The following is a 114,410-nucleotide window of genomic DNA, read 5'->3' as shown; positions in this document are numbered from 1 at the left end:
TGGTGCTCGGCGGTGTGCTCACCGAGGCGCTGTCGTGGCGTTGGATCTTCCTCGTCAATCTGCCGATCGCGGTATCGGCGATCGTATTGACCGCCATCGTGTTCCAGCCGTCGCCGCGGCAGGCGGATCGGGCCATCGACGTGCCCGGCATGCTCGCGTTCGCGACCGCAGCGACGGCGGTCACCTATGGCGTCATTCGCGGCGGTGAGCACGGCTGGTCCGATCGTCCTACGCTGCTCGCCCTGGCACTGGGCGTGGTCGCGCTGGTGGCCTTCGTATTCATCGAATCCCGCAGCGCGGCAGCGATGTTCCCGCTGGCACTGCTCGGCAATCGCAACTTCGGGGCAACCCTGGTCTCCGCATCCGGCCAGACGTTCGCGGCCTTCGCCGCCACTCCCTTGATTTCGCTCTGGCTGCAGCAGCAATTGCATATGTCGCCCATGCGCGCCGGACTTGCCATGCTGCCGATGGCGGCGACGGCATTCGTGGTCGCCGGTGCGTTCGGCAAACTGCTGCACGACGTTTCGCCGAAGTGGACGATCGGCGCGGGCCTGGTGCTGGTCGGTATCGGCACCGGGCTGCTCACCCTCATCGACACCGAATCATCGTGGGCCGCACTGGTTCCCGGATTTGTGGTGATCGGCGCGGGTATCGGCATCAATGCGCCTGCGCTGGTCGCGGTGGGGATGGCGGCGGTGCCGCCGCAGCAGGGCGGGATCGCCGCGGGCGCGGTGAACACCGCACGTCAGCTCGGCCTCGCATTGGGAGTTGCGGTCCTCGGCACGGTATTCCGCGAGGTCGCCGACGACAGTCGGCCGATGACATTGTCGCGCTTCGTGGATGGGTTGGATGCGGCGTTCGGCGTCGCGGCCGGAGTCGGAATCGCGTTCGGCGTGATCGCATTCGGTCTGTTCCACCGTCAGCGCCAGGTTGCCGACGCTCCGGCCCAGCCGGAGGCCGTCGTCGCCTGAGCACCAGCCAGCGTGGCCGCATCAGTCCCCGCCAGGCCGGGCACCCCGCACACGCGGTGCCCGGCCTGGACGGGGCGCCCGACACTGCCCATTACTGTTGTGGCAGCACGGATTCGTCGCCTTCCGGGCGCGGGCCGCGGATGCGGCGGTCGGATTCGTCGATGCGAACATCGTTGATGCTGGCCTCGCGCCGCGACATCAGCCCGTCCGGGGTGAACTCCCACTGCTCGTTGCCGTAACTGCGCCACCACTGGCCGGATTCGTCATGCCATTCGTACTGGAAGCGGACCGCGATGCGGTTGCCCTCGAATGCCCAGAGGTCTTTGCGCAGTGCGTAGCCGTTTTCGATGGACCACTTTCGGGTGAGGAATTCGACGATGGCGGCGCGTCCGGTGAAGAACTCGTCGCGGTTACGCCACACCGAATCCTCGGTGTATGCGGCCGCAACGCGCTCGGGATCCCTGGTGTTCCACGCATTCTCGGCGGCACGAACCTTTGCCTCGGCGGATTCCACGTCGAACGGCGGCAACGGAGGTCGCATTGCAATTTCCTTCTCGGATGACGGGGTCAGGGGTTGACCGGGGAGAGTTCGGCGGGGCCCCAGCGGAGCGGGCCCGCGCCGGATACTTCGACTACTTCCGTAATGGCGAAGTCGATCGAGCACTGAGCTCCGGCGGTGAAAGTTTCCGGCGCCCAGGACAATTCGGCGGTGCCGGTGAGCTGGAGGGTTCCGCCGGTGGTCCAGTCCGGGATCAGGATGCCGCAGCGTGGGTTCACCGCGATGTTCCCGAGTGTCATGAACATCGAATTGCCCTGGTAGTCCGGCCATCTCAGCCGGGTGGGCGAAAGTACCTGCAGGAATCCGGGATTCCCGCCGCGATGGGAGGCATCGGCATTGCCATCGGCATCCGCGGTGGCGACGAAGAAGGTATCCGCCGCGGCGATCAGTGCACGCTGCCGCGCATCGAGTTCCGTGCCGTGCCGGGGCGCTGGCGGGTCGATATCGGGGCGATATGATTCGATCTGCCTGCGCGAGATGTACTTCGGACAGTTCGAATACACCTGATCGACGGTAATCCGCAGTCCCGTCTCCGTCGGGGCAGTCGATCCGTTGACGCGCATTCGCCTACGCCGCTGCGGCTGCAGCGCGATCATGCCGATCCGAGCCGGACGAGCCAGCGCATCGCGTAGCGGATCCTCGGCGGCCGGAACTGCGTCGATCGCGATCGTCTCTGCATCGATGACGTGCACGAACCCCGGCGATCCGACCAACGAACCCGCCCACATCCGACCTGCCAGGTCCGCGGCCGCGATTACGACGATCGACTGCTGCGCCAGGAAGTCCGCCGCGATATCCGGGATTTCGGCGCGAATCATCCGTCCCACCCGATCGGCGATATGCGCCTGGCCCATTCGCTGCTGCACGGCGACCTCGCCCGAGTGGAAGTGGGTCATCAGATCCTCCTGAAGTGTTCGACAGCGCTCGGGCTCAGAAGAATCCACACGTCGGGGCGGCACCGCTGGGTGCGGGAGCGGATTCGGCGCCCGTCGGCGCGTACACCTCGAGGCGGATGCCGTCCGGATCGGTGAAGAAGATGCCGCCGGAGGCGACGCCCTCACCGTGCGCGACAACGCCGTCGTGGGCAAAACTCACCGAGAGTTCACGCAGCAGCGCCTCGATCGAGCGCACCTGTTCGATGGTGTCGACCTGGAACGAAAGATGGTGCAGGCCAGGGGTTTCGGCGGAGAACGTGCCGTCGGACTGCTGCCAGAGGGTCAGCACCAGTTTGCCGTTCGCACCGAGGAAGGCCCAACGCTTGTCGTTGTCGGCACTGGCCGCGAGCTGTTCGAAACCGAATGCGCGGCGATAGAAATCCACCGATCGGTCCAGATCGGAGACATTCAGTCCGATATGTCCGGTGGCCAACTGGGGCGCGATGGCTGTCGTCATGGTGATCCTCCTCGGAATTTGTAACTGCTCTCTAGAGTTTTAACAGTTAGAACATAGCGAGCAGGAGGAAACACGTCAACCTCTAAAATCGAGTTAGCTAGTTAGAACGGCGGTGGTTGCCTTGGAGACGAAAGGGAGATCGCTACCCTCAGGTATGCCCGATCCACGCCCCCACCTCGGTGAACCGCTGGCACTCGACCTGCTGAACACCCGGTGGAACCAGGACGGACCACAGGATCTGCTCACCGATGTCGCGGGTCTCGGCATCTGGCTGACCACGGCCGGACTCGACGATCGCGCGAAGGCGGACGAGCGCACCCTGCAGGCGGTATTGTTCGCCCGCACCGCCCTCTACGACGTGGTAAAACACGCCTCGCACGCCGCACTCAACGAAGTACTCGACCACGGCCGGATTCGACGCACCCTGACCGATACGGGCCCCGCCGATATGGTCGACGTACCCGAAATCACCTGGCTCCCCGGCTGGCTCGCCGCCGACAACCTGCTGCGGCTACTGGCCGAAGCGCCCGACCGGATCCGCCAGTGCGCCCATCCGGACTGCGTGCTGTTCTTCTACGACACCTCGAAAAACGGCACCCGCCGCTGGCATTCGATGGCAACCTGCGGCAACCGCACCAAGGCCGCACGCCACTACGCGAAAAAGGGCTGAGCTCAGAAGAGTTCGTCGAGCAGTCGGTAGTAGTCCAGTCGCCGACGGTCCGGCTCGGCGAGCCCGTAGGCAGCGTAGAACGCGCTCAGTTCGTCGGCATCGAAGTCTTCGCGCAGATCGCGTTCGACCAGCGCCAGATCGCGGTATCGATCCGCGACCCCCAAACCGCCTACGTCGATCAGCAGACCACCGGCCAGGACGTTGGACGGGGTGAAATCTCCATGCGCGACAACGAGATCCTCGTCCGGCGGACGTTCGGCGAGCAGTCGCTGGTAAATCTGTTCCGGCGTCAAGCCTCGATGGTCCTCGTCGAAGCCGTCGACGTCGACCAAACCCTCGAGCACCCGGCGCCGCGCCTGGGCCAGCATGACATCCAACTTGCCGCCGAACGGACACTCGGCGACGGGAATATCGTGCAGACGCCGCAGCAGCGTGCCCATGACCGCGCCCACCGATCCTGTCGGCTCGGCGGCCAGACTCGGCAGTCCCGCGTCGGCGAGAACCAGCACGTCCTCTTCGAAAACCGCGATGCGCGGTACCTGAATACCCTTGTCCCGCAACCAATTCAGCCGCGCATACTCGGCTGCCGTCTTCGGTCCCCGCTTGACCCAGTACGCACCATCGACGTGCGCGACGCCGCCGCTCATCCCCTCGTGCTCCTCCGACCAGGCGGGGTTGTCACCCAGCAACGCGGCGACCCGCGGCGGCAAGGTCGTCGGCAGGTCGTCGAGGAGGTCGAGGGTGGTGCGCGTGGATTCGATCAGCTCGGCGTCACCCTCCACGACGCGCAGTTTCAACGCCTCGGTGAGCCGCGCCCTGGCCTCGGACAGTCTGCCCTGTTCGGCGAGGGCCTTGCCCAAATGCTGCAGTGCGAACGAGAGCACCTCGGAGTCGCTGGCTCGATCCACGGCTCGGCGATACAGCGTTTCGGCGGTGACAGTGTCACCCCAGTAGCGGTAGACATCGCCGAGATTGATCCAGACCGACATCCGGCGATAGTCGCTATCCGCTAGTTCCAGGGCGCGATCGAGGTGATCGAGAGCCTCGGCGTAGCGGCCGAGCAGCATCAGCTCGATGCCGAGCTTGCGGAATTCGGCGAAGTCGACCGGCCGAGCGGCCGCAACGCGAGCGGCCAGCTCCCCGTGATCGGTGGGGATCATGCGCAGCCGCTCGTCGAAGCGGTATCCGTGGTCGGTCACCGCCGCGCCGCGCTGACGCTCGGCTCCGCCGTGACCGACGGTGCGGTGTTCATCGTGCCCTCGCTGCGCGCGGTCACCAGCGTGATCTCGGTACGTCGAAGTCGGCGCAGAGCGCGCGCCAAACATCACGCGGATCGACGCCCGCCTCGATGGCGGCGGCGCCGGTCCGCCCACCCAATGCCGGGATGGTGTGGTCCTCGAGCAGCGCATCGCCGCGGGCCACACCGAACTCGGTGTGCAACAGCTCCTGGAACTCCGTCAACCGCACCGTATTCAAGATACTCGCGCCGATGCGGCGGTTCACTCGGGCCGTTCGATCGCCGTCAGCGCCCATCATCCCGAGGAACGGCAGGCGACTAGTGGGCCCGCACGCTGAGCACGTCCCGGCAGATGCGGATCGGGTCGGCGACTTCCGCGATACCCGCGGCCGCTCGCCGCGCCGCGGCCCGGTACTCGGGCGTGTCCAGCACGTCCAGGACCGCGGAACGCACCGCATCGGCGGTCAGCGGGCGGACCAAAATCGAACTGCCTTGGCGGGCAGCGCGATTGGCCAGTTCCCACTGGTCGCCACCGCCGGGGACCGTCACGATCGGCACACCCCCGAGCAGGGACTTAGCGAGCAGACCGTGGCCACCCCCACCGACCACAACCGAAGCGTGGCTGAGCAGTTCGTCTTGGCGGCCGAGTCCGGCGGTCGCCCACGGCGGCAGATCGGCGGGCGGGGCGTCGAGCATGGATATGGCCACCCGAACACCCGCTCCGTCCAGTGCGGCCAGCACGGTTTCGACCATGCCCGCCACCCCGGTGTGGGCGGTGGACGGTGCCACCATGACCAGCGGCTCGTCGCCAGGTGGTGGTTCGAGGACTTTCGGGGTGGGCTCCCACAGCAGCGGGCCGACGACGTGGGTGTGCTCGGGCCAATCGGGCCGCGGCACCTCGAGGGCGGGCAGGGTGGCGATCAGGCGCGCCGCGGGGCCCGGATCGGCGGCGGGCAGTCCGACGCTTTCGCGGGCCTGCTCGCGCTGACGCACACCATGGCGGATGGCGCGGGCGGTCATGGTGCGCAACATGCCGTCACGCAGGCGGCCGCGCACCCCCTCCCCAGCTGCGAGGCCGCTTCCGATGGGCGGCAACGCTTTCGACGGCAGATACAGCGGATGCGGTGACAGCTCGACCCACGGCACCCCGAGTCGCTCGGCAGCCATCCCGCCACCAGCGGTCAGCACATCCGACACCACGAGTTCGGGGAGCATCGCGCTCAGATCGGGCAGGATTTCGGTCGAAATATGCGCCGCACGCTCATGAATGCGCTGACCGGCATCGCTGTCGTCGTCGACCGTGCGCGGCGCGAGCCCCTTGAGTCTGCGCACCGCGATGCCCGCCCGCTTGGCGGCGTCGAACCAACGCGGTCCGGTGAACAGCACCGGATCGTCACCGGCGGCCAGGAACCGTTCGCACAGCGCCAGCGCCGGAAACGCATGGCCGGGATCCGGCCCGGCAACAACGGCAACACGCATGCGGCCAGCCTGCCACATCGATCTCCGAACGCGGTGCGCCGCGGATCGAGCTCGACCGAGCACCCGATGCTGAATCCGCTGACCGGATGCGCCGACATCTGGGATCGGCCGACGAGTCGCCTCCGTCCAAACCTGACGTCCAGTGACCGAACGAATCACCGGCACCCGCTGAACCCAACCGATTTCAACACTCCCCCACCCATCCGTTACCCTTGCCCAGCAACACCGGTCCGGGTGGCGGAATGGCAGACGCGCTAGCTTGAGGTGCTAGTGCCCTTTATCGGGCGTGGGGGTTCAAGTCCCCCTCCGGACACAACCAATGTGACACGTCACCCGCTCTACCTGCGGTTATGCAGGAAGGGCGGGCGACGGCGGCGAGCCGAATCAGTGCAGAATCGCAGGTGGGAGCCCTGTGGGGGTTCAATTCGGGTTCAGCTGAGAAAATCCTGAGAAACCGGCGCGTCGGCCCGGTGAATCATGGACAGTCACATCACGGAAGTCTTTCCAGCTCTGCGGATATCGGTCGAGGTCCTGCACACCAATCTGGGATGCGGCCCCGCTCGCCATGCCGATCAGTAGAGGACCCAATGCGGCATGTTCGCCCGGTCGACTCCTCGGTCGAGTGCCGCAAGGTGCTGTTCGCACTCACCGACCTCGGGCCACTCGCGCACCGGGTGGTGTGGCTCGCGCCCCGATGGCCGGGCTCGACGATGCCGCCAAAGCGGTGGACCCGTGCTGTTCTCGGGCAACCCGTGGGACACCACCGCCCCGTCGAACCTGCGCAAGCTGACCGATTTCCGGCAGAACGAGCTCATCCCGTTCGTGGCCCAAGGCCGAAGGTCGAACTATCGCGGATGACCGTCGATTCCTCGCCCACCGATCAGGCCGATCAGATCGTCCGGGTCCGCGCATGATCGGAGCCGCGCGATGAAGATGCGCTTACTGGTCTCGGGCACCGCCATCGTGGTGGTGCCGGCGCTGGGCGTCGGTTATATGGTGCTGGGCGCGTTGCGGATTCGGCCGTTCGCGGACTACACCACCGTCCGGATGCTGCTGCAGAACTCCAGGGGCCTCAACACCGGTTCCCCGGTCCTGCTGCAGGGCGTCGAGGTCGGCAAGGTCACCGGCGTGCACACCGCCGCCTCCGGAGTCGAGACCACCCTGCGGGTAGACGACACCTACCGGATTCCCGCTGACAGCGCGGTCCGCATCGAGAACCTGTCCGCGCTCGGCGAACCCTACGTGGATTCGAACCGTCGCACGCGATGTAGTCCATCGAGCGCTTCCCCCCGTACATGTTCGTCTTCGGCAAACCGATCGGAAGGTCGGTCCGTATCGAGGCGCCGGATTGCCTCAGTTCGGTGAGTTCCCATCCCGCTTGTGTGCAGAATGGTTCCAGGTCGTCGACGGTCCAGGTCTGCGAGACGGGCGATCCGGGTGGCGCCCTCGATGTCGACATGCATGCACTGGCTCCCCGGCGCTAGCCTTCGTCCTCCGGCTCAGGCTCGTCTTTCCAAGCCTGATACCGCGGACTGACCAGATCTAGGTAGATCGCGCGTCCAACCAAACTTAGGACGATGACTACTGTCGGCAGATCCCATCCGATTTTCGGCGCATGACCAGATTCGGAACGTGTGGGCTTTCCAAGGACAGCGGTGAGGGCCGCATTGAGGTCTGCGAAGCCGTCGACGAGTCGCGGCCGCACCTCCGTCATGGGGGTGTTCGTGTCGCCCAAGTCTGTGATGAAGGTTGAGAAGTAGTCCATCAAGCGTTTACGCCCGTACATGTTCGCCTTCGACGGACTGACATGAAGTTCGACTGGTCCTGGACCGTCAACGACCTGGAACCGCAGCATCTTCTGCTGCTGATCGGTGAGCGTGTTGGCCGGCGGCGTCGTGGGGCTCGGCGCAGCCGTTGCGGCTGGGGCACCCGGGGCTTGCCCCGGCTCTCGGCGAGGGTGGGGCCCTGGACGGGATAGACGGGTTCTTGTGGTGCCACAGTTGTGTACCTCGGTATTTCACGAAAAGCCGCTCCGCGCTGGGGAGTGACCGTGGGGGCGGAAATAGCAAGTGCCGTACCAGATTCGGTGTGAATCGAGTACGGCACGGATTGGTCCCGAGACAGGCGCCACACCGCAGACGTGCCTGTGTGGGCGACCGTCAGCTATCGGGACGATTCGCAAGAGGACTGAGCGCGACACACGTGAAATACGTTCGCGCACACCAGCGTCGGACGTAGCAACGACCGGCGGCCAGGTCATCGGCTGCGCCGATCACGACCGCAACCGCGCACTATCGGCCGGTCACAGACCTTTCACCTGCTTTGCCACCAGCAGACGGTATCTGCACGGGTCAAACCGGCTTCAGAGCCAAAGATACTGGTGCGAACCGAATCGGAGCCGATTCCAGTCGCCACGCGATCCCAGTAGTGGTCGCATCATCGATGCCTGGGCATGAAAAACCCAACCCGAGGAGTTCCGCCGCGACGTCGTCGCCGTGGCCCGTAAGGGCCAGGCGCCGTTGAGGCACGGAGCCATAACGCAAGAAGGCTGTTCGGTGCGTGAGATGTGAATGGCCCTAAATGGTTTGCGCCGGATCGTGCGTGCGGGGATGCTCGGCCACACAGTTAAAGAGAGGAAAGCGAAATGGCCGCATCCGGCAAGCCGTCCGAGTCCGCGCCGGAGGTCCGCACGGCAGCCGGTGTGCTGCGCGGTGCCCGAGAGGCGGGGCTGGCGGTCTTCCGTGGTATCCCGTTCGCCGCGCCGCCGGTCGGCGACCTGCGTTTCGCCGCGCCGCGGCCGGTGCGCGGCTGGGACGGGGTGCGACCCGCCGTCGCCTACGGCCCGCCGCCGCCACAGTCCGCCGTACTCGCGGTGCCTCAGGACACCGCCGGAGGCGACTGGCTGTCGGTCAATGTCTGGACGCCAGAACCGGATCCGGCCTCCGAGCTCCCGGTGATGGTGTGGATTCCCGGCGGTGGTTATGCCATGGGCAACTCCGGCCTGCCGGAATACGATGCCGGGCACCTGGCCATGATCGGCACCGTGGTCGTGACCCTGAACTACCGCCTCGGCATCGAGGGGTTCGCCCAGATCGAGGGCGCCCCGGCCAACCGCGGACTGCTCGACCAGGTCGCGGCCCTGGAGTGGGTGCGAGACAACATCCGGGTGTTCGGCGGCGACCCTGACCGCGTGACGGTCTTCGGACAGTCGGCGGGTGCCGGATCGGTCGCCGCGCTGCTCGCGATGCCGCGCGCCGCCGGGCTCCTCCGCCGGGCGATCGCACAGAGTGTGCCGGGGACGTTCTTCTCTCCCGAGCTGGCCGCCGACCTCACCGCGGCCTTCGCCGCCGAGCTCGGGGTGGCGCCAACGGTGTCCGGGCTGTCGACGGTGGCCCCGGAACTACTCCCCGCCGCTGGTGACGCGGTTTTCGCCAAGATGGACCAATGGCGGGAGCGCTGGGGACAGATCACCCACCGGCCGATTCCGTACGCGCCGGTTGTCGACGGTGACGTGCTGCCCACGACTCCTTGGCGGGCGCTGGCCGAGGGCACCGCCCGGGACGTCGAGCTTCTCGTCGGGCACACGCGCGACGAGCACCGGTTGTTCAGCCTGATCGACGGTGTGCTCGGCCAGGTCACGCGCGAGCAGACCGAGACCGCGCTGCACGTTCTCGCGGCCGGGCCGGGCCGTGCGCGCCGGTATCGGGAGGCGTACCCGGCCGCTGACGACGAGGAGCTGTACGAGCTGGTCAACGCCGACTGGTTGTTCCGCATGCCGAGCGTCCAGCTCGCCGACGCTCAGATCGCCGGTGGCGGCCGGGCTCACCTCTACGAGCTGACCTGGACTGCCCCGGGCATGGGTGGTGCTCTCGGCGCCTGCCACGGGCTGGACGTGCCGCTCGTCTTCGGCAACCTGGCCAGTGGGCGGACCGCCATGCTGATCGGCGACCCGCCCGCACCGGAGGCGGCGGAGCTGTCGGCGCAAATCCGCGGGTCATGGATGTCATTCGCCGCGCACGGCGACCCGGGCTGGCCCCCGTACGACACCGATAATCGCCTTGCCCAGATCTTCGACACACCGTCGAGGGTCACCGCCTACCCGGAGGAGACCTCGCGGCTGCTGTGGCAAGATTTCACCTTCCCGGCGCTGCCGCTGCTCGCGCGGTGAAAATAGCCGCGCTCGGCCGAGATCGACGTTGGTGTGAAGTCGCGGCTCGCGCCCAGATTGGCTGCTCGAGCTTTGATAGCCGGTCCTGAGCCCACGTTTCACCGAACCCGCGGGGATCGGCGCGTGCGGCGCGTGGAAATCGGTTTCCTGATCCGGGCGTGCTCGGGTCTACTGACGATATGACGATCACACGTGCCGCGGTGCGTGCTGCCGGTCGCGTCGATCTGTCGGATGTGTTGGCGATGGCTGTCGCGTTCTATTCCGAGGACGGTTTCGCTACCGCCGAACCCGAGTTGCGTGACAACCTCGCGACGTTGCTCGCCCGCGGCGCAGGTCGCCGTGGTGCATTCGGCGGATCGGTTGCTCGGCTTCGCTGTCACCACAACCAGTTTCGGTCTGGAGAACGGATCGGTCGCCGAACTGGAGGATCTGTTCGTGGTGCCGACCGCGCGGCGTCGGGGCTGGCCCGCCTGCTCATCGAGGACAGTGTCGAGTGGGCGGGTGAACGAGGTTGCCGGTGCCTGGAGCTGGGCATCGCACCGAATGGCCGTGATGTCGGGCACCTGTTCCCCTACTATCTCGCGCGCGGCTTTCGCAACGATGGCCGTAGGCTGATCAGCAGGCAGCTCTGATTCGACTGCGGTCAGCGGTGATTCGAGGTCGCTGGCAGTCGTCTCGTCGCGAGAACCAGGTCCGGGATCCCGGTCGCCGGCTGGCCCGCGACCTGTGGGTTCGTGCTGAAAGTTGGGATCGGTAGGAGGCGCGCGCGGCGTCTACTTACTCCATGACATCTTCTCAATCTCCCGCGAACCAACCGAAGCCCGCTGGCTTGGACAAAAAGACCAGCGCGATCCTGTCCTACGCGCTGGGCTGGCTCACCGGAATCATCTTCCTATTCGTGGGAAAGAACGATCCCGATGTGAAATTCCATGCCTCGCAATCGATCGTCTTCTTCGGTGCGGTCTCGGTGGTCAATATTGTTCTGAGCATCCTCGGCTCGCTCCTCGGGGTCCTGGGGATCATCTTCAGCCTCGCCGGACTCGCAGTCGCGGTCTTCGCGGTCGTCGTCTGGATCATGGCCATGGTCCAGGCGAACAACACCGGCGGTGTCCGGGCGGAGCTTCCCCTTGTCGGAAGATTCGTTGCCCCCTATGCCGATCAGTTGGCCAACTCGGTCAAGTAACGGCATATTCGAAGTCCCCAGCGGGATTTCGTCATCGAGGATGCTGTCGGCGGCCCTGCCGGCGGCCAGATGCGACAGTCCGAAGATCAACGGCCCGAGGTCATCTCGGGCCGTTGGCGTCCGCGCGGACGTCCGACAATTCTGGTCCGTGCACCGGGTATCCAGCGTCCAACTTGTCATTTGTTTCACTGAAGCAAATAAAGGGGCAGACTGGGCCCCAACTTTCCCGCAACCAGGCGGTCCAGCCGTCATGTATGTGCAGAACGCCCGCTCATCGGCTACCGCTCATTGCCAAGTCGCAGGAAGTCCTCCCGGCAAGCGGTCAGAGGCGCAGCCGTAACAGCTGTGTGTGCCCATGATCGCCCGGTCGAACGCGCGGGTCGCGGCATGAGCATGCGTATCTCCAGGGACGCGCACCCGTCCGAATCTTCGACAACTGCGCGCCTCCTGTTCTCGAGTTGCTCGGTGCAGTCCTCATGGGGCATTTGACCCCACCCGCGGTACTGCGATCCCGTCGGCAAGCCCTATGCGGACCCGGCCGCGGTGACCGCTGCGATCAGGGCGTCGCCGGTGTATGCGCGACCACCGATTCCCCAGCCTCCGTCGGGGGCATTGAGAATGTTCACCCAGGTGTCGGCACGGTTGTGCGAGGGAGTCGTGAGTGCGTCGACGATGTCGGTGGCAGCCGTGATGAACGCGGCCCGGCTCTGCGGATCGGGGAGACCGATATTGGGCAGCTTCAGCTCGACCATGACGATCTGCCGGTTCACCGCACCCGCGTAGATGGCGCCGGGTGGCAGCAAATGCACTGTCCCACCAATGATTCCGGTGAAGAACTCATTTCCCGTGCCGCCGCTGATGTCGAGCAGGGCCGCGGTGAGCCGGGGCAGAATTTCGTGCTCACCGGCCTCGGTGAAAGTTCCGGTCGGTGCGGTAACGGTGATGGGCATAGCGGCCTCCTCGAATCGACTGCTAGTACGTACGTACTAGCGAAGATAGTGTGCAGTAGGATGGACGTACTAGTCAACGTGCCTTCGGAGGAACTCATGGCGGCAGATACGCGAGACCGGATGATCGGCGCCGCAATCGATGTGCTGCGCACGAAGGGTGTCGCGGGAATGTCGTTCACCGAGGTTCTCGCCGCCAGCGGCGCGGCGCGTGGCGCGATCTACCACCATTTCCCAGGCGGTAAGGCCGAACTCGTCGCCGAGGCCGCGACACGCAACGGCCACGACGTGTGCGGACATCTCGCGCAATTGCCTGCCGAGGATCCGCTGACCGCGGTCGAGGTCTTCCTCGCCTCCGTGCGACCGGTGGTCGGCGCTTCGGCCGAGGGCGGCGGCTGCGCGGTTGCCGCTATCACCATCGACCCGGACAACGGAACACTGCGCGATCTGGCATCCGGCGTCTTCGACTCGTGGACAACGACTCTCACACAACGATTGACCGCGGCAGGTGTGGACCACGATGCCGCCACCGACCTGGCGACGACCTTGATCACACTGCTACAGGGGGCGCACGTGCTCTGCCGCGCCAATGGCGGCCTCGAGCCGTTCGACCGGATAACCCGCACCGCAATAGATCTGATCCGACACCGCTACCCCAGCGATCGGTGAACACCCAAGCAGTGCACCACCGCCCCGCGACCATCACGCCACGAGTCGCTGAAACCCGGAACCGGTCCATGACCGCGATTCCACACTCATGCCTGCCTGGCATTGGACCTTCTTCCGCAGCAACGCTGCTGACCAACACCGAAGATATCCACCGATTCGCCGACCGGCACCGATTACCTCCTAGAACACGCCGCTCCCGCATGCCTCCACCGCCGAGCAACAGCGCCCTCTTCTCCCGCGCCAGCAACACAGAGCCTGGCGGCCCAGCCCCGGTCAGAGGGCGAGAAATATCACCCGATGAGTACGAACCGCCCATCACAGGCTATTGTTGGTCAAGTGCGTGACATGTCACGCCAAGCGTCGTAGATCGCATTCGCTTCCCAACCAGCGTTTGCCGCATCCGCTCTTCTTACGGCGATCGATTTTGCCCATCGGCAATCTCGCCATTTCGTGCCCCCAGGCGCGGACCCGGAAGGTCCGCAGACGGTTCGGGCACCACCGATGCCCGAAAGGCACCGCAACACCTATGAGTTCTGCTGACATCTCTTTTGCCGCGCTCGGCGTGAGCGCACCGCTGGTGAAGGCGTTGACTCGCGCCAAGATCACCGAACCTTTTCCGATCCAGACCGACACCCTGCCCGATTCGCTGGCCGGACGCGACGTGCTTGGCCGTGGCCGGACCGGCAGCGGCAAGACGCTCGCCTTCGCCATTCCGATGGTCAACCGTCTCGGCGGCGGTCTCGCCGGTAGGCGCGCACCGAGCCGCCCGACCGGCCTGGTGCTGGCGCCGACTCGGGAATTGGCCACCCAGATCGCGGCCGCGCTGGAACCCCTCGCCGCGGCCTATCGCATGACCGTCACCACGATTTTCGGTGGGGTCGCACAGAACCGGCAGGTCCGGGCGCTGCGCGCCGGTGTCGACATTGTCGTCGCATGCCCCGGCCGGCTCGAGGATCTGATGAACCAACGGCTGATCTCCCTGGATGCCGTCGCGGTCACCGTGATCGACGAGGCCGACCACATGGCCGACCTCGGGTTCCTGCCGGGCGTGACCCGCATTCTCGCGGCCACCCCGAACCACGGTCAGCGCCTGCTGTTCTCGGCCACCCTGGATAACGGCGTCAACAAGCTGGTCAGCCGCTTCCTGCCGGATGCCAAGCTGCATTCCGTCGATGAGGCGAACTCCCCGGTCGCCGCCATGACCCATCACGTTTTCGAAACCGCGACCGTCGAAGCCAAGCGCGAGGTCGTACACCGGCTCGCCTCGGGCTCGGGTCGGCGAATCCTGTTCATGCGCACCAAACATCAGGCTCGCAAACTGGCCAAGCAGCTGACCCTCGCCGGAATTCCGGCCGTCGATCTGCACGGCAACCTCTCGCAGGGCGCCCGCGACCGCAACCTCGCGGTCTTCGCCGCCGGTGATGCCCTGGTGCTGGTGGCGACCGATGTGGCCGCGCGCGGTGTGCACGTCGACGGTGTCGAGCTGGTCGTGCACGTGGATCCGCCCGCCGAACACAAGGCGTACCTGCACCGTTCGGGCCGTACCGCGCGGGCTGGCAACTCCGGTGAAGTGATCACCCTGGTGCTGCCCGGCGAACGACGCGACCTGGCCGACCTCATGCGCAAGGCCAAGATCACTGTGACCCCGCAACGGGTCACCGCCGATTCGCCCGTAGTGGCCGAGCTCGTCGGCACGATCGCCCCATTCGTCGCGCCCTCCTACAGCGAGCGGGCGGCACGTGAAGACGACCGCCGCAGCAGCGGCGGCCCCTACCGTAGCAGTGGCGGACCGCGCAGGGGCAGTGGCCGTCGCAACAGCAGTGCGGCGCAAGGGCGGGCGCGCGCCAAGCCGCGCGCTCACTCCGCGCGCCGAACGGCTGCATAGGGCCCGTTTTTCGGTCGCTCCCCCAGACCAGCCTATGCCGAGATCGCCGAGGAGCTGAGCATCGCCGGCGAGCTGCCGGGCAGCGAATGCTGTTGAACGTGGCCGATGACACCGGTACTGGCGGGCGAACCCAGCTGGTATCGGTTCGTCCAAACGGTTCTGATGGCCTTCGCGGCGTTGTTCGTCACCTCGCCCGGCCCGGAACTGATGCTGTACAACGATCACGGGCCGTGGCTGAGCGAAGGCTCCGTGGCCGCGGTTGTCGTGATCTTCGCGTTCACCGGGTGGGGGATGTTCGTGCGCGCCCGCAGACAGTTGGTCGCGGCGCTGCTGACCCAGATCGACCACGCCCGCGCCGACCGCGGCGCCGCCATCGAACATGCCCGCGCCGCCGAGCGCCGGGCCATCGCGCGGGAACTGCACGACGTTCTCGCACACCGGCTCTCGGTGCTGGGCGTGCACGCCGGCGCCCTGGAATTTCGTCCCGACGCGCCGCCCGACCAGATCGCCGGCGCGGCCCGGCTGATCCGCGAGACCGTGCACGAGGGCCTCGAGGAGCTGCGCACCGCCATCCGTGTCCTGCGCGACGCCCCGGACGACAGCCGAGCGCCACTGCCTGCCCTCACCGATATCCCGGCGCGACGGGTCACAGTTGGGCCGGGGTGACACCTCGATGTGATCGAAGGCAGCGAGTCTGATGACGCGAGTGCTCATGGTGAGGTTGCCCAGGTAAAACTATCGAGATCAAACGCATGTATGTCGATCCTCACCTACGCCGACACGGCATCACTCGACAACTGCTGGCCCGCTTGGAAACAATGCCCGAAACGCCGGGGTCTCGAGCCGCCATTCTCGATACGGGCAGCAAACAGGCTGCAGCACATGCGCTTTATGAAAAGTGCGATTACAACAGAACAGCCGGTTTTCGATTTACAAGGATCGACCCGGAACCGGGCCTACCTAAGGACCTACTGGGTGAGTGCGGCGATCGACGCCTCGATGACTTCGAAGATGTGTGAATCGGTCTGCCGCTGCCACTCCGGCATATCGTTCCAATCGGCGATGTAGGACGGCTTCGGGGAGGGAAAGTGCTTGTGGATCTGCCCGATCCAGCACAGGGCCACCCATCGCCCCTTCTGCTCAGGCGTGAGTTTGGTTGCGGCGCTATCGGTGGTGGTCAAGAACTGGGCCACCTGGTCGTAGACCGCGATCGCGGCGGCTTGCTCCCAGCCCGGCATGTCGTCCCACCCGGCGACGTATCCAGGTTTGGGCTCACCTGGGTAGTAGGTGCGGACGCCTTCGATCCAGGCGTTGCGGAAGATCCGGCCGCGGTCAGTGTCGTTGAGCAACGTCTCTCCTCGGGGTGGTCGTTGACGACGGTAAGTATGCAATCTGCTCGTCGAGGTTGCGGACGTGGACGTCGACGAGCAAGGGGTGGAGGTGCTCACGTAAGTCATCCAGTCGGCGACCTAGGTATCCGGAATGGGTTCGGTGCGCCGTGTCGAGAGCGGCGTTGCCGAAGGCGACCAATTGGATCGGGTCTCGCCGCAGCGCGGAGCTCGCAGCCAGGTCGATGAGAACCCCTGCCCGTCGCCGCGTAGACAGGGGCCGATCCAGCAGGGTCGCCAGCGTGGCTTCGGCGCGCTCATGCTGTCCGAGTTGGACCAGGCAGTGGCCGCGTTCCTCATCCAGACGTGTGCCGTCGAAGCGTAGCCAGCCGGTCAGCGTTTCGAGGCCCAGATCTTGCACACCTTGCGCGGACTCGGCGGCGCGTGCCCATCCGGTGGCGTCGCCAAGGCCTGCGAGGGCTTGCGCGTGTACGGCGTCGACCCAGTAGCGAGTGGTCAGTTGGGAATCGCCCCGCTGCGCAAGGTGATTGGCGGATCCCAGGAGCGGGATCGCGGCGGCGTATTGGTGGTTGTAGATGCCCAAATAGGCGTGTCTGGTCAACGCGCATGCCCACAAGTCGTGCGCGGCGGCTTCTTTTCCGAACGATGCGGCGAGGGTGTAGCAGGACGCTGCAGCGTGGTAATCGTCGCTGTCGAACAGGATCTCGCCTAGCAGTTGCAGCGCCTCGCTGCTCAGTTCGTACAGGTGTGTGCGGACCTCGCTGTTGCGCGCATGTCGCACATCGTCGATCAGCTTGTCGAGATGACTGCGGACCGCCGCGAAGATCTCAGCTTTCGTTTCTGCCTCGGAGTAGTCCTGCCATAGCCCTTGGTTGATGACTGCGTACTGCTCGACGGCGGCTGCGTCGACCGAACCCGTCCTCGTCGCCGCCACGATCCGATCCCAGTCAACCGGTGCCGCCAGCACAGCGCTGCCGACACCCAGCACGCTGAGAAGCGAACGGCGGTTCATGTCGTTGATCTCCATGAGGTACTGCGATTTGTGCGGGGCGGGTGACCGCTTGGGACCATCACCGCTGAGCTTAGGCGTCGGATTCGACGGCTCGGACAGGTTGTGCTCCCGGCGCAGCTCAGCGCAGCGCAGTTCGAAATGCGTGCGTTGGTCGGTGGTCGTCCGCGCGAGGGTAGTGTCCATGATCGCGGCGTTCACTGCGCGCAGCGTCAGCGTCGGGCCCCGACGCTCCCACTTTCGAAGGGCATCGAAGCGCACACCGGTGAGCTCACAGAAGCCGGTGCGGGTTTCTCGCAGTGCGTCGCGCAGAGCGCGCACCTCCAAGCCGGTCCATAAGAGTTGCACAGGCATCTGCACTCACCCCCGTACCAGTTCGTGTGAGAAGCGTACCCCCTAAGTGCCACCGCAGTGCCCCTGACGTTGCTTCCCGCATCATCGTAAAACTGCGACCGTGGAAACACCGCATCACTCACTCGGTCGCTGGAATGCCTAGCACCGCAGCGGTTTTCGCGCATTCATCTCAGGCTGATCGCTGGGTGATGCGCGTGCTAGGTGATGCGGCACCGGCGGCGACCCGACCGTTTCGCCGCCCCGTAACGGAGGTACCGGTGAGCATCCATCAACTGGTCGTGATCGGCTTCGACGAGATCGTCCGCAACAAGTACATGCCGTGCATCAAGGCGGCGATCGCCGACGGCTACCTGGATTCATGGTCGATCGTCGACCTGGAATCTGAGCGAGAGGTCATCGAGGCGCGGCTCGTAGGCGCCGACCCACAACCGCGCATGAAATTGTTTGTCCCCGCAGACCGGGGAAATCCGACGCGGGCGCGTGACACGCCCCATGACTCGTCGGCACCCGCGTCGGCGGCGGGGGGCGCGGCGAACGCGAGCACCGCCACAGCGGCGAGGGAGATCGGAAAAGCCAAGCGGCCCACGGTGTCTCGCCGCCTACGGCACTACCGTCAGCACGGGCGGCTGCCAATGCTGGCTGATGGCGACATCTTTCGGCGCGTAGAGCCGCATGATGAGCGAGAACTGGCCCGATGCCGGGATGGGCAGCCAGTTGCCCGCGGGCACGCTGGCACCCGGATTCTCATACTGCACGGCGAGATCGACCGAACCGTCCGGATTGGTCACCACCGGAACCTGATGTCCGATCGCGTAGATATTTGCCGCATTCGGTACCAGGTAGCCGTCGGCGTCGTAGGCGGTCAGTGACCAGAACGCGTCGACCGGTGGGAGTTGTCCCGGTGGGAAGTGCAGCCGAAACTTGGTGGGCGCGCCATTGCGGTCGGCCTTGCCGAACATGGTCGGGTAGATCGCGTCCCGCGGTAGGTTGGTCCCCAAGCCGCCCCACGCGGTATTGGCCCGCAGCAGGTAGTCGGTGCGGTAGGTGCCGACTCCTGGATCGAGGCGCCATCCGTTCTCGTTCACCACGTTCGCGGTGTAGGCCGGAATCTCCTTCTTCGCCACATCGGCCGCCGCGGTCAGCTGATCGTTAGAGATGCCGTGGACGCTGCCGCCCGGCCGAATCCCGATGGCGGCGAAGCGTTTCATCGCCGGTTCATCCTCGGAACGTGGCGGATTCACCGCCATGACCGTGCACATTCGGTTGAAGAAGGTCGCCGCGTCCATATCGTGTACCTGCTTCGGCGGCGGGACGGCCATGGGACCCGGCGGGGTCTTGGTGGACGGCGACGGCGTGTCCTTGCTCGTGGCCCATGCGCTGAGCGGCACCAGCTTCAGCTGTTGCTGTAGCGCCGTGACGGCGGCGATGTCATCGGGACCGTTGACCTCGATCCGCCCGAACAACCACACAGTCGGTGTCGGCACCGACAACTCGATCATGGCATCGGGCACCATGCCCGACCACTTCGGACCGGTGAGCAGATAGGTGAAGGGCGGGCGACCCGAGTTCACCTGCGGCCGCACACTACTCGGGTCGTGCACGGTATTCGTCCAGGCATCGGTCACCTGCATCAGCCAGTAGCGACCCGGATCGATCGCGGGCACCTGCAATACGATCGGCTCCGCCGAAACATCCAGCCACGCCGTCGAATACAGGGTGTCCCGGTTCAGTCGCAAGATATCGCGGCGCTCCGGTGTCGGCAGCGCGGTGGCGTGCTGGAAGGTATTGACCGGTGCAATCGCTTCGGCCGCAACCCGAGTGGCGTCCATCAACACCAGCGGATAGCCGAAGATGTAGGCGTCCTTGGCGATGGCCTCGACATCGTCGGAGGCGGACGAGGTCGACGCGGATCTGTCCGAGGACTTTCCGCATGCGGCAAGTCCGATACAGGCGGCGGCGAGCCCGAGGACCGTCCGACGCGAGACCTGCGACGGGGTAAGGATGGCACCGTGGTTATCCATCGATCTCCTCGCTCATCCGACTCGGGTCAGACTCGGCGGTTGCCAGCTGCCGTCGAGTGCCCGGTCATCGGGCACATAGAGGCGCAGCGCGAGCCGAAACGTCCCTGATTCCGGAATCGGCAGCCAATTGCCATATGGCACTTCACCTCCCGGATCCTCGGCCTGGATGGCGAGTTCCAGCGCACCGTCCGGCAGCGGCACGACGGGACGCTGGTGGCCGACCGAGTAAATGCCCGCCGCATTCGGCACCAGAAAGCGCGTCCCGGTATAGGCGGTCAGCGACCAGAAGGCGCGCGCGGGCGGTGCCTGACCGGCCGCGAAATACAGCCGGTACCGGCGCGGCGCGCCCTGCTCCCCCGCATTCGCGCTGATCTCCGGATAGACGACATCTCTGGGCAGATTCGCGCCGAGCGCGGTCCACGCGGTGAAGGCGCGCAACCGGTAATCGGTGCCATATGTCCCGAGGTTGGTCGCAAAGTCCCAACCGTTCTCGTGCCTGGACTTGGGATTGGCGAAATCTGGAATCTGCAGTTGGCCCGCCGCCACCGCGGCGTCGAGATCTGCGGCCGGAGCACCGTACGCCGTGCCGCCAGGTCGAATGCCGATCGTCGAAAACCGCTGCAGGGCTGCGGTATCGGCGGCAGCGGGCGGATTGGTGAGCATCAGTGCGCAGAGCCGCTCGAAGAAGGTGCGTCCATCCATCCGCGCGACCTGCTGCGGCGGCGCGATCGGGGCGGCAGTGTTCGGATCGATCATCGGGGTCGGTCGTTCACCGCGCAGCCAGGCGCTCAGCGGTGCCATCCGCACCTGACGCTGTAATTCCTCGGCGGCGGCGAGATCGGCCTGATCGCGCTGTTCGATGCGACCGATCAACCATGCGGTCGCGGTGGGCATTGCCAGCGGAGTCAGGTTATCCGGCAACGTGCCCGACCAATTGGGGCCGGTGATCACATAGCCGTACGGCCCGGTGTGTCCGTCCTTCACCTGCGGTGCGACACTGCTCGGATCGTGGGTGGTATTGGTCCAGGCGTCCATGATCTGCATGACCCAGTACCGGTCGCCGTCCATTTCCGGAACCTGCAGCACCACCGGTTCGTCGCCCAGATCGAGCCAGGATGTGGCGTAGAGGGTGTCGACATTCGGCATGACCACCGCGGTCATCCTGGGATCGACCGGGCCGAAGCCGCCGATCCGATTGGCGGGCAGGCCCGCGATATTCGACTGCAGCGTGGCATCCATCAGCACCAATGGATAGCCGAAGATATAGGCGTCGATCGCGACCGAGCGCGAATCGCCCGGCGGCACACTGCTGGAACTCGCCGCACCGCCGGAATCCGTCGATTTGCCGCACGCGACCAGGCCCGCGCCTGTAGCGGCACCGGCCAGCAGCATGTATCGCCGCGACACATGACTCATGGCGTTCTCCCTACTTCCCGATCAGGTCGGACAACTTCGAGAGATCAGCCGGAGTATAGCCACAGATTGGGCTGCACTCGGATTCGACGATCTCGACGCCGCCGCCGGGGTCGCACCCGTCGCGGTCTGGATACGCGGCAATGGGCCGATTCACACTGACGGCACGCCACGGGTCGGTGTGGTCGGTGCGCGGGCGTCGACCGAGCGGGGCGAGCGGATCACTCGCGAGATCACCGTGGGGTTGGCCGATCACGGCTGCCATATCGTCAGCGGCGGAGCCTACGGCGTGGATTCCACCGCCCACCGCGCGGCGCTCGCACGCTCGGCGTCAACGACGATCGTCGCCGCGACCGGCCTGGACCGGGTCTATCCCCACACCCACCAGAAACTGTTCGACGCCGTGCCGAATCAGGGACGGTCATTTCCGAATACCCACTGGGCACCGGCACCAGCCGCGACCGATTCCCGCAACGCAACCGGTTTATCGCGGTCCTGTCTCAGCTGCTGGTGATTCCCGAGGCCGGGCAGCGCTCAGGCACTCTCGACGCCGCCGGGTGGGGCCACCATCGGATCCCCTTCAGCAATCCCATAGCAATCATCGACGGGCCGTGCTTGGCTGGGAAAGGGGTCCATCACAGAGGAGACATACCATGACCAAACCGTTCAGGGGTGTAGTCAACCTCGACATTCGCGACTCCGTCCCGGACTGGGGTCCGTACGGGCAACCAAAGGCGCCGCCCGGCTCGCCGAACGTGCTGTACATCGTCCTCGACGACGTCGGATTCGGCGCTCTCGGCTGTTATGGCGGGCCGATCGATACTCCGAATATCGACAAGATCGCCGCGAACGGTCTGCGCTATGGCCAGTGGCACACCACCGCCCTGTGCTCGCCGACCCGGTCCTGCCTGATGACCGGGCGCAATCACACCACCAATGGGATGGCTTGCATCAGTGAAGCGGCCATCGGATTCCCGGGTGCGAACGGGCATATTCCGCCCGAATGCGCCACCCTGCCCGAGGTGCTGGTCGAGCACGGTTTCAGCACGGCGATGGTCGGCAAGTGGCACCTGTGCGCCGAGGACGAGATGAATCTGGCCTCCACCAAACGCAATTGGCCCGTCGGCCGGGGCTTCGAACGCTTCTACGGCTTCCTGGGCGCCGAGACCAACCAGTGGTATCCCGACCTCGTCCACGACAACCACCCCACCCAGCAAACAGCCACTCCGGAGCAGGGCTACCACTTCAGCGTCGACATCACCGACAAAGCCATCCAGTACATCGACGACGTCAAGGCGATCGCGCCCGACCGGCCGGTCTTCCTCTACTACGCGCCGGGCTGCGCGCATGCGCCACACCAGGTGCCTCGTGAATGGGCCGACCGCTACCGAGGCCGATTCGACGACGGCTATGAGGCCATGCGCGAGCAGACCCTGGCACGGCAGAAGGAGCTCGGCCTCGTCCCCCAGGACACCGAACTGCCCCCGCTGAATCCGATCGGCACCCCCGACACACGCCGCGGGCCCGGCGGCGAACCCTTCCCGCCGCTGGACTACACCCGCCCCTGGGACACCCTCTCCGCCGACGAGAAGCGGCTGTTCGCCCGCATGGCGGAGGTGTACGCAGGGTTCGTGTCGCACTGCGACGATCAGATCGGCCGGTTACTGGACTACCTCCACGACATCGAACAACTCGACAACACCATCGTCATTGTGGTCTCCGATAACGGTGCCAGCGGCGAAGGCGGCCCCGACGGCTCGGTCAACGAGAACAAGTTCGCCAACGGCATCGCCGACGATATGGCCGAAAACCTGCGGATGCTCGACGACCTCGGCAGCACCAAGACCTACAACCACTACCCGAACGGGTGGGCGATGGCGTTCAACACCCCGTTCAAGATGTGGAAGCGGTATTCGTTCAACGGCGGCACCTGCGACCCGTGCATCATCTCCTGGCCCAACGGGATCGCCGCCCGCGGCGAGACCCGCGACCAATACCACCATGCCGTGGACCTGGTCCCGACCGTGCTGGACTGCCTCGGCATCGAACTCCCGGCCACGGTCAAGGGCTACACCCAGCTCCCGCTGCAGGGTGTGAGCATGCGATACAGCTTCGACGCGGCCACCATCCCCTCGGCCAAGCACACCCAGTTCTATTCCATGCTCGGCACCCGCGGCATCTGGCACGACGGCTGGAAGGCCGTCACCACCCACCCCGCCATCAGCGGCTGGAGCCACTTCCCGCAGGACACCTGGGAGCTCTACCACGCCCAGGTCGACCGGTCCGAGATGCGCGACCTCGCCGCCGAAGAGCCCGAAAAACTCGCGGAACTGATCGGGCTGTGGTTCTACGAGGCCGGCGCCAACCAAGCGTTCCCGCTCGACGACCGCTCCGCCGTCGAGGTGCTGACCACCCCGCGTCCGCAACTCGCCCCGCCGCGCAACCGCTACGTCTACCGGCCGGGCGGGGCCGAGGTGCCCGAGTCGGTGGCGGTCAATATCCGCAACCGCTCGTATTCGATCGGGGCGCTCGTCGACATTCCCGGAGCGGATGCGGCCGGGGTGTTGTTCGCGCACGGAGGCCGGTTCGGCGGCCATACGCTGTACGTCAAGGACAATCGGCTGCACTACGTGTACAACTTCCTCGGCACCGAGGAACAGCGCATCGTCGCCACCGAGGAGCTACCGACCGGCGAAAACGTAATCCTGGCCGCCTCTTTCGATAAAGACGGTGAGGACCCACCCGGCACCGCCCACGGCACCCTGACTCTGTTCCACGGCGAAAGGAAGGTCGGCGAGGGCCGGATCCGAACTCAACCCGGCAAGTTCACCATCGCCGGCGAGGGTCTCAGCGCCGGTCGCGACACCGCAGAAGCCGTCACCGACGACTACCCCGGCACCGCACCCTGGGCATTCACCGGCGGCACTCTGCACCGGGTGGCCGTCGACGTCAGCGGCGAACCATACGTCGACCTCGAACGCGAAGCCGTAGCCATGCTCTCCCGCGAATAACACTGCCGACCCCGCCACCCGGTGCTCGATACCGGGTGGCGGGCTACACAGCGGAGAGCCCCGCCATCTATTCGGCGTGTTCTTCGGCATCCCCGCGATAGGTGCCCCGGTGGGCGCGGACCCGTCGACCCCCAAAGGCCAGCGGCACGGAAGCCGAACTCCGCACGTTTCGACTCCGTCACCCCGGCAACGAGATCCGACATCCCCATCGGCATTCCCACCATCACCACAGACGTCACCATCTGGCAGACCACCGGAGCGAGCCAACCGTGGTCGATCATGTGGCCGGAGTTGCGCAACCTATGACATGTCGCCAGCCCGCGGGGGGATTCTCACACCAGGTTGCCGCACACGTTTCGCGAACGGGCTACTGGCGATCAGCGTAGGACCAAGGCGGCGTCAAACTGAGAAGTCACCGATGAGGACCCCGCATCTCCCCTTAGCCCAGGGCGAAGCCCGCTTCGACCACCAGTTGGCCAGAGCTGATTCCCAGGTCTCCCGCGTTCCCATCTTCGATGTGCCCCGCCGGGGGCACATCCCTGCGGCAACCGGACCAGAACCGTCACGCGACCGCTAATTGCCGATGACCAGCAGTTTTCGGGGTTGCAGGATGTTGGCGTACTGGTCGATACCCCCTCCGGACACAGAACTGTGGCATTTATGCCCCCAAAATCGGGTCCGGGCATCGCCTGGACACCTCGTTCTGGCCATGCACCACCACCTGCGGGTTTGTACCGTTGGGCGGTGGTCGATGTGACCTATGACACATTATCTCCGCTGATCCCTTCCTTCTCCTCCATCGGGCTCGCCGGTGGCGATGGCTGCGGAATCGGTGCCGGTCTGCCGATGGCGACCATCGAGCAATCACCAGCACACACTGCGGTGTACAGCGTGCGGCCGGTCGACACCAACGGACGCGTGGTCGACAAAACCGTTCTGGCAGCGCTGGATTGGCACCCCAGGTGACCTCCTGTCCTGGCGGATCGCTGTGGGGCTGATCGTGATCACCCGCCCCGGCTACGGCCGTCGCGGCGTCACCAAGCATGGGCATCTATCCCTGCCCGCCCATGCACGCCGCGCCGCGGGCATCCAGCATCACGACAGGGTCCTGTTGGCCGCCGATCCTGATCAACGCCTGCTGGTGGTTTTCCCACCACATGTCCTCGACGAGATGGCCGCCCGCCGCTTCTCCGAGGGGGTGGGACGATGAACTCGCGCAGCGACCAATGGCAGCCGGTCTCGCCCACACTGATGCGCGCGCTGTGCAGCCACGCCGAACAGCGCGGAGCAGCACCGAACGAGCAACTACTCCGCGCACGCAATGGCAAGCCCATCACTCGCCGTCGCTACAACTACCTGTTCGAACGTCTCGGCCGATATCTGCCCTGGGTCATCACCCACGGCATCTCCATCCACTGGCTGCGCCACACCACAACCACCTGGGTCGAGCGCCGCTACGGCGGCGCGATCGCACGCGAGTTCACCCGCCATGGTCTCGGCAGCGCCGGACCCACCAGTGTCTACACCACGGCAACAATCAACGAAGTCGCATCCGCGCTCGCCCACCTCACCGGGAACCCCACCCCCTCGCCACAACGGTCACGCCAGCACAGAAGAACCACATGACGACATAAACGACCCAGCCAGGCAGATCCTCTGCCCCGAGGCCGGCGATAGCCACTGGGACGCACTCTTCGACATCGGTCCACAGCGAATGCCGGTCACTCGGGGCCCATTAGGCTGCGTTGAGTCCACTCGGTTCAGTGCAATCGGCCCGGTCCCCCACCCCCTGACGGTGGCGATTGTTCAGCAGGGAATACATCGACCGTGCAGAAACCGCTTCCGCGACAGGCCAATCCCGGCAGGCTCGCCGGATTCAGGAGCTGCTCACCATCAACGCAGGTATTCAAATCCCCTCTCGCGCACGGATCTTGGACCTCGCTTCGTAGGCGAAGTCCCAGCAGTGCTCGGTCAACACCTCGCGGGTGAGCACCATTCCCGGTTGCGTGAGGAACATCTCCAGCAGGGCGTATTCCTTTGCGGTCAAGACGATTTCCTCATCACCACGCCAGCAGCGACGCTCGCCGGTATCCATCCGCCACCTCGCAGTTCATCGGTCCCGGGGTGGTGCCGCGCCGGTGTTAGTGGGTTGCGGTCTGCCGCGGCGCCGGCCGCGCCAGGGTCCCGGCCAGACCGGGACCCTGGATCACGCCTACTGGAACGAACTCACGTTCCTCCGGGAGCCGTGACTCCCTCTTTGGCAGCGGCCCGCACGATGACGAGCCGCGGTTCTGACCGAGGCCGGGCCCGGGGCATCAGTTCATGTCGGCAGTGGGGTCGATCTCGGCGGTGACTCGATCCACGAGTTTCCTGGCCTCGCGGCTGTCGGGGTCGGTGGGTAGCTCCACGGACTGTCCGTTGATCGGGGCGGTTAGCGGCCGACGATTCGCCGGCGCCTTGCCAGCACCGTCGCCGAGCGGTACTCCGGCCAAGGCCGCGATGCGGCCTATCCCGGCGTCGCCGACATCCGCCGGGATAGCGACCGGCCAGGTCACGCCCGGGATGTCGAAGAACTGTCTGTAGCCGCCTATGTGCTGGTATCCGACCTGTTTCAGGTAGTCGGTCACCTTGGGGTTGAACGTGCCTGGGAATACGCCGTTGGTGGAGTCGAGGTGTGCATACTGGCCCGAGCTGGACGCCTGTTCGATCACGTCGAACAGTCCGGGCCAAGGAGCGGGCAGGTTGTTGTCGGAGTAGAAGGTCTTGGCGCGATCGATGTCGTCGGGGTTCCAGACGTTCGGGATAACGTCGAGGCTGTTGGCGTAGCGCCGCACCCGCTGCAGGCGTTGGGTGGTGTAGGCGACGAATTCGGGATTGCCGAAACTCGGTCCGGCGGTGGACAGCACGCTGACCCTGCCTTTCTCGGATGGGTCCCACAGCTGCTGGGTGTCGCGCAGCAACAGGGCCAGTGTGGGTGACAGGACACCAGCGAGGCTGTGGCCGGTGACGGTCAGGTCGATATCGGTGTGATCGAGCGCGCCGAGAAACGCGTGTAGGGTGCGACCGGCGCCGGGGCGGTCGCCGGAGGGGGTGATCTTCGTGAGGATGTTCACCCCGATGGCCGCGCCGGTCGTGTAGCGGGCGGCGGGATGGGCGAGCCACGGGATCTGGCCGATCAGGAAGTTCTCGACGAGCCAGTCGAACGGTCCGTTCGTGCTGCCGGCCACGGCGATCACGTACCGGGAGGGGTCGTCGGTGCTTCGCACCATGTACAGGACGTTGAGCGCGTACAGGTCGGTGGGGAACACCTCGATCCCTGGACCCCAGACAATCTCCCACCCCCCGATGACCCCCCGGTTGACGTCGAGATTGTCCTGGATCCGCTGCTGAAGCAGGTGCTCCAGGTTGCCGTCGTTTTCCTCGCCGTTGATCAAGTTCGCGTACAGCGACAGCTGGAATGTGACCTTGTCTTGTAGGGTCGCCTCGTTGCTCGTCGTGGATTGTGCAGTCATGTGCCGCTCCTTGTCGAAGAGAAGTTTCATCCGAACAGAGACAGGGGTGAAGCGATGACGCGGATTCACGGGCCTGGTCCGCAGCGGAGACAGATCATCCCCGGACCGCAAGCCGTGGAGGCGAGTCCAGACCTTGGTCCACCGGACATGCCGGCTCAGCGTTCAGCTTCGCTGAATTGGGCGGTTGACCATGGATCTGATGGGCCGGATCCGGTCGAACCGCTGGCCGCCCGATTCGCTCGGCTGGTGGGGCCCGCCCTGGGCAGTTACGGCCTTCGTCGCCTGCCTGGTCCGTGCCGGGGCGAGCCGTCTGCTATCTCGCCCGACGCCGTGCCGGGAGACTCGCTCATTTCGGAAGCGCGGTGACGCATTCGTAGTGATGGCCGGCTTCAGAACCAAATGGCGCGGATGTGTCATCGCGGCCTCCGTCAGAGGCTGGGATGTACTTCTTCACGGCCTCTGACGGGTTTTGCAGCTCGTCACGGGAAGGCATCTCAGATATGCAGAGCTTGTGCATTTTGTCATCCTCCTCAGTTCGTGATCGCTCGGCGCACGGCTCCAGCGAATCGTTCAACTGTTCGGATTGGGCTGCGGGGCTTCAGCGCGGAACCGCTGCCGGGCGGCGTGGTGACGATCGGATACGTGCCATCGAATTCAGCCATGGGTGCGTCCTCACCGTGTGAACAGGGCGCCACCGGATGTCCTCCACCACCGGTCACGCCACACTGATCTCGTAGACGGTCTTCCAAGGCGAATCTCCGGATCAATTGAATCAGGATCGCGTCGAGACCGGTTCTGATTCCGCACATTCGCCGACCGTATCGACAGCCCCGCCCGTCGCCCCCGGGTCGTGCGCGGCGAACACACCGGTCCGGTCCCTGCCGACGGCAGCGGCACATGGCGGGCGAGGGCCAGAGATCGCGAGAACAGTGGTCAGCACGCGGGCAACCACCGTCGCGCCAGGTCACTGGGTGACAGTTACCGGATCCTTCAACGCGTGTGGCAAACCGCCAGGTCATCCACTGACATCCCGATGGCAAGTCACACCAGGCAAGCTGAGCTGCCAAAACGACTGCTTGTAAGTCTGAATCCTGACCACCGATAGTGGGTCAACTCGGCGGCTGAGATAGTCGGCGAGGCCAGAGTAAGAACGGGCGAATCGTATCCGTGCGGAGGTGTGAACAGGGCAAACTGTTTGGTGGACTCTCGCGGTCTCACGGTAAGGCTGACCCATCGGCAGTATTCCGGAGCTAGGAGGACGCGTTGACTACTTTTGCAAGCCAGCAGTGCATCTCCCCGATGTCGGAGACGAACCCGCGGGCGCAAATGTTCGTTGATGGCGGCGCCGCATACGCCTACTTGATGTATCGGGATGTCCAAGACGGCCGATACGACCGCATCCCCACGCCACCGGGCAAAGAGGATCTGGTGTTGCACGTGGAGAAGGGGCTGCGGGTGACGATGTTCTCCGAGCCCGTGTTCACCGGAGCCAAGACGGTAGTGGCAGCGGATCAGGGCAGGCGTGTCAGGCAGTTGGTTGACCGTGCGGTGGTGAAGTCAGCGATCGTCGAATCGGTCTGACGCAGACCACCATCGCCGCAGCCGCTCGAAGTCATTTCATGGACTGTCGAGGAATTGATGAGTTTGCGGGAGCCACTGTATGGGTCGGATACAGCGGCCTGTCGACCGGCTCAGCCCGACACGGCTCGGCGAGTCTCGCGTGATCCAGCCGGGTTCGTGTCGTCGATTGCAAGACCCAGTGCACGATCTTGTAGGAGGGGCAATGACCAGAACCGACAGAACTTCACCACCCTGCTCGACACCATCGCCCAGCGCCACAGCGCCGGCGACAGCACAGGTTCGGCGGCGTCCGCTACTGACATCCCCGCCCCCGACGTCAGAGTGGCGAATATTCCCCAAGAGGTCAAAGACGCCCTTCAACCCACCAAGACCGGCATGCTGGACCAGCTCAACCACACCGCGGACGAGGCGGCCGCGGATGCTCAGCGCTTCCGCGCCGGTGACATCTCCGCCGGAGAGTTCGACGACCTGATCAATCAACTGGTGGATCGCGCCGTAACCCAGTACGAGCAGCTGCAGGACTCGACCAAGGAAAAACCAAAGACCTCGGCCACCAGCACCCCGACTGGCAGCAGATGATCCTTAACGTATTCGGGGCGGTCAGTGACCTTCTGAACAATGTGCTGAGCAAGGAAATCGGCTTCCTCACATCGCTGTCGAACACGCCCCAGCAGGCAGGTCAGGTGTACGGATTCTTCAGCGACCTGGCGCGCGACTTCATCGACGCATGGAATCAGATCCTGGGGTGATCAACGCCGCCGAGCCCACGCCCAGCCGCGCCCTAGCAGCTGCGTAGAACCCCCGGGCGGCGGGAGCCCAGCACCTAGGACGGCCCCGGAACACTTCTTCCGGGGCCGTCCAACGGGCTGGCGCGCAGGCTGTGTGCTGGTAAATCGCAGCCCCGCAGGCGTCGAGAATCGATCGATTCTCAACACCCACAGGCATTCTCGGCGGTGAGATCACCCCCTACAGTGCGGGGTTCGGGGTCGCTTCGGTCAGAATCGAGCGATGCTCGGGTGGGTGAGCGCCGTCGGCGCGACAGCACGTAGGAAGACCAGCGCGGTCGGTTCTCGGATCAGCAAGCTCAACAGAGCGATCAGGTACCGCGCGGGACGAATCAGGTTGCTACCTGCAGTCGTCCTCGCGCTGGGCGCTGGCCTGGCTGTGGCCTTCATCGCTTACCAGGTACACAAGGGTCACACCCACCAGCAATGTCGCGGCCGCGCCGATCGGCCTCACCAAGGTCGCGTTGACCGTCGTCGCCGGCGTTGGCGGTGTGGTTGCGGTCTGCATGAGATCGTGTGCCTTCAGGGATAGTGCCCTCGAATGTCTGGTATTCCAGCGGATGGTCTTCGGTTCTGCGGGCCATCCGTTTGTCCTTCGGATTCGTGGACGGTCCCTTCGGCGCCGCCTACGACGCCAGCGCGCCGTCGATCTCGAGCCGTACGTCGTAGTGATCAGTACTCGCCGCATGGTGCTGGGTCACGAACCGCGGGCCGACGTTCCCGGTCGCGCCGACGACAACGACTCGCATGTCCGCTCCTTCGCTCGACGTCGAGGGTCGCCAGCGACATACCCGCCGTTGTGGCGACGACACCGCAGCCAGCGATTTCCGCGGTGCAACACTGTAGCCACCGCGGCAGCGGCCCTTAACGATCCTGGTCGGCAGGCTTGTCTGCGTGGCGCATCGCTTCCATCAGTTCTGCGCGAAGTCGAGCGACAGTCGACTCATCACCAGCATCTTCGGCTGTGGTGATGTCCTGGCGGAGTTGCGCGATAACGTCCTGGTTGCTCATGGATTTCTCCCGTCGTCTTCATGGTGACCGGGATGCGCGGCTAGCGATCACGGTCACGCCGTCGGTCGATCCGATCCGTTAGGCAGGGTGTCCGGATTCAGGTCGGTGAAACAGCGCATGAGCCCGGATCATGCTGAAAAATGTTTGTGCGAAAACAGCTTTCGGCGGATGGGTTCGTCCTATGCCGATTCGCGGTTCTCGAGTCCGACCGCGTCGATGAGTTCGGTGCGGTGATTGCCGAGTTCGGGGTAGTCGGTGCTGAGTTCGTTCATGAGGTCGGCGAGCGCGTCGGCGATGGCGTTCAGTTTCTGTTGGAGGGCTTCCTCGGAGCGGGATTGGGTGTTCTGCAGCAGTGCGACCAAGAGGAAGGTCACGATGGTGGTCGCGGTGTTGATCACCAGTTGCCAGGTGTCCACGCTGGGCAGGATCACAAACGTCGGCGCCCAAAGGATCACCATCAAAACGCAGAATACGAAAAACGCCGCTTTGGAGGTCAGTGCGGCGGCCCCGCTGGCGAAGCGGTCGAACAGGCCTGGCTTGCCGTCGACATCGGAGGGCATCGTGCTGTTCTCGCCGGAAGGGGCCCGTGTGTACTTGTTCATCGACGGTCCTGCGCGGGGTCGGCGTGCCAGGCTCGATCGATCGGAAATGGTGCGGGGCGCACAGTGAACTCGATCCCGAAGTCGTTCGATATCAACGGCATTGGTATACCAGTCGGCAGTTTGCGGGGGCTCGAACAGGATTCGCGAGGTAACGCGCGCATGCGTGTCAGGACCCGCGCGTCCGCGTTCGCGCGCTCGAGCAACCCCATCACGCGGTGGCGCCGGGCGATGACGCCCGTGGCGAAGGCCGCGAATCCGAGGTCGGACAGCGCGGTTGATGCGGTGGTACCGGCCAGTCGGTGTCCGTGCTGATCTGCCATCGATCCTCCTGGTCATGCGGCGAAGCAGCCGATACGGCTCTCGACGCGCTGATACCCGCGCCGTCCGCGGTGAAACCGGATGCTTAAGACCGGACTCCGAGCTGACGCCTCCCTGCTCGGCTCGTTCGCTGACGCCCGCGCGGGTACGGCCAGAGCGACCTGAAGATTTCGAGTGAGGAACATCGACTGGCATCTGTGGTTCGGACCTGCGCCTGTACGAGGTCCTCGGTGCCAATATGAAACCCGACGACGTGCTCGGTCACGAGCCGAGGGCCGGGTCGTCGAGACCCGCTCGGCGGTCACCGGACTGACCAGCGGGGACTGATTCCAACGCAAAACCGACAGCGGTGAAGATCGTGCTCGCCCTGCGATGAACTCCAAGCACTGATCAACCCACGACCGAGGCGGGCTGTCGGTGGTAAGGGTGATCCGGCGGGTTCAGCGGTGGGTTCGGTCGGCACGGATGACCACCAGTTCCTCGCATCGCTGAGTGTGGTCCATGCATCCGGTCTCGATCAGCCACTGCGCACGGTCGCGGAGCACCGGACCGGACGCACCCAAAATCGGGTCCGGGCATCGCCTGGACACCCTGTCCTGGCCGTATCCGCCGCGGTCACTGTGAGGTGCTATTGATCGGCCAGCGCACGACCACTTCCACCGCAACTGCTTCACAGCCGCTGCGCACCGTTTCCGCAATCACTCCACGGACAACTCGGGCACCTCGGCAACGATGCGACCGGCCATTGCTACGCCGGTTCGATCGCCCAGCCGGTAGCTGCGGTGCCGACACGCGCACTCAGACCCTCGATTGGCCGTCCTTCGCCGCTGCGCTGAAGGCGTTGCGTGACCGCTAGGCGCGCTGAAGCCTCGGGACGGGCAGGCGCCGGGATGATCTGGCGACAACCGGTTCTGCCTGAGCGGTACCGCAGAGGTCGAGCAACGGATCGGATTCGTGCCGGGCGCGCGATTGGCGTTCCGGCGTACACCAGGTACGCGCGGCGAATCAGTCTGCGGCGGCCTCGAGGTGCCGACCGCTGACCTGGTACTCCCAGAACACGGCCCACCCGACCAACACCACTATCGAGCACACCAATCCCACCGCGCCGACGTGCGGACCGAAGGCACCGAGCACCACAACGATCACCAGGCACGGCACCGGCCAGCTCAACAGCCAGCGCCAACGCGCAGGCCCAACAACGCCACCGATACCGAGGATCGCGAAGAACACCGCCGCGCCGCCGCAGAGTACCCAGCCCACCCCGGCGGACAGGTGCCCCTGCGGATGCTCCGCCACCAGACCGAGTCCTGCGGCGACCGTCGCGATGGCACCGGTGACCACGCAGTGCAGGGCCATGATGCGCTGGCGCGGCAGCACCTCCGGTGGCACCTCGCCGGCCATCAGGCGCGGCACGAAGCCGTGCATCAGAGTCAACGCCCACATGCCGACCAGGATCGCGAACCCCCCGATCCCGACCACCCCCAGCGTCGGTGTCCACGCGACGCCGCTCACCGCGCTGCTCACCGCGATGACTCCCTCACCGAGCACGATGATCACGTAGAGGCCGAGCCGTTCCCCGAGATGAGCGGGATCGGCATGCAGCGCTTGTATTTTCGGCAACTCGACGTCATCGAAGCGTTTCGAGCGCCGCAGTCGCCCGTCGAAGCGCCGCTGCGCCGCAATCAATATCTGCTCACCATTGACCGCGAACATGCTCCACATATCCACGGCCAGCCCTAGCGCCCACAGCCAGTACTTCCACGGCTCGGCCACCCACAGTGAGACAACCCAGGGCAGCACACCGCCGCCCAACTGGGTGACCGGCCAGTCGACGATGACCCAGCCGCGGCCCCACACCTGGCTGGTGGCGATCCGAACCAGCACATACACCGCGGCGAACGCCGTCGCGTGCCGGTCCGGGATGCCCGCGACCGCCGCCGCCATGACGCCGAGGCCGAGCATCGCCGACAGCATCAGCGGCAGCCTGGTCTGATCGCGGGCGATGTTGCCGTACACGGTGATACAGGCCCACGCCATCCAGAAGGCCAGGTAGAGCAGCAGGTACAGGGCGGCGTGGAGCAGCGTGGGCCCGCGATGCAGCAGATGGGTGAGTTGTCCGATGCCCGCGACCGCGACCAGGTCGAAGAACAGCTCCATCCAGGTCGCATGCCGTTCGTGCGGCTGTGTGTCTGCTGACGGCGTGACTTTGTCCACCAGCCGAGAGTATGGCCGCTCCTGAATAGATGTCGCCGCACTGCCAGGATGTGTGTGGTGTCGGTAACCATTACCCGCCGGCCATGCGCTCTAGCGCTGGACTCGCTCGATCCCGAACAGGCCGCCGTGCGCGCGCCATGGGGTCCCGGTGTGCGTGCTGGCCGACGCGGGAACCGGCATTCCACACATGGGCCTCTACCTCGGGGAGATGTGGACTCTCGACGACTCGCCGAGCACTGTGCTTGTGGGCATCTCTGGTCTCACGGCCGGTGTGCTTCTCGCCGAAGCTGGAATCGACGTCGAAATCCTCGGACTCACCGCTGTATCCCGACGAGGTGGGCTCGGGAAGCACACTGTGACGCAAGGTTTTGCGCGTCCTTCGCCGCGGGAGGTATTGACCCGATCGGCGTGGATTCGATCAACGCCCACATCGTTGGCAGACCCCAGTCATACCCTCGCGGCAATTGCGGCACCGACCGCACGAGATAACCATGGCCCGCCGTAGTTGCTCGTGAGAGTCTTGACGATCGCTCGGGCCGCGCGGATCCGGGCGTCTTCCGATTGTGAGATTTGGTATGGTCGCGTCCGGCTGAATACTGGATCTGGCACGCTTTCCGTGATTGACCCAGGCGAATTGCGTTCTGCGGCATGATGATGATCATGTGCCCGGTGTTCAGAGGTTGTGCCGTGGGCGGTCTTGTTCCCGCACCTGAACGGGTTGCGGATTGATGGAGTCGGTGCGACGGGGCCGGTGATCGGGATTACGGGCGGGACCGGTGACGGTCCGGTCGGGGGTCCGGGTTGCTCGATGCCGTCGAGGCGGGTGCACAGCCGCTACGAGCGGCGATTGTCCGACGATGCCGTCGCATGACACGCATGCACCGATGGCAGCCACTCCGGTGTCGGGCAGATGGCGCGGGTGGCGTCGGCCTGGCGCCGACCGGCCATCCGCGGCCGTGGGACTCGAGCACGGCTCTGGCCGGTGCCGCTGTGTTGGCTACGCGGCAGACCGGTCCGGTCGGCGGTCGAGTCCTTTGTGGTCGTAGTAGCGGGTTACTGCGCCGCCGAGCACGAGGCCTACGGCCAGCCCGAACATCGTCATCCACACCGCGTGACTCAGGCCGGCATCGTCGGGGCCGTCGAAGAACAGGATTGCGCGAATTCCGAGGTACACCTGGTGCATCGGTTCGAAATTCGCCAGCCATGCCACTGCTTTGGGGGTCGCCTCGATCGGGATCGTCCCGCCCGAGGAAGGCAACCCCAGCACGATGAACAGCACGAGGTTGACCAGCAGGCCCGCCGAACCCAGGGCGGCCAGCACCGAGAGGGCGGTGATCCCGACCGCGACGATCGCGAACACGCTGTAGAGAAACAGCGCCAAAGGACGATCGAGTGGCATCCCCAGCCAATGGCCCACCGCCATGTAGATGCCGCTGACCACCGGCGCTACACCTGCCATGATGGCCCACTTCACCAGCAAAGTCCGCAGCCGCGAGATTGGCGCTGCCGGGATGTTGGAGTACTTCGGGCCGATTTCGGTGGGAGCGAATCCCAGCGCCGAGTCGATCAACGAATTGATCACCATGGCACCGGTGAACCCGGCCAGCAGCAACATCAGCGCGTAGAAGAATGGCGTGAGCCCGTTGCCGGTGCCCTCGGGCAGCGGGTGAAAGGGCGCCACGACGACATGGATCGGCTGCGCCAGCATCAGCCGGCTCAAACCGACCATCTCCGCAGGGGTTTGTCCGCCCGCGCCCAGTTGGGCATTGACCATGGCGGCGATCTGCGCCCCGACGCTGTCGTTGGTCTTGGCCAGGACTTGCTCGGCAATCTTGACCACGATTTGGGTTGCGAAGGTACCCGTTCGGGGATTGGTGTTCACAGTGATCATGGGTTGGGTGACATCGCCGGGAACCACGCTGGCCGTGGCGAAGATCCCGAGCCGTTTGGTGAAGTCGCTGGGAATCACAATGGCCCCGTAGACCTCGCCGCGCTGAAGCTGGCGTTGGGCCTCGGCGATACCGACCACCCGCAAGTCGATCTTATCCGCCGGTACCTCACGCACGAACGCATCGGTGATCTGGGCACCGACGTTGGTGGGCTTCCCACCGAGGACATCGCCGTCGTCCTGGTTCACCACCGCGAGCGGAAACCCGTGCAGGTGCTTTTCCGGGTTCACGACATAACCCAGATAGGCCGTCGCCAGCAACGTCATCAGCAGGACGATCACCACCCCCGGGCCGATCCAGGCACGCACAGACAGGCGAGGGACGCTCGAACCCTCCATAGAGCCTCGAATATCGGTCATGACGTAACCGTAATATGTGTTCTGCTCCCTTGCGACCCGTGCGCGCGAGCGCGCAGTCTCGGGCCACGTGGACATCGCCGCGAGACCATCTCAGAACCGACAGCGGCCACTGGGTCGCGCTCACGGTCAGCAGCTTGCGGTATCTGCCGGGGGCCGTGCTGATGATGCGGTGGATGGTCCCGCCCCCCAACCTCTCCAAACGAGTGTGTTGCGAAGATCGTGAACCCAAAGCCGGCGTTTCCTGGGCAGGGGCCGTCCCGTCAATACGTTGTAGGCTCTACTGCCACTTGTGGCGCCGTTGATCTCCGAACATTCCGACGTGGCGATCGGCGCCCGGCTGAGTTCTTCGTCGCGGGTAGTGCGCGGCCGGAAACGCGAGTTCATTTCCCGTTGCTAGCCATGGGTTCGTCGTCGATGATCAGTATCCGCGGAGCCGTGTGCTCGACGTTCTCGTTCATTCGGCCGTCAAGTCGAACACCGTGACGCCGTCGACCTCGACAGCGCGGTAGTGATCGCGCACCCACTGTGTGATCTTCGTGCCCTCGGTCGTCGTCGAGGACCCAGGAGCGCCGTTGGCGAAGGCGCTGGCGAGGTAATAGTGGATACGGCCCTGCGAAACATAGTTCTGGAACTGTGCGAGGGTGGGTGCCGGGTCTCCACCACTGAAGCCACCGATGGGCATCACGGCACCATCCGTGGCCAACTGGTAGTCGGCCGCCGCCGTGGAACCAACAGTCGCGGCAACCCAAGTGTATGACCTGGCGTTCGCCGTGAGCAGCGCCACCAACCGACTACTCGGTTCGGTTGCCTCGCCGGGAGGCTTCACCCCCGGTCCGCCACCGGGGGCCCCTCCCCCTGCTTCGGTCCCTGATTCAGCATCCAGCTCGCCGAACGGCGGAATCTCATTGCCGGGCGGCATACCCCCACCCCCTGGCATCCAGGGCAGACCGGTCTGCGGACCTGCCTTCGGTATCGATCCGCCGTGCGCCGACTGCAGTGTGTCGACGGCGTAGGCGGTCGGTGCAGCCAGACCGACGAACAAAACCGCGCACACAGCGGCGTATGCCAGCCGCGAGGTTTGCACCAGTACACCGAGCACAGCGACGACGGCGCCTCCCGCGATCACCCATCGCAGCCACGGCACGAAATCCGGCATTCGCGCCAACAGGATCCACGCGGTGACCGCAGTCAGAACTATGCTCACCGCCAGCGCCGAACGCACCCACAGGCGATCCCGATCCCGCCACAGCACCGCACTGCCGGCACCCACCACTGCCGCGACCGCGGGCGCCAGCGCCACGGTGTAATACTCGTGGAAGATGCCGCTCATGAAACTGAACACCAGTCCGGTGACCAGCCCCCACACTCCGAACAAGAGTAGTGCCGCGCGCCGCCGATCAGTGCGAGCCGCTTTGCCACACAACACGATCGACACCACCAGCAGCACCAGTGCGGCGGGGATCAGCCAGGCGATCTGACCACCCACCGAGGCCGTGAACAACCGCGTGATCCCGGCATGCCCCCAGGGACTGAACCCGCCGGGCATATCAGGCCAGCCGCCCGGTCCCGATGAGGAGCCATTCGAGCCGAACGACCCCAGCCGATCCAGGCCGTTATATCCCAGAGTCAGCTCGACGATCGAATTATGTTGGGAACCACCGAAGTACGGCCGTGAATCGGCTGGCCACAGCTGTGCTACCAGCACCCACCAACCGGCACCGACGATCATCGCCACGCCGGCGGCGAACAGTTGCGCGATCCGTTTGCCGAGCTTCGGTGGCCCGGCAACCAGATACGTCAACGCCAACGCGGGCACCACCAACAACACCTGCAATTGCTTGGCAAGGAAACCGAACCCGACGAACAGTCCGCACCACACCAACCACCGCCATCGACCGTCCTCCACTGCCCGCAACATCGCCCACACCGCCGCGATCATCAACAAGACCAGCAGCGCATCCGGGTTGTTGAAACGGAACATCAACGCCGCCACCGGAGTCAGCGCCAGCACCAGCCCAGCGCCCAAGCCCGCCACCGGCCCGAAATATCGACGCACACACGCCCAGAGCAACGCCACCGATGCCAACCCGAATAACACCTGCGGCATCAGTATGCTCCAGCTGCCGAACCCGAAGATCCGTGCCGACAACTCCATCGGCCACAGCGACGCGGGAGTCTTGTCGACGGTGATCGTGTTCGGCCAGTCGGACGAACCGAAGAACAGCGCCTTCCACGACTTCGAACCCGCCTGGACCGCGGCGGCATAGAAGGTGTTGCCCCAGCCGTTGGCGGTCAGATTCCAGAGATACGCGGCGGCGGTGCCGACCAATAGCAGCGCCAGTCCCATGTACTCACTTCGTGGAGCACTTCGCCACGAACCGTGCCGCAGGACACGCCGTTGGTCCGTGTCCCGTGGAGTCGACACCATCACTGAATCGGTCATGCGGGACAGAATCGGCGACCAACCGCGCCGAATCCTTGTGGCCGGCTGTGAAATTGCTGGGAATCAGCTCCAGTCGCTCATCGGGTCGAGGTCGAGCACGAACCGATCCGGGCACGAACTGAGCGAACCAACCCGAGCCGATCCCGGCTGAGCGGAGCAGTTCCAATCCAGGAAGTTCGGAGAATACTGACAAGTTTCGCGGGCGCAATCGCCTCAGCCACCCGCGAAGCCACAAGCCGCCTGGATGACAAACCCTGGCGGCCCAGCGGCCCGTATTCGGGCCCTTCAGCAACTAATCTGCAGGATCGCGTGACTCAGATGCCCTGCCCTGCAAGCTTTCTCGGCATTCGCCCGGGCTCGTCCGAGGGCGGGAACCTCTGCACTGCGGCCTGGTTCCGTGCCGGTTCCGGTCCGACGTTTCCTGCACTTCGTCCGGAGGCCCCGTCGTCTCGTCTGGCACTTACGCCGCCGCCTGGTTCGGCTCGCAGCGGCTGGTCGCCTCGACGGCATCAGCCACACACCATATGACCCGAGAGCCGGCCGAGAGCCAGCAACAGCAACCGAGATCGCGGAGTTCCCAGTGCTGCAACGGCCCTCACCTGAATCGGTGCGGTTAGACCTGAATCTCCATGGCATACCCGGAGACCCAACAACCCAGGGCACCGCAAGTCCCAAGACGCCGAATTGCCGGTAGGTCAGCGGAATCGCGTCACCGGCCGCGGACAGCGCGATGGTTCGCGGAGCAAAGACGACCGTTACCGTCCCAGGTCCTTATATGAAGAGTGCGGTCGAGAACTCTCGCGCTGGGCCTCGTCCGCGACCCAGGCCGCAATCTGGGCACGGGAGGTGAATCCGAGTTTGCTCAGGATATGTTCCACATGCCCCTCCGCGGTGCGTAGCGAGATCACCAATTTCGCGGCGATCTGCTTATTGGTGAGTCCCTGGGCAATAAGGTCTGCGACCTGCCGTTCGCGCTTGGTTATTGTCAGCTGTGAAGCGGGCGCGGCGGCGATTGTCGACTCCCCCAGGGCGTAGGTCACAGCAGCGTTGTGCCCCATGGCCCGGCCGCGCCGGAACGCGGCGTCGAATCGTCGTTCCCCGAGCGCACGACGCACCATGCGCTCGCATTCGTCGTGAACGTGAGACAGCTGCGGGAAGACAGAAAACCCGGAGGAGGCTCTCAACAGATTCTCCGCTGCCCCCATCAGCACGGCCGCGCGCTCACCATCGCCAGCTTCGAGGGTCCAGGCCAGCCCCTCGAGATCGAACGCCGCGACGACAGGGCTGCGTATCCGCCGGTTGACTCGCAGCGATTCCCGCAGCAGCAGTTGTGCGCGCGAGCGCTCGCCTTGCTGCCATGCGGCAAGGCCCAACCCCCACAGCGCAGACGACCGATAAAGCGATTCACCGCATTCTTCGGTGATGGCCAGCATTTGCTCCTGATATTCGATCGACCGCGGTATATCGCCCTGCGCTGCGTGGGCCCAACCGAGCAGCATCAACGCAGAGACGTGGAGGTATCCCCGCCGATTCGAGCTGAACACCTCCACGGCACGCTCGAAGAAGGGGACCGCGCGAGCAGGTTCATCCCGATAAAGCGCCACGGCGCCGGTGGCGTAGGCGATCAGCGCTTGGTTCATGGGAGTGGGATCCTGCTCGGCGAGTGCGCGCGCCTGCTCCAGCAGGGAAGCGGCCGATCGAAGGTCCCGCTGCGTCGCGGCCATAAGAATGCAGGCTTCGAGCGCTTTGATGCGGTCGGGTATCGAGCCGGCGTCGGGGTTGGCCAGGGCGCGGTCGAGCCACCGTCGACCTTCACCGTAGAGACCCCGAAAGCTCCAGAACCCGAACAGCGTGTTGGCCGTGCGCAGCCCGGCCTCGGCCGAGGCGGCACTGTCCTCGGAGAAACAGAACTCGAGTGCCTCCCGCAGATTGGGTTGCTCGCGATCGAGGCGGGCCAGCCAGTCGGGCTGGCGCTCACTGAACCAATCGTCCACGGAATCCTGCACCAACCGCTGGCACCAATCGCGGTGTCGCCGACGCAGATCCCGGTATTCGCCGGACTCTCGCAACTGCTCGCGCCCGTATTCACGCACGCTCTCGAGCATCCGGAAACGCACGACGCCATCCAGTTCGTCGCGGAGCACAATCGACTTGTCCACCAGCGACGACAACGCGTCCAACAGATCCTCAGCTGAACCCACATCGCACACCTGCTCGGCGGCATCGAGTTCGAACCCACCGGCGAACACCGATAACCGGGCCCACAACCGCTGCTCTACCGGCGTGCACAACTGGTAGCTCCAGTCGATACACCACCGCAACGTCTGATGCCGCCTCGGTGCGCTGCGACTACCACGGGTGAGCAGCGCGTACCGATCGACGAGCCGCTCCAGGATCTGCTCGGGCGACATGGCCCGCATCCGCGCCGCGGCAAGTTCGATCGCCAACGGCAACCCGTCCAGCCGCGAACAGATCCCGACCACAGCGGCCTTGTTCTCCTCGGTGACCGCGAAACCCGGCACGACCGCCGAAGCGCGCTCGGCGAACAAACTCACCGCATCGTATCTGGGCAGTCCCCGCAGCGTCGGCGCACCGCCAGCGTCCGGAACGGCCAACGGCGGCACTCGCAACACCGCCTCCCCGGCAACATCCAACGGCTCACGGCTGGTGACCAGAATCCGCACACCCGGACACCCCAGCAACAACTCCTCGACCAGCTCCGCCAACGCATCCACAATCTGCTCGCCATTGTCCAGAACGAGCAGCACCTCCTGGGAACGCAGGAACCCGACCAGCAGTTGCCGCATCGGCCGAGCCGAATCGTCGCGCAGGCCCATACCGGCCGCCACGACATCGACCAGCAGTACCCGGTCGCGCACATCGGCCAGTTCGATCATCCACACCCCATCCGCAAAATCGCGTCGCGCATTCGACGCCGCCCGCAACGCCAGCCGGGTCTTGCCGACGCCACCGATCCCCGCCAAGGTCACCAACCGCGATACCGAAAGCAGGTTCTTGATCTCCGCCGTCTCGGTGCGGCGGTCGACGAAACTGGTCAGCTCGAGCGGCAACTCGCCGGGACTGCCGTGACTTTCTTCGACCTGCCGCGGGGTCGATTCCGGCATCGACGGCATGTGCTCCTGCGGCCCGGGGGCGGCAGCGTGTGTGCCGTACAGGGCCATATCGCCCACCTGATACCCGTGGTGACGCTGTACCTGCCGGAAGGCCTCGCCGACCTCCGCCGCCGTCGGGCGTGCCTGCGGATCCCGGTTCATCGCAGACTCCACCACCGCCGCCACATCATCGGGAATACCGCCCTCGCGCAGGTCCGGCACCGGCTGGCTGGTGATCCGCAAAAACTGCGCCACCACCTGCTCACCACTACGACGCTCGAACGCCGCATGCCCGGTCAACGCACAGAACAACGTCGCACCCAGCCCATAGACATCCGCAGCCGCCGTCGCCGACTCGCCACTGAGCACCTCGGGGGCGGTGAACGCCGGGGACGCGGTCAAGACGCCCGTCGCCGTCTCGAACCCGCCGACGATGCGGGCGATACCGAAATCGGTCAACGCCGGTTCACCGTAATCGGTCAGCAGAATATTGCCCGGCTTCACATCCCGATGCACGATCCCCAATCGGTGCGCACTCTCCAGCGCGCCGGCGATCTTCACCCCGACCCACAACACGGTCTGCGCCGGCATCGCCCCCTCGCGACGGATCCACGCATCCAGCGAATCCAACGGGTGATATGGCATCACCAGATAGGGCCGCCCGCTCGCGGTGACACCCACCTGCAGCACCGTGACGATATTCGGATGCCCGGTCAACCGACCCATCGCCTTCTGCTCGCGAAAAAACCGCTCCTGGTTGTCTTCGTCCAACTCGGCGGTCAGCACCTTCACCGCAACCGTGCGATCCAACGCCACCTGCGTGCACCGATACACCACACCGAAACCACCACGGCCGATCTCTTCGGCGTCCTCGAACCCGGACGCGCTCAACTCCACCGAGACGGGCATATTCACATCACGGCGGGTCCGCGGCGGATCGTCGCCGACCATCAGCAGTGTGCGATCCACTCCGCACGTGCACGAACACCGGACACCATGCGCTTACCTTTCGACAATGCCCAGCGTATCGCCGACCACAGTGCATGGGCCGCGCTTCCGGGCCGCGCATTGTCGGCCTTCAGCAGAGATCGCCCTCGGCCGGAAAGCGGTGGAACTCGCTCGCCACACCGCCCTGGCGACTCCTTCAAATGCCGCGTCAGTCGGCGCACTCTTGCGGAGCTCGGTCACAGTAGATCGTGAGCGGCGCGCAATGCTGTCGGAGTCGATGCCGTGATGCCGGTAGACATCGTCGAGTGAGCCGACCTGCCCGAACCGTCAGACCCCAGTGCCGCGTGGCGCACTCGATTGATCCCGGACAGGAACGCCAGCCTGTGCGGGTGGCCGTCGAGGACGGTGACTCTGCTCATTCACGTGGCAGCACGCGACGCGGATGACCTCTACAGGGTGGCTGGTCACATCCTCGACATCAAAGGCGTCAAACAGTACCGCACTGGTTATGCGCGAACTGGTCGATTACCGCATCAATCCGCTGGTCGCCGCACGGGCCAGTACCGCGCAGGACGAACGCGAACCCGACACACGGTGAGACCAGCGGCCACACACATGAAGCCTCGGGTGACCGCTGGTGCGTTGATTCGGACAGCCTGTCGCGCCCGTAAAACGACTCAGGTGAGGGAACAGGACTGCGGGAGATCGGCTCGCGCCAACAGTCGCGACTGGGCACGGCACAGGATGTCGACGTAGACATCGGACAGATATCGAGAACCGGGTCGGGAGTACGCGCAGATTTCGCGGTAAATCGGCGGTGTCAAAGATCGGGCGAAGCGACGATATTCCCCGCGTACCGCATTGTCGGGGACCAGCGTAACCGCCACACCGCTGGACGCCAGCTCCAATGCGGCCTGGACCTGCGCGGTCCAGACCGCGGCGATCGGTTCGAATCCGGCTGCGGCGCAGAGTGTTCTGATGACCCGCGTCAACCCGTTCTCCTTGTCGAACAGCACCCACTGGTGGCCCTTCAGATCCGCCAGTGACAGCGGCGCGTCGGTCGATACACCACTGTCGGGCCCGACGACAAGGACCAGTTCTTCGAACCCGATGGAGCCCACATCGGCGCCGGAGAACCCCGTTCGAGGACCGATCGCCAGATCGCCTTCACCGTCACGGAACGCAGCCTCCATCGATTCGGCATGCGGGTAATCCTTGATCTCCAGCACGACCTCGGGAAACCTTTCGTGCCAGACGGCGATCCCTGCGGGAAGGATGCCGTTGGCCACCGATCGGACGGTGAGCACCTCCAGATCGCCTCGTTGACCGGTCCGCGCATCATCAACTGCTTGTTCGGCCCTCTCGACGGCGGCGAGAATATCTCGCGCCATCGGAAGCAGGGCCCGGCCCGCGGGAGTGGGCCGAATACCCTGCGGCGTGCGGTCGAGCAGCGCGACCTTCAGATCTGTTTCCAGACGCTTTATCTGCTGGGAAAGTGAAGGCTGGGCGATGAACAAACGCTCAGCCGCCGCAGTGAACGACTCCAACTCACACACCGCGACGAAATAGTGAAGCCGTCGTAGATTCACGACTGCGCACGCTACGAGCCCGCATCGGCGTTGTCTACGGGGGCCTGTGTCTCGGGGCTGGAATGTGCGCGGATCGGCTAGTCGCAGCCGTTGGACAGCTGTGCGAGATGGATTTTGACAGTCTGCTCCAGGTGCACCAGATCGTTGGCGATACTGACCCAGTCGAAGCCTTCGGCCAGCCGACGGGCGGCGGTGACGCCGTCCGGACAATGCATGCCCACAGCTTTTCCCGCCGCTTGGGCCGCCTTCAGCACGGTGCGGACGGCCTCGTCGAACTCGGCGTCGACCGAGGGGTCGGTGGAACTGGTGCCGCCGAGCGACAAGCGCAAATCCGATGGTCCGATGTAGATGGCGTCGACTCCGGGAACCGATGCGATCTCGTCGACATTGCGGAGCCCGGACGCGGTCTCGATCATCACCACGCAAGCGATCTCGGCGTTGGCCTCGGCCGGTGACGGCCCGATTCGCAGGCCTGCGCGCAGTGCCCCGTTACTACGGACACCTAACGGCGGAAAGCGACAGGCCGCCACCGCCGCTGCGGCCTCAGCCGCCGTATCGATCATCGGAACAATGACGCCGCGAGCACCCGCGTCGAGCGCCTGGGAGATCCAGAACTGATCATTGGCCTGCACCCGGACGAGCGCAGCCGTACCCGCTGCGTCGATCGCGGTGATACCTGCCAGCAGGCCCCGGTATTCGAGCAGCCCGTGCTGGGCGTCGAGGCAGACAAAGTCATAGCCGGACATGGCGATCCGCTCGGTGGCCACCGGGTTGTCGCACACCACCCAGTAGCCGATGGTCCGCCGCTTGGACCGCAACCGCTCGGCGAATCCAGTCGCGCCGTTCGTCGAATTATTCGTCATCGTGCTCATTTCCGGGCCAGGAGCGGCCTCTCAATGGGAGTGATGTTTCCGATGTTCGGCAAGGGTGTCGAAGCCGAAGTCCGCGGACAGATCCCGCCATATGGCATGCGCGTGATTCGCCTGACGCTGTGTGTTGTCGTACTCGATCAAAAGGTCAGGGCCTTGTATCCGGTAATAATGGGGATGATCCGGTGCCATGCCACCCGCCCAGCCGAACCAGGTGACGTCGAGTACCACGTCGGTTGCGTAGCGCGCGAAATGTAGCTCTGCTATTGCGGTCGTGACCTGGCCGGTATACAACGCGATCAGTCGCCGGAGGTCGGCACGCTGCGTGGAATCGAGGTCTCGCGCACAGATACCCTTGGGCGGCACGGTAATCGCCAGGGCGGCGTGATCGGCTTCGGTGTAGCCGCTGGCCTGTTCCGCGCGCTCGTCGATGTCATCGACAAGCTTATTCAGCGCGGGGTCCTCGAATTGGCCGCGCCATAGATCCTGCATATGCATCATGGTGTCGCCGTGTGTCACACGGGCGCGGTTGCCGGAAACTATGTCCGATATCGCGGACTCGTGCAGCAATGCGTGTTTGCGCTGTTCCGCGGTGAAGGACCTGACCAGGTTCCGTGCGACATCCTCGATCCCGCCGAGCGGGCGAAGCGGCGCCCCACCCAGCAATAATGTGCTCGCCGGATCGGCGCCGATGAAGCACGGGGTCGTCGATACCAGGCGGCCGTCGACGATCAGGTTGTTCAGCGAAATGTGGTGACCGCCGAAGCTCCAACCCCATACCGGGCCGCCCGGCACGCCGAAAACCCTGATCCAGTACAACCCGGGGTCGCGCCCCCGTTCCCGCGCCCAGCGAGCCGTCCAGCCTTCAACCTGGTCCAGGACGTTCTCCAGACCGACAACAGTCGAGACGGTGGCATACCCGGCCTGCGACAGTCCCGACGCCACCAGTTGCATCGCCAAGCTCTGCTGGTGCGCCGACTGCTGACGCAACGCCAGACCGCCATGGTCGGTCGGCGTGTAGTACCACCGCACTCGCTCCGCGTCGGCATCGGGCAGCAGCGGGGAATCGAACAGCGCGGCGGCACGCTGATCGGCGGCCAGCGCAGCCAACCATGCGGTGGCCGCGCCCTCCATCGCGGCGGCCACTGCCTGCCTCGGGTCGGTCACGGCACTCGACGTCACCGGATCCTGGACGCTACCGACCATGGATCGCTTCCGCGTGTCGGATATGTCGAGCATCACCTTGATGGCATCGCCTCTGCGTTCGGCATAGGTGTCGAATGCTTCACCGATGTCCTCCAGTGGGAAATGGTGTGTCACGAGTGCGTCGGTATTCAGCCTTCCCTGGCCTGCAAGGGAAACGGCTCGTGCCACCGAGCCCGTCCCTTCGCCACGCACGGTTTGCAGTGAGATTCCGTTCATCACGGCATGGTTGAGGTCGGCCAGCACCGGCTCCGCGAAAAAGCCGACGAGCACGACTTTGCCGGACCGCTTGGCCATATGGATCGCCTGATCTACAGCGGGCCCGGCACCCGAACACTCGAGGACGATATCGGCGCCGAACCCGCCGGTGTGGTCGCGTACCGCGGCAACGGCGTCCTGCGCGCGCGAGTCGATCACCAAGTCGGCGCCGAACTGCTCACCGAGGTTCAACCGGCTGGCCCTGGTACCCACCAGAGCCACCTTGTCAGCGCCGAGTTGGCGTGCGACCTGAACAGCAAGCAGCCCGATGGGCCCGGGACCGATCACAGCGACACTCGCGCCGACAACGAGGGAACCGAGAACATCGAAGGCGTGCATGACCGAGCCGACGGTGGTGAGAACTACCGCCGCATCGAAATCCACCGAAGCCGGAAGCAGATGCAACGTGGACACATGGTTGTTTACATATTCGGCGAATCCGCCGTCGACCGTCATCCCCTGCGACCTGTGCCCCTTTCCCGCTTTCCGGAATTCAGGCAATCGGTATAGGAGCCCGCCAGGCAGTTGACGCATCGCATACAACCTCGATGCGCCTCGGCCACGACCCGATCACCGACCGAGAACTCGTCGACATTGCCGCCCACCGCGGCCACCACACCCGCGTACTCGTGGCCGGGGACAAAGTTTTCAGCAGGCGGCCCGCCACCGCCGAAGAACTTGTGACTGCGAATTTTGAGGTCCGAACCGCATAGCGACGCCCGGCGCACACGGACCAGGACGTCGTCCGGTCCCACCTCGGGCACAGGCAACCGCGTGGTTGCGATCGTCCCCGGCTCGCCGAGTACGGCAGCCAACATTGTCTCAGAGGGCATCTGCGACCTTTCAGTTCGAGCAGAACACCAGTTGGTCCTTGATTGTGTTGGCCCCGTAGCCGGCAAGTCCAAGACCAGAAGCGCGAGACACGCATAGGCAACGCCTATAGAGGCGCAGATTGCCGGCGCCCGCTTCCGGCTCTCCCACCATTGACAGCGAGCATAATAACGGCAACACTGTGACCACTATGATGGATGTGCTCTACTCCTCACCCCAGGTATCCGATGGGAGGCGTTCATGAACTCTGACGGTCGCTTGCTGCTACGCGGCGGAATCGTCCTCACGATGGACGAAACACTGGGTGATCATGAACGCGGCGATGTGCTCATCGAGGACGGCAAGATCGTCGAGGTGGGTCAGGATTTACAGGCCGATGCCCAGGTGCTCGATTGTGCGGGCAAAATCGTGCTTCCCGGCTTCGTGAACTCCCACCACCACATGTTCCAGACCGCCTTGCGCTCGTACTGGGCCGATGCGACAGATCTGGACTATTTCATGCAGTCCCGGACGGGAGCCGACGCACTGTTCCACCAGTACACGCCCGAGGACGTCTACTGGGGACAATTCGGCGGGGCACTGGAGAACCTGGCCGCGGGCACCACGACCGTCGTCGACACATCACAATGCTCGTACACTCCCGAACACACCGACGCCGCACTCGAAGGAATCCGCCGATCCGGCATTCGGTGCGTCTTCAGCTTCTCGCCTTCGCTCGGCGATCACGAGCCGGACCCGTCCTATGCCCATCCCGAGGACATCCATCGCCTCATCGATAAGGCCGGTGCGGTCGACGACGCAACACTCGTCCGCCTGGCACTGGGCTATCACATCGATGAGGATTTGTTCGCGCTGGCCCGCGACCTCGCTGTGCCCGTGTTCGCGCACGTCAACGAAGCGAGCTGGGGTTATGCGCTCGAGGAGTTCGAGAAGGAAGGACTGCTCGGTCCCTGGATCACCTACATCCACTGCCTCGGTCTCGAGGACGCCGCATGGCGAGCCATCGAACGGACCGGCGGCAAGGTATCGATCTCGACCAGTGCCGAGCAATCGCTCACCATGGGTGAACCGGCCTTGCAGACGGCCCTCGAACATGGCGTTCCGGCGAGTTTCGGCACCGACACCGTGGGCATCGCACCCGTGGACTTCTTCTCCCAGATGCGCGCGGCCTTCTACTGGCAGCGCAGTCGCATCCAAGCGGCGATGCAGAATGACTCCCCTGCGGTGCAGCCGATTTCGGTGCGCGACATCCTCCGTATGGCAACACTCGGCGGAGCCCAGGGGGCTCATCTCGACCATCTCGTCGGTTCTCTCACCCCAGGCAAACGGGCAGACGTCATCACGCTCAACGCCCGCACCCTCAACGCCGGTCCGGTGAATCACGCGGCCGGCGCCATTGTCCAGCACATGGACACCAGCAACGTCGACACCGTGATCGTGGACGGGCGCATCGTCAAGCGCGACGGGCACCTACTCGACGTCGACGTCGACGCAGTACTACAAGAACTCGAACGTTCGGCCTCCGGCCTCATCAGCCGTTCCCGAGCGACCGACATCCTTTTCACCGGTTGCCGCCACCTGACATGACGTTCGACGTAGCTGTGATCGGCCTGGGTCCGGTCGGAGAGTTGGCGGCGCTGCTGCTGGCCCGTGCGGGGCTGACGGTATTGGCGCTCGAACGCGAGGACGAAGTGTATCCCAATCCGCGCGTCGGCGTTCTCGACGGAGAAGCGCTGCGCACGCTTCAGAAAGCGGGAGTGTACGAGCGCACGGCTCCCGACATGCTCCTCGGGGCCGGCGCCCAGTGGGTGTCGGCTCGCGGCAAGGTTGTCGCGACGACGTTACCGACGGAGCAACTCCAGGGGCATCCGTGGATATCGGCGATCTATCAGCCGTTGCTGGATAAGCAACTTCGGGCGGCCCTTGCGGAGTATCCGGATGTCGATATCCGACTGGGTCACCGGCTCACCGGGTTGACCCAGGACGACGAAGGCGTCGAACTCACGTTTCGTGATATCAACGGCGGGACCGGTAACGCGCGTGCACGCTTCGTCGTCGGCTGCGATGGCGCCAACAGTGCCACCCGCGAAGCGATCGGCGTCAAGCTCGTCGGATCCGCATATACCGACACGTGGCTCATCATCGACGCGAAGCTGCCGGAGCCGGTCACCCATCTTCCGTATTTTCAGATGACGCTGGACCCGGCGGCGCCGCGCCTGACGGGCCGACTCGCCGCTGGTGGGCACCGCTGGGAACGCAAGGTAATGCCCTGGGAGGACCCCGACGAGATCCTTACACCACGGGCCGCGCGGCGAGTGATCGCTGAGGATGCGGATCCCGACACCGCGGAGATCTTGCGCCATCTCATCTACACCTTCCGAGCCAAGAGCGCCGATCACTGGCGGGTAGGGAGAGTGTTGCTGTGCGGGGATGCTGCCCATCTGATGCCGCCGATGATCGGCCAGGGTCTGAACTCGGGAATCCGCGATGTCACGAACCTGACCTGGAAAATCGCGGCAGTCGTAAACGCCGGTGCGCCACTACGAATCCTCGACACCTATGAGGCCGAGCGGCGTCCGCACGCCGACGCGATAACCAAGCTGTCGGTCCGGGCGGGTCATCTGGTCACCATGCAATCGCGCTGGGCGGCGGCGATTCGCGACGCGACCGCCGAGACGCTCCTGCGTGTCCCGCCATTACGGGAACACGTTCGCCAAGGCCGCTGGCGCCCGCCGGCACGGTACCGATGTGGTTTGCTGTTGGCACAACCATCGCCACGCTCGCCGGTTGGCCGGCTGTTTCCCCAACCGCTCGTGCGGACGTTCAGCGGAGCGGAGCATCGACTCGATGACGTCTCGGGCTCTGGCTGGCGCATCATCGGCTGGGACGCCGATCCACGCCAAGCGCTGAGCACACAAGGCCGCCACATCGCCGAGCACGTCTTGGGCGCGACCTGCGTAACGCTGACATCACCGGGGCAGCGCCCCGTCCATCCGGGCGCACCGACCCAGATCCTCGAAGACCTCTATGAGCTGACCCGCCCATACTTCAGGCGGCAACCATTCGTCGTACTCCGTCCCGACCACTATGTCTGCGCGAATCCCTCGTCGACTGCGCTCGATAGCACTGTGCGGAAGTTGGTGCAGCAGATATCGAATGAATCGGTTTCTTGTCCCCGTCAGGCACACACCGAGGCCGTCGAGCGGACCGGTGTCTGGAAACTCGATCCCGCAACCGCGGACATCAGGTTCGTCGCCCGCGGGCTCTGGGGGGTGCTCCCGGTACCCGGCCGTTTTAGTCGAGCATCCGGCTCGATGACCTGGGGCCAGGATGGAATGGCCACGGTGCTGCTGGAACTTCACGCCGCTAGCATCGCGACCGGTATCGGGCTGCGAGACCGGCATCTGTGCGCGCCCGACTTCCTGGGCGTTCGAAAGCACCCGGTGATTTCGTTCCATGGCGACGCCATCAGTCGCGGCCCCGCGCGACTCGAGGTAAGCGGCAAGCTGACAATTCGCGACACCACGACCGAAATGCGACTCCATGTCGAACTCACACCGGACGGTCCCGAACTCGTCGCCACGACGACCGGGCGGATCGACCTGTCCGCTTATGGCATCGCGCCGCCATTCGGCATCGTCCGCCCCGAGGTCGACCTCGAGATCCGGGGCCGTCTCATCCTCGTCCACCCGGGAACCGAAAGCATCGACCTGCTTACCTTCTCCTGACCTCGCGGGCATGAACCGTGGCCGCTAACAGCGCAGCGCATCCGCTGGAAGATCCCCTGCGGCGGTGAGCGGAAGCTCGAGGGTGACGAGTAAGTCTCGATACCGTTGCGCCAGTTGTGTCGGCACGCTGCGGCTGTAGGCGACGATCTCGCGGTAGACCCCGGGACCGATCCGTCTGGTGTGCTGTACCCAGCCGCCGGGCACGACATTGTTGGGCACAAGTGCTACGCCGAGGCCTTCCATCGCGAACAGCAGGGCGGCGGTCACCTGCCCGGTGCGAGCCACAGCACGAGGGGTGAATCCGAGGCTGGTGGCTATCCGGTCGGCGATTTCACTCATGCCCTGCTCGGGCTCGTAAAGGATCCAATCGGCCGCGGCGAGTTCCTCCGGTCCCACCGAGGAACCCGTGTCTCGTCCCGTCGGGCCGACCAGCACCATCTCCTCGTAACCGAGTGATTCGACCGGTCCGTCCCACGGTTCGGGCCGTGGGCCGACCGCGATATCACCCTGTCCGCTGCGCACGGCGTCCTCGAGGGCACGGCGATGCGAGAAGTCGTGCACCCGAAGGACAGCGGTCGGAAACAGCGCGTGCCACCGCACCGCGCTCGGGGGCAGTATCCCGGAGGCGACCGACCGCACGGTGAGCACGTGCACGTCGCCGCTTCGCCCCTCGACAACCTGCTGGACCGCTTCCGCTGCTTCCTCGGTAGCCCGCAACACACGCTGGGCCCGGGGCAGGAATACGCGACCCGCAGGAGTGAGGGCTAGACCGTGCCGCCCGCGTTCGAGCAATACCGCGCCTAGTTCCTTTTCCAGCAAACGTATCTGCTGGGACAGTGACGGCTGCGAGACATACAGCAGTGCCGCGGCGGCGCTGAAAGACCCGCTTTCCCAGACGGCGAGAAAATACTCGAGTTGGCGCAGTCGCATCAGTCGAAATTACCGCCGTCTACGGCCATTGCAAACGTACTCGAAAATCATTCAACCAGTTTCACTCGGCCGTCCCGGCGACCGAGGCGGGCGAGCAGATAGTCTATTTCGGACCGCGCTCGGCTCGACAGCATGCCGCGTGGCGCGCGCTGTGCATCGGAGGCGAGCAGTCCGCGGCGCTTCATGACGTACTTGCGTACGGCCAGTCCGATACCCGGTTGTTGTTCGTACCGCAACAGCGGCAGGTGTGCGTCGAAGATGTCATGACCTTCATCGAGGCGGCCCGCAGCGGCATGACCGATCACATCGACCAACATTTCCGGAAAACAATATCCGGTCATGGCGCCGTCGGCCCCGCGCTCGACCTCGAAATCGAGGAAGAGACCACCGTTACCGCACAGAATCGAAAGACGGGGCATTTCGCCGGCGGCTTCGAAGTCGCGCAATGCGCTGATCTTCTCCAGCCCGGGCCAGTCCTCGTGCTTCAGCATTACACAGCTGGGGACTGCACGGGCGATGCGTGCGACGACCTTGGGGCTCATGACAACCGAGAACGATAACGGGTAATCCTGCAAGACAAGGGGGACCGAGTCGCCGAGCGCGGCCGCGACGCCCTCGTAATAACCGACGATCTGGTCGTCGGTGCGCAATGTGTTGGGCGGAGCGACCATGACACCCGCCGCCCCTGCCGCCATGACATCGGAGGTGAGTTCGCGCATCGCCGCGTAACCAGGGGCGGACACTCCGACGACCACCGGCAGCCGGGTCCACTGCAGCACTTGGCTCACGATTCGTGTTGCTTCGTCGTGGGACAGTTTCGGTGCCTCGCCCATCTGGCCGAGCAGGGTAATCCCGGTGACACCGACTGATTCGTAGAAATCGACGAGTCGGCGCAGTGAGTCGAAGTCCACCGCACCTTCCTCGTCGAAGGGTGTGGGCGAAATGGCGAATACGCCCTTCGCCTCGCGGGTGAGCAGGGCCATGGTTGGAATCCTTGTGGCTGTGGTGTTTTCGGGATCAGAGGCTGGGAATGAGTCCGCCGTCGACGCGCACCACCGAGCCGGTGATGTAGGACGCTGTGTCGCTCGCCAGGAACGCAACGGTCGACGCATACTCGTGCGGGTCGCCGTAGCGGCCGATCGGGATGGTGGCCACGCTGTCGGCCGCGATCTGTTCGACTGTTCTGCCTTGCGCCTCGGCTTTGATCTGGTCGAGCCGCTCTACGCGCTGGGTGCCGATTCGTCCCGGAACGACGACATTGCAGGTGACGCCGTCCGCTGCGACCTCACGGGCCAGCGTCTTGGACCAGCCGAGCAATGCCGCACGAAGGCTGTTCGACATGCCGAGGTTGGGAATGGGGGCAACGACCCCCGAGCTGGTGCTGGTGATGACGCGCCCCCACCCCCGCGTCTGCATCCCCGGGACGAGTCTGTCGCTGATCGCGATCACAGACAGCACCATGGAACGGAAATTGTCGAGCCACAACGCAGCGGGCTGGCCGAGGACCGGCGCGGGCGCGGGCCCACCGGTGTTGTTCACCAAGATGTCGACCGGACCGAAGGTCTGCTCGATCGCGGCGGCGTTGCCTTCGATGACATCGAGGTCGGCGATATCCCAACGCACTGCCATGGCCCGGCCACCCGCGGCAACGATCGCGTCACGGCGTGATTCGGCGGCTTCGAGATGGATATCCGCGACGACCACATTGGCGCCCTCGGCCGCGAGTCTTTCCGCAATCGCACCTCCGAGTCCGCCGCCTCCGCCCAGCACCAATGCCGTTCTGCTGTCTATTCCAAGATCCAACGTTGACTCCTCGACCGCAGGCCCGATGAAATTCCGGTGTTTTCCATGAATCCGGCATTCACATACGCTCCGAACCGTACATGATGGAGGAGAGCGCACCCAATAGGAATAATCCACGGTGCCTATAGGACAAGCTTATACGCCCAGTTCAGCACGTCGTCGACGAAGAGCGCTATGTGATCGGCGCAAAATGACACTTGGACAAAGGCGATTTCTTTCACGTAGCCTCCTGATAATTCATCGATAGCCAAACGAAAGGCGGTGCTGTGTCTATTCCGGATACTATGCTCGCGGCCGTAATCGGCGAGCCGGGAATTATCGGGACCACAATTTTGCCGGTGCCCCGCCCGGGGCCGGACGACGTTCTCGTGCGGGTACACCGGGCGTCGTTGTGCGGCACCGACCTCAAGGTCCGTAGCCGACGCTTCTTCGGTGGCGCAGGCCCGGCGCCGGGCACATTCGTTCCCGGCCACGAATACGCCGGCGTCGTGGCAGCCGTCGGCAGTGCCGTCGACGAATTCGCGGTCGGCGATCGTGTTGTCACAGAGGCACATCGGGGTTGCATGCGCTGCGCCAACTGCCTGTCCGGTTGCTATACGGACTGCTTGAACTACGGCGACCAGACCAAGGGCCATCGCACACTGGGCATGACGGTCAACGGCGGCTTCGCCGAATATGTCGTCAACCACGTCTCGACGCTGTATCGGCTGCCCGATCACATCGACTTCGACTCGGCGGTAATGCTGACCACCGCCGGCACCGTCATGCATGTCTACGACGTGCTCGATTCGCTCCTGGTCGGCGCCACCGTCGCGGTGATCGGCCCCGGCCCCATCGGGCTGTTGGCAGTGCAGGTAGCCCGCCAGCTAGGGGCGGACCTCGTGACGCTTGCCGGCACCCGCACCGAGCGGCTGGAAATCGGAAAGCAGTTCGGGGCCGATCACCTGTTCAACGTGCGCACGGAGGATGCCGTCGCCGCGGTCCGGGAGGTCACCGGCGGCCTCGGCGCCGACGTCGTCGTCGAGTGCTCCGGCGCGGCGAGTGCGGTCGACGACGCGATCCACATGGCCAAGCGCTCCGGCAAGATCGTTTTGGCCGGATTCTTCGAACAGCCGGTATCTGCCGACCTCAACCACGCCGTCATGAACGGGATTTCGATCCAGACCGTCCGCGGCGAAGGCGCCGGCTCGGTGGCCAGGGCCCTGTCGCTGGCATCCCGCGGCCGACTACACACCGCCGACCTGGTGACACATCATTTCCCGCTCGAGAACATCGCCGAGGCTTTCGACACCTACGCCGAACGACGGGACAACGCCATCAAGGTGATGCTCGATGTCGCCGAATGACGTCACCGACCTTTCCGTCCGCGAGCTGATCGCCGGCGATATGGCCGAGCGTGCGACAGCGTGGCTGGCGACCCTGTCCCGCGAGCAACGAGTTCGGGCGCAGTTCGCCTCCCCACTGGCTCCGGACGCGGAGGCCGAACGGCTCCGATGGTTCTACACCCCGACCGACCACGGAGGACTTGCCCTGCGCGACCAGACCGCACGCCAGCAGGGCTTGGCAATGCAACTGGTCGCTTCGGGTCTGTCGGAGGCCGGATATGCCACGGTCGCAACGGTGATGGGCCTGGAGAATGTCCTCGATCAGGTCGAAGGATGGCATGTTCATTGGGGGCGCGAACGGGGCCGGGATCCGGGCCTGTACTGGCTCAGGTTGTTCGGCCGGCCCGGCGATCCGGTCTGGGCATGGCGCTTCGGCGGTCACCACATCTCGCTGAACAATCTGATCGTCGGCGGCCGCGTCGTCTCGACGACCCCATGCTTCATCGGAGCCGATCCGGCCAGTACCGCACTGCTCGGTTCGGCGCTACGGCCACTGGGCGGACCGGAGGAGGCGGCGCGGCAACTGGCACGGTCGCTGGACTCCGACCGCTACCACGTGGCGCTATTGCACAAGAGCGCGATCTCCGACATCGTCTCCGGAAACCGGCCGACCATCGCAGACGGCGACATGATGATGCACATGCAGGATTTGTGGCGCGGCCGGTTCTCCGACCCGGGGCTGCGGGATCTGGTCGACGATGTCGACCGGCGCGCCGAAGAAGGCAGCGGATACACCGAATCCGACCACGCGGCCATGGCCATCTCCGTTCCACCTTCGGGCCTGTCCGCGCGCGACCTCGATCCCGAGCAGCGCCACACTCTGCGAAACCTGATCGCCCTGTACAGCGGTCGTGCACCGAGCGTGCTCGCCGATGCCCACGCCGCACACTATGCAATCGACGACGTACTCGACGAGATCCATTTCGGATGGGCAGGCAGCCTGCGGGTGGGAGAACCGCATTACTACCGGATCCAGGGCCCGGATCTGCTCATCGAATACGACAACACCCAGCGCAACGCCAACCACGCACATTCGGTCTGGCGCAACCCGCGTTCGGATTTCGGGCTGGACAGTCTGGCCGAGCACCGCCGACGCTCACATTGACAACACAGCCGAAATGCTGCCCCGGTGCGGCAATTCGCCGGGGCAGCATTCTCTAGAACATTCCCGCCGTATTCACGGTCGGCAGAGAAAACAGGCATTGGCACGGCATCGCCGGATAGCTTTGGTCCACCCGATCATCGACCGCGACGGCCCGGGCCCAACCCCCTTGGATCGCCTCCCGCGCGAAGGTAACGGCCGCCTCGCGGGAGGCAACGAAATGCAATGGTGAACCGATACCGAAATCGACCATCAGATGCCACATCATCGCATTTCCACACTGATAAACGCCTTCAGCAGCGCTGACGGCGGTCCGATCTTCTTCGAGCACTAGGTGTCCGAAGCTCGTCAGGTCGCGACGTAGCCGTTGCACGCAGAGGATTCACGCTTTCCTCCCGGCGTTGGGTACGGCAGGGGCGACGACGGCTGGAGTCATCCCAGCGGCATATGCCAGCGTCACCCGAGTCATATCGGTAGTCGCGATGGAGCCGATATAGCCGTCGGGGCGGATCAACAGGAGTGCGGAGTCGGTCAGACCGTAGATCCGGGCAAAAGAACCGGTGATGTCGGCGAGCGCCACGTCGGTGTCGACATGATCTCCGCCGTTCACAGCGACCTTTCTCAGTTCCGCGCCCGCTGTCGGCCACCGCAAGGCGGCCAGTTCTTCGGCCGCCGCCGCGCCGTAGGCGATTGCGGTGAAATGCGGTCCGCAAAACAGATCGAACAGGCGCTGCCCTCCCCTGGCCGCGTTCAGTAGTTTCGCATCCGGTGCGCGGTCGCCGACTCGCAGCGTCGCGGTTCGTTCGGCATCGGCCATCACCAGTGGGCCGCCGCGGTAATGGAGGCCGAGCTGGCGTTCGTCATCGCCGCGCTTGATCGACGACGGGTCGAGTTTGGCCAGGCCCTCGTACTTCTTGGTCGCCAGCCCCAACACCCCGGCCGCGATCGGCTGCCGCTCGGCCTCATAGGTATCGAGCAAGCTGTCCGGCGCACCAGCGAGCACCTGGCCCAGTTTCCAGCCCAGGTTGTAGGCATCCTGCAGACCGGTGTTGAGCCCTTGCGCACCCGCAGGGGGATGTACATGAGCGGCATCACCGGCGATGAATACCCGGTCCAACCGGTACCGTTCCGCCAGCCGAATGTTGGGGCGAAACACCGACTTCCAGCCGATTCGCGTCAAGCGCAGGTCCTTCTCGCCGGTCTGAGCGCGGAAGCGCGCATCGAGGTCGGCCTCGTCGAGAGCGGGCTCCTCACCAGGCTGCAGACGGATCATCACCTGAAACCGATCGGAATGCGGTAGCGGGCACGCACCGACGAACCGACCACCCGGACGCGGCCACACATGCCAGCGGTCCCGGGAAAGACCGTCCACCACGGCATCGACGATGATCATTCGATCGGCTTCGTCGGTCTTGCCTTCGAACCCGATGCCCGCTGTTTTGCGGACCGTGCTCGCGCCGCCGTCGGCGCCGACGAGGTAGCGAGCGCCGATCTCGTCGACCCCGTTGCGACCCGAGACCGTAGCCACGACCGCATCCGGGTATTGCTCGAATCCGACCAGTTCACAGTTCTTTTCGACGGCCACGCCCATCCGCAGGAGCCCGTCGCGCAGCGCGGCGTCGGTGCGGAACTGGGGAATCAACCACGTATTCGGGTGCGGCACATCGGATGTCACCTTGTTGCGGGAAACCATATGCCACGGAACAGTCAGCGGACCGGCGTGGATGCCCAACGGCGGGTAGCCGGCTCCAGCGGCGAGGATGTCGTCGAGGACGCCCAAGTCCTCGAGTACCTCCAGGCTGCGTGGCTGGACTCCCTTGGCCCGCGAACCGTCGAAGGACTTCGCGGTTTTGTCGATGATCCGCACCGCTAACCCGCGGCGGGCCAGATCGATCGCCAAGGCGGTGCCGGTCGGACCGGCACCCACGACGAGTACGTCGATCAGTTCGGGCTTCGGCTCTGTCTTCATCGTGACGACTCTTTCTTGGCAGCTTCGACAAACGCGGTGAACAGCAGACTCATCTGGGCTGGCTCCTCGTAGGGCACCATGTGTCCGCATGGCGAGACAATGTGCGACTGGGTCGGCATGAACAACGCGGATACCTCGTCGAAGCTCGTGATCGGGGTCACGGCGTCTTCGTCGCCCCACAGCAGCATCTTCGGAAACGGCAGAAGCCCGGTCTGTCGATAGAGGTCCTGACGGCCGGCCAGCGGGAAGTCGGCGATCGTGGAACTCAAGGCGTAGATCGAGCCTTCGAACTGGTAACACTCGCGCACCATCGCCGTGAGCGCCGCTGACTGCTGCGGATCCCGGACATTGTGTGACAGGTGCCGGTCGAGCATTTTGCTACCCAGCTTCTTTGCCAGAAAGGTGCCTAACATCTCGTGGCGCAGCAAGGGGGCGAAGGCGGGCGCGGGCTGCAGTCCAGCGGGGCCGGCCAACGTAAAGGTGGCGATGCGGTCGGTGTGCTGTTGAGCGAAAGCCATAGCCACCAATGCACCCATCGAAGCTCCGATGAGGTGGAAAGGTTCGGCCAGATCCAGGCGCTGAGCCAAGTCGGCGATTTGCCGCACGAACAGGGCCTCATCGTAGGTGGCCTGCACGCGATCGGAATAGCCGCGTCCGTAGGCACTGAAGGTAACGGTACGAAACCCCCGCGAATGCAGCTCACCGACGAGTTGATCCCAGTAGAACAGCGGGGTGGTCAGACTGCCTGTGAACACGACGATCTCGCCGCCCTCGGGCCCGGCCATCTCGTAATGGGTTATCCCGTCACTGCATTCGATGAAGTCACCGCGCAGCTCGGCACGTGTGGCCTGGTCCAAGTGGCGGGTCTCGCCGGGCACCGCGAAGTACTTCATCACTGTCCCTTCTTCGACGAGTTCGCCTCGGCGGTCAAAAAGTTCAGTAACGCGCTGGCCACCCATTCCGGATCTTCGTCGGGGAGCAGGTGGCCACCGCTGGGGTGAATCCGTTCGAGGCTGCCGGGGATATCGCGAGTGAAATACTGCCCGTCGATGGACGCGCTGCGCAGCACCAGTGTGGATGCTGCGATGGCCGGAATCTCGGCGGTGCGATCGATCTGTTCGGTGTTGGAGAAATCGATGAACGCCTCTTGGTTGCCGGGCCGGGTCAGCATCGCGTACACCCGGTCGACCATCGCGTCGTCCACCACCGACTTGCGCGACCCGACCGCCGAGCGCAGATTGCTTGCGGTAGCCGACCTGGACGACAATTTGCGCATCAGCACGCGACCGGCCGGATTACGTGCCAGGCGCATCGCCAAGGGCAGCGACTTGCCTGGATAGCCGGTGGCATTGATCAACACCAGCCGGTCCACCCGCCGCGGGTAATCCAGCGCGAAGTTCCACGCGATATTGCCGCCGAGTGAATTGCCGACCACCGACGCCTTGGAGACCGCGATGGCGTCCAGGAAGGCGGCGACTGTCTTGGCGTATGTCTGAATCCGGTAGTCCCGGTCGGCGCGCGGACCCGTGAGGCCGAAGCCGGGCAGGTCCGGGCGAATCACATCGAACGACGACGATAACGCCGCGGCCACCGGGTCGAAGCAGTGCAGCGAGGAGCCGCTGCCGTGCAGAAGCAACACCGAGGGCCCCGTCCCGGCCCGCTTGTAGTGGATGTTGTGGCCCTCGACGATCGCGAAGCGCGAATCAGGGTCGATGTAATCATCGGCGGCTGCTCGTCTACTCATAATGGTTACAGTGTTGCCGGTACATGACCCCAGGTCAAGTGATAATGGCAACATTGTGACCATTATATAGTGATCAAGTGTCCAACCCGTCGATGCGCAACAATGCGAGTGTGACCACTGCCGATTCAGACGCCGCCGAGACCCCGGCTCGCCGCTCCCCTGGCCGTCCGCGGGTCCCCTTCGACCGGATCGTGACGACCGCATTGCGCATCATCGACGAGGAAGGTGCCGACGCGCTGTCGATGCGCGCGCTCGCCCAACGCCTCGAAACGGGCACCGCCGTGCTCTACCGAGCAGTCGCCAATCGAGCCGAACTCATCGCCCACGTGGTCGACTGGGTGCTCGGCGAGATCGAAATCGACGACGACGCGCCCGACGGCGACTGGCAGCGCGCGTGCGTCACTGCCGCGGAGGCCATTTTCTCGGTGCTACACCGTCACCGCGGGATCGCGCCCCTGCTCATCGAGCAGGTGCCGGTCGGGCCCAATTCGCTCGCCTTGCGCGAGCGAGTCTTGGCCATGCTGCTCGCCAACGGTTTTCCCCCGAAGTCCGCGGCGCTCGTGTACGCCACCATTGCCCGCTACGCCATAGGCTTCGCGGCACAGCTACAGGGCCACGACACCGAAGCCAACGTCAACCCCGCCCCGCTCACCGCGCTCTATCGCCAGCTCGATCCGGCGCGATTCCCCGCCACAATCGCCGTCGCCGATTGTCTGCCGACGCAAACTCTGGAAAGTGAATTCCGGTTCGGTCTGCAGCTGCTCGTCGCGGGCCTCGTGCCGCTGCACGACGCGGCGGGCTCCGCCTGATTCGTTCGGGTGCCGCTGCTTTCGATGCATCTTGGCGCTGGATATTAATTCGGCTACGCTGTATCCGAATTAGTCACCCGAACTCCGCGCGGCGACAGCCGCCGTTGCGCGAGTCGCGAGTGTTCCGAGAACAGGAGAATCGCATGCGTACCGTGCAAACCAGCGCCAGCTACAAGGCCAGTCCCGACGAGGTCTGGAAGGTTATCGGCGATCCGTCGCGCTGGGGCGAGTGGCTTGTGATTCACAAATCGTGGAAGAGCGCCGTCCCAGCCCAGCTCACCAGTGGCGATACCGCTACTGCCAGTGCGAACGTGATGAATATGCCGGTCACCATCGACTGGACTTTCGAGAATGTCGACGCGCCACGCTCGATCGCCATGGGCGGAACCACAAGGGCCGGAGTCAAATTGGCGCTCGCCATCAGCCTTCGAGACGAGGCCGCGACCACCACGGTCGACGTGACAGCCAGTATCGAAGGCGGGATGATCGACGGCCCCATGGGCGGGGTCTTCAAGAACTCCGTCGTCGGCGCGCTGGATAAATCGCTGAAGAAGGTTCAGGGGCTCGTCGCCTGATCATTCAGTGGCCCTGATCATTTCAGTGGAAGAGCACCGTCCATACCGCCGACGTCGGTAATCTTCCATCCCGCACCCGAATCGACGGTGACGTTATACGTCACCGTCGTTTGGCCTCCGTCGGGAGTCTGGGCGTTAGTCGAGTGGACATTCAGGAAGACGTTTACCTTGTATACGCCGCCGGTTTCCGAGATGACCACCGCACTGACCGGCGTTGCGGTCGAAGACCATTTCAACGGCACCAGAATTTCCTGCAGTTTCGGTGCGGTGGCATCGAATTTGTTCGCCAACTGAGGGCTGGTGTTCGCCTTCAGTTTGGCAACCCACGCGTTGTAGTCCTGAAAGTTGATGGTGGAAGCGCCGACCGCGTATTCGGTGGCGACCTGCTCGGCACGGTGGTCGGCGGCGACCGCGGCGTCGCGGTCGCTGAGCTGACCGCGAGCCGAAAGCCACAGCGCGGCGAATACGCCCGTTGCCGCCACCAGAGCGATGATCGCGGCTCCGAGTGCGATTGCGGATAGCCGTATCGACACCGTCCCCGATGCCTGCCCGGCCACTACGGATCGCTCCTCTGCCCGCACCGGTCGGTCAGTTGTCTTTCCGTCGTCGATTCGGTCGTTGGTATCGATTGTCATGTGTACTCCTGGGGTGTTGTTTTCGATCTGTGCGGCGGCTATTTGACGTTGATCTGCAAACGCACGGCGCCGTCCCCGGTTTCGGCGAGTGCTTGCGAAATCAGCGCACTGAGGTCAACGCGACTCAGCTGCCCGGCGGCGTGCGTGGCCAATGGAGTGAGCACCGGCACCAGCTTCGCCATGTCGGGACCCATCTGCTCGAGGTAGTCGGTGAATTCGGCGGTGAACGGAATGAGGCCGGTGCCTTCGACATACATGTCCGGCATCCGTCCGATTCGGACGAGTCGCTCGATGGATTGCGCGAGGTTGTCCGCCGATGTTCCGATTTGGTTCCAGCCCGGGGCGGCGGCGCTCATCGCCGGACCGGTCCAATCCATATCCGCGCCCAATGCCTGCAGGTTGGTGAGCATGCTGTGGATGGCATCGGTGCGGGCCAGCAGGGTGGCCGCGAGCAGGCTGGTGGATCGAGCCAGCTGCGGCACTATCACCTCGGTGCCGGCCAGCCCTCGGGTGAACGTGTCGACGATGTCACCGATCGCCTGTGGGTCCAACTGTTCCATCAGATGGGTTACCTGCCGGGCCACCTCGGGTATCGAGGTAGGCGTCCGAATGGCCCGGGTATCGATATGCTGTCCGTCGCGCAGATACGGGGCGGTGCCGCCTTTGGCGGGAGTGAATTGGACCTGTGGTTCGCCGAGCGCGGAAAGGTTTTCGATGGTGACCGTGCTTGCCACCGGGATGTGGTAGTCGTCGCGTACTTGCATGGCGACCTGAACGCCGTCGTCGCCGTTGTGCACGGAGACGACCTTCCCCACCCGAACGCCGGACAGCAATACCGGTGATTCCGGACCGAGGCTGCCCGAATTGGTCAGTGTCATCGTCAGTTTGGTATAGCTGGTGAACCAGTCGACGCCGACTACCTCGAACGTAAGGTAGGCAAGAGCGACCAGTGCTACCAAGGCGATACTGCTCAATGACACCGCAGGACCGAGGATTCGTGATTTCAACGCACTGCTCCGATCATGCGCAAGGTGCCGATGATCCGACCGGTTTGTTCCTGTGCGGGGACCCCGTTTCCGGCGTCGACGCCGGTGATATCCACTTTGGGCCCATGTTCGACGAACGGGATGATCTGGTCTCGAAGCAGTGACACGAGCCGGTTGAGGTTCGATGGCGCGTTCAGGTCCAGTGGCCGATCGGTGAACAACAACGGCACGAATGCTTTTGCGGCGGCATCGCCCGCCGTCACCAGGGGCGTCATCCAGGTCAGGGCGTGGGCGATGTCGCCCATCGAACCAGCCAGCCCGAGCACGAGGATCAGGGATTTCAGCGCCGAGGTGACGTGTGTGGCGCCTTGCTCGTTCAGCAGTCCGTTCATTGCTCGATCGCGGTCGAGCACCATGGCCACATTGGCTTCCATACCGTCGAGGAAGTTGTCGACCTCGCCGAGATGCTGTGCGACGTCGGTGAAATCGGCACCGATGACCTGCGCGATATGAGCGCTGTCGGAGGGCTGTTCGGGCAATACCGCATTCATGCGATTGACCAGGTCCTGGAACTGCTGCACCGCGCCGCCCTGAACGAATGTTGCCAGGCCGGCCATGACGTCTTCCACCTGTACGGCTGGTTTCGTCTGTGCGATCGGGATGGTGCCGCCGTCGGCGATGGTTTTGTCGAATCCGTTCGCCGGTGTGGTCAGCTCGATGAAAACATCACCCAGCAGGGTGTTCTGCCGCAGTTGTGCGGTGGTGGCGGTGGGCAGTTTCACCGCGCGATCGATGTCGAGGTCCGCGATCACGTGGCCTGGGCCGGTGGCCGCGGGATCCACCACTCTCACTTTCGCGAGGTCACCGACCTCTACACCGTTGGCCATCACCTTCGCCCGCCCCGGCAGATTGAGCGCATTGGCGAACTCGACACGCACCCGGTAACCATCGCCACGGCCCGTGCCCGGGACCGTAATGGCCGACGGATCGAGTGCGCAGCCGCCCAGCGTGCATCCCGTCACTGCGACCGCGAGCAGCTTTGTCGCGAGTTTCATTGCACCCCAGCGCCTTCCGCGGCTGCCGAGCGAAGTTTTCGACCGCAGTAGCACCGCGTACCCGTTCTTCATTTCGTTCCCGCTATGGCAAGTACCAGCGGAACCAGATCGATATCGGCCAAACCGTTTTCGCCGGACCGACACCGGCCGGGGAGAGCGGCGTTGATCGCCGCACACATTTGATCGGCATCCGGTTGGGCGAGAGCCACTTTGGGCGCGGCGTAGGCGAGTGCGACCTGTCCGGTGCCGGGATCGACCGACCTTCGGAAGGCGTCGGTCAGTGTCGGAATCATGTCGACCAACTGCTCGAGTGTGCCGACATTGGCGCCGACCCAGCGGACCAACGGCACGCTCGCTCGCACGACGTTCAGCAGCGACCGCCCGAATTTCGTGGTGATGTCGTTGAACCAGGGCAGTAGTACTCGCAGCGCGTCGATGATTCCGACGAACGGCGCGATTATCTCGTTGTTGGCTTGGTCTACCATGGCGCTGAGTCGCGTGAGCATATGTTCGACGTCGCCCCAGTTATTCCTCATCGCCGCGCTGAGTGTATTGATCGCATCGATCAGTTCGCCGATGCGCCCGATGGCCGCGTCCGGTGATTTCAGCGCATCGCCGAGCTCGAAAAGCAGCTTGTTGAGCGCATCGCCGGTACCCGACACTGCGGTATCCAGGGCCGAAACGCCGCCGCTGACGGTGCTCTGTCGGGCTGGGTCGTCTGGCGTGCTCATCTCGGTCGCGAGCTTCGACAGGGCATCCAGTGTCTGGGTCATGCTCTTCGGGGTGAGTGCGCGGGTGATGCATCGACCGGAGTCCCACATGGCTGCGGGTTTCGGCGCCGACAGCATCGCGAGGTTGCGGTCGGCGACCAGGGTGTCCGACAGTGTCACCGCCGAAACGTCGCCGCGCAGCGGGTGATCGGACTCGACTCGAAAATCGACCCGCACCCCGTCACCGGACGGTTCGATCCGGGTCACCGAGCCGACCGGGATGCCGAGCATGGTGACGTGGCTGCCCAGATAGAGTCCGGCCGCGTCCGGCATCATCGCGCAGTACGAGCGCATCGGCTTGTCGGCGCCGGTCAGCACGACGTACCCGGCGGCCGCGATCACGACGATGACCAGGACGGCTGAGACCGACATGAATCCGCGGGAAGCAAGAAATCGGCGCATCAGCAAGACCTCCCCGGCAACGGAATGCACAGTGCGGGCGCGGGCACAGTTGTCGCGGATCGGTCTACGGCGGGACCACTCGGTCCACCGGCGATCTGCTGCAACTGCTGCCCCAGGTGCTCGACGGTGGACACGACCTGGTCGAGTCGGCCGGCGAGCCGATTCAGCTCGGGGACCAGCTCGGCGAGTTTGTCGAGCATCGGTTTCAGCGAGCTGTCGTAAGCAGGCTCGGCCGCCGCGAGGCGCGACAGCATCCGTTCGGTCAGTTCCAACGACGCGCGTAGCTCGGCCCGCTTGCCGACGAGGATGTCGGTGGTGAGGTTGAGTTCGCGATCGAGTCGACCGTACAGCGCGGTATTGCTGCTCATCGCACTCAGGTACTCCTGCGAAACCGCCAGTGCCCGTGAGACATCCGCGTTCTGTCTGTCGAGGATATCGACGATGGAATCCACCGCACGTCCCAGTTGTCGCAGGCCGTCCGGGCTCCGGACGAGTGCCGTCTGCAGCTCGCCGAGATTCTGCCGCAGAGTTTCCCCATCGACCTCGCGGATCGGGGTCACCGCGTCCTGGAATGCCTGACCGAGCGTGTATGGCAGCCGCACCCGATCTTTCGCAATCACTTTCTGGCGCAACGGTTTCGAGCCAGCCGATGTCAGTGCTACATAGTGGCCGCCCGCGATGGTGAGCATCCGGATGTCGAGAGTGGACTGATCGCCGACGAAGACATCGGAATCCACCGTGAAGGTCATGTGCACCCGGTCGTCGTGCAGTTCGAGCGATTTGACCGCTCCAACGGTGATGCCCGCCATACGTATGTCCTCACCGGCGCGGATGGCTCCGGCCTCGGTCATATCGGCGCCGTATTCCGCCTGGCCCGGTGGCATTGCGTACAGGACGCCACAGGCAGCCAGTACCAGCACCACCGTGGCCGCACCGATCAGGCCCAGACGCAGCTCACGGCGGCGCATCGACCGGTCGTCTGCGACGGGTCGATCGCTGGCGAGGTGAATCCGTTTGCGTAGTCCTGAAATCAACGGTTGCATAGCTCGATCCTCTGACCGCCGATGAATACCCGCAGCTGCGCTGGCACCGACGCATTTCCTTTAGAACAAGTCCCGTTCATGCCCGGTCCGGCCGTAGGCAACATCGCATCGAGCGCCTGCAGGAGTCCGGGGAGTTTGCCCAATACTTCGGTCGCCGCCTGCGGATCGGGAAACGCGGCGTGCAGGGCATTTTCGAGGTCGGGATTGGTATCGGGGGTGAATCCGAGGGTCGCGAACATGTCGTCGATGGGACCGAGCACCGGCGGCGCGGTAAGGGCATAGTCGACGAGGCCTTTCAGTTTGTCCTCCAGCACGGTGAACAGATCGGTCAGGCCCTGGATCAGAGTTTCCAGATACTGCGACTTGCCCCCGATACGGTCGTCGATGTCGTGCAAGTTGCGGACCAGCGTGGAGATCACGGCCTGCCGATCGACGGCATAGCGGCTCAGTTGTTCCACGGCATCCAGCGCGGGTCCCAGGCCGGTGCCGTTGCCCTGGATCACCGCGAGGACGCTTTCGGCGAGCTGGTTGAGGGCACTGGGCGAAAATTCCCGAAGTACCGGTTGCAGCCCGTTGAACAGTGTGGTGATGTCGAAGGACGGGATCGTGTGCTCGGGCGCGACGGTCGCCCCTGCCACCAGCCTCGGGCCGGGCGCAGCGGGTTGACGTAGGTCGATATACCGCTGGCCGGTCAGCGTCTGGTAGCGGATCGCGAAGGTGCTCGTCTCGAACACCGGGTGGTCGCGTTGCACGCTGATATCGACCGAGGCTCGTCCCTGATCCAACGCGATAGTCAGTACCTTGCCGACTTGCACGCCGTACATCCGCACATCGTCGCCGGCCTTCAAACCATTGGCGTCGGTGAAAATTACGCGGAACGAGTCGGTGTTCCCGGAGACGGGCCGCTCGATCGCCGCCACCACCGTGGCCAACAGCACCCCCATCCCGGCCGCGAATGCCATGAGCCGCAAAACCACACCGACCGTCGATTTCATCGTGTACCTCCCGCAATCGCGGCCGGATCGCCCGGCGATCCGGTGCCTAACAGTGGGGCGGCCAGCACCGGAAATCCGCGCAAGGTGAGCTCGAGTAGCAAAACTGGTCCCTCGGGGGTGTCGACGAACGAATGGTCGATGCGTTCCAGAAGGGTTCGCAGTTCCGCACTCGACCGCTGCGGGGTGGGCACCATCTGCGCCATGACGTTCAGCAACGGTGACAGCACGTCGCTGTAGCCAGCGTAATGCCGCTGCCCGGTGTTACCCAGGTTTGTGATCGCGGGGAACAACTGGTTGGCGATCATGTCGACTCCAGAGTCGAACAGCGGCTGGTCGGTGCGCAGGACTTCGATGTTGTTGATGTGGTCGAGCAGATCGACAGTGGCACCGGCGAATTCGGCCGTTCCATGCAGTGTGGAGGCGTACTGCCCGATCAGAAAGGACGGATCGTAGCGCTGGGTTTCGGCGACCGCACGGCCCAGCATCACGACGGCTTCCAGGATCGGAGTGAAGGCCTTGGCATCGGTGGCCAGAGCGGTCAGCACGTCGGCCAGTTGTGGTGTCAGTACCCGGTCGGTGGTTTGCCCCAGCGACCGAATCAGTGTGCCCAGCGTGGCATTCGAGACTCGAGACGCCGACGCGCCGGTGAGATCGACATTCCCGCCGTCGTGTAACGGGCTACCGCCCTGACCGCGGCGCAACTCGAGCTCGCTGATGCCGAACAGATTCGACGGCGCGTAGTCGAGGACGAGTGCGTCGGTGAGTCCGGTGAGCTGGGACTCGTCCAATCGCAGCGTGATCTGCTGCTGCCCGTCACCGGCACTTTCGATACTGGTGACTTCGCCGACGTTCACCCCGTCCAGCCGCACTCGCGCTCCGGTGACAACGCCGTCGCCGATCTGCTCGGTGCGCAGCGTTACCCGCATTCGCTCATCCGCGCGCACCGCCTGAGACCCGGCCCAGACCGCGGCCACGACCGCGACAACGGCGAGGGCGATCACGCCCGTCCGCCGTGCGGACTTCCCGGTGGTGGCCGCCCCTGGCAACCCATACGTTGGCATTTTCGCTACCCCGTGAACGTGATCGTCGCGCTGAAACCCCAGATGACCAGGCTCAACAGCATGTCCAAAGTGATGATCGCGACAAAACTGGCTCGCACCGCACGTCCGGAGGCGATACCGACGCCCTCCGGACCGCCGGTCGCGAAAAACCCCTGATAGCAATGGATCAGGATCACCGCGATGCCGAAAACCATCACCTTCAGCACGGCAGCGGCAATGTCGGGACCACTGACGAACTGGCTGAAATAGTGCTGGTAGACCCCCGATGCCTGGCCGTGGACGCCGACGACGACCAACGTGCAGGACAGATAGCTGAGGATCAGTGTGATCAGAAAGGTCGGCACGATCGCGACCACGCCCGCAATCACCCGAGTGGTCACCACGAACGGAATCGACCGCAGACCGAGACATTCGATCGCGTCGATCTCCTCGGATATCCGCATCGACCCGATCTCCGCGGTCATCCTGCATCCGGCCTGCGCCGCGAATCCGATACCCGCGATGATCGGCGCCAGCTCCCGAGTGCTCGCGAACGAGGAGACGATCCCGGTCAGCGGGCCGAGCCCGATCATGTTCAACGTGCCGTACGACTGGATACCCACAGCCGCGCCGAGCACCATACCCAGCAAGATCAGCATCGGCACCGTGCCGCCGCCGACGATCAGCGAGCCTCTCCCCCAGGTCGTTTCGCTGATGGCGCGAATAGTTTGGGTCCGATAATGCTTGAGCGTCAACGGGATCGCCGACAGCACCTGCCAGCAGAACGACAGCATGAACCCGATCGAGTCGATCGGCAGCAGCAGCCGTTGCCGTCGGCGGACCACCCGATACGCCCAGCGCAGTCCCCTCGGCGCGTACGGCGTCGCGGTCATCAGGCCATCCTCGTCGGTACGAACATCTGAACCAATTGGCTGACAACGAGATTGACGACAAGCACGGACACCACCGACAGGACCACCGAGGCATTCACGCCATCGGCCACGCCGCGGGGACCGCCCCTGGCCTCCAGCCCCCGCTGGCAGCCGATGACCGCCACGATGAACCCGAACAGGATCGCCTCGAGCAGCGAGATCCCCACATCGGTGACCGTGGTGAAGGAACCGAAAGTGGCCCAATAGCTTCCCGACGTCACGCCCTGCGCGCTGATCGCGACGATGTAACCCGCGGCCACACCGGTGAAGATGATCAGCACGTTCAACAGCGGTGCGACCAGCACCATCGCGACAATGCGCGGAACCACCAGCCTGCGGACCGGACTCACGCCCATTACCCGCAGCGCATCCACTTCCTCGCGGATGGTGCGTGCGCCCAGGTCTGCGGCGATCGCCGCGGCGCCGGCCCCGCCGAGTAGCAGTCCCGTCGCGATCGGGGCGCCCTGCTTGATGACCCCGAGCCCGCTCGCCGCCCCCAGCAGCGAGTCACCGCCCAATTCTCGGATCATGTTGCCGATCTGTACCGAGACGATCACACCGAACGGAACCGCCATGAGGATCGCGGGTAACGCCGTGACCGTGACCATGTACCACGCCTGATGCAGCATCTCGCGCCACTGGAAACGGCCACGCACCAGATCCAGCAGCCCCTCCCGAACGGACTCGATCGCGAGATCGACCGTCCGTCCCCAGGTACGTAGGCCCGATACGACGGTATCGGAGAAGTTTGTTCGCACGATCCGCAGCGCTGACGAATCTTTGCGCTGTGCGGTCGACACGTTGGGTGCCAGAGTCAAAACAATCTATCTTTCGCTCGGGATGCTCTCGCATACCGGATGTCCCAGGGTGAAGAGCACCTGCTGGGCGAGGGTCTCGATCCACTCGGCAGTCACAGCGGCCGGATCACGCCGCGAAGTTCGCAGGATCGCCAGAACGACCCCGCCGGTCAGATCCAGAGCGGCTCCCACATCGTGGACGTGGAAGCACCCCGCCGATAGCCCGGCACGAATGCCGAACGATAGGCGTGAGCGGATGTCAGGGCTATCGAGAATCCGGTACCGCGCGGCAAGGACAATCGCGGCGGTGTCGGGATCGGTGACGCCGAGCGCACCCAGTGCCCGCAACTGCGCCCGGACGAACTCGACAGGCTCATCGATGCCCGTGACAGCGTTGTCCAGGATCCGGGCAAGCTCCTCGACCACCTCGGCGATAACAGCAGCGAACAGCTCGTCTTTGCCACGGAAGTGGTTGTAGAAAGATCCGGTCGCGACACCAGCGTGACGGGCCAGATCGGCGATCCCGAGACTCGCGGCGCTGCCGCTACCCAATGCCCGACGGCCTGATCGCATCAGCGCCGCGCGCGTGCGCAGTCCGCTCCGTGTTCGGGCGTTCACCGCCTCGGCATCCTGCGACTCCACCCTCTCGGGGCTGCCGTGGACACTCTGGTCACGAAGAGCGGATCTCGGGTGGATCTGGTCCTCGGCAGTAGCTCGTCCACTCATAGTGGATACAGTGTGACCGCTATCACGACAGACGTCAACAGGTTTCAGCAACATTGTTGCCGTTATTTTTCCGCTGCAATTCGGCTACGCTATAGCCGAATTAAATACCAGGTGGAACGATGTTTGTGCATGCATCCAGCTCGGTGCCGCACTGCTGGGTAGCACCGACGCAAGGCTGTCCCTGGGTGGCGCGCACAACCTCGCTGCGGTGGTTACAGAGCAGGTAGCCCACTGCGACAGCAACGGGCGCGGGCCGAGCTGGTTCACGGGATCTCCCGCAGCGCCGCGACCGGGCAGGAGCCCACGGCCGCGCGGGTGGCGGTCACGAGATCGCCGGGCACCTCGGCGCCGTCGAATTGGTAGATGAGTTCGGCGTTGTCATCGAGGCTGAATACCTCGGGGGCCTGTGCGGCGCACAGACCGTGTCCCTCGCAGCGGGGGTAGTCGACGGAGATCTTCACGATGGATTCCCTATCAGGCTGGAATGAGTTGCAGGGGAAGGTGTTCGAAGCGGTGGATGATGTTGTTGATCGCCCATTCGGGTTCACCGACGATCTCGATCCGCTCGACGCGCTCGACGAGCGCGGCGAGCATGGCCTGTGTTTCCAGCCGTGCGAGACCTTGACCGGCGCAACCGTGTACGCCGTGGCCGAAACCGAGTTGCCGGGTGGCGTCTCGGCCGATGTCGAAGGTGTCGGGGTCGTCCCATTGCAGCGGGTCGCGGTTGGCCGAGGAGTAGATCACCACCACCCGCGAGCCCGCCGGGATGGGGGTTCCGGCGATGTCGACATCACGAATTGTCTTGCGGGAGAACGCACGTAGTGGTGATTCGAACCGCACGACCTCGTTCACCGCGTTCGGTATGCGGGTGGGATCGTCCTTGAGCAGCTGCCATTGGCCGGGGTGGCGTGCGAAAAGGTACATGGCGCTGGCGATAGCGCTGATCGTGGTGTCCAGCGACGGGGCCAGATAGTCGATCAGCAGGGCGGGGCATTCGGCGCGGGAAAGCGTGCCCTCGTCGGTAGCTTGCAGCACTTGCTGCCCGACGCTGCCCGGCAGCAGGTCCCGTTCGCGGGCGAGCTGTCGGGTGAACTGCATCATCCCCATCCCCGACGGTGCGGTGCACATCGACTGCCGGTTCAGTGGCCCGAGCGCGTCGAATGTGGCTCCCGCCCAGCGCAGCAAATGCTCTCGACCGTGCTGGGGCCAGCCGATCAGGTCCGGCACGACCGACATCGGCAGCGCGGCCGCCAATTCGGCACCGTCGATACGCCCCTTGGCGAGCGCCTGGTCGACGGCCGCGGCCGCCTGCTGGTCGATCGATTCACGCATCGCGCGCAGTGCCCGCGGGGCCAGCCGACGAGCGAGCAACGCGCGGCGGCGGTTGTGATCCTCACCGTCGCTGTTGAGAGTGGTGCCCTTCGAGAGCCGGTTGGCCACCGGATTCAACGCGACCCCGGCTCCGGAGATGAAAGTCCGATCGTCGAGCAGCACGGCTTTGCATTCGCCATAGCGGGGCAGCGCATAAGCGCGTTGCTTGGCCAGCCACACCACAGGCCCCAGTTCGCGCAACCGCGCATAGTGCGGATAAGGATCGAGAATGCCCTGGCGCGAGTAGATGTCGGGGCGATAGACCGGGACCTGGGCTCGATTACGCATCGCAGTTCCTCTTCGAACAGTCATAGGTGTGCGTCGAACACAGTCACGACATAGGCGAGGGCCAGCACACCGACGCCGATCGCCGGTGCGTACTCGGCCACACCGTCACCGACCTTCATATGGGAGATGACAGCGCCGATCATGAACAGCACCAGCCCGATTCCGGCCGCCGCTCCGAGCGGCCACCAGACCGTGCCAGCCAGTACGCCCAAGGCCCCGGCAATCGCCACCACACCGATGCCACGGTAGGCAGTCACCGAATAGTGCAAATGCGCGGCACGCTGACGCATCGACGCCACGGCCAGCGCCATGGCCGCACCGGCGGGCAGAAATACGACCGCCAACAACACGGCGAACACGATGGATGCGATCGTCATCGACCCACACCTACTTTCCATTCGATTGCGGGTCTGCAGTCGACCATCGACAACTCCCTTCAATCGCTGAGGATATCGTCACTTATGAGAATATCGCCAGTCAAGGGTACTGAATATTTCGTCAGTATCGCTCTCAACAGCGCCGACCAGCCCCGCACCGATGTAGTACGCCCATCCGTCGAGGAATTGCACCGAGGCTGCGGCCGCGCAACTCACCCCGCCATGCGGGATTACTCGCTCAACGAGCTATCCGCGAAACCCCTTGCTGGACTTCAGGATCCATAGAACTCGTCGAGCCACGGCCGAAGCGGAGCCTCCACGTCGAGAGTGGGGTCCAGTGCGGCGGCCGAACGCAGCGCCGCGACAGCCAGTTCGATCAGGCATTCGACCACGGCGTCGACGTCGAACGGCTCATCGTTTTGCAGCCAATAAACGGCGGCCTCGTCGATCGCGCCGACAATCGATCGGATCATCATGCGCAAGGCCTGGTTCTGCGGGTCGAGCCCGAGCAGCGAGATCCATGCCTCGATGGTCTGCCACCGGCCTGTCTCGAACACCTCCCAGGCCTCGGGATCGGCGCCCCGACCACCTAGCACCAGGCGTAATGCAAGCCCCCGATGTGCGGCCAGATAACGGAACTGCGCGGTGAACGCGCTGCGAATCTGCTCGACCGGCGATATTTCGGGACGCAGCACATGGGTCTGCAAGATGCGATTCGCGGTGTCCCGTATCGCCTCCAAATAGAGGCCACGCTTGGTGCCGAAGTAATGGAACACCAGCCCATGGGCGGCATCGGCGGCCCGGCAGATGTCAGCCACGGCCACCTCGTCATAACTGCGCTCGGCGAACAACTCGACCGCGGCATCGACGAGGCGCTGCCGAGTTTCGGCGGCCTGCGCGGCGCGCGAGGTCGGTCGGCTCTTATCGGTCGTGCTAGTCATTGCGCCCTCCATCGCCGAACACCTCTGCTGCGCCCGATAGTGCCCGGTGACCTGGGAAAAAACAAGTTGATTTCAAGTCATTGACATGAAATCAACGAAATGGTTACGCTGCTGGCAGGTCGCATCATGTGACCCGACTCACCCATCCACCGCGGTAGCAGGACTGGTACGTCGCACCGTTGCCGTGCGTTGTTCAGGGCGGATCGCAACAAGGAGGCGACCATGGAGGCCCGGAAGAAACTGGCCCGCATCGGCGGGCACCTCTCCAACCCCGCGGGACCGGTGACCGGAGAAACTCAGCCCCCCGGGTTCTCGCGGAGCTATTGGATGAGCAACAGCTTCGGGACCGAAGCCACGCCGTCAGCATTGACCACGCCCAGCGGTCCGGACCAACTGCGGCTGGCCTTCGGTTGTTTCCCCAGTGGCGTTATAGCGGTCTGCGCAATGCGCAACCAACAACCCGCAGGCATGGTGGTCAGCTCGTTCACCTCGGTGTCGCTGGACCCAGCGCTGGTATCGATCTGCATCATGAACAGCTCCCGGACCTGGGCGTCGCTGCGCGATGCGCCCAGGCTGGGGCTCAGCATCCTCGGTGACGAGCAGGAGCCGATGTGCCGGCAACTGGCGTCGCGCTCGCCGGATCGGTTCGCGGGCGTGGAATACGAGTGCACCGCCGAGGGCGCCGTGCTGCTATCCGGCGCGGCAGCATGGCTGGACTGCGCCCTGCACGAGGAGTTTCGCGCAGGCGATCACACGATCGTCGTGCTCGCCATCCGCGGCCTCCACGCCCATCCCACCACCCGTCCCCTGGTTTTCCACGGCTCACGGTATCGCCGTCTCACCACGTGACGGACATCGAATTCAGCAGTGCCACAACATCTTTCATTCCAAGGAGCGACAATGAAGATCGGTAATCTCGGTGATCGCCTGGTCATCGTGACGGCAGCGGGAGCCGTCGACGTCGAGCGCGCCAGCGGCGGCCGCTTCACCGCCGAGCCCCAGGTGATCTACGAGCGTTGGACCGCGTTCCGGGAGTGGGCCCACAGCGCCGACCTGTCCGCCGCTGAGCCGCTGGACCCCGCGCTCCTGCGACCTCCGGTGCCGCGCCCCCCGCAGATCTTCGCCATCGGACTGAACTATCGGCAGCACGCCGCCGAGTCCGGTCTCGACCTGCCGAGCGACCCGCTCGTGTTCACCAAGTTCGCGAGCTGCCTGACCGGTGCGCACAGCAGCATTCCAGTGCCGACCGACGGAACCACCGACTGGGAGATCGAGCTGGCGGTCGTGATCGGCATCGGTGCCCGCAACGTCTCGGCCGACCACGCCTGGGAGCATGTCGCCGGCGTCGCCGTGGCCCAGGACATCTCCGAGCGCTCCATCCAATTTCGCGGTCCCGCACCGCAATTCAGCCTCGGCAAATCGCTTCCCGGCTACGGCCCGATCGGCCCCTGGCTGGTCACCCCCGACGAGCTGCCCGATCCCGACGACCTGCACATGACCTGCACGCTCAATGGAGAGGAAGTGCAGAAGACAAGTACCAAAGACATGATCTTCCCAGTGCCGCAACTGATCTCACGGTTGTCGGCTTTGCTCCCGCTGCTGCCCGGTGACCTGCTGTTCACCGGCACACCCGCCGGCATCGGCAGCGCGATGAATCCGCCGCGCTTCCTGGAGCCCGGCCAGACCCTGATCAGTCGGATCGACGGTGTCGGCGAACTGCAAAACCTCATCGTTGCCGCCGATCCAGCGTGAACCTGCCGAATTTTCAACCATCACAGTAATTTTGGAGTACGGATGACCACCGTAGAGAATGACCGCACCGAGACCATCGAGGATGTGCTCACGCGCATCGCAGAGTTGGCGCCGCTGATCCGGAAGAATGCCGCCGCCAGCGAATCGGACCGGCGAGTATCCGAGGAGACGATCGATGCACTGAAGGAAGCCGGAGCGTTCCGCATCGTGACGCCACGGCGTTTCGGTGGCCTGGAGACGAGCTTGCGGTCGATGCTGGATGTGGCCTCGGCGGTCGCCGAGGCCGACGGCGGCGCGGCATGGGTAGTCACGCTGTCGAACACCAATGCCTGGACCTCCGCCCTCCATCCCGGCCGCGGCCTCGACGAGATGTACGCCGACGGCCCCGACACGATTGTTTCCGGCGTGCTGGCACCGTCGGGCAAAGTCCGTAAAGTGCCCGGCGGGTATCGGGTGGACGGACGCTGGCCATACGCTTCGGCCAGTCTGCACTCCGACTGGACCACCAACGGGGCACTACTGGTCGACGACAACGATCAGGTGCTCGACCAGGTCGCGGTGGCGATCCCCCGGGCAGACTTCCGGGTCGAGGACACCTGGTATGTCGCGGGCATGCGCGCGTCCGGCAGCAACACCATCGTCGTCGAGGACGCGTTCGTCCCCGAACATCGCGTCGCTACGCTCGGCCCGTACCTGGCGGGTGCGCACATCTCCGACCATCCCGATGCGCCGCTCTACCGGTCGGCCCTGACGTCGTTTCTGAACACGGCTGTCACGGGGCCACAACTGGGTCTCGGCCGGGCCGCGCTGAACCTGGTCCGCACCAAGGCGGCGGAAAAGGCACTGGCGTACACCACGGTCACTCGGCAAGCCGACTCCGTCGCCTTCCAGATGCTGGTCGCCGAGGCCGCGATGAAGATCGAAACCGCCCACCTGCACGCCTACCGGGCAGCCGATGACGTCCAGGCGCACGCGGACGCTGGTGTGTTCCCGGAGCTCATCGCCCGCGCCCGGATTCGCGGTGATGTCGCGATCACCTTGCGCAGTATCAACGAGGCGCTGAACATCTTGCTCGACGCACACGGCGCCGCAGCGTTCGCCGAAGTCAATGCCATGCAGCGGATTTGGCGCGATTCCAACGTTGCCGCGCGGCACGCGGTGACGCTGCCCCATGTCTCGATGGAAACCTACGGCAAGGCTCTGCTCGGCATCCCCGAGCACATCACGCCGCTGATCTGACCGGCACCTCGATCTGACGGTCATGGCTGTAGTCCAGTCGAGGGCGTGCTCGCCGCGCCCTCGGCGTGGCAGGTATGGCCAGCCGAGCGAAGCGAGACCGCTTGTCGTCAGCGATGAACGGGACTTTCCGACCACCGTCATGCTGCCGTCCCTCGGTGAGAATGTCACCGAGGCCACCATCAGCCGCTGGCTCGTGCAGCGCGGGGACCCGGTCGAGGCCGGCGAGCCGCTGCTCGAAGTCGCCACCGACAAGGTCGACACCGAAATCCCCAGCCCCGTAACCGGCATACTCGTCGATACCCTCGTCGCCGAGGACACCGTGGTCGCTGTCGGCGCGGCCCTGGCAACAATCGGCACCCCTGTCGAACCCGTCGCTTCTCCGGAGCCACCGGCTCCGGCTGCTGAGGATCCCGTCGAAAGCCGATCCCAGCCGCTGGCCGCACCAGCCACTGACCGGGTGGTGACGCTGCCGCGCATCCGCCGGACCATCGCCCGGCGGATGCGTGAATCCCTCGACACCTCAGCCCAACTGACCACCGTCGTAGAGGTAGATCTGACGGCGATCGCGCGACTGCGCGATGCCGAGAAACAGGAATTCGCCCGGCGCACCGGTGTAAGACTGTCGTTCCTTCCATTTGTCGCGACCGCCGCGGTCGGTGCGCTGGGCGAGCATCCAATCGTCAACGCATCCGTCGATAACGCCTGTACGGAGCTCACCTACCACGACGCCGTCCACCTGGGTATGGCGGTAGACAGCGCCAAAGGTCTGATGGTGCCCGTCATCCGCCACGCCGACGAGCTCGGAATCACCGAAATCGCCATCCGCACTTCGGCTCTCGCCGACCGGGTTCGTGCCGGGACGATCGGCGCCGACGACTTGACCGGTGGCACCTTTACCATCACCAACACCGGCAGCCGCGGAGCCCTCTTCGACACCCCGATCATCAATCGCCCGCAATCGGCGATCCTCGGCGTCGGCGCAGTGGTGGAACGGCTGATTCCGTTGCCCGACACCAACGGTGCCCTGCAGATCGGCGTGCGGTCGATGGCATATCTGTCGCTCACCTATGACCATCGCATCATCGACGGAGCCGACGCGGCCCGCTACTTGGGCGCGGTCCGTGGCAGGCTCGAGACCGGATTCGATCCTGCGCAGCTGCGCTGAAACACCACGGAGGAGGCATCCCACCGCCCCACCGGCCAGACCACCGGCCGGCGTGCCGACAGTGGCACCGGTCGTGATGGTCGTGACCATCCGGTTCCAGGCGGCCTGCTCTCGGTCGTAGGGTGTTTTGAACGGTGCCCGGTCCTCGAACGGCAAAGCCACTGGGCGGTAGATCGCACGCGCCGGATCCAAGCGCGGCGTCGATGTCGCGGTGCGTCCGTCGATATCGGCGGTGATCGGAAAGACGAAATCGTCGATGCGAAAGGACAATTCGGCACCCGCGACTGTGCGCCCGTCCGCGGCCGCGATCGTGAAAACGCCGCCGTCGATATCCATTCGCCCACCGTCGATGGAAATGACAGTGGATGGGGATCGGTGGTGGCGGTGTAGTGCACACTGCCGTTGCCACCCGGTGCCGCACTGGCCACACCGTCAGGGACCGCGATCGAGTACAGCTCGCTCGCTGAGACTAATTGCGCAATCCGTCGCATATGGGATCTGTTAGTGACTGATGGCGCGGGCTACCGCTTCGCCGACTTGTTCGTCGGTCAGGTTGCTGCGTTCGATCAGTACGTGCGAGAGCGCGGTGCGGACGGCGATCTCTGCTGCTTGCGCTGGTGTCACCGTGAGTGATGCGCTGTCGTCGCGGGCGGCGAGCAGTGGTGCGATGAAGGCGCCGACGGTTTCGATCAGGTTGAGGTTGGATCCTTCGTGCTCGATCGCGACGTTGAGTAGCCATGCTGGTTCTCGGTCGCGCAGTCGGGAGATCACCGGGTGTCGGCGCAGGTAGCGGATGGCAAAGACCACAGCGTCTTTCGCCAGTTGCTGCACTGGCGCGAACATGTCGATCTCCAAGTAGGCGGCGCTCATCATGCGGGCTACCTCGATTTTGCTGACGGCGCTGATGAGACCATTCTTGTCTCCGAACTCACGGTAGGCCGTCGCGCGTGAGACGCCGGCTTGGCGGGCGACCGCGGTCAGTGTCAGATCATCGAGGCCGATCTCGGCCATCATCGCCAAGGCGGTGTCCATGAGTAGCGAGGACGACTGCGTCGCGTTGGTCATGCCGGTCATTCTGCACGCTCTCCGATCTGAGACTCCTCGACTGGTTGCGGCATCTTCAGTTCTGAGACTACATTCGCAATCAGTCTCAGTGATGGATCTTTGATTCGATCCACGCGCAGGACTCGGAACATCGACGTTCGGAGGTAGGGCATGCGGAAAATCGGCGATCATGCGGTCGTGTTGGGTGCGGGCATCGGCGGGCTGCTGGCCGCTCGTGTGCTCAGCGAGGCTTACGCGAAGGTGACGGTGATCGAGCGCGATGCTCTGCTCGACGATTCCGAGGCGCGGAAAGGCGTCCCGCAGGGGCGACACGTGCATGGGTTGCTGCCGCGGGGTAAGGACATCCTCGAGGAGCTGTTTCCGGGGTTCGGGCAGGACCTGCAGGCCAGCGGTGTGGTCGAATGCGACGCGCTGTCCGAAGTCCGCTTCGCTATGGCCGGTCGCACCCTGAAGCGAATACCGACCGGGCACAGAGCATTTCAGGCAAGTCGCCCACACCTGGAGTATCACCTCCGCAGGCGGGTCGAGGCGCTGCCCAATGTCACCATCCGCGACAGATGCGATGCCGGGGCGCCGGTCGTCAGCGCCGACGGCACCCGGGTTACCGGCGTCGCGATCCTGGACCGCACCGACGGCACCCGTGAGACGCTCGATGCGGATCTGGTCGTGGCGTCGATGGGTCGTGCCAGCGTCGTGCCGTCATGGCTGGACAAGCTCGGCTACGAGCGGCCGGCCGAAGAAGGCACCACGATCGACATCGTCTACCGCAGCACCTTCATCCAGCTGCCGCCCAACGCGCTGCCCCGCGACAAGCTGATCACGATCGGTGTGCGCGATCTACCGCCGCGTGCGCTGGCCTTATTCGCCGTCGAAGGCGACCGCCACATCCTGACGCTGATCGGCCACGACGGCGAGGAACCACCGAAGGACCCGGCAGGATTCCTCGACTTCGCCGCAGCCATCGCCCCACCCGATGTACTCGATGCCATCAAGAACGGTGAACTCCTCGGCGAGATCTCGGCCTTCCGATACAAGGCCAACTTGCGGCGGCGCTACGAACGGCTCGACCGTTTCCCCGAGGGCCTGCTCGCGGTCGGCGACAGCGTGTGCAGCTTCAGCCCCGTTTACGGCCAGGGAATGACGGTCGCCGCGATCCAGATGACCGTGCTGCGCGACTGCCTCGCCCGAGGTGGAAAGGACCTTGCCACAAGGTTTTACACGGCGGTCACGCCCGAGATCGACAACGCTTGGCAGCTCACTGTGATCGCTGACGGCGCGATGCCACACGTCACCGCCAGCGCCTCACTGCCGGTCCGAGCCGCGGTCGCGGCTCTGGATCCGGTGTTGATCGCGGCCGAGCAGGACTCCGCGGTCGCGACAGCTTTGTACCGGGTGATGGGACTGGTCGACAAACCCAGCGCCCTCCTGTCACCCGCCGTCGTCGCGCGTATCGGCATCGCCAATGCCCGTACGGCACTGGACAGCCTCGGTGGCCTGCTGAAGGTGGGTCGCAAATGATCGAGAGTCCCACCGCAATCCGAGATCAAGGACTATCTGCACCGCTGCGCCGACGACTTCGGCGTCATCGACCATCGATTCGGACACGACGTCCTCGACGCCGCCCGGGACGACAACGCCCAACTCTGGCGTGTCACCACCTCGCAAGCCGTCGGAAACCGCTCTCGCCGCCGCGCCCGACCTGCTGCTGGCCGACTCAGAACATGCTCTCGGCAGCTGTCATAATGTCGGTGTCCAGGGCAGCGATGACCGCATGGTCGGCACTCAGTCGCGGCAGCACCTGCTGAGCGAAGAACCCGGCCACCGCGACTTTGCCTTCATAGAAGGCTCGATCGGCGCCGTCCGGATCGGAATCCAATGTGGTGAGCGCGGTTTCCGCGGCGACGATCAGGCGCCATCCCACCAGGAGATCCCCGACGGCCAGCAGAAAGCGAACCGACCCCAGGCCGACCTTGTACAGTTCGGACGGCTGTTCCGGGGTCGCGAGGAGGTAACCGCTCAGCGCGGCGACCATCTGCTGCACCTGTTCGACCGCGGTGGCCAGCAGTTCCTTGGCCATCTTCAGCCGCGCCTGGCCGTGCTCGGATTCCGCTGTCTCCCGGACTTTGCCGAGCAGGTGTGCCAGCGCGACACCACGATTGCGTGCGATCTTGCGGAAGATGAAGTCCTGCGCCTGGATTGCCGTGGTGCCCTCGTACAGCGAGTCGATCTTCGAGTCGCGGATGTACTGCTCGATCGGGTAGTCCTGCAGATAGCCGGATCCGCCCAGCGTCTGTAGCGATTCGGCAAGATATTGATAGGCGCGCTCGGATCCGACGCCTTTGACGATCGGCAGCAGCAGATCGTTGACCTGCGCCGCCAGCTCCGGGTCCGCGCCCGACAGGTGCCGGGCCACGACATCGTTCTGATGGCCGGCGGCGTAGAGGTAGACCGAGCGTAGACCCTCGGCATACGCCTTCTGTAGCAGCAGGGAGCGGCGTACGTCCGGATGGTGGATGATGGTCACCTTCGGCGCGCTCTTGTCGGCCGTCTGCGTGAGGTCGGCGCCCTGCACTCGGGTCTTGGCGTACTCCAGAGCCGTCAGATATCCGGTGGACAGTGTGGCGATCGCCTTGGTGCCCACCATCATTCGCGCTTCCTCGATGACCTTGAACATCTGCGCGATGCCGTCGTGCCGGTCGCCGACCAGCCAGCCGACGGCCGGCACGCCGTGTCCGCTGAAGGTCAGCTCACAGGTCGCCGACGCCTTCAGGCCCATCTTGTGCTCGACATTGGTGACGAAAACGCCGTTTCGTTTACCGAGCTCACCGGATTCGGGATCGAAATGGAATTTAGGCACCAGGAACAGCGACAGTCCCTTCGTGCCAGGTCCGGCGCCCTCGGGCCGAGCCAGGACCACATGCATGATGTTCTCGGACAGATCGTCCGAATCAGCGCTTGTGATGAAGCGCTTGATGCCCTCGATATGCCACGAACCATCCTGCTGCCGAACGGCTTTCGTGCGGCCGGCGCCCACATCCGAACCCGCGTCCGGTTCTGTGAGCACCATGGTCGCGCCCCAGTTCCGCTGCACCATCAGCTTCGCCCAGCGCTGCTGCTGTGGGGTGCCGATACCGTGGATGATGTTCGCCATGATGGTGCCGGTGAGGTACATGTAGGCAGCAGGTTGCGCACCCAGCACGAATTCTGACACGGCCCAGGCGATCATGGCTGGTGCAGGCACGCCGCCGATCTCCTCGGCCTTGCCCACCCGCCACCATTCGGCGTCCTGCCAGGCCCGCACCGCCGTCTTGAATTCTTCCGGCAGCCGCACCGAGTGCGTCGGCGGGTCGAACACCGGTGGGGTGCGGTCGGTCTCGGCGTAGTGTGCGGCCACTGGGCCTTCTGCCAGCCGGGCCGCTTCGGTCAGCATCGACCGCACGGTGTCGCCGTCCAGGTCACCGTAAGCACCCGACGCAAGTACGGCGTCGAGCCCATACACCTCGAACAGGTTGAAAACGAGGTCACGCACGTTGCTCTTGTAATGGCTCACGGGGCCAATGCCTTTCGAAAAAAGAGTGAAGTGCCGCAGACGGTTGCATGGACGCGTCGCCGTCCGGCCACACTCTGCGGCAGCCGCAGGCGGAGCGCAATCGCAAGTTAACAGCCGCTAAGCAGATATTCCGGGCAAACCCGGGGACGAATTCTCTGATAGCACTACCGTTGGCGATCAAAAGTTAATGGCCACTAAGTGGCGCGAATCACTTCGCCATACCCCGCTGTCCGATTGGAGCCGATTGGATGTGCTCCCCCACGGCAACCAGCACATCGGCGAAATCTCCCCGCCGACACAACCGCGGATTACGCACGGCGTCGATGACAACAGTGGCGGCGGCGCGAACCAGTACTCGAGCCACCGGTAGCGGAACCTCAGGCCGCGCGGCCTGCAACAGCCTGCCCCACTGGGCGATCCCGTCTCGGCGCACTCGGCGATACCGCTGCACCGCATCGCCGGGCAAGTGCCGCGCCTCGCTGACGGTGATGGCGAGTAGATCCGGTTCGTCGACGCCGAAGCGCGCGAAACTACGCATGAGCGATCGCATCGACTCCTCGGCGCTGCGCCCCTCCGCGACCGCCCGTGCGAGCATCAGCCGTAGCCATTCGTCCTGTCGGCGCACAATCTGATCCAGCAGGTCGGCCTTGCTCGAAAAGTGGTAGTACAGCGCGGGCCCGGATACGCCCACGGCCGCGCCGATATCCTCGATACCGACCGCGGCGTATCCGCGCGTGCTGAACAATCGCGCAGCCTCGGCCAGCATCCGCTCCGACCGCAGCGCCCGATCCAGTTCGATATTGCCGGTATCCGAACGCACCGGCCGTACCAGGCCACTGCTTGCCGACCTAGGCAGTCGAGTCGAGACCACCGCTGCGACAGCAGCATCGAGCACATGGGCCGTCATAGGTGGCGGCAACTCGGCGCGATGATAGGACGGGCTCATCGCGACCGAGAGCACGCACCAACTCAGCAGCTCGACGTCCGGACCGCTCAGCTCCGGCCGAGACCCGTGGATCCAGCGCCGCAGATGCCCGGTGAGCCGGATGACGCGCACCAGCACAGCACTTCGATCGTCAGGCGCGAGATTCCGAAACTCCAACTGCCACAACCTCGGCAGCCCGCGCAGCTCCAGCGCCACCCGAACCAGCTCGAACGGCACCGCGGAGCCGCGGCTGTCGGCACGACTGGCCGCGGCGATCCTCGCCAGGGTGTCATCGAGTCCAACCAACAGACACTGCCCGAGCAGCTGCTGTTTGTTACGAAAATGGCGATACAGCGCTGGCGCCGAAATACCCACGGCCGCAGCAATATCGGCCATAGACGTCCCGTGATATCCGCGGTGGGCAAAGGCATCTACCGCGGCGGCGAGGATCATGGCACGCCGGTTCGGTGGTCGGCTACGGGAAGTGGTGCGCATCGCCACCCAGTCTTGCCCACCGGACCCGGACCCGAGGGAAGCGGGTCGAGATCGCGAAGTGTCAGTGTCGTGCCGCCGCTGCGTGCCGGGGGTCGCCCGCGAAGGCGACCGACATCGTGCTGGGGCTGACCAACGCTGCCCCTCGCGCCGTTGCGATCGGGCATGTCCATGCGATCATCGGCGCAGTCGATCGCCGGTCGGCCCCGTCGACGAATTGAACGCACCAGCTTCTACGGGCGGTTGCGGATGTCGCGCACGTGAGTGATCGGCGGCTTGCCGTCGCCCGGACTTCGTGGATCCATATCGAACAAGGTGGTCGCGGCGAACAGCTCGCCCAGTTTACCGAAACCGTAACTGCGGGAATCGAAGTCGGGCCGCTGCTTGGTGATGATGGAGCCCACGGTGTCCAAGCGGGCCCAGCCGCTGTCATCGGACGCGGCGTCGACCGCATTGCGGAGCAGGTTCATCAGCTTGCTGTCGCCCTTGAGCTGATTCGCCTCGACGCTGCGGCGTTTGGGTGCGGGCGTTTCTTCGGTGACCTCGGCGAGATTTTCGGTGTAGATGAACTTGTCGCATGCCGCGACGAACGGTTTCGGCGTCTTGCGCTGGCCGAATCCGTATACGGTCAGCCCGGATTCGCGGATCCGGCTGGCCAGTCTGGTGAAATCGCTATCGCTCGAGACGATGACAAAACCGTCGAGCTTGCCGGTGTACAGCAGATCCATCGCGTCGATGATCATCGCCGAATCGGTGGCGTTCTTGCCGGTGGTGTAGCCGAACTGTTGGATCGGCTGGATGGACTGGGCGAGCAGGTGTTCCTTCCAGCCCTTCAAATTGGTGCTGGTCCAATCGCCGTAGGCGCGCTTGACGTGCGCGGTCCCGTACTTGGCGACCTCGGCCAGCAAGCCTTCGGCGATTGTGGGCGCGGAGTTGTCCGCGTCGATGAGCACGGCAAGCCGCGTCGCATTATCGCTGGCCAAGACGTTTCCTCTCGCAGACGGTCGAGAACCAACCGTAGTCGCGATGGGAGTGTTCTGGATCTTCATCGGGTTCGGCCGAGAGTTCGCATCGGGCTTTATGGACGGTGTGCATCTCGCGCACGCTGATCCCGGCTAGCGCCCTCGAACGATAGCTCAATACTTACTGTTTCCGCAGGTCAAGGCGCGTGGCAGTAGACGATCCCGCTTACCACTTCGGCCTGCATCGTGTGGCCGGACGCATCGCAGCGCACCAGGCAACGCGGCAGATATTCGCGCGGCGAAGGGTTCTGTGTACGTTCCAGACGGCCGCGGGCCCTCCGCAATCGGCAAACAACACTCCGGCCCCTCAGTCCTCTAGGTTGGCGGCCTTATTTGCCGAGTCCATTCTCCGTCGGCGCCGCCGGAATCGGGCAAAACTAATACCGCCCAAGGGATCTCGGCGAGATAATGCCACACTCCCGGCGGCTAGGAGAAAGCTTGAACCTCCCACGGGGTAGCGGTGGTTCGATATGCTCACTGGCGGAACGACTTTCGGCCATACGCCGCGATGTCATGCGGATCCGTCCGGGCTATATTGCTGGAGCGGGTAGTACGACTGTGAGTGTGTTGGTTCGCGGGAAGGACATCGACTGATGACAGTGCGGCGAGTAGCGGCAGGGGTCGTGGTGTCGGCAGGGATCGGTGCGTTGATGTGTGGAATACAGGCGACGCCGGCACAGGCGGATCCGCTACCGCAATGGGCGCCGTTCGGCACCACCCTCTACACCTTCGGGGATGCGAATTTCTGTGCTGGGACGATCGGCGTGGCGGTGGAGGCCGCACCGCATCTGCCCGGCCACGTGCTGGCCCACGTGACACCACTGGGCTATCAGCGCGGGCCATGCGGCAATCATGTGATGCTGGGGTGGCTGGGCTCAGCGGGTGCGCGGGCGCAAGATGTGTATGTGCACACTGATGCGACGCCGGGCGACACCGTGACCGTGGACCTGTGGGTGGGCATGGGTCCGGCCAAGATCATGGCCGACACTTGGCCGATCCAGGGCCCGTTCGCGGAGTGGTATCTGCTGGTGCCATAGCCGAGCGCCTGGGTGCGGGCGGATGAGGGGCATACGCCGACGCGGCCCATAGATCCATGTAATCCGTTGCGCGCCCGAACTTTCTGGAGGAAACTGGCCGGATTCAATCGGTGGTCGCAATACCGGGTTGTCGAAGCGATTGTAGGTACTCGTTGAAGGCTTCGGCAGGTGTCTTCCATCCGAGGGTTTTGCGTGGTCTGGTGTTGAGGGTGTGGGCGATGGCTTCTGGTCGATACCCCTCCGGACAGACCACTACGCCCGCGGCCGGTTGGGGATGCGACTTCTCGACCAATGGCTGCCGTGAACCCAGGACCCTGCCCGGCTCGTTTGTGCTGCGCGCCACCCCGTGGCTGGTAGCCCTCGTCGCCGGGTCCGGCATCGGCTACGCGCTGTACTTGAAACAGCGTGACCCGGCCCGCTACGCCATGCTCGGACGGACCGTTCTCCAAGAATCGCACGAGCGGTAATATCTGGATTCCTTCTCGTGTCCCGGTTTCCGGGCCAGGAGAGTTCCTCCCGTACTGACGCCGTCATCACAAAACCCGACCATGTTTTGCGTGTCCTGCCGCGGCCACAAACCTGCGGCAACCGGACCAAAACCGTCACCGCTATTTCCCGATGACCAGCAGTTTTCGGTGTTGCAGGAGGTTGGCGTACTGGTCGATACCCCCTCCGGACACCTAGCTGTGGCATTAATGCCCAAAATTCAGGTCCGGGCATCGCCTGGACACCACTGTCCTGGCCGTACACCGCCACCTGCGGGTTTGCTCCATTCGTGCCGTTAAGGATCGCGTCAGGAGCAACAAACCCTTCAACTCACAACAAAACAAGTCACGACTAACTTGCCCGCCTAATTTGAGGCGCGGCAAACTAGCCAACAACGAGCGATTTCCGCTCCCGTCTCCCATAATGAAGATGTCGCCCCCTGAGGCGTCAGCGTCGTATTCCTCTGAGGAATGGGGCAGGTTCATGGGAATCATTTCGCGAGGCTTTCACGGCCGGACGCGTCCAGCGGATGTAAAGCTGCCTCCCGGGCAATATCTCACCGACGACTTTCCGGTGCTGTCAGCCGGTCCCACGCCGAGCATCGCACCGGAAGAGTGGGAGTTCACCATCACAACCGAGAGCGGGACACGTCACCGCTGGACGTGGCAGGACCTGTTGGCGCTGCCGAGCGAGCGGCCGACGGTAGACCTGCACTGCGTGACCAAATGGTCGAAGCTGGGCACCGACTGGCAAGGGGTGTCGCTGGACACGCTGTTCGCCGGGGTGGAGACGGCGGCCGATTTCGCGCTGGTCCACTCCTACGGCGACTACACGACGAATCTGCCGCTGGAGGACATGCTGAACGGCGGCGCGTGGATCGCCTACCAGTACCAGGGCGAGGACCTGGCTCCGGTGCACGGCGGCCCGGCCCGGCTGCTGGTGCCGCATCTGTACCTGTGGAAGTCGGCCAAGTGGGTGAACGGGATGCAGCTGCTGACCGAGGACGAGCCGGGGTTCTGGGAGAGCGCCGGCTACCACGACTATGGTGATCCGTGGCGCGAGCAGCGGTACCAGGGCGACTGAAGGCTCCCCTGATCTGGCAGGCCGCCCGGTTGGTCGGTCTGCGCAATGAGACGCTTTCGGCCCGAACACTGGTCTTCGATGTGCCCGGCTGGTCCGGGCACCTGGCCGGTCAGCACGTGGATGTACGGCTGACCGCCGAGGATGGCTACAGCACCCAGCGCAGCTACTCACTGGCTTCGGCACCCGACGACGACCGGATCGAGCTGACGGTGCAGCGTGTAGCCGATGGGGAGGTCTCGCCGTATCTGGCCGATGTGATGGAGATCGGTGACCTGGTGGAGATCCGGGGACCGGTGGGCGGCTGGTTCGTCTGGCGCCCGGCCGACATCCGCCCGGTGCTGCTGATGGGCGGCGGATCGGGGATCGTCCCGTTGATGGCCATGATCCGCATGCGCCGCAGCCTCGGCAGCCGCACCCCCTTCCGGCTGATCTACTCGGTCCGCACCCCCGAGGACCAGTACTACACCTCCGAACTGCGCACCCCGCAGCCCGGTGACGGCGGCCTGGACGTCACCCACCTATACACCCGGCACACGCCTGAGGGCTGGCCGAGACCCGCCAAGCGCCTGCAACTCGCGGACCTGCAGACCTATGGCTGGCCGCCGGAGTTCGAGCCGGTCTGTTTAGTCTGCGGGCCAACTGGCTTCGTCGAGACCGCCGCGGCCCAGCTGGTGGCCCTGGGCCACAACCCCCGCCAGATCAGAACCGAACGCTTCGGCCCCACAGGAGGCTGACATGGACCCACAAGACATCGCAGAGTACGAGGACGGAAACGCTCTCGCCGGCCCCTTCGGTGAACTGTTCACCGCGGACGTCACCACGGCCTCCGGGCGCTGTGCCGAATGCGGGCACACGGCCCTCGTCGCCGATCTGCGCGTGTACGCGCGCGCCCCGGGCCTGGTTGCCCGCTGCCCGAGCTGCGGTGCGGTGATCCTCCGGTTCGTACGGGCCCCCGATGCCGCATGGCTGGACCTGCGCGGCACGGTCCACCTGCGTGTCCCGCTGCCGCCCGCATGAAGGTACCGAGCTGATCGCACCGCACACCGTCAGGACCATCCCGGAAAGAGCACTGCAGGTCAGGGAAATCACCGAATTGGCCGCTTCAATCGTGTCCACGAAATCGGGAACACTCCAGGGAGGTGTCGGATGAAGGCGATTGTGGTGACGGATCAGGCCACGGGGACGGCCGGGATGACGCTGGCCGAGCGTCCGGAGCCGCAGGCCGCGGGGAACGACGTCCTCGTTGAGGTTCACGCGTCGGGATTCACCCCGGGCGAGCTGACGTGGCCCGGAACCTGGACCGATCGCCTCGGCCGTGACCGCACACCGTCGATCCCGGGCCACGAGGTGGCCGGAGTGGTCAGCGCTCTCGGCTATGGCACGAGAGGGCTGTCGGTGGGACAGCGGGTGTTCGGGCTCGCGGACTGGACGCGCGACGGCACCCTGGCGGAGTACGTGGCCATCGAGGCGCGTAACCTCGCGCCGCTGCCGGGCACTGTCGACTTCACGGTGGGTGCGAGCCTGCCGATTTCGGGTATGACCGCATGGCAGGGGCTGTTCGTGCATGGCCGGTTCCAGGTGGGGCAGAGCATCCTCGTGCACGGCGCGGCTGGTGGCGTCGGCTCGGTGGTGACGCAGCTGGCTCGCGAGGCCGGCGCATACGTCATCGGTACCGGACGCGCTGGCGACCGGCAGGCGGCGCTCGACTTCGGCGCGCAGGAGTTTGTCGATCTCGACAATGATGCACTGGAAAACGCTGGTCGCGTCGACCTGGTTTTCGACGTGATCGGTGGCGACATCGGGAGGCGGTCGGCGGGTCTGGTTCGAGCGGGAGGGATGCTCGTGACAATCGCCGGCCCACCTGAGGCGCAGCCGAAGGACGGCCTGGCGGTTGATTTCGTCGTCGAGGCCGATCGCGCACAGCTGGGTGAGGTGGTCCAGCGGGTCCGGGACGGACGGCTGCGCACGAACATCGGCCAGGTCGCGAACCTCGACGACGCCGTTTCCGCTTTCAACCCGACCGAGCGGGTCAAGGGCAAGACGATCATCCGGATTCGCCCATAAAAGAACGCGCAGACAACGGAGACCCCGTCACGCGCAACAGGATAGGCGAGGAGTGTCATAGAGAAAGGGGAGTCACATGAAAGCGATCGTGGTGACGGACCGGGCCGCAGGAACTGCGGGGATGACGCTCACGGAGCGGCCCGAGCCGGACGCGGCCAGGCTCGCCAGTCTCGAGGGCGCGAATTACGGCGATGTCGTCGTTGAAGTTCATGCGTCGGGATTCACCGGGAATGAGCTGGAGTGGCCGTCGACTTGGATCGATCGCCTCGGCCGTGACCGGACGCCGTCGATCCCCGGACACGAGCTGGCTGGAGTGGTCACCGCTCTCAGCTATGGAACGGCGGGGCTGTCGGTGGGACAGCGGGTGTTCGGTCTTACGGACTGGACCCGCGACGGCACGCTGGCAGAGTACGTTGTCGTCGAGGCGCGCAACCTTGCGCCGCTGCCCGGCGACGTCGACTTCACGGTGGGCGCGAGCGTCGCGATGCCGGGCCTGACCGCGTGGCAAGGACTGTTCGATCATGGACGTCTTCAGGCGGGTCAGAGTGTCCTCGTGCACGGCGCGGCGGGCGCAGTCGGTTCGATGGCGACGCAGCTCGCACGCGAGTACGGCGCATACGTCATCGGTACCGGACGCGCTGCCCACCGTCAGACGGCGCTCGACTTCGGCGCGCAGGAGTTCGTCGACCTCGAGAACGACGCGCTGAAAGATATCGGCGGAGTCGATCTGGTGTTCGATGTCTTCGGCGCAGACATCGGGAAGCAGTCCGCGGGTCTGGTTCGTGCCGGAGGAACACTGGTGACCGTGGCCGGGCCGCCCGAGGCACGGCCGGCCGAGGGCCTAGCAGTCGACTTCGTTGTCGTGCCCGATCGCGCCCAACTGGGGCAGATCGCCCGGTTGATGCGGGATGGACGGCTGCGGACGAACACCGGCCACGTCGCGGCCCTCGACGATGCCGTCGCTGCCTTCAACCCAACCGAGCGAATCAATGGGAAGACGATCATCCGCGTTCGTCCGTGAGAGCTCAGGGACAGCGACCGTCCGTCCCCACTTGCGGATCAGTCGACCACTCCTGACGCACGCCCGGCAGCAGTAGGCGAATCACTTGTTCCAGCTGTTTACCTCGTTCAGGGGTTCCGGGCTCACCACGCGGCCACCAGTAACAGCACTGCCGCTGCCGCGGTGAGCACCACCACGCACACCACGAAGCGCCACAACACCGCCCACCCGTCCATCGCCTTGCGCACCGTCTCACCGATCTGCGACCACATCACCGGCCCTTGTGTACATGCGGAACCTCCATTATTTCAGGCATAGGACATCGCCGCGCGACGCCGATCGACGACAGAGGTTGCGTCGATTAGGGGCGCACGGACACTCGAGGTTGGAAGCGCTCCACTTTCGGAGCCGGAAATGCCCTATGCCGTAAGCATTTTCGGTCGGTGAAACAAGGCCCGACAATAGGCCGGACGATTCAATCAGTTGTCCAGCTCTTGTCATGCAGGTCAACGCCGGTAAATATTCCGCGAGCAGGTGATGCGGCAGTGCCGAATCACTGTGGTGGAGCAAAGATTCGCTGGATCGGCAAACGCTGCTGGATGCCGCGTGGGATCCCGACGATCCCCAAGTCTGGGCCGAGCAGCAGCGCTGGGTTCAGTTGGTGTCGACCTGGCGCGGCGTCAGCGCCGGGTGGCGTCGGATCGACCCGGGACCGCTTCGAAGATCTGTCTGTGCCCGCATATGTCGAGCAGTTGCTTGGCGGCAATGGATGTGGCACGACTGCGAGTCGTTCATTGCGAGACCGGTGTTTACCGACGGTTTCTGCACGCGGGGAAATCACGCCGGGGGGCGGTGACGACGGTCCTGCCTGGCTTGCCGTTAATACCCGCGGGTTGACACACGATTCTTTGGAGTACTCAACGGCGCAGGCCCGGACACCCCGACCAGAACTGCAAAATCCTAGGAGATCAGATGCCTACAGTGACCATATTTCGGCCAGGAACGATCGAGGACAGCGGCCAGCACTTTATGAAGTTCGTGTTCAGGGCCAGCGTGGATGGGCAAGTAGGGCTCGTACATGTCACGGTTAATGACGAAGCAGGCCAGATGAACGAGGCCAGCGCCGCCGAAGCTGCAGAATTGCTTCTTCGGCGACGCCCCGACCTTCTCGAAGGTATAGCGATCACCGAAACAGCCGAAGGCGAGGGCAGCACCGGTGGCGGCAGCGCCACCGGTGGCGGCATCAGCGTCGGGGGCAGTGGAGTCGGTACCCGCGGTGGGGTCAGCGGCGGAAGCGACGACGACAACGATGATGATGATGACCTCATCAAATTCGAGGCAGCGTTCCTCTCAGGCAGGCCACCGGGAGCGGCGGAAGCAGAACAGCAACCAGGCGATGCTTACGAGGTCGACAACCACACGAAGAGCAAGAATCCCGGTACCAATACTTAGCCGAGTGGGGGACGGTTTGGTGCCGAAATCGCCTGCTGCGGTGTAGCTCCCAGATAGAGTCGAGTCCCACCCACGTCAGCCGAGGAAGCGAATGTCGAGGTTGTCGCGAGCATCGATCCATTGAGCCCGGGCGCGGTCTTCACTCGCGCCCCACGACTGGTCGTCACCCAAAACCCCGGACCGACAGTTGAATACACCGCACCGGACTTCACCAATAGGGAGAGCGTCGTCGTCATCGCCGAGGCCTACCGCCGCAACGATGCCTGGAAGGTGCGGGCAGTGGGCCAGGACTACGCCTCCGGTCTGGGTGGCTTGGCCAGCGACTACGGAGTCGATGTCAACACCGACGAGACACCCGCCCAGGTCGGTGCGAGTACGCCATCGGGTTCGAAGACACCGACCGAACTCGCGAAGGTAACCGACATCGCGCCCGAGTTGCTGCCGGTGGCAACCGAAGCGAACCGAGCTGGTCCGCGGCTTCAGGACGTGGTCTCGAGCGCAGGGTTGAGTCCGGCCGATTCGACGTGAGGACCGCTGCTGATCGGGCCGCGCGTTCCGCAATGTCGGCGAGGTGATTCTGTGGGCTCGTTCAGTTCGCATCGGGCACTGTGGACGCGCGTGCATCTCGCGCACGCTGATCCCGGCTCGCGTCATCGAACCGTAGCTCAATACTTACTGTTTCCGCAGGTCAAGGCGTGTGGTTAGCGCATGTGTTCCCCTCCGGACACGTACCATAACCCCAACTGTGCGGGTCGAGAGATGTCTCGCCCCGCACGAGTCGTTTTGCGGGGTGGTAGGTCATCTGCAGCGCCCGGCGCGATTCCTGAGATGACCCGGTGCGGCACGAGCGGTCGAGCCCTGCGAAACCGGTCGGACGGTGACGGGGAATCGAGTGGCGACGGCTCGGGGAACTTCCGGTTGACCCGATTTTCACACTCCCCCCACCAGTGAGAATGACTTACCTTGCAGTCATCCAGACCGAACAGTATGGGATGCCGATAGTGAACGTTTCGAAGGCCGTCCGGGTAATAGCCGCAGCCGATATGGCGGAGAAGATCGGACGGCAGGGACAGCACTTGGTCCCGTGTGTCACACGGGAAACCTCAGGGAGCCATGGTATTTCGGCCGGAATGGTGAATATGGCGCCGGGGAAAGCCTCGCGGGCGCATTACCATGCGCACAGCGAGATCATCGTCATCTGCTTGCAGGGCACGGCGGCGACGCTGATCGGGCCGGAATTGACGCCCCATCTGCACGGACCGGGTGAATTCATCTATATCCCCGAGGGCGTGGTGCACGTGGCCGTCAACCTCAGCGAGACCGAGGAGCTGGTGGCGGTCGAGATGCGTACCGATCCGATGTTCAACGAAGATGTAGTGCTGACACCGGAATTCGACGGTCGGGTAGCCGAGGTGGTCGCGCGGGTACGACGTGACCCCGCGATGGTAAGCGCGAGACTGTGACCACCCGGGTCAGCCGTGGCGCCGCCGCAGTGCGCAGCGGGCCGATCGACGATATCTTCGCGACGCTGGCCCGCCGTCCCGAGGTGATCTCCTTCGCTGTCGGCGCGCCGGATCCGGCACTGCTGCCCGGCGAGCTGGTGGCGTCGCTGGCCGCGGATGTCTATGCGGAGTACGGGAATTCGGTGTTGCAGTACGGGATGACCCGGGGGTTCCCGCCACTGATCGAACAGGCGCGGCTGCTGCTAGCGGCACGGGGGATCGGGTGCCCGGCCGATCGGCTGCATATCGCGACGGGCGGATCGGGTGCGCTGCACAGTGTCTGTATGGCGCTGCTAGATCCTGGCGCCACGGTGCTGGTGGAAATACCGACCTACGGACCTGCGGTGAAGGTGTTCCGTAGTCACGGGGCGAAGGTTACCGGGGTGGAATCCGATGGTGACGGAATCCTGCCCGCCGCACTGGATGTCGCGCTGAGTGGGCAGCGCGTGGCATTCGTCTATCTCTTGCCGACCTTCCAGAACCCGACCGGTCGGACCATGTCGGCGGTGCGCCGCACGCAGGTGGCCGAGGTCGTCAAGCGGCACGGCGCGACGGTGGTAGAGGACGATGTCTACGTAGATCTCCGGTACCGGGGCACGCCGCTACCCGCGTTCTGGTCCGTCGCGCCGGATAACACCGTCTACATCACGTCACTGTCGAAAACCCTCGCACCGGCGCTGCGGATCGGAATCGCGGTGCTGCCCGGGGAACTGCTCGACCATGTACTCGCGCTGAAGCAGGGCATCGATATGCAGACCTCGACCTTCAACCAGGCCATCGCGACCGCATTCCTGCGCGATGTCAAAGGTGCCGCCCATGTGGCCCATGCGGTCGAGAGTTATGGGGCCAAGCTGGCCGCGCTCACCGCGGCGCTCGGTGCGTATCTGCCACCCGGATTCTCCTGGACCGAACCGGAGGGCGGTATGTTCGTATGGGTCGAGGGCCCCGGTGATTTCGACGCGGGTGCGCTGATCGGACCGGCGCTGGATGCCGGTGTGGCGTTCCTGCCCGGCGCGATGTTCTATGCCGCCGATGATCCGCCGCGCAACGGGATCCGGCTGAGTTTCGCGAATGTGCCGACCGCCGAGATCGGCCGTGGCATACAACTTCTGGCCTATTTGTGCGGGGCGCGATGAGTATCGTCGGCGTCTGGGAAGTGCGAGCCGACGGCGCACCGTTCGCATATCACGTCATGACGTTCCACCCGGACGGCACTATGGCGCAGTCGAATCCGGATCGCGGTAACCGCGTCAGCAGCGATAGCAACGGCATGGGTAACTGGCGGGCGGATGGCGCGACGGTATCGGGCGCATTCCTCGAGTTCACCGTCGACCGCGCGAATCCGGAGTCGGTATACAGAGGGATTGTGCGCTTCGAATTGACCGTGCGCGGCGACGAATTCAGCGGCTCGGCGAGTGCGATGTTCTACGATCTCGACGGCACACCCCGACGGGGCCCGCTCACGGCGGAGCTCACCGGTCGCAGGTTCGACCATCTGTCGTTGCCACTGCCCGCCGAGGCCGGCGCTCCGGCGCCACCGAAGGCGACGGCGATCTCGGCGATCTCGAAGCTCGGCACGGACTGAGCGTTCCCTGGCCGACAAATATCGGCGGGCGATATTTCCCGGGACGTAGATGTCTGCCGAGTGACGACTCCGCGTCGGTCATCGGACGACCGTTGCGCCCATGCGCCGCGTCGGCGGATAAGGGGTGCACCGTTCTCTCACAACGGCTGCCCACCGGGCTGACCCGTGTCGGTGACCAGAGTCCGACCAACGTATCCGCATTCGGGTCGCGCCGACCGGCCCACTCGAATTCGTTGATATTGGCACTTTTCCGCAGGGGCGGCGGCTTATACGGTTCAACCGAACGAGGACGAAACGGTGGGCAGGCACGAGTAATCGGCGTCCATCCGGTGATGGGCCGCGCACATCCGCCCCGGAGCACATGGCGGTGCCCACCTCCTCGACTCTGGACAACGTTATCCGTGAGGACATCCCATGGCTGTACCCGAGCACCGCCACGACAAAAGCGACCGAAATACCCTGCGGTTACGTGCGATAGCCGCCGACGTTCTCGAGGTCGACGAAGACGGAATCGATATCAGAGCGCATTTCTATGACGACCTTTGCGCCACATCACTCGAGAAGGCCGAGATATTGGCGCGTATAGAACGTGAATTCGGCGTCGCGCTGGCCGACGGATCGGTCGAAGCCGTGGATTCGCTGGGTGACGTACTCGCGGTCGTCGACGGCGGTGTTCGCAAGTGAACCTCATCGACTTCTTCGTCGGAAAGCATATCGACTCGCCGCGCAAAGACCGTGCGGCCTACCTCGATTCCGAGATAGGCCAGGTCACCTATGCCGAATTATTCAGGGCCGCAGGCCTATTCGCCGGGCTCCTCGCCGACGCCGAGGTGGCGCAGCGGACTCGGGCGATGGTGCTCGCCGACGATTCGGTCGCGACCGTGGTGGCGATCCTCGGACTCTGGTGGCACGGATGTGCCGCGGTACCGGTGAATCCGGCGTCGGCGGATAAGGAGATCGCGTTCATCGCCGCCGACTGCGGGGTCGAGTTCGTCTACCTCGACGTACCCGCGTCGAGAAGGGACGGTCTGGCAGCCGTACTACCGCATACGGCACAGCTCGACGGCGATACCATCCGCGAGCTGATGCTGCAGCAGCGACGGTTGCCGGGAACGTCGGACCACGCTCAGCCCGCGCCGTGGTCGCCGGATCAGGTCGCGCTCCTGCAATACACCTCCGGTAGCACCGGGGTCCCCAAGGGGGTGCCGCACCGGGCGGCCGCCCTGATCTCGGTACCCGCCGGATTCGGCACAATCCTCGCACTCACCGAGGCCGATACGGTGTTGTCGACCGCGAAACTCTCCTTCGCCTACGGTTTCGGCAATTCGTTGCTGCTGCCGCTGCACGCCGGTGCGACCACGGTGCTGCTGCGCGGCGGTGTGGACGCCCCGGTGGTCGCCCACGCGCTGCGCCGCTACAACCCGACGATCCTGTACTCGGTGCCGCGCCTGTACGCCGCGCTCATCGAATTGTTCGACCGCACCGCGGATAGCAGGCTGCGGGTGGCGGTTGCGGCGGGTGAGGGTCTGCCCGCCGACCTGAGCGAACGGATCATGCGGCGGCTCGGAGTTCCCCTCGTCAACGGTCTCGGGACGACCGAAGTCCTGTATATCGCCGTATCGACATCGCCGTCCGAGCCGGCGCCGGGCACCATCGGCACACCGGTACCCGGTGTGCACGTGACGATTCGCGGCGACGACGGCGCGATACTGACCGGTGAGGAGGTGGAGGGCCGCCTGCATATCGCCTGCCCCTCCGTGGCGACCGGTTATCTCGATCGGCCGGAGGCGACCCGCGCGACATTCGACGCGGGCGGCGCCTACACCGGTGACATCGTCCGACGCTCGGGTGCGGGACCCATCCGGTATCTCGGACGGGCCGATGATTTCATGAATCTCGGCGGCTACAAAGTCGCGCCGGCCGATATCGAGACCGTGATCCGCGCCGTGAGCGGAGTACGTGATTGCGCCGTCGTCGCGACGGAGGACCGGCACGGACTCGCCCAAGCCGTCGCGTTCGTCGTACCGGACGGTAGGTTCGAGACCGCCGTGGTCCGCCGGGCCGTCGTCGCAGCGCTGCGCGCGGACCTCGCCTCATTCAAGCGACCCGGTCGCGTCGAAATCGTCGACGCGCTGCCGACCACCTCGACGGGCAAACTCGCGCGCAACCAGCTCCAGGCGATCGGCGCACGCTGATGTCGTGGGAGATCAGCGGGATGGCGGCGGTCGCATCCATCGGGGACAGTCCCGACCGGATCTTCGACGCGTTGTGCGCCGGGCGCAGCGGCGTGGGCAGACTGCGCGCATTCGACGCGACGAGATACCGGACCCGCCACGCCTACGAAATCGATGATCGCGGTCCCGAGGATATCGATCACCCCTTCCGCGCGACGCGCTGGTTGCGCGCGGTGGTCGAGCAGGCGCTGGCGGACGCCGAACTCCCGCCCACCACCGATCAGTACCCGCTATTGGTGGGAACCACACTGCGAGAACAGCGTTCGGTCGAGCTCTGGTGGAAGCAGGCGAACTCGCCGTCCGCCCCGCAGCTCGATCCGCGGCGGCTCGACTTCGCGGCGGCACTGCGCGAGGACCCACGTATCGGCGCGGTGCACACCGTCGCGAGTGCCTGCGCCGCATCGCTTTACGCACTGGGTATGGCGACGGATCTGATCGAATTGGGCCGGGCCGATACGGTAATCGTCGCCGGTACTGATTCGATCACCGAAAGCGCGTTCGGCACGATCGACCGTGTGCAGAGCGGGGTGCCGAGTGCTGTGCGCCCGTTCGATTCCGGCCGCGCCGGCATGATCATGGGCGAAGGCGCGGTGGCGGTGGTCCTGCGCCGGGCCGGAACCGGGGACAGCGGATACGCGCGGCTGCGCGGCGTCGGTATGAACTGCGACGCGCGCCATGCCACCGCGCCCGACCCGGCGAGTATTCGCGCAGTCATCACCGACGCCCATAAACGCGCGGGTGTCGGCGTGGAGGATATCGACCTGGTGATGTTGCACGGCAGCGGCACCCAACTCAACGACGCGGTCGAGGCGTCGGTACTGGCCGATGTATTCGGCGCACTCGATTCGCCGCCCGCGATGACCGCGATCAAGTCGATGACCGGTCATACCCTCGGCGGTTCCGGGCTGCTCAGCCTGATCATGGCGGTTATCGCGATGCGGCGCGGGCAGGTACCCCCGATCCTCGGCCTCACCGATCCGATCGCCGAGGCCGCGCCGCTGCGGCTGGCCGGGGAAACCGTCCGCGCCGACCTCGCGGTAGCCCAGATCGACGCCTTCGGATTCGGTGGTATCAACGCGGTCGCCGTTATCGAGAAGGGCAGGACGTGAAGCGACAGCCATCGGTCGTGACCGGGGTCGGTCTCGCCGTCAACGGGCTCGCGACCGCGGCCGATCTCCTGTGCGATCCTCCGGAACGCGGAGGCGCCGAAGCGCCGATCGACCTGAGCGGACGCGAGATGCGGCACAAGGACCGGGCATCGCGACTGGCCCTGCGCGCGGTCGAGCGCGCGCTCGCCGACGCGGATTTGGATTCGGCCGCCGCGAACGCCACGACCGCCACCGTGGTCAGCTCGAACTACGGAAACCTCGACAGCGTCTGTGAATTCACCGACCGCATCGCCGAGGAAACCACCGCGGGTCTGAGCCCCTTGGGGCTGCCCCACGTTTCGTCCAATGCCATCGCCGGTTGGATCGCGATCCGGCACCGATTGCGCGGGCCCAATCTGACCCTGTGCAATGGCAGCACCAGCGGAATCGACGCGCTGTACTGGGCCGATGACCTCATCACCGCGGGTCGCGCCGATATCGCGGTCGTGGTCGGCGTCGAACCAGATACCCCGCAGGTGCGGCGACTACTCGGCGCGGATCAGGACGGTGCGGTATTCGACGGGGCAGCGGCCGTCGTCATGGAATCGAACGCCCATGCCGAATATCGGCGGGCCACGGTGCGCGCCGTAGTCGGAAGTCGTTCTCGGACAACCAGTCTCGGCCATTTGATCGCCGCAATCGGTGTCGCGGCGCGACCGCGGGCGCTCTGGCTGACGCCGACAGCACTGCCGCCGGATATCACCTCGCCGATCCCGACCGCCGACCTGACCGGGCGGCTCGGGGACAGTTCGGGCGCCCTCGGTGTCCTGCAATGCGTGGCGGCGATCGACTATCTCGGTACCGCCGATACCGGGCCGATCTACGCGACATGCGCCAGCGGGCCACACGGCGACGCCGCGACGCTGCAACTACTCGGCCCGCGTATTTCCGGTAATCCCACACCCGATCAGGAATGACGATGACGAGTAATGCACGGCCGACGGCGGATATCGAGGAGTTGCGAGTACTTGTCGCCGCCGTCCTCGAGCTTCCGGTTACCGAGGTGACCGATCAGGCCGATTTCGCGGATGATTTGAATGTCGATTCACTGCTCGAACTCGAGCTCGCCGCGCGCCTGGAAAAAGCGTACGGCATCGAGATTCCCGAGGTCGGGAACGCATCGTTCACCTCGCTCGCGCATATCCGAGATCTCGTCGAGCGGTTACTCGATGCGAAATCCATTGCGGCCGAGTCGAATACCTCGGAACGGACAACCGCGTGACAACCCCGGAATTCCTGCGCGTCGACGCCGCTGTCGATCCGGTGACCGCGATGGCGCGACTGGCCGGATCGGGCCTGTTCGGTGATCACGTCATCTACGAGCGGCCCGGTCAGTGGGTCTTCGCCGCCGCCCCGTTGGGCGCTATCGAACTCGATACCGACCAGGTACAGGTCACCACGGCGGGCCATCAGACCACGCGGGGCTGGACGGGCCGACCGGTAGCGGCGCTCGCACGTGCGCTGGAATCGTTGCGGGTCGGCTGTGGCGAGGGGGCATCGGGCACCGCGTACGGCTGGATCGGATTCGAGTCCTGCGCGTACACGCTCGACGCGCAACAGTATCTGTCCGGGGGAACAAAGTTGGCGCACTTGATGATTCCCCGCATGGAGGTGACGGTCACCGATGCGGAGGTGACCGTGAACGGGGCGAGTACCGCCGAACTCGTCGCGATCGAGGAGCTGCTCGGCGCACCCGCCGGACCGCCCCCGATGGGACACCCCACCGATATCAGCGCCGATCCGAGTGGCTACCGGGAGCGGGTCGCGGCAGCCGTCGCCGAGATCGCCGCAGGCCGCTACCAGAAGGTGATCCTGTCGCGCCGGGTCGAATTGCCGTTCCGGGTGGATATACCCGCGAGCTATCGCCTCGGCCGGATGCACAACACCCCGGCTCGCTCATTCCTGCTGCGGCTCGGCGACCTGGCGGCGGCGGGATTCAGCCCGGAACTCGTGGTCTCCGTCGACGACGACGGGGTGGTCACCACCGAGCCGCTGGCGGGCACCAGAGCATTCGGCCGGGGTGCGGTCGCCGATCTCGCCGCCCGCGATAGCCTCGAATCGGATCCGAAAGAGATTATGGAGCACGCCGTTTCGGTGCGGACATCCTTCGCGGAGATGGTCTCTATCGCCGAACCGGGTTCGTCGGCCGTCGCCGATTTCATGGCGGTCCGGGAGCGGGGCAGCGTCCAGCATCTGGCTTCGACGGTACGCGGACGGCTCGGCGGCGATCGGACCAGCTGGGATGCGCTGGAAGCGCTTTTCCCGTCGGTCACCGCCTCGGGCATACCGAAGCGGGCCGCTGTCGACGCCATATTCCGTCACGATGAACCCCGTGGGCTGTACTCCGGTGCGGTGGTCACGGTTTCGGCGAACGGTTCGATGGAGGCGACGTTGGTGTTGCGCGCGGTGTACCAGAGCGGCGGCGCAGCGTGGCTGCGTGCCGGCGCGGGCATCATCGGCCAATCCAGTCCCGAACGCGAATTCGAGGAAACCTGCGAGAAACTGGGCAGTGTCGCGCCCTATCTGGTGCGCGCCACCTGAACGCCGTAGCCCATCCGGTTAGGTAACCGGATGCCGGGATCCGCGTATCCGTAGGTCCGGATGTGCGGGGATCACCCGAGTTCAGTGGGGTGAAACGAGGCCGCGTCGGAAAAGTTGCGTGCTCCAAGCTGTTCAGTAAGCTGCGCGTATGCTCGACCGAATTCACATATGAACGCGGCACCCGCGTACCATCTCGTGCTGCCGTCCCGCCGCCGAGACTGATCGTGGACGTTCACGTCACGTTATCGGGTCGAGGCGATCTGGGCGGTCAAATCTACCGCCAGCTTGCGGCCGCGATCCTGGACGGGCGGCTGGTGCCGGGGCAGCCGCTGCCACCGTCACGCGAACTCGCGCGACGTCTGGCGGTATCGCGCAATACCGTGACCGGAGCCTACGATCGGCTGGTTGCCGATGGCATCGCCGAAAGCCGTATCGGGGCAGGGATATTCGTCAGTGCGGTCCCCGCGGCACCGCTGATCGATTCGGCGTCGTACGAGGGAGAGCAGGTGGTCCGGCCACTGCCCTCGTGGGCGAATATCACGGTGCCGCCCGCCGAATTCTTCGCCGACGCACCGCAATACGATATGCGCCCCGGTATTCCTGACGTCCGGCTGTTCCCCTACGAGGCGTGGCGGCGGTTGACCTCACAGGTGCTGCGGGCATCGTCGATGGGTACTGGAATGCCCATCGACCCGGTCGGATTGCCCACGCTGCGCACCGCCATCGCGCGTCATATCGGCGTCTCCCGCGCGGTTAAGGTGACCGCCGACAACATCATCATCACCCAGGGGATCCAGCAGGCGCTCGATCTCGTCGGACGGGTGCTATTGCGCCCCGGCGACTGCGTGGCGATCGAAGATCCCGGCTACTCACCGGTGCGCGAACTGTTCCGCACTCTCGGAGCCGAAGTCGTCGGCGTCGAGGTCGACCGGGAGGGACTGCGCGTCGACGCACTGCCCGACCGCGCCAGGATCGTCTACGTGACGCCGTCCCACCAGTTCCCGTTGGGCATCGCGATGTCGCTGAATCGCCGACTCGCGCTGCTGGATTGGGCGCGCGGCCGCGACGCCGTGGTGATCGAGGACGACTACGACACCGAATTCCGCTACAGCGGCCGGCCATTGCAGCCGCTACACAGTCTCGATTCCGCTGGCCGGGTTGTCTACGTCGGAACCTTTTCCAAGGTCATGCTTCCGGTGCTGCGGCTCGGCTTCGTCGCCGCACCGCCCGCGCTCCGGTCGGCGTTGCGGGCCGCGAAGTTCGTCACCGACTGGCATTCGCCAGGGCCGAACCAGGCCGCTCTGGTCGGCTTCATCGAAGAGGGGTTGCTGGCCAAACATATCCGCCGGATGCGCCGGGAGTACCAGGCCAGGCACAATATGATTGTCGACCGGCTGACAACGAATTTCGCGAAGTCGATGACCGTTATTCCGTCCGCGGTCGGACTCCACCTGTCGGCGTGGACGGCGCCCGGTCTCGACGCGCGCGATATCGCCCGACGCGCCCGTGCCGACGGCATCGGGCTGCTGCCACTGTCCCGATACCGGATGACCGACGGCGCGGACGGCCTCATCTTGGGATACGGCGCCATCTCACCTGACGATATCGACAAAGCTCTCGACCTGCTCGCCTCGGTGATCGACAGGACGCCGTGAGGAAAGCCTCGATGGTATCGCGAAACGGCCGGAGATCGGCGACGCGGCCGATGGCCGAAACGTTCGGCAATGCAATGATTCTCGGCGTATCGAGATCTGAGCGTCCGACCTTGGAGACGATTCCCGGCGCAGCTTCAGCAACCGGCGTCGCATGAACTGCCGAGTTGCTCGGCTGTTCGGTCCGCACCCTCAGCCGCGCCGCCCGCGATGCCACCGGCAAAGGGGTGCGCGAGCTCATCGACGAGCGCCGCCTACTCGAAGCCCGGCGTCTCCTGGGAAGCGCTCGGTGGGACGCTCGAAAAGTAACCGCTCACCTCGGCTTCACTGATACTGCGAACTTCGGCCGCTTCTTCCGCGAGCGCACGGGCCTCACCCCGGCCGCCTTCGCTGCCCTCGAAGCCACGACCCCACCAGCGCAATCCCTTCCGAAATCCGCGGATGAGAACGCATGACCGATGGGTGGCCGCGGCGCACACGACTGCAGCCGCCCATAGCCGTCGTACTCTCGACACGGATCAGTTTCTCGTGTCGAGCCAGCGACGAATGGCGTTCTCCCACTGTTTGTTCCGGGTGGATTCCATGATTTCCCTGCGGTCGATGAGTAGGTAGATTTCCCCGCCGGGCAGGGTGTCGAGGATGAGTGGTTTGCCGGAGTCGAGGAGGCCGCCGAGGAATCGGCCGTAGAGGTCGGTGTAGGTGCGGTCGATCGAGGTGATGTCGTTGCGGTGCAACCGGAGTTCGCCGGTTTCGCTCCATGCGGTCAGCGTCAGGGTGTCGGGGCCGAGTTCGATGGTGCCGCGGCGGCGGAACAGGGCCTTCTGGCTGATGGCGCCGGCGGCTTTGTCGGCGCGGGTGTTGGCCCGCAGTTCGTGGGCGGTGGCCCCGAGGTAGTTTCCGGTAGTGGTCATGGTGAATACGGTGCCGGGCGGGAGAGTCTCGCCGCATCCGCCGTCGGTACCTCATCGGGGCACACGGGCGCGGCGGCTACGACCGAAGTATGAGCGGAACGTCCGACCTCGGTCTACTAATTTCCTGTTCCCGTCGTAGTTCGCGGCGCTGTCCTACAGTGGCACAGGTGAGGACGCTGTCGCGGTCACGGGCGCGCGATGCCCTGGTAGACGCCACGCTGACCGCCCTGGCGCTGGCGATCGGCCTGAGCTCGAACCATTCGCTGCTACGCGGCATCGACGGATTCCCCGTCTGGTTGCGGGTCGCCGATCTCGTCCTGGGCTGCGGGGGCTTCATCGCGCTGTGGTGGCGGCGGGAGCGGCCGGTCGTCTTCGCCTGCTACGTGCTGATCGTCTCGGCGTTCACCACGTTGTCGGGGGGATTGGTGCTGGTCGCGACGTTCACCCTGGCCGTGTATCGGCGGTGGCCGACCGCAGTGGCCTTCGCGGCGTTGTTCGTCGCCTCGGCCGGTCCGGGACTGATGCTGTACAACGATCACGGGCCGTGGCTGAGCGAAGGCTCCGTGGCCGCGGTTGTCGTGATCTTCGCGTTCACCGGGTGGGGGATGTTCGTGCGCGCCCGCAGACAGTTGGTCGCGGCGCTGCTGACCCAGATCGACCACGCCCGCGCCGACCGCGGCGCCGCCATCGAACATGCCCGCGCCGCCGAGCGCCGGGCCATCGCGCGGGAACTGCACGACGTTCTCGCACACCGGCTCTCGGTGCTGGGCGTGCACGCCGGCGCCCTGGAATTTCGTCCCGACGCGCCGCCCGACCAGATCGCCGGCGCGGCCCGGCTGATCCGCGAGACCGTGCACGAGGGCCTCGAGGAGCTGCGCACCGCCATCCGTGTCCTGCGCGACGCCCCGGACGACAGCCGAGCGCCACTGCCTGCCCTCACCGATATCCCAGCGCTGGCCGACCGGGCCCGCGAGGCCGGAGTACGCGTCGACGTCGACCTCGATCGCGTCCGGCCCGAGAACGTCTCCCCGCAGTGCGGCCGAGCCGCCTACCGCCTCGTTCAGGAGGGACTGACCAACGTGCGCAAACACGCTCCTGGCGCGACCGCATCCGTGCTCGTCGCCGAAGAAGGCAACGGGCAGTTGACCATTCGCATCCGCAATACCCGGCCGCACTGCTGGGCGGCAGCAGCGCAGCAGGGTTCCCATAGCGGGCTGATCGGCCTCGGCGAACGGGTCGGCATCCTCGGCGGCATCCTGCGCCACGGCACCACCGACGACGGCGGATACCTGCTCGAGGCGACGCTCCCCTTGCATCGTCCGGCGGTGGTCTGGTCGTGAGCGCACCGACACCGATCCGCGTGCTGGTGGCCGACGACGATCCGCTGGTGCGGTCGGGGCTGGCGCTCATGCTCGGTGGCCGAGACGACGTGCGTATCACCGCGGAGGCCGCCGACGGGCAGCAGGCCGTCGCCGCGGCGGGTCGGGTCGACGTCGTGCTCATGGACGTGCGGATGCCGAGAATGGACGGTATCGAAGCCACCCGTGCGATCGCGGCGCTGCCACACCCGGTCCCGGTCATCGTCCTGACCACCTTCGCCGACGACGACCTCGTCCTCGAGGCGCTGGACGCGGGCGCGGCGGGCTATCTCGTGAAGGACAGCGCCCCCACCGACATCATCGACGCCCTGCACGCCGTCGCCGCCGGCCATGCGGTGCTGTCGCCGATGGTCACCCGTACCGTCCTCACCGCACTCGGCGACCCTGGTTCGCGGACTGATCCCCGCACCGCCCCCACCCGCGACCGCGCCCGCTCCCGTCTGTCCACCCTCACCGACCGCGAACTCGAGGTCGCCGTCCGTGTCGCACACGGGGACTCGAACGCCGAGATCTCCGCACGCCTCTACATGAGCATCCCCACCGTCAAAACCCACATGTCCCGAATCCTCGACAAGACGCGATCCGACAACCGCGTCGAGGTCGCCCTGCTCGTCCACGACGCCGGACTCGACACCTGACGACGCGGCCACACCACGGTATCGACTGCTTCGTCCGCAGCGTCCGGTATGGAAGTCGGGGCGTGGCTCAATCACGGATTCCTCTCGAATGCCCGTCGGGCGCGCTCCCACCTCAGGCGCGGGACGATCCCATCCCGCGACGCCACCGCAGCCGAGCAGCAGCCCACAACTTTCCGATTTCGCCGGACGCGCTATCGCTGAAACCATCGCTGTCCGAACGGCATTCGAACCACGGTCCGGACGGCCGGCGCTCCCTAGCTCGGCCGCCCCAGGCTCGCCGACACCGCCTTCGCCGCGCGCTCGCCCGACGTAGCCGCGTCGGCGAGCGATGGCAGATCGAGCTGATAGTCGCCGGCGAGGTAGATGTTTCCGAGCGGGTCGCGCAACGTCGGGAGTGTGTTGCGCCGCCCGGGCGCCCAGAACGGCACTACCCGACGGTGCCGGCGCAGAATGCCCTGCCCTACCTTCCCTTCCAGCTCGGGCAACACGGTGAGCAGGTCGTCGGTGAATCGCGAGACGATCTCGTCGTCGGGCAGATCGAGCAATGCGTCGGCCTTGCCGCCACCGGCGAAACAGGCCAGAGCGCCGCCCGGCTTACGATCGCTGCCGGTGCGCAGCGCCGCGGCGTGGTTGAACACCGCCTGGAACGACAGCTGCGGCGTGGAAATGGCGAAGTACTTGTCCCAGCGCTGCGGCCCGACCTCGTCGGTGAAGAAGCCGACGACGACGTACCGTCCGTAGGTGATGTCGTCGAACGCGTTGCGGTACCGCTGTGGGAGGTCCGGGATGATCCGCTCGCAGATATCGGCGGGCGCGGTCACGATCGCGCGCCGGGCCCGCAACCGCGCCGGACGATCGCCGGCGAGGTAGTCGACGACGACGCCGTCACCGTCACTGCGCAGCGACTGCACCACCGAGTTCAGCCTGATGCGGGCACCGAGATCTTCGGTCAGCACGTCGGTCAGCGTCTGGTTGCCACCGGCGGGCAGCGAGAAGTTCGGGATCTTCTCGGGGTCGGCCAATGCCATGCCGACCGAGGTGACGAACTGGGTGGCGGCCGTCTCGTCCAGGTCGCATCCCATCCACTGCGCCGACCACGACCGGACCACGGAGCGAGCCAGCTCCGAGCGGACTCCCTTCAGCAGATACGACGCGAGCTTGGTGTCGAGCCGGGCGCGAACCCGTTGGGCAAGACGGCTTTGCGATTCGAGGAACGGTGTCGCGGCGAGAATGCGCGAACCGACCAGGGCCAAGCCGAAACGATCCAGCATTGTCATCCGGGTGCGGAACATGAGCGCAAAAGGATTCGAGGTGTCGACCGTCCCGCCGTTGAGGTGCAGCGCGATGCTCTTGCCGGCAAGCGAACCCATCTCGATGCCGTGCCGATCGAGGGTGTCGATCAACGTGCCGGTGCCCTCGGTGAATTGGGTGCCGACGTTGATCCAGTAATCGCCCTGCCGGACGGTGTCGACTCGTCCGCCCGTGCGATCGGTGGACTCGAGGACAACCATGTCGGTGTGCCGCCCGAGCGTCGTCGCCGCTGTCAATCCCGCCATTCCCGCGCCCACGACGACTACTTCGGTAGTCTCGTCGGCCGCATCGTGCGTCTCCATGTGGACTCCTTACTCTGGGTTCTCGAAAGAAAAGATCTGGTGAACGCGGACCCGGCGCCGTCCCTACCGGTTTCTCGCAGCTCGAGCGGTAGCCGAAGCGCCGGCACCGACGGCCTGGGCGTCGACGCGCTTGTTGTGCGCGTCGAATGCCCGGTAGGCGCGGAAGTACGCGAGCATCTGCAGGCCCCACGTGGCCAGCGCGAAGATGTAGAAGATCGTGTGCTCGGAATCGTCGCCCGGGATGTGCACGAAGTCGTAGATCGCGGCGATGACGAATGCGCAGGCAGTGGCAACGGCGGCCCACACGGCGTGTCCGTGCTCGCCGATGTTCCACAGGCGCTTGACGAAGTAGATCAGGAACATCGTGGTGAGGACGTTGACCACGATGTAGAAGATCTTGCCGGGGGTGCCGATCTCCTCGGCGAACGTGCTGAGGACGAAGCCCACCACGGCCGCGAGCGCGAAGACGCCGATGTCCACCGCCGCGGAAGGCTTGTATCGGTGGGTGACCTTCATCAGTCCGAGGACCAGGATCAGCGTGATGCCGATGGACCGGGAGAAGGCGTCCAGGAAGTACGCGAATGCGTACATCGGGCTGTCGTGACCCGCTCGGATGAGGCCGTAGATCAGGAAGTTCGTCCCCGACGTCGCGACGATGATCCACTCGATGCCGAGCAGGTAGTTCTTGTAGTTCCGGATAAATGCGATCCCGCAGGTGAATCCGACGGCGATCATCCAGATGTCCGACACCGCGAAGAGCAGTTCTCTGATGGACATGATTTCTCCTAGGAAGCTGACATCAGCCGACCGGCGGCGATGGTCGTTTTATTTCGTCTCGTCTGCGGGGACGACCGCGGTGCCGCGAGCGCGCACGGCGACCAGGGGCGGCTGCAGGACCTGCGCGCGGCCGGTGTCATCGGAGCCGCGGCAGATCACGCGGAGCTGGAAATCGACTGTGCGGCTGCGGTTTCCCTTCTCCACCAGAGTCGCTTCGACCTCGACCACGTCGCCGCCCCGAACCGGGGCGAGGAACTCGACGGACGAGTAGCCGGCGAACAGGCCCTCGTGGCCGTCCAGCTCGATCGACAGATTCGTGCCGACGTCGCCGAAGAGCTTCAAGGCGTAGGCGCCGTCGACGAGGTTGCCCGCGTAGTGCGCGTCGGAGAAGGCGACGTAGCGCCGATGGATTGCGCTACTCATGCGATCTCCAGGTGGATCGGGCCGAGGGTGCGGGATTGCGCTTCGCCGTCGATCGCGACGCCGGGGTAACCGCGCTTGGCAATCTCGGTGCACATGCGGCGGTACTTGCCGACACCGCCCACGTAACCCATGAACGTGTTGGGTTTGCCGTCGATATTGGAGCCGCGATACCAGGAGTCAGTCGTGGCGTACAGCGTGGGGCCGACGGTCTCCTCGGTGACGTTCACCCACTCCTGCTCGGCCTCGGCGGTGGCCTCGATCACCGTGGCGCCGGTCTCGCGGGTGTGCTCGATGAGGTCGGCGATCCAGTCGACGGCCTGCTCGATCGTCACCACCACGTTGCTCACCAACGCGGGGCTCAGCGGACCGCCCACCATGAAGAAATTGGGGAAGTCCGCGGCCATGATTCCGAGGTAGGAGCGGATGCCGTCGTGCCAGGCCTCCTGCAACTTCGTGCCGGACGCGCCGGTGAGGTTGAGCCCGTACAGCGGGCCGGTGAAGGCGTCGAATCCAATGGCAAGCACAATGGCGTCCACCTCATAGGTGCCCGCCGCGGTGACGATCGCGTTCTCGGTCATCGTCTCGATCGGCTCGTCCCGCAACGACACCAGCGACACGTTCGGCCGGTTGTAGGTCTCGTAGTAGTCGGTACCGAAGACGCTGCGCTTGGCGCCCAGCGGGTGGTATTTCGGCACCAGCAGCTCGGCCGTGGCCGGATCTTTCACGATCTCCCGGATCTTGTCATGGATGAACTCGGACGCGGTCCGGTTGGCCTCGGCGTCGGTGAGCAGGTCGACGAACTCGGCGCCGACCCCCAGAAAGCCGCTGCGCTCATAGGCCTCCTCGTAGCGCCGCCGGCGCTCCTCGTCCGACACGTCGAAGGCCTTATCCGTGACGGGCCGATCGGGGATGCCGCCGGGCGAGTGCCTGCACTCCTCACGGATCGCGGCATAGTCGCCCTTGATGGCATCGACCTGCGCGGGAGCGAGTTCGGCGTTGCGAGCAGGCATCACATAGTTCGGGGTGCGCTGGAACACCGTGAGGTGTTCGGCGACCTCCGCGATCAGCGGAATCGCCTGCACCCCAGACGATCCGGTGCCGATTACGGCGACGCGCTTGCCGGCGAGGTCGTCGAGCGAGATATTCCATCGGCTGGTCGACACCTGCAGGCCGGTGAAATTCTCGAGACCCGGCACATCGAAATCTTTCGGGGTGGACAGGCCACCCGCACCCGAGATCAGGTATCGGCTGCGGCGCGTCTCACCGTTGTCCAGCCGCACTTCCCACAGCCGGTCGCCCGCGTTCCACGTCGCGCCGACCACCCGGGTGTTGAACGTGAAGTGCTTGCGCAGGTCGAAACGATCGGCGACATGCTCGAGATAGCGGAGGATCTCGGCCTGCGGCGCGAACCGCTGACTCCAGGTCCATTCCTGCTGCAGCGCCTCGTCGAACGAATACGAGTAGTAGATGCTTTCGACGTCGCAGCGGGCACCCGGATAGGTGTTCCAGAACCACGTGCCGCCGACGCTGGGGCCGGCCTCGAAGCCCGCGAAGGTCCACTCGGCGGTGGTGAGCCGGTACGAGAGGTAGAGACCGGTAAAGCCGGCGCCGACGCCGATGACGTCGACGACCCCGGCATCCGAGGTGGTGGTGGAGTTCATGGAGATTGCTGCTTTCGTCCGAAGTAGTCACATGACTCGATCAATTGACTTAGTTGCTAGTAGACCAGTGGTCCCAGTCACAGTCAAGGGGCGGCCGCGAAAGTGGTCACGATCGGCACAGCGGAGTTCGGGCGGATCGATCAACCATGCACCGGGTTGACCTGCGGCGTTTGTTCAATAGCCTCCAGTCGCCCGACTTAGTCGACTGACTGCAAAGTTCAGGTAGCGGTTCGAGAAGGTCGCCGACCGATCGCTGACCGACCGACGGGGACCTTCTCAGGTATTCGAACGCCACAACCACGGCCAACTGGACGGGAGCGAGGCGTGCCGACCGCGCAGACGAGGAACGCTGGCGCATTCTGCGGCCGCTCCGCCGCTCGACATGTGCACATTCGAATCCGGCTGGGCGGCATGGCTTTCGCCTCTCGCGCCGCCGAATGTGGCTACATGACAGAAGCCTTCAAAACGGCCGCGCATCAACAATTCCGGCGCGTATCGATTTCGGCCGATCCCCTTGACACCTGAATGTTGCCGCCGTCACACTGCTTTCACTTAACGAATGATCGTTAAGTCGCCGCGGGATCCCACACGGTCATCCCCTTCCTGCGGCTCCTCCTTCGACAGGCAACCCGCCGCAGCGGGACATCGAGCCGTTGTCGAAACCACTCCCTGAGAAAGCGAACTCGCATGAAGTACAACCGAATTGCAGCATCGATAGCGAGCGGGACCGCGGTCGTCGGACTCGCGTACGGACCGGCCCACGCCAGTTCGGACCAGCCCGGCGCTACGCAGCCGACCGAGCCCGTCGCATCTCTGCATACAAACCTCGCACCCGGTGTCGACTACACCGGGAACGCCGGCGACAGTTCCGTTTTCATCACTACGCCGTTCGGTTCGCTGACGACGAGGGGCGGCCAGTTTCAGGTGCTCGACCAGGACGGCAGGTACGTCGCCGGCCAGCCACTGTCCCAAGGGGCAGATCCCGCGGAATGGCCGATGGCTGCCCGCCCGCAAGCGAGCCAGGCCTCGAGTTTGCCTGGGCCGCAACAGAACAGCGACACCGAGCAGGGTGCCGCGTCCTCGTTTGCGGCCGCTGCGGCCCCCGCACCGAATCGGCAGATCGACGCCGACGCCGACTTCAACGCGGCATTGGGCCAAGCCGCGGTGCAATTCGGTCTCGCCACCGGTGTCGGAACACTGGCAGGCGGTGTGGTCGGCATGGGCCTCGGTTGTGTGGGCGGCGCGCTGACCGGCGGCTTCCTCGCCATTCCGACGGGGCCGATCGCGGCCCCGGCAGCGGCACTCGGCTGCATTATGGGCGCCTCCCTTGGGGCCGGCATCGGCGGCGTGACCGGTGCCGCACTGCTCGGAATTCCGGTCGGCGTCGCCAGCGCGGTCCAGATGTACAACTCGTTGCATGCGGCCGGCGACATCTGAGGCCAAGTCGTCGACCACGAGCCCCGAGACACACTGGCAAGGTCTCGGGGCTCGTCTCATATCATCGAGTGCGGTCCGCGCGCTTCGTCATCTGCTGTCAGCTCAGGTAGTTTGCGAGGCAAAGCGTTGCCGCAGTTCGGTTTTGCGGAATTTGCCGGTAGCCGTTCGGGGAATCTCCGGCAGATATTCGAACCTGTCCGGTATCTGCCATTTGGCGTAATGGGCGGACAAATGTTGTTTCAATTCGTCAGGATGCACCGACATTCCGTCACGGATCACGACTGCCGCGAGGGGACGTTCTCCCCACCGCTCGTCCGGCACAGCAATCACGGCGGCCTCGGCCACAGCCGGGTGGCCCATCAACCGGTTTTCCAGATCCACCGACGAAATCCACTCACCTCCGGACTTGACCAGGTCCTTGGCGCGGTCACAGATGCGGATGCACCCGTGTTCGTCGATACGCACGATGTCCCCGGTTCGGAACCAGCCGTCGGCGGTGAAACTGTCACTGCCTCTGCCGTTGTGGTAGGCCGACGCTACCCACGGGCCGCGGATCTCCAACTCTCCCATCGCGGAATCATCCCGTTCGATCGGACGCCCGTCGTCGTCGACCGCGCGAATTTCGACCAGCGGAACCGGGGTGCCTTGCCGGATCCGATACTCGTACTGCGCATCCGAGCCCTGTTCATCGAGCCCGACCGGCAGGCGGCTCACCGTCCCCAGCGGCGCTGTTTCGGTCATACCCCACGCCTGGATCACACGGAGACCGTGCTGGTCGTAGCCTTCGATCAGCGCCCGTGAGACCGCCGCACCTCCGACGATCAGCCGATCCAAGCACGTCAGGTCCCACCGTTGTGGTTCCGCGTCGAGGGCGGCCAGCATGCCCATCCACACGGTCGGCACTCCTGCCGTCATCGTGACTCGTTCTCGAACCAGCAGGTCGAGGATGCTGTGCGGGTCCAGTAGCGGCCCCGGCAGGACCAGGCGAGCTCCGATCATCGCCGAGGCGTACGGCAAACCCCACGCGTTGGCGTGAAACATGGGCACGACGGGAAGCAGCGTCTCGCGCGCGGACACCCCGAGCGCGTCCGGGAGCGCGGCGGCCAAGGAGTGCAGCACCAGCGCACGATGCGAGTAGACCACTCCTTTGGGGCGCCCCGTCGTTCCCGAGGTGTAGCACATGGCGGCCGCGCTTCTCTCGTCTAGAACCGGCCAACTCATCGGCTCCGCCCGCTCCGCGAGAACGCGGTAGTCCCACATCCCTTGCGGCGCATCATCATTGTGCGTCACCACGACAACGTGCGTGAACCGGTGTATGTGCCGGAAACCCTCGAACACATCCAGCAGTGATTCATCGACAACGATCACCGAATCACCGGCGTCCGCGACGATGAAAGCGAGTTCGTCGGCATGCAGGCGCGGATTGAGGGTATGAACCACCGCGCCCATAGCCGGCACCGCCAAGTAGATCTCCAGATGCTCGACCTGGTTCCACAGCAGCGTGGCCACTCGGTCACCGGCTGCGACGCCCAAGCCCGCCAGTGCCGTGGCCACCCGCCTGGCCTGTTGCACACACGCCGCCATCGTCGTCCGGGTGAGACTGCCGTCCGGACGTCGTGAGACGACATCGACGTCGTGGAACAGCTGCGCGCGCTCGACGACAGCGGTCAATGTCAGCGGATAGTCGTCCATCGTCAAGGCGTTGAACATTGTTGCTCTTCAGCTCTTTTCAGGTCAGCGGAGCATCTCGGCACTCCGGATCAATTGTTCGGCATCGCAAATGATTGACTCGACGCGCTCGTCGACCGAGGCGATGTCGTGGATGAATGCGAGACAAGGCGGAACGGCTCCGCCGGCAGAGTCGGCTCGTCAGCCGATCCGGAGCATCCCGCGAACTAGCTGCCAGTAGTGATCGGCGACGTCTGCCACTGTCAGCACACCATCGGGCCGGTACCAGTTCAGCACCCCGTCGCAGAGTGTCGTGACCGCGAATGTGGTGGTGGTCAGGCCGGCCTCGCTGTCGATCCCGCTCACCTCGGCGATGCGCCCACGCACCAGCTCGTAGTACGCCCGCCGAGCATCGTGCAGCAGTTGGCGTTCTTCTCCGGGGAGGAATCGGTCGGTTGCCTGCGAGTTCAACAGCAGATCGTGGGCTCGGGCCAGTTGCGCGTGTTCGAGTTGGTAGGTGACGTGTCGGCCGACCGTCTCGCCGAGGCGCGCCTCAGCGTCGACAGCCTCGCCCGGCGCGGATATCCGGGCAGTGCGCGCAGCA

Annotated in this window: 112 protein-coding genes, 1 tRNA gene and 2 pseudogenes (2 of these 115 running past the window's edge); 55 read left to right on the top strand and 60 right to left on the bottom strand. The window is 65.0% G+C overall.

The window, feature by feature from the left end; genetic code table 11:
* A protein-coding gene (locus ACQP1T_RS13605) for an MFS transporter (protein WP_433760424.1) crosses the window boundary here: on the top strand, positions 1–971 show its 3' portion. 436 nt of this gene lie to the left of the window's left edge; 971 of the gene's 1,407 nt are visible here — the last part of the coding sequence; its start codon lies beyond the left edge, outside the window; it ends in the stop codon at positions 969–971.
* Between the two features lie 91 nt (positions 972–1,062).
* On the opposite strand, the gene ACQP1T_RS13600 is transcribed toward ACQP1T_RS13605, so the two are convergent.
* The 3 genes from ACQP1T_RS13600 to ACQP1T_RS13590 are packed head-to-tail and all read right to left on the bottom strand — an operon-like array spanning position 1,063 to position 2,922.
* Positions 1,063–1,512: a nuclear transport factor 2 family protein gene (locus ACQP1T_RS13600; protein WP_433760423.1), complete on the bottom strand. Its 450-nt coding sequence runs from the start codon at positions 1,510–1,512 to the stop codon at positions 1,063–1,065.
* Between the two features lie 26 nt (positions 1,513–1,538).
* Positions 1,539–2,426 carry a pyridoxamine 5'-phosphate oxidase family protein gene (locus ACQP1T_RS13595; RefSeq protein WP_433760421.1) on the bottom strand — a complete coding sequence of 296 codons (888 nt, stop codon included), beginning with the start codon at positions 2,424–2,426 and terminating at the stop codon, positions 1,539–1,541.
* A 34-nt stretch (positions 2,427–2,460) separates the two neighbouring features.
* Positions 2,461–2,922: a VOC family protein gene (locus ACQP1T_RS13590; RefSeq protein WP_433760420.1), complete on the bottom strand. Its 462-nt coding sequence runs from the start codon at positions 2,920–2,922 to the stop codon at positions 2,461–2,463.
* 154 nt (positions 2,923–3,076) lie between these two features.
* Here ACQP1T_RS13590 and ACQP1T_RS13585 point away from each other — a divergent pair, with 154 nt between their 5' ends.
* The gene (locus ACQP1T_RS13585; protein ID WP_433760418.1) at positions 3,077–3,592 is read left to right on the top strand and encodes a CGNR zinc finger domain-containing protein; all 516 of its coding nucleotides are present in this window, start codon (positions 3,077–3,079) and stop codon (positions 3,590–3,592) included.
* A 2-nt stretch (positions 3,593–3,594) separates the two neighbouring features.
* Here ACQP1T_RS13585 and ACQP1T_RS13580 read toward each other — a convergent pair whose 3' ends face one another.
* The 3 genes from ACQP1T_RS13580 to ACQP1T_RS13570 form a co-directional block, all read right to left on the bottom strand.
* Positions 3,595–4,791 (bottom strand): phosphotransferase, encoded by a 1,197-nt coding sequence (locus ACQP1T_RS13580; RefSeq protein ID WP_433760416.1) that lies wholly within the window; start codon positions 4,789–4,791, stop codon positions 3,595–3,597.
* A gap of 73 nt (positions 4,792–4,864) precedes the next feature.
* Positions 4,865–5,059, bottom strand: coding sequence for a DUF3046 domain-containing protein (locus ACQP1T_RS13575; protein WP_433760414.1), 195 nt, complete (start codon positions 5,057–5,059; stop codon positions 4,865–4,867).
* Between the two features lie 88 nt (positions 5,060–5,147).
* Positions 5,148–6,308 (bottom strand): glycosyltransferase, encoded by a 1,161-nt coding sequence (locus tag ACQP1T_RS13570; protein WP_433760412.1) that lies wholly within the window; start codon positions 6,306–6,308, stop codon positions 5,148–5,150.
* A 228-nt stretch (positions 6,309–6,536) separates the two neighbouring features.
* Here ACQP1T_RS13570 and ACQP1T_RS13565 point away from each other — a divergent pair.
* The 3 genes from ACQP1T_RS13565 (at position 6,537) to ACQP1T_RS13555 (ending at position 7,673) form a co-directional block, all read left to right on the top strand.
* Positions 6,537–6,621: transfer RNA gene (locus tag ACQP1T_RS13565), tRNA-Leu, on the top strand.
* Positions 6,622–7,040: 419 nt separating this feature from the next.
* Positions 7,041–7,166 carry a hypothetical protein gene (locus ACQP1T_RS13560; protein ID WP_433760411.1) on the top strand — a complete coding sequence of 42 codons (126 nt, stop codon included), beginning with the start codon at positions 7,041–7,043 and terminating at the stop codon, positions 7,164–7,166.
* 69 nt (positions 7,167–7,235) lie between these two features.
* The gene (locus ACQP1T_RS13555; RefSeq protein WP_433760410.1) at positions 7,236–7,673 is read left to right on the top strand and encodes an MlaD family protein; all 438 of its coding nucleotides are present in this window, start codon (positions 7,236–7,238) and stop codon (positions 7,671–7,673) included.
* Positions 7,674–7,788: 115 nt separating this feature from the next.
* On the opposite strand, the gene ACQP1T_RS13550 is transcribed toward ACQP1T_RS13555, so the two are convergent.
* Positions 7,789–8,163, bottom strand: coding sequence for a DUF6301 family protein (locus ACQP1T_RS13550; RefSeq protein WP_433760408.1), 375 nt, complete (start codon positions 8,161–8,163; stop codon positions 7,789–7,791).
* 789 nt (positions 8,164–8,952) lie between these two features.
* Here ACQP1T_RS13550 and ACQP1T_RS13545 point away from each other — a divergent pair.
* The 3 genes from ACQP1T_RS13545 to ACQP1T_RS13535 all read left to right on the top strand — a co-directional run bounded on the left by ACQP1T_RS13545 (position 8,953) and on the right by ACQP1T_RS13535 (position 11,659).
* Complete coding sequence (locus ACQP1T_RS13545; RefSeq protein ID WP_433760407.1) at positions 8,953–10,476, top strand: carboxylesterase/lipase family protein; 1,524 nt, start codon at positions 8,953–8,955, stop codon at positions 10,474–10,476.
* A 179-nt stretch (positions 10,477–10,655) separates the two neighbouring features.
* Positions 10,656–11,108, top strand: a complete 453-nt coding sequence (locus ACQP1T_RS13540; protein WP_433760406.1) for a hypothetical protein — start codon at positions 10,656–10,658, stop codon at positions 11,106–11,108.
* 152 nt (positions 11,109–11,260) lie between these two features.
* Positions 11,261–11,659 carry a DUF4870 domain-containing protein gene (locus ACQP1T_RS13535; protein ID WP_433760404.1) on the top strand — a complete coding sequence of 133 codons (399 nt, stop codon included), beginning with the start codon at positions 11,261–11,263 and terminating at the stop codon, positions 11,657–11,659.
* Positions 11,660–12,183: 524 nt separating this feature from the next.
* Here the strand turns inward: ACQP1T_RS13535 and ACQP1T_RS13530 are convergent.
* Positions 12,184–12,609, bottom strand: coding sequence for a tautomerase family protein (locus ACQP1T_RS13530; RefSeq protein WP_433760402.1), 426 nt, complete (start codon positions 12,607–12,609; stop codon positions 12,184–12,186).
* Positions 12,610–12,669: 60 nt separating this feature from the next.
* Here ACQP1T_RS13530 and ACQP1T_RS13525 point away from each other — a divergent pair, with 60 nt between their 5' ends.
* The 4 genes from ACQP1T_RS13525 (at position 12,670) to ACQP1T_RS13510 (ending at position 16,179) form a co-directional block, all read left to right on the top strand.
* Positions 12,670–13,275, top strand: a complete 606-nt coding sequence (locus ACQP1T_RS13525; protein ID WP_433760401.1) for a TetR/AcrR family transcriptional regulator — start codon at positions 12,670–12,672, stop codon at positions 13,273–13,275.
* 526 nt (positions 13,276–13,801) lie between these two features.
* Complete coding sequence (locus ACQP1T_RS13520) at positions 13,802–15,160, top strand: DEAD/DEAH box helicase (RefSeq protein WP_433760399.1); 1,359 nt, start codon at positions 13,802–13,804, stop codon at positions 15,158–15,160.
* A 105-nt stretch (positions 15,161–15,265) separates the two neighbouring features.
* Positions 15,266–15,826, top strand: coding sequence for a histidine kinase dimerization/phosphoacceptor domain-containing protein (locus ACQP1T_RS13515; RefSeq protein WP_433760398.1), 561 nt, complete (start codon positions 15,266–15,268; stop codon positions 15,824–15,826).
* Positions 15,827–15,897: 71 nt separating this feature from the next.
* On the top strand, positions 15,898–16,179 hold the full coding sequence (locus tag ACQP1T_RS13510; protein WP_433762190.1) for a GNAT family N-acetyltransferase: 282 nt from the start codon (positions 15,898–15,900) through the stop codon (positions 16,177–16,179).
* On the opposite strand, the gene ACQP1T_RS13505 is transcribed toward ACQP1T_RS13510, so the two are convergent.
* From ACQP1T_RS13505 to ACQP1T_RS13490, 4 genes are all read right to left on the bottom strand, one after another.
* Positions 16,129–16,509, bottom strand: coding sequence for a hypothetical protein (locus ACQP1T_RS13505; RefSeq protein WP_433760396.1), 381 nt, complete (start codon positions 16,507–16,509; stop codon positions 16,129–16,131). The two genes, ACQP1T_RS13510 and ACQP1T_RS13505, sit on opposite strands and share 51 nt — an antisense overlap.
* Positions 16,493–17,719, bottom strand: a complete 1,227-nt coding sequence (locus tag ACQP1T_RS13500) for a hypothetical protein (protein ID WP_433760395.1) — start codon at positions 17,717–17,719, stop codon at positions 16,493–16,495. Before ACQP1T_RS13500 ends, ACQP1T_RS13505 begins: the two co-directional genes overlap by 17 nt.
* Before the next feature lie 752 nt (positions 17,720–18,471).
* Positions 18,472–19,893, bottom strand: a complete 1,422-nt coding sequence (locus tag ACQP1T_RS13495; RefSeq protein ID WP_433760393.1) for a DUF1254 domain-containing protein — start codon at positions 19,891–19,893, stop codon at positions 18,472–18,474.
* A gap of 12 nt (positions 19,894–19,905) precedes the next feature.
* On the bottom strand, positions 19,906–21,309 hold the full coding sequence (locus ACQP1T_RS13490) for a DUF1254 domain-containing protein (protein WP_433760392.1): 1,404 nt from the start codon (positions 21,307–21,309) through the stop codon (positions 19,906–19,908).
* On the opposite strand from ACQP1T_RS13490, the pseudogene ACQP1T_RS13485 reads away from it, so the two are divergent.
* From ACQP1T_RS13485 to ACQP1T_RS13465, 5 genes and pseudogenes are all read left to right on the top strand, one after another.
* Positions 21,308–21,963: pseudogene (locus ACQP1T_RS13485) on the top strand (DNA-processing protein DprA). The gene ACQP1T_RS13490 and the pseudogene ACQP1T_RS13485 overlap by 2 nt on opposite strands.
* Entirely contained in the window at positions 21,960–24,317 is a 2,358-nt protein-coding gene (locus tag ACQP1T_RS13480) for an arylsulfatase (protein ID WP_433760391.1), read from the top strand. The pseudogene ACQP1T_RS13485 and the gene ACQP1T_RS13480 overlap by 4 nt, the downstream one beginning before the upstream one ends.
* A gap of 744 nt (positions 24,318–25,061) precedes the next feature.
* Positions 25,062–25,283, top strand: a complete 222-nt coding sequence (locus ACQP1T_RS13475) for a hypothetical protein (protein WP_433760389.1) — start codon at positions 25,062–25,064, stop codon at positions 25,281–25,283.
* Positions 25,284–25,305: 22 nt separating this feature from the next.
* Positions 25,306–25,527, top strand: coding sequence for a hypothetical protein (locus ACQP1T_RS13470; protein WP_433760387.1), 222 nt, complete (start codon positions 25,306–25,308; stop codon positions 25,525–25,527).
* The gene (locus ACQP1T_RS13465) at positions 25,524–25,943 is read left to right on the top strand and encodes a hypothetical protein (RefSeq protein WP_433760386.1); all 420 of its coding nucleotides are present in this window, start codon (positions 25,524–25,526) and stop codon (positions 25,941–25,943) included. Before ACQP1T_RS13470 ends, ACQP1T_RS13465 begins: the two co-directional genes overlap by 4 nt.
* 280 nt (positions 25,944–26,223) lie before the next feature.
* Here ACQP1T_RS13465 and ACQP1T_RS13460 read toward each other — a convergent pair whose 3' ends face one another.
* Together ACQP1T_RS13460 and ACQP1T_RS13455 are read right to left on the bottom strand one after the other, a co-directional pair.
* A complete protein-coding gene (locus ACQP1T_RS13460) occupies positions 26,224–26,364 on the bottom strand; it encodes a winged helix-turn-helix domain-containing protein (RefSeq protein WP_433760385.1) in 141 nt (46 codons plus the stop codon).
* 268 nt (positions 26,365–26,632) lie between these two features.
* Positions 26,633–27,898, bottom strand: coding sequence for a lipase family protein (locus ACQP1T_RS13455; RefSeq protein ID WP_433760384.1), 1,266 nt, complete (start codon positions 27,896–27,898; stop codon positions 26,633–26,635).
* 1,194 nt (positions 27,899–29,092) lie between these two features.
* On the opposite strand from ACQP1T_RS13455, the gene ACQP1T_RS13450 reads away from it, so the two are divergent.
* The 3 genes from ACQP1T_RS13450 (at position 29,093) to ACQP1T_RS13440 (ending at position 30,159) form a co-directional block, all read left to right on the top strand.
* The gene (locus tag ACQP1T_RS13450; RefSeq protein WP_433760382.1) at positions 29,093–29,410 is read left to right on the top strand and encodes a hypothetical protein; all 318 of its coding nucleotides are present in this window, start codon (positions 29,093–29,095) and stop codon (positions 29,408–29,410) included.
* A gap of 156 nt (positions 29,411–29,566) precedes the next feature.
* Positions 29,567–29,989 carry a hypothetical protein gene (locus ACQP1T_RS13445; protein ID WP_433760381.1) on the top strand — a complete coding sequence of 141 codons (423 nt, stop codon included), beginning with the start codon at positions 29,567–29,569 and terminating at the stop codon, positions 29,987–29,989.
* Positions 29,986–30,159, top strand: coding sequence for a hypothetical protein (locus ACQP1T_RS13440; RefSeq protein WP_433760380.1), 174 nt, complete (start codon positions 29,986–29,988; stop codon positions 30,157–30,159). The genes ACQP1T_RS13445 and ACQP1T_RS13440 overlap by 4 nt, the downstream gene beginning before the upstream one ends.
* Before the next feature lie 422 nt (positions 30,160–30,581).
* Here ACQP1T_RS13440 and ACQP1T_RS13435 read toward each other — a convergent pair whose 3' ends face one another.
* The 8 genes from ACQP1T_RS13435 to ACQP1T_RS13400 all read right to left on the bottom strand — a co-directional run bounded on the left by ACQP1T_RS13435 (position 30,582) and on the right by ACQP1T_RS13400 (position 43,155).
* Complete coding sequence (locus ACQP1T_RS13435; protein ID WP_433760377.1) at positions 30,582–30,779, bottom strand: hypothetical protein; 198 nt, start codon at positions 30,777–30,779, stop codon at positions 30,582–30,584.
* Positions 30,780–30,821: 42 nt separating this feature from the next.
* Positions 30,822–30,944: a hypothetical protein gene (locus tag ACQP1T_RS13430; RefSeq protein ID WP_433760375.1), complete on the bottom strand. Its 123-nt coding sequence runs from the start codon at positions 30,942–30,944 to the stop codon at positions 30,822–30,824.
* Positions 30,945–31,059: 115 nt separating this feature from the next.
* Complete coding sequence (locus tag ACQP1T_RS13425; protein ID WP_433760374.1) at positions 31,060–31,206, bottom strand: hypothetical protein; 147 nt, start codon at positions 31,204–31,206, stop codon at positions 31,060–31,062.
* 179 nt (positions 31,207–31,385) lie between these two features.
* Positions 31,386–31,808 carry a low affinity iron permease family protein gene (locus tag ACQP1T_RS13420; protein WP_433760372.1) on the bottom strand — a complete coding sequence of 141 codons (423 nt, stop codon included), beginning with the start codon at positions 31,806–31,808 and terminating at the stop codon, positions 31,386–31,388.
* 1,323 nt (positions 31,809–33,131) lie between these two features.
* The gene (locus ACQP1T_RS13415) at positions 33,132–34,340 is read right to left on the bottom strand and encodes a low temperature requirement protein A (RefSeq protein ID WP_433760371.1); all 1,209 of its coding nucleotides are present in this window, start codon (positions 34,338–34,340) and stop codon (positions 33,132–33,134) included.
* 997 nt (positions 34,341–35,337) lie between these two features.
* Positions 35,338–36,573, bottom strand: coding sequence for a YhgE/Pip domain-containing protein (locus ACQP1T_RS13410; RefSeq protein WP_433760369.1), 1,236 nt, complete (start codon positions 36,571–36,573; stop codon positions 35,338–35,340).
* 529 nt (positions 36,574–37,102) lie between these two features.
* Entirely contained in the window at positions 37,103–38,995 is a 1,893-nt protein-coding gene (locus tag ACQP1T_RS13405) for a glycosyltransferase family 39 protein (protein ID WP_433760368.1), read from the bottom strand.
* Between the two features lie 851 nt (positions 38,996–39,846).
* Positions 39,847–43,155, bottom strand: a complete 3,309-nt coding sequence (locus tag ACQP1T_RS13400) for a protein kinase domain-containing protein (protein ID WP_433762188.1) — start codon at positions 43,153–43,155, stop codon at positions 39,847–39,849.
* A 408-nt stretch (positions 43,156–43,563) separates the two neighbouring features.
* Between ACQP1T_RS13400 and ACQP1T_RS13395 the strand changes: the two are divergent.
* Positions 43,564–43,750 (top strand): annotated as a pseudogene (locus tag ACQP1T_RS13395) (hypothetical protein); the annotation flags it as partial.
* Positions 43,751–43,829: 79 nt separating this feature from the next.
* Here ACQP1T_RS13395 and ACQP1T_RS13390 read toward each other — a convergent pair.
* The 4 genes from ACQP1T_RS13390 to ACQP1T_RS13375 form a co-directional block, all read right to left on the bottom strand.
* Entirely contained in the window at positions 43,830–44,741 is a 912-nt protein-coding gene (locus ACQP1T_RS13390; protein WP_433760366.1) for a LysR family transcriptional regulator, read from the bottom strand.
* A 77-nt stretch (positions 44,742–44,818) separates the two neighbouring features.
* Positions 44,819–45,604, bottom strand: a complete 786-nt coding sequence (locus ACQP1T_RS13385; RefSeq protein WP_433760365.1) for an HpcH/HpaI aldolase family protein — start codon at positions 45,602–45,604, stop codon at positions 44,819–44,821.
* Positions 45,605–45,634: 30 nt separating this feature from the next.
* The gene (locus ACQP1T_RS13380; protein WP_433760363.1) at positions 45,635–47,527 is read right to left on the bottom strand and encodes a DUF3500 domain-containing protein; all 1,893 of its coding nucleotides are present in this window, start codon (positions 47,525–47,527) and stop codon (positions 45,635–45,637) included.
* On the bottom strand, positions 47,524–47,904 hold the full coding sequence (locus ACQP1T_RS13375) for an alcohol dehydrogenase catalytic domain-containing protein (RefSeq protein WP_433760362.1): 381 nt from the start codon (positions 47,902–47,904) through the stop codon (positions 47,524–47,526). The genes ACQP1T_RS13380 and ACQP1T_RS13375 overlap by 4 nt, the downstream gene beginning before the upstream one ends.
* Before the next feature lie 238 nt (positions 47,905–48,142).
* Between ACQP1T_RS13375 and ACQP1T_RS13370 the strand changes: the two genes are divergently transcribed.
* On the top strand, positions 48,143–49,489 hold the full coding sequence (locus ACQP1T_RS13370) for an amidohydrolase family protein (protein WP_433760360.1): 1,347 nt from the start codon (positions 48,143–48,145) through the stop codon (positions 49,487–49,489).
* On the top strand, positions 49,486–51,630 hold the full coding sequence (locus tag ACQP1T_RS13365) for a bifunctional 3-(3-hydroxy-phenyl)propionate/3-hydroxycinnamic acid hydroxylase (protein WP_433760359.1): 2,145 nt from the start codon (positions 49,486–49,488) through the stop codon (positions 51,628–51,630). Before ACQP1T_RS13370 ends, ACQP1T_RS13365 begins: the two co-directional genes overlap by 4 nt.
* Before the next feature lie 24 nt (positions 51,631–51,654).
* Here ACQP1T_RS13365 and ACQP1T_RS13360 read toward each other — a convergent pair whose 3' ends face one another.
* From ACQP1T_RS13360 to ACQP1T_RS13350, 3 genes are read right to left on the bottom strand one after another with little or no spacing between them, the layout of a single operon-like run.
* Positions 51,655–52,560, bottom strand: a complete 906-nt coding sequence (locus ACQP1T_RS13360) for a LysR family transcriptional regulator (protein WP_433760358.1) — start codon at positions 52,558–52,560, stop codon at positions 51,655–51,657.
* A 47-nt stretch (positions 52,561–52,607) separates the two neighbouring features.
* Positions 52,608–53,543 (bottom strand): dihydrodipicolinate synthase family protein, encoded by a 936-nt coding sequence (locus tag ACQP1T_RS13355; protein ID WP_433760356.1) that lies wholly within the window; start codon positions 53,541–53,543, stop codon positions 52,608–52,610.
* A 34-nt stretch (positions 53,544–53,577) separates the two neighbouring features.
* Entirely contained in the window at positions 53,578–54,363 is a 786-nt protein-coding gene (locus tag ACQP1T_RS13350) for an SDR family oxidoreductase (RefSeq protein WP_433760355.1), read from the bottom strand.
* Between the two features lie 338 nt (positions 54,364–54,701).
* On the opposite strand from ACQP1T_RS13350, the gene ACQP1T_RS13345 reads away from it, so the two are divergent.
* Positions 54,702–55,709, top strand: a complete 1,008-nt coding sequence (locus tag ACQP1T_RS13345) for a zinc-dependent alcohol dehydrogenase (RefSeq protein WP_433760353.1) — start codon at positions 54,702–54,704, stop codon at positions 55,707–55,709.
* Entirely contained in the window at positions 55,696–56,853 is a 1,158-nt protein-coding gene (locus ACQP1T_RS13340) for a DUF3500 domain-containing protein (protein WP_433760351.1), read from the top strand. Before ACQP1T_RS13345 ends, ACQP1T_RS13340 begins: the two co-directional genes overlap by 14 nt.
* A 52-nt stretch (positions 56,854–56,905) precedes the next feature.
* Here ACQP1T_RS13340 and ACQP1T_RS13335 read toward each other — a convergent pair whose 3' ends face one another.
* From ACQP1T_RS13335 to ACQP1T_RS13320, 4 genes are read right to left on the bottom strand one after another with little or no spacing between them, the layout of a single operon-like run.
* Positions 56,906–57,181, bottom strand: coding sequence for a hypothetical protein (locus ACQP1T_RS13335; protein WP_433760350.1), 276 nt, complete (start codon positions 57,179–57,181; stop codon positions 56,906–56,908).
* A gap of 51 nt (positions 57,182–57,232) precedes the next feature.
* Entirely contained in the window at positions 57,233–58,819 is a 1,587-nt protein-coding gene (locus ACQP1T_RS13330) for an FAD-dependent oxidoreductase (RefSeq protein ID WP_433760349.1), read from the bottom strand.
* The gene (locus ACQP1T_RS13325) at positions 58,816–59,712 is read right to left on the bottom strand and encodes an alpha/beta fold hydrolase (RefSeq protein ID WP_433760347.1); all 897 of its coding nucleotides are present in this window, start codon (positions 59,710–59,712) and stop codon (positions 58,816–58,818) included. The genes ACQP1T_RS13330 and ACQP1T_RS13325 overlap by 4 nt, the downstream gene beginning before the upstream one ends.
* A complete protein-coding gene (locus ACQP1T_RS13320; protein ID WP_433760345.1) occupies positions 59,712–60,563 on the bottom strand; it encodes an alpha/beta fold hydrolase in 852 nt (283 codons plus the stop codon). Before ACQP1T_RS13320 ends, ACQP1T_RS13325 begins: the two co-directional genes overlap by 1 nt.
* Positions 60,564–60,640: 77 nt before the next feature.
* Here ACQP1T_RS13320 and ACQP1T_RS13315 point away from each other — a divergent pair, with 77 nt between their 5' ends.
* Both ACQP1T_RS13315 and ACQP1T_RS13310 read left to right on the top strand, forming a co-directional pair.
* Positions 60,641–61,372 carry a TetR/AcrR family transcriptional regulator gene (locus ACQP1T_RS13315; RefSeq protein ID WP_433760344.1) on the top strand — a complete coding sequence of 244 codons (732 nt, stop codon included), beginning with the start codon at positions 60,641–60,643 and terminating at the stop codon, positions 61,370–61,372.
* 152 nt (positions 61,373–61,524) lie between these two features.
* Positions 61,525–61,947, top strand: coding sequence for a type II toxin-antitoxin system Rv0910 family toxin (locus ACQP1T_RS13310; protein WP_433760343.1), 423 nt, complete (start codon positions 61,525–61,527; stop codon positions 61,945–61,947).
* Between the two features lie 17 nt (positions 61,948–61,964).
* Here the strand turns inward: ACQP1T_RS13310 and ACQP1T_RS13305 are convergent, their stop codons facing one another.
* The 14 genes from ACQP1T_RS13305 to ACQP1T_RS13240 all read right to left on the bottom strand — a co-directional run bounded on the left by ACQP1T_RS13305 (position 61,965) and on the right by ACQP1T_RS13240 (position 74,305).
* Complete coding sequence (locus tag ACQP1T_RS13305; RefSeq protein WP_433760342.1) at positions 61,965–62,582, bottom strand: hypothetical protein; 618 nt, start codon at positions 62,580–62,582, stop codon at positions 61,965–61,967.
* A 38-nt stretch (positions 62,583–62,620) separates the two neighbouring features.
* Complete coding sequence (locus tag ACQP1T_RS13300; protein WP_433760339.1) at positions 62,621–63,589, bottom strand: MlaD family protein; 969 nt, start codon at positions 63,587–63,589, stop codon at positions 62,621–62,623.
* On the bottom strand, positions 63,586–64,623 hold the full coding sequence (locus ACQP1T_RS13295; protein ID WP_433760337.1) for an MlaD family protein: 1,038 nt from the start codon (positions 64,621–64,623) through the stop codon (positions 63,586–63,588). Before ACQP1T_RS13295 ends, ACQP1T_RS13300 begins: the two co-directional genes overlap by 4 nt.
* Before the next feature lie 68 nt (positions 64,624–64,691).
* Positions 64,692–65,765 carry an MlaD family protein gene (locus tag ACQP1T_RS13290; protein ID WP_433760335.1) on the bottom strand — a complete coding sequence of 358 codons (1,074 nt, stop codon included), beginning with the start codon at positions 65,763–65,765 and terminating at the stop codon, positions 64,692–64,694.
* A gap of 29 nt (positions 65,766–65,794) precedes the next feature.
* Positions 65,795–66,838: an MlaD family protein gene (locus ACQP1T_RS13285; protein ID WP_433760333.1), complete on the bottom strand. Its 1,044-nt coding sequence runs from the start codon at positions 66,836–66,838 to the stop codon at positions 65,795–65,797.
* Complete coding sequence (locus ACQP1T_RS13280; protein ID WP_433760332.1) at positions 66,826–67,833, bottom strand: MlaD family protein; 1,008 nt, start codon at positions 67,831–67,833, stop codon at positions 66,826–66,828. Before ACQP1T_RS13280 ends, ACQP1T_RS13285 begins: the two co-directional genes overlap by 13 nt.
* Positions 67,830–68,894 carry an MlaD family protein gene (locus ACQP1T_RS13275; protein ID WP_433760331.1) on the bottom strand — a complete coding sequence of 355 codons (1,065 nt, stop codon included), beginning with the start codon at positions 68,892–68,894 and terminating at the stop codon, positions 67,830–67,832. The genes ACQP1T_RS13280 and ACQP1T_RS13275 overlap by 4 nt, the downstream gene beginning before the upstream one ends.
* Before the next feature lie 5 nt (positions 68,895–68,899).
* Positions 68,900–69,766: an ABC transporter permease gene (locus ACQP1T_RS13270; protein ID WP_433760330.1), complete on the bottom strand. Its 867-nt coding sequence runs from the start codon at positions 69,764–69,766 to the stop codon at positions 68,900–68,902.
* The gene (locus ACQP1T_RS13265) at positions 69,766–70,617 is read right to left on the bottom strand and encodes an MlaE family ABC transporter permease (RefSeq protein WP_433762186.1); all 852 of its coding nucleotides are present in this window, start codon (positions 70,615–70,617) and stop codon (positions 69,766–69,768) included. Before ACQP1T_RS13265 ends, ACQP1T_RS13270 begins: the two co-directional genes overlap by 1 nt.
* A gap of 12 nt (positions 70,618–70,629) precedes the next feature.
* Positions 70,630–71,328, bottom strand: a complete 699-nt coding sequence (locus ACQP1T_RS13260) for a TetR/AcrR family transcriptional regulator (RefSeq protein WP_433760329.1) — start codon at positions 71,326–71,328, stop codon at positions 70,630–70,632.
* Positions 71,329–71,591: 263 nt separating this feature from the next.
* Positions 71,592–71,789, bottom strand: a complete 198-nt coding sequence (locus ACQP1T_RS13255; protein ID WP_433754399.1) for a ferredoxin — start codon at positions 71,787–71,789, stop codon at positions 71,592–71,594.
* Positions 71,790–71,802: 13 nt separating this feature from the next.
* Entirely contained in the window at positions 71,803–72,987 is a 1,185-nt protein-coding gene (locus ACQP1T_RS13250) for a cytochrome P450 (RefSeq protein WP_433760328.1), read from the bottom strand.
* A gap of 20 nt (positions 72,988–73,007) precedes the next feature.
* The gene (locus ACQP1T_RS13245) at positions 73,008–73,364 is read right to left on the bottom strand and encodes a DoxX family protein (RefSeq protein ID WP_433760327.1); all 357 of its coding nucleotides are present in this window, start codon (positions 73,362–73,364) and stop codon (positions 73,008–73,010) included.
* 272 nt (positions 73,365–73,636) lie between these two features.
* On the bottom strand, positions 73,637–74,305 hold the full coding sequence (locus ACQP1T_RS13240) for a TetR/AcrR family transcriptional regulator (RefSeq protein ID WP_433760325.1): 669 nt from the start codon (positions 74,303–74,305) through the stop codon (positions 73,637–73,639).
* Positions 74,306–74,632: 327 nt separating this feature from the next.
* Here ACQP1T_RS13240 and ACQP1T_RS13235 point away from each other — a divergent pair, with 327 nt between their 5' ends.
* The 4 genes from ACQP1T_RS13235 (at position 74,633) to ACQP1T_RS13220 (ending at position 78,461) form a co-directional block, all read left to right on the top strand.
* Positions 74,633–75,154 (top strand): flavin reductase family protein, encoded by a 522-nt coding sequence (locus tag ACQP1T_RS13235; protein WP_433762185.1) that lies wholly within the window; start codon positions 74,633–74,635, stop codon positions 75,152–75,154.
* Positions 75,155–75,205: 51 nt separating this feature from the next.
* The gene (locus ACQP1T_RS13230; protein ID WP_433760323.1) at positions 75,206–76,057 is read left to right on the top strand and encodes a fumarylacetoacetate hydrolase family protein; all 852 of its coding nucleotides are present in this window, start codon (positions 75,206–75,208) and stop codon (positions 76,055–76,057) included.
* 42 nt (positions 76,058–76,099) lie between these two features.
* Positions 76,100–77,296, top strand: a complete 1,197-nt coding sequence (locus ACQP1T_RS13225; RefSeq protein WP_433760321.1) for an oxidoreductase — start codon at positions 76,100–76,102, stop codon at positions 77,294–77,296.
* Between the two features lie 139 nt (positions 77,297–77,435).
* The gene (locus ACQP1T_RS13220) at positions 77,436–78,461 is read left to right on the top strand and encodes a 2-oxo acid dehydrogenase subunit E2 (protein ID WP_433760320.1); all 1,026 of its coding nucleotides are present in this window, start codon (positions 77,436–77,438) and stop codon (positions 78,459–78,461) included.
* Positions 78,462–78,962: 501 nt separating this feature from the next.
* Here ACQP1T_RS13220 and ACQP1T_RS13215 read toward each other — a convergent pair.
* On the bottom strand, positions 78,963–79,535 hold the full coding sequence (locus ACQP1T_RS13215; protein ID WP_433760317.1) for a TetR/AcrR family transcriptional regulator: 573 nt from the start codon (positions 79,533–79,535) through the stop codon (positions 78,963–78,965).
* A 141-nt stretch (positions 79,536–79,676) separates the two neighbouring features.
* Here ACQP1T_RS13215 and ACQP1T_RS13210 point away from each other — a divergent pair, with 141 nt between their 5' ends.
* Positions 79,677–81,044 (top strand): FAD-dependent oxidoreductase, encoded by a 1,368-nt coding sequence (locus ACQP1T_RS13210; protein WP_433760315.1) that lies wholly within the window; start codon positions 79,677–79,679, stop codon positions 81,042–81,044.
* Positions 81,045–81,240: 196 nt separating this feature from the next.
* On the opposite strand, the gene ACQP1T_RS13205 is transcribed toward ACQP1T_RS13210, so the two are convergent.
* From ACQP1T_RS13205 to ACQP1T_RS13195, 3 genes are all read right to left on the bottom strand, one after another.
* Complete coding sequence (locus ACQP1T_RS13205; RefSeq protein ID WP_433760313.1) at positions 81,241–83,076, bottom strand: acyl-CoA dehydrogenase; 1,836 nt, start codon at positions 83,074–83,076, stop codon at positions 81,241–81,243.
* Positions 83,077–83,284: 208 nt separating this feature from the next.
* Entirely contained in the window at positions 83,285–84,496 is a 1,212-nt protein-coding gene (locus ACQP1T_RS13200) for a TetR/AcrR family transcriptional regulator (RefSeq protein ID WP_433760312.1), read from the bottom strand.
* Between the two features lie 230 nt (positions 84,497–84,726).
* Positions 84,727–85,476, bottom strand: coding sequence for an NYN domain-containing protein (locus ACQP1T_RS13195; protein WP_433760311.1), 750 nt, complete (start codon positions 85,474–85,476; stop codon positions 84,727–84,729).
* A 632-nt stretch (positions 85,477–86,108) separates the two neighbouring features.
* Here ACQP1T_RS13195 and ACQP1T_RS13190 point away from each other — a divergent pair.
* The 7 genes from ACQP1T_RS13190 (at position 86,109) to ACQP1T_RS13160 (ending at position 91,206) form a co-directional block, all read left to right on the top strand.
* The gene (locus tag ACQP1T_RS13190; RefSeq protein ID WP_433760309.1) at positions 86,109–86,552 is read left to right on the top strand and encodes a hypothetical protein; all 444 of its coding nucleotides are present in this window, start codon (positions 86,109–86,111) and stop codon (positions 86,550–86,552) included.
* Between the two features lie 218 nt (positions 86,553–86,770).
* Positions 86,771–87,019 carry a hypothetical protein gene (locus tag ACQP1T_RS13185; protein WP_433762586.1) on the top strand — a complete coding sequence of 83 codons (249 nt, stop codon included), beginning with the start codon at positions 86,771–86,773 and terminating at the stop codon, positions 87,017–87,019.
* A 502-nt stretch (positions 87,020–87,521) separates the two neighbouring features.
* Complete coding sequence (locus ACQP1T_RS13180) at positions 87,522–88,121, top strand: molybdopterin-dependent oxidoreductase (RefSeq protein WP_433760308.1); 600 nt, start codon at positions 87,522–87,524, stop codon at positions 88,119–88,121.
* Positions 88,091–88,855 (top strand): ferredoxin reductase, encoded by a 765-nt coding sequence (locus ACQP1T_RS13175; RefSeq protein ID WP_433760307.1) that lies wholly within the window; start codon positions 88,091–88,093, stop codon positions 88,853–88,855. Before ACQP1T_RS13180 ends, ACQP1T_RS13175 begins: the two co-directional genes overlap by 31 nt.
* Position 88,856: 1 nt before the next feature.
* Positions 88,857–89,138 (top strand): DUF6510 family protein, encoded by a 282-nt coding sequence (locus tag ACQP1T_RS13170; RefSeq protein ID WP_433760305.1) that lies wholly within the window; start codon positions 88,857–88,859, stop codon positions 89,136–89,138.
* A gap of 129 nt (positions 89,139–89,267) precedes the next feature.
* Positions 89,268–90,185, top strand: a complete 918-nt coding sequence (locus tag ACQP1T_RS13165; RefSeq protein WP_433760303.1) for an NADP-dependent oxidoreductase — start codon at positions 89,268–89,270, stop codon at positions 90,183–90,185.
* 76 nt (positions 90,186–90,261) lie between these two features.
* Positions 90,262–91,206, top strand: coding sequence for an NADP-dependent oxidoreductase (locus tag ACQP1T_RS13160; protein WP_433760302.1), 945 nt, complete (start codon positions 90,262–90,264; stop codon positions 91,204–91,206).
* A gap of 122 nt (positions 91,207–91,328) precedes the next feature.
* Here ACQP1T_RS13160 and ACQP1T_RS13155 read toward each other — a convergent pair whose 3' ends face one another.
* Complete coding sequence (locus ACQP1T_RS13155; protein WP_433760301.1) at positions 91,329–91,460, bottom strand: hypothetical protein; 132 nt, start codon at positions 91,458–91,460, stop codon at positions 91,329–91,331.
* Between the two features lie 697 nt (positions 91,461–92,157).
* Here ACQP1T_RS13155 and ACQP1T_RS13150 point away from each other — a divergent pair.
* The 13 genes from ACQP1T_RS13150 to ACQP1T_RS13090 all read left to right on the top strand — a co-directional run bounded on the left by ACQP1T_RS13150 (position 92,158) and on the right by ACQP1T_RS13090 (position 103,754).
* Positions 92,158–92,637 (top strand): hypothetical protein, encoded by a 480-nt coding sequence (locus ACQP1T_RS13150; RefSeq protein WP_433760299.1) that lies wholly within the window; start codon positions 92,158–92,160, stop codon positions 92,635–92,637.
* 120 nt (positions 92,638–92,757) lie between these two features.
* Positions 92,758–93,165, top strand: a complete 408-nt coding sequence (locus ACQP1T_RS13145) for a TerD family protein (RefSeq protein ID WP_433760297.1) — start codon at positions 92,758–92,760, stop codon at positions 93,163–93,165.
* Positions 93,166–93,638: 473 nt separating this feature from the next.
* Positions 93,639–94,100, top strand: a complete 462-nt coding sequence (locus tag ACQP1T_RS13140) for a cupin domain-containing protein (protein ID WP_433760296.1) — start codon at positions 93,639–93,641, stop codon at positions 94,098–94,100.
* On the top strand, positions 94,097–95,275 hold the full coding sequence (locus ACQP1T_RS13135; protein ID WP_433760295.1) for a PLP-dependent aminotransferase family protein: 1,179 nt from the start codon (positions 94,097–94,099) through the stop codon (positions 95,273–95,275). Before ACQP1T_RS13140 ends, ACQP1T_RS13135 begins: the two co-directional genes overlap by 4 nt.
* Entirely contained in the window at positions 95,272–95,724 is a 453-nt protein-coding gene (locus ACQP1T_RS13130) for a hypothetical protein (RefSeq protein WP_433760292.1), read from the top strand. Before ACQP1T_RS13135 ends, ACQP1T_RS13130 begins: the two co-directional genes overlap by 4 nt.
* Positions 95,725–96,138: 414 nt before the next feature.
* Positions 96,139–96,408 (top strand): acyl carrier protein, encoded by a 270-nt coding sequence (locus ACQP1T_RS13125; RefSeq protein ID WP_433760291.1) that lies wholly within the window; start codon positions 96,139–96,141, stop codon positions 96,406–96,408.
* On the top strand, positions 96,405–97,919 hold the full coding sequence (locus tag ACQP1T_RS13120) for an AMP-binding protein (RefSeq protein ID WP_433760290.1): 1,515 nt from the start codon (positions 96,405–96,407) through the stop codon (positions 97,917–97,919). The genes ACQP1T_RS13125 and ACQP1T_RS13120 overlap by 4 nt, the downstream gene beginning before the upstream one ends.
* Positions 97,919–99,067, top strand: coding sequence for a beta-ketoacyl synthase N-terminal-like domain-containing protein (locus ACQP1T_RS13115; protein WP_433760288.1), 1,149 nt, complete (start codon positions 97,919–97,921; stop codon positions 99,065–99,067). The genes ACQP1T_RS13120 and ACQP1T_RS13115 overlap by 1 nt, the downstream gene beginning before the upstream one ends.
* A complete protein-coding gene (locus tag ACQP1T_RS13110) occupies positions 99,064–100,023 on the top strand; it encodes a beta-ketoacyl synthase N-terminal-like domain-containing protein (RefSeq protein WP_433760287.1) in 960 nt (319 codons plus the stop codon). The genes ACQP1T_RS13115 and ACQP1T_RS13110 overlap by 4 nt, the downstream gene beginning before the upstream one ends.
* Positions 100,024–100,025: 2 nt before the next feature.
* The gene (locus tag ACQP1T_RS13105) at positions 100,026–100,328 is read left to right on the top strand and encodes an acyl carrier protein (protein WP_433760286.1); all 303 of its coding nucleotides are present in this window, start codon (positions 100,026–100,028) and stop codon (positions 100,326–100,328) included.
* A 50-nt stretch (positions 100,329–100,378) separates the two neighbouring features.
* A complete protein-coding gene (locus ACQP1T_RS13100) occupies positions 100,379–101,647 on the top strand; it encodes a salicylate synthase (RefSeq protein ID WP_433762183.1) in 1,269 nt (422 codons plus the stop codon).
* A 224-nt stretch (positions 101,648–101,871) separates the two neighbouring features.
* Positions 101,872–103,302, top strand: a complete 1,431-nt coding sequence (locus tag ACQP1T_RS13095) for a PLP-dependent aminotransferase family protein (protein ID WP_433760285.1) — start codon at positions 101,872–101,874, stop codon at positions 103,300–103,302.
* Positions 103,303–103,466: 164 nt separating this feature from the next.
* Positions 103,467–103,754 (top strand): helix-turn-helix domain-containing protein, encoded by a 288-nt coding sequence (locus tag ACQP1T_RS13090; protein ID WP_433760283.1) that lies wholly within the window; start codon positions 103,467–103,469, stop codon positions 103,752–103,754.
* A gap of 63 nt (positions 103,755–103,817) precedes the next feature.
* Here the strand turns inward: ACQP1T_RS13090 and ACQP1T_RS13085 are convergent, their stop codons facing one another.
* Complete coding sequence (locus ACQP1T_RS13085; protein WP_433760282.1) at positions 103,818–104,210, bottom strand: hypothetical protein; 393 nt, start codon at positions 104,208–104,210, stop codon at positions 103,818–103,820.
* A gap of 167 nt (positions 104,211–104,377) precedes the next feature.
* Between ACQP1T_RS13085 and ACQP1T_RS13080 the strand changes: the two genes are divergently transcribed.
* Positions 104,378–105,550 (top strand): sensor histidine kinase, encoded by a 1,173-nt coding sequence (locus ACQP1T_RS13080; RefSeq protein WP_433760281.1) that lies wholly within the window; start codon positions 104,378–104,380, stop codon positions 105,548–105,550.
* The gene (locus ACQP1T_RS13075; protein WP_433760279.1) at positions 105,547–106,227 is read left to right on the top strand and encodes a response regulator; all 681 of its coding nucleotides are present in this window, start codon (positions 105,547–105,549) and stop codon (positions 106,225–106,227) included. The genes ACQP1T_RS13080 and ACQP1T_RS13075 overlap by 4 nt, the downstream gene beginning before the upstream one ends.
* 254 nt (positions 106,228–106,481) lie before the next feature.
* On the opposite strand, the gene ACQP1T_RS13070 is transcribed toward ACQP1T_RS13075, so the two are convergent.
* The 4 genes from ACQP1T_RS13070 to ACQP1T_RS13055 all read right to left on the bottom strand — a co-directional run bounded on the left by ACQP1T_RS13070 (position 106,482) and on the right by ACQP1T_RS13055 (position 110,701).
* Positions 106,482–107,840, bottom strand: coding sequence for a flavin monoamine oxidase family protein (locus tag ACQP1T_RS13070; RefSeq protein ID WP_433760277.1), 1,359 nt, complete (start codon positions 107,838–107,840; stop codon positions 106,482–106,484).
* Between the two features lie 63 nt (positions 107,841–107,903).
* A complete protein-coding gene (locus ACQP1T_RS13065) occupies positions 107,904–108,617 on the bottom strand; it encodes a transporter (protein ID WP_433760275.1) in 714 nt (237 codons plus the stop codon).
* Positions 108,618–108,665: 48 nt separating this feature from the next.
* Positions 108,666–109,040, bottom strand: a complete 375-nt coding sequence (locus ACQP1T_RS13060; protein WP_433760273.1) for a hotdog domain-containing protein — start codon at positions 109,038–109,040, stop codon at positions 108,666–108,668.
* A complete protein-coding gene (locus ACQP1T_RS13055) occupies positions 109,037–110,701 on the bottom strand; it encodes a flavin-containing monooxygenase (RefSeq protein WP_433760271.1) in 1,665 nt (554 codons plus the stop codon). Before ACQP1T_RS13055 ends, ACQP1T_RS13060 begins: the two co-directional genes overlap by 4 nt.
* A 996-nt stretch (positions 110,702–111,697) precedes the next feature.
* Here ACQP1T_RS13055 and ACQP1T_RS13050 point away from each other — a divergent pair.
* Entirely contained in the window at positions 111,698–112,138 is a 441-nt protein-coding gene (locus ACQP1T_RS13050; RefSeq protein ID WP_433760270.1) for a hypothetical protein, read from the top strand.
* Positions 112,139–112,240: 102 nt separating this feature from the next.
* On the opposite strand, the gene ACQP1T_RS13045 is transcribed toward ACQP1T_RS13050, so the two are convergent.
* The 3 genes from ACQP1T_RS13045 to ACQP1T_RS13035 form a co-directional block, all read right to left on the bottom strand.
* Positions 112,241–113,848: a long-chain fatty acid--CoA ligase gene (locus tag ACQP1T_RS13045; protein ID WP_433760268.1), complete on the bottom strand. Its 1,608-nt coding sequence runs from the start codon at positions 113,846–113,848 to the stop codon at positions 112,241–112,243.
* Between the two features lie 159 nt (positions 113,849–114,007).
* Positions 114,008–114,391 (bottom strand): hypothetical protein, encoded by a 384-nt coding sequence (locus tag ACQP1T_RS13040; protein WP_433762181.1) that lies wholly within the window; start codon positions 114,389–114,391, stop codon positions 114,008–114,010.
* Positions 114,274–114,410 carry the final stretch of a TetR/AcrR family transcriptional regulator gene (locus ACQP1T_RS13035; protein WP_433760266.1) on the bottom strand. The gene runs 292 nt beyond the window's last position, so the window shows 137 of its 429 coding nt (coding positions 293–429); its start codon lies beyond the right edge, outside the window — the gene reads right to left on this strand; it ends in the stop codon at positions 114,274–114,276. The genes ACQP1T_RS13040 and ACQP1T_RS13035 overlap by 118 nt, the downstream gene beginning before the upstream one ends.

The sequence above is a fragment of the Nocardia sp. CA-135398 genome (assembly GCF_050955845.1).
Taxonomy (GTDB): Bacteria; Actinomycetota; Actinomycetes; order Mycobacteriales; family Mycobacteriaceae; genus Nocardia.
Note: the sequence above shows the minus strand (reverse complement) of the source record. Positions and strands in the feature narration are given on the sequence as shown.

Bases quoted from the DNA above. Each gene is read 5' to 3' on its own strand.
- ACQP1T_RS13550 (WP_433760408.1), bottom strand. From the start codon at position 8,163: ATGCTGCGGTTCCAGGTCGTTGACGGTCCAGGACCAGTCGAACTTCAT.
- ACQP1T_RS13290 (WP_433760335.1), bottom strand. From the start codon at position 65,765: ATGTCGGTCTCAGCCGTCCTGGTCATCGTCGTGATCGCGGCCGCCGGG.
- ACQP1T_RS13400 (WP_433762188.1), bottom strand. From the start codon at position 43,155: ATGGTCGGCGACGATCCGCCGCGGACCCGCCGTGATGTGAATATGCCC.
- ACQP1T_RS13545 (WP_433760407.1), top strand. From the start codon at position 8,953: ATGGCCGCATCCGGCAAGCCGTCCGAGTCCGCGCCGGAGGTCCGCACG.
- ACQP1T_RS13425 (WP_433760374.1), bottom strand. From the start codon at position 31,206: ATGAGCAACCAGGACGTTATCGCGCAACTCCGCCAGGACATCACCACA.
- ACQP1T_RS13125 (WP_433760291.1), top strand. From the start codon at position 96,139: ATGGCTGTACCCGAGCACCGCCACGACAAAAGCGACCGAAATACCCTG.
- ACQP1T_RS13360 (WP_433760358.1), bottom strand. From the start codon at position 52,560: ATGCGACTGCGCCAACTCGAGTATTTTCTCGCCGTCTGGGAAAGCGGG.
- ACQP1T_RS13045 (WP_433760268.1), bottom strand. From the start codon at position 113,848: ATGTTCAACGCCTTGACGATGGACGACTATCCGCTGACATTGACCGCT.
- ACQP1T_RS13100 (WP_433762183.1), top strand. From the start codon at position 100,379: ATGGCGCGACTGGCCGGATCGGGCCTGTTCGGTGATCACGTCATCTAC.
- ACQP1T_RS13430 (WP_433760375.1), bottom strand. From the start codon at position 30,944: ATGCGAGTCGTTGTCGTCGGCGCGACCGGGAACGTCGGCCCGCGGTTC.
- ACQP1T_RS13515 (WP_433760398.1), top strand. From the start codon at position 15,266: ATGACACCGGTACTGGCGGGCGAACCCAGCTGGTATCGGTTCGTCCAA.
- ACQP1T_RS13595 (WP_433760421.1), bottom strand. From the start codon at position 2,426: ATGACCCACTTCCACTCGGGCGAGGTCGCCGTGCAGCAGCGAATGGGC.
- ACQP1T_RS13540 (WP_433760406.1), top strand. From the start codon at position 10,656: ATGACGATCACACGTGCCGCGGTGCGTGCTGCCGGTCGCGTCGATCTG.
- ACQP1T_RS13245 (WP_433760327.1), bottom strand. From the start codon at position 73,364: ATGACGATCGCATCCATCGTGTTCGCCGTGTTGTTGGCGGTCGTATTT.
- ACQP1T_RS13380 (WP_433760363.1), bottom strand. From the start codon at position 47,527: ATGACGGTCGACGGCGGATTCGCCGAATATGTAAACAACCATGTGTCC.
- ACQP1T_RS13600 (WP_433760423.1), bottom strand. From the start codon at position 1,512: ATGCGACCTCCGTTGCCGCCGTTCGACGTGGAATCCGCCGAGGCAAAG.
- ACQP1T_RS13165 (WP_433760303.1), top strand. From the start codon at position 89,268: ATGAAGGCGATTGTGGTGACGGATCAGGCCACGGGGACGGCCGGGATG.
- ACQP1T_RS13240 (WP_433760325.1), bottom strand. From the start codon at position 74,305: ATGACTAGCACGACCGATAAGAGCCGACCGACCTCGCGCGCCGCGCAG.
- ACQP1T_RS13305 (WP_433760342.1), bottom strand. From the start codon at position 62,582: ATGACAATCGATACCAACGACCGAATCGACGACGGAAAGACAACTGAC.
- ACQP1T_RS13260 (WP_433760329.1), bottom strand. From the start codon at position 71,328: ATGAGTGGACGAGCTACTGCCGAGGACCAGATCCACCCGAGATCCGCT.
- ACQP1T_RS13405 (WP_433760368.1), bottom strand. From the start codon at position 38,995: ATGGGACTGGCGCTGCTATTGGTCGGCACCGCCGCCGCGTATCTCTGG.
- ACQP1T_RS13200 (WP_433760312.1), bottom strand. From the start codon at position 84,496: ATGCGCACCACTTCCCGTAGCCGACCACCGAACCGGCGTGCCATGATC.
- ACQP1T_RS13420 (WP_433760372.1), bottom strand. From the start codon at position 31,808: ATGAACAAGTACACACGGGCCCCTTCCGGCGAGAACAGCACGATGCCC.
- ACQP1T_RS13330 (WP_433760349.1), bottom strand. From the start codon at position 58,819: ATGAAGACAGAGCCGAAGCCCGAACTGATCGACGTACTCGTCGTGGGT.
- ACQP1T_RS13555 (WP_433760410.1), top strand. From the start codon at position 7,236: ATGAAGATGCGCTTACTGGTCTCGGGCACCGCCATCGTGGTGGTGCCG.
- ACQP1T_RS13235 (WP_433762185.1), top strand. From the start codon at position 74,633: ATGAGCAACAGCTTCGGGACCGAAGCCACGCCGTCAGCATTGACCACG.
- ACQP1T_RS13210 (WP_433760315.1), top strand. From the start codon at position 79,677: ATGCGGAAAATCGGCGATCATGCGGTCGTGTTGGGTGCGGGCATCGGC.
- ACQP1T_RS13480 (WP_433760391.1), top strand. From the start codon at position 21,960: ATGACCAAACCGTTCAGGGGTGTAGTCAACCTCGACATTCGCGACTCC.
- ACQP1T_RS13215 (WP_433760317.1), bottom strand. From the start codon at position 79,535: ATGACCGGCATGACCAACGCGACGCAGTCGTCCTCGCTACTCATGGAC.
- ACQP1T_RS13280 (WP_433760332.1), bottom strand. From the start codon at position 67,833: ATGAAATCGACGGTCGGTGTGGTTTTGCGGCTCATGGCATTCGCGGCC.
- ACQP1T_RS13495 (WP_433760393.1), bottom strand. From the start codon at position 19,893: ATGGATAACCACGGTGCCATCCTTACCCCGTCGCAGGTCTCGCGTCGG.
- ACQP1T_RS13055 (WP_433760271.1), bottom strand. From the start codon at position 110,701: ATGAACTCCACCACCACCTCGGATGCCGGGGTCGTCGACGTCATCGGC.
- ACQP1T_RS13440 (WP_433760380.1), top strand. From the start codon at position 29,986: ATGATCCTTAACGTATTCGGGGCGGTCAGTGACCTTCTGAACAATGTG.
- ACQP1T_RS13585 (WP_433760418.1), top strand. From the start codon at position 3,077: ATGCCCGATCCACGCCCCCACCTCGGTGAACCGCTGGCACTCGACCTG.
- ACQP1T_RS13590 (WP_433760420.1), bottom strand. From the start codon at position 2,922: ATGACGACAGCCATCGCGCCCCAGTTGGCCACCGGACATATCGGACTG.
- ACQP1T_RS13060 (WP_433760273.1), bottom strand. From the start codon at position 109,040: ATGAGTAGCGCAATCCATCGGCGCTACGTCGCCTTCTCCGACGCGCAC.
- ACQP1T_RS13320 (WP_433760345.1), bottom strand. From the start codon at position 60,563: ATGAGTAGACGAGCAGCCGCCGATGATTACATCGACCCTGATTCGCGC.
- ACQP1T_RS13180 (WP_433760308.1), top strand. From the start codon at position 87,522: ATGGGAATCATTTCGCGAGGCTTTCACGGCCGGACGCGTCCAGCGGAT.
- ACQP1T_RS13230 (WP_433760323.1), top strand. From the start codon at position 75,206: ATGAAGATCGGTAATCTCGGTGATCGCCTGGTCATCGTGACGGCAGCG.
- ACQP1T_RS13525 (WP_433760401.1), top strand. From the start codon at position 12,670: ATGGACGTACTAGTCAACGTGCCTTCGGAGGAACTCATGGCGGCAGAT.
- ACQP1T_RS13130 (WP_433760292.1), top strand. From the start codon at position 95,272: ATGAGTATCGTCGGCGTCTGGGAAGTGCGAGCCGACGGCGCACCGTTC.
- ACQP1T_RS13570 (WP_433760412.1), bottom strand. From the start codon at position 6,308: ATGCGTGTTGCCGTTGTTGCCGGGCCGGATCCCGGCCATGCGTTTCCG.
- ACQP1T_RS13085 (WP_433760282.1), bottom strand. From the start codon at position 104,210: ATGACCACTACCGGAAACTACCTCGGGGCCACCGCCCACGAACTGCGG.
- ACQP1T_RS13295 (WP_433760337.1), bottom strand. From the start codon at position 64,623: ATGAAACTCGCGACAAAGCTGCTCGCGGTCGCAGTGACGGGATGCACG.
- ACQP1T_RS13220 (WP_433760320.1), top strand. From the start codon at position 77,436: ATGCTGCCGTCCCTCGGTGAGAATGTCACCGAGGCCACCATCAGCCGC.
- ACQP1T_RS13225 (WP_433760321.1), top strand. From the start codon at position 76,100: ATGACCACCGTAGAGAATGACCGCACCGAGACCATCGAGGATGTGCTC.
- ACQP1T_RS13070 (WP_433760277.1), bottom strand. From the start codon at position 107,840: ATGGAGACGCACGATGCGGCCGACGAGACTACCGAAGTAGTCGTCGTG.
- ACQP1T_RS13490 (WP_433760392.1), bottom strand. From the start codon at position 21,309: ATGAGTCATGTGTCGCGGCGATACATGCTGCTGGCCGGTGCCGCTACA.
- ACQP1T_RS13190 (WP_433760309.1), top strand. From the start codon at position 86,109: ATGACAGTGCGGCGAGTAGCGGCAGGGGTCGTGGTGTCGGCAGGGATC.
- ACQP1T_RS13160 (WP_433760302.1), top strand. From the start codon at position 90,262: ATGAAAGCGATCGTGGTGACGGACCGGGCCGCAGGAACTGCGGGGATG.
- ACQP1T_RS13050 (WP_433760270.1), top strand. From the start codon at position 111,698: ATGGCTGCCCGCCCGCAAGCGAGCCAGGCCTCGAGTTTGCCTGGGCCG.
- ACQP1T_RS13270 (WP_433760330.1), bottom strand. From the start codon at position 69,766: ATGACCGCGACGCCGTACGCGCCGAGGGGACTGCGCTGGGCGTATCGG.
- ACQP1T_RS13325 (WP_433760347.1), bottom strand. From the start codon at position 59,712: ATGAAGTACTTCGCGGTGCCCGGCGAGACCCGCCACTTGGACCAGGCC.
- ACQP1T_RS13115 (WP_433760288.1), top strand. From the start codon at position 97,919: ATGTCGTGGGAGATCAGCGGGATGGCGGCGGTCGCATCCATCGGGGAC.
- ACQP1T_RS13150 (WP_433760299.1), top strand. From the start codon at position 92,158: ATGCCTACAGTGACCATATTTCGGCCAGGAACGATCGAGGACAGCGGC.
- ACQP1T_RS13355 (WP_433760356.1), bottom strand. From the start codon at position 53,543: ATGGCCCTGCTCACCCGCGAGGCGAAGGGCGTATTCGCCATTTCGCCC.
- ACQP1T_RS13365 (WP_433760359.1), top strand. From the start codon at position 49,486: ATGACGTTCGACGTAGCTGTGATCGGCCTGGGTCCGGTCGGAGAGTTG.
- ACQP1T_RS13435 (WP_433760377.1), bottom strand. From the start codon at position 30,779: ATGGCCCGCAGAACCGAAGACCATCCGCTGGAATACCAGACATTCGAG.
- ACQP1T_RS13285 (WP_433760333.1), bottom strand. From the start codon at position 66,838: ATGCAACCGTTGATTTCAGGACTACGCAAACGGATTCACCTCGCCAGC.
- ACQP1T_RS13385 (WP_433760365.1), bottom strand. From the start codon at position 45,604: ATGACGAATAATTCGACGAACGGCGCGACTGGATTCGCCGAGCGGTTG.
- ACQP1T_RS13105 (WP_433760286.1), top strand. From the start codon at position 100,026: ATGACGAGTAATGCACGGCCGACGGCGGATATCGAGGAGTTGCGAGTA.
- ACQP1T_RS13520 (WP_433760399.1), top strand. From the start codon at position 13,802: ATGAGTTCTGCTGACATCTCTTTTGCCGCGCTCGGCGTGAGCGCACCG.
- ACQP1T_RS13065 (WP_433760275.1), bottom strand. From the start codon at position 108,617: ATGTCCATCAGAGAACTGCTCTTCGCGGTGTCGGACATCTGGATGATC.
- ACQP1T_RS13185 (WP_433762586.1), top strand. From the start codon at position 86,771: ATGGCTTCTGGTCGATACCCCTCCGGACAGACCACTACGCCCGCGGCC.
- ACQP1T_RS13250 (WP_433760328.1), bottom strand. From the start codon at position 72,987: ATGCGTAATCGAGCCCAGGTCCCGGTCTATCGCCCCGACATCTACTCG.
- ACQP1T_RS13275 (WP_433760331.1), bottom strand. From the start codon at position 68,894: ATGCCAACGTATGGGTTGCCAGGGGCGGCCACCACCGGGAAGTCCGCA.
- ACQP1T_RS13530 (WP_433760402.1), bottom strand. From the start codon at position 12,609: ATGCCCATCACCGTTACCGCACCGACCGGAACTTTCACCGAGGCCGGT.
- ACQP1T_RS13375 (WP_433760362.1), bottom strand. From the start codon at position 47,904: ATGCCCTCTGAGACAATGTTGGCTGCCGTACTCGGCGAGCCGGGGACG.
- ACQP1T_RS13535 (WP_433760404.1), top strand. From the start codon at position 11,261: ATGACATCTTCTCAATCTCCCGCGAACCAACCGAAGCCCGCTGGCTTG.
- ACQP1T_RS13340 (WP_433760351.1), top strand. From the start codon at position 55,696: ATGTCGCCGAATGACGTCACCGACCTTTCCGTCCGCGAGCTGATCGCC.
- ACQP1T_RS13170 (WP_433760305.1), top strand. From the start codon at position 88,857: ATGGACCCACAAGACATCGCAGAGTACGAGGACGGAAACGCTCTCGCC.
- ACQP1T_RS13465 (WP_433760386.1), top strand. From the start codon at position 25,524: ATGAACTCGCGCAGCGACCAATGGCAGCCGGTCTCGCCCACACTGATG.
- ACQP1T_RS13370 (WP_433760360.1), top strand. From the start codon at position 48,143: ATGAACTCTGACGGTCGCTTGCTGCTACGCGGCGGAATCGTCCTCACG.